The sequence below is a fragment of the Kocuria coralli genome (assembly GCF_008831305.1).
In the GTDB taxonomy this organism is placed as follows: Bacteria; Actinomycetota; Actinomycetes; order Actinomycetales; family Micrococcaceae; genus Kocuria; species Kocuria coralli.
In genome coordinates this window covers 1-114,097 of sequence record NZ_ML708610.1, presented here as the reverse complement: position 1 = coordinate 114,097, position 114,097 = coordinate 1, and the positions used below count along the sequence as shown (strand labels likewise).

103 protein-coding genes and 1 pseudogene (1 of these 104 cut by a window edge) are annotated in these 114,097 nt (G+C 68.0%); 48 read left to right on the top strand and 56 right to left on the bottom strand.

Translation table 11 applies throughout. The features are described 5' to 3' along the window. The 3 genes from hemQ to hemE form a co-directional block, all read right to left on the bottom strand. On the bottom strand, positions 1-618 hold the 5' portion of the coding sequence (gene hemQ, locus FCK90_RS00525; protein ID WP_158032360.1) for a hydrogen peroxide-dependent heme synthase. Its footprint begins 111 nt before the window's first position; only the first 618 of its 729 coding nucleotides appear in the window; the start codon lies at positions 616-618; its stop codon lies beyond the left edge, outside the window. A 63-nt stretch (positions 619-681) separates the two neighbouring features. Next, on the bottom strand, positions 682-2,184 hold the full coding sequence (gene hemG / locus FCK90_RS00520) for a protoporphyrinogen oxidase (protein ID WP_158032359.1): 1,503 nt from the start codon (positions 2,182-2,184) through the stop codon (positions 682-684). A 75-nt stretch (positions 2,185-2,259) separates the two neighbouring features. Further along, positions 2,260-3,414, bottom strand: coding sequence for a uroporphyrinogen decarboxylase (gene hemE, locus FCK90_RS00515; RefSeq protein ID WP_181954142.1), 1,155 nt, complete (start codon positions 3,412-3,414; stop codon positions 2,260-2,262). Between the two features lie 155 nt (positions 3,415-3,569). On the opposite strand from hemE, the gene FCK90_RS00510 reads away from it, so the two are divergent. The 4 genes from FCK90_RS00510 (at position 3,570) to FCK90_RS00495 (ending at position 7,992) form a co-directional block, all read left to right on the top strand. Beyond that, entirely contained in the window at positions 3,570-4,976 is a 1,407-nt protein-coding gene (locus FCK90_RS00510) for a glutamyl-tRNA reductase (protein ID WP_158032357.1), read from the top strand. Positions 4,977-4,994: 18 nt separating this feature from the next. After that, on the top strand, positions 4,995-5,609 hold the full coding sequence (locus FCK90_RS00505) for a TetR/AcrR family transcriptional regulator (RefSeq protein WP_158032356.1): 615 nt from the start codon (positions 4,995-4,997) through the stop codon (positions 5,607-5,609). 101 nt (positions 5,610-5,710) lie between these two features. Continuing rightward, positions 5,711-5,947, top strand: coding sequence for a DUF3107 domain-containing protein (locus FCK90_RS00500; protein ID WP_158032355.1), 237 nt, complete (start codon positions 5,711-5,713; stop codon positions 5,945-5,947). A gap of 218 nt (positions 5,948-6,165) precedes the next feature. Continuing rightward, a complete protein-coding gene (locus FCK90_RS00495) occupies positions 6,166-7,992 on the top strand; it encodes a DEAD/DEAH box helicase (protein ID WP_158032354.1) in 1,827 nt (608 codons plus the stop codon). Positions 7,993-8,099: 107 nt separating this feature from the next. On the opposite strand, the gene FCK90_RS00490 is transcribed toward FCK90_RS00495, so the two are convergent. Next, on the bottom strand, positions 8,100-8,960 hold the full coding sequence (locus tag FCK90_RS00490) for a PHP domain-containing protein (protein ID WP_158032353.1): 861 nt from the start codon (positions 8,958-8,960) through the stop codon (positions 8,100-8,102). Positions 8,961-9,166: 206 nt separating this feature from the next. Here FCK90_RS00490 and FCK90_RS00485 point away from each other — a divergent pair, with 206 nt between their 5' ends. After that, on the top strand, positions 9,167-10,741 hold the full coding sequence (locus FCK90_RS00485) for an aminopeptidase P family protein (protein ID WP_158032352.1): 1,575 nt from the start codon (positions 9,167-9,169) through the stop codon (positions 10,739-10,741). Positions 10,742-10,833: 92 nt separating this feature from the next. Here the strand turns inward: FCK90_RS00485 and FCK90_RS00480 are convergent, their stop codons facing one another. Further along, positions 10,834-11,688 carry a YflT domain-containing protein gene (locus tag FCK90_RS00480; protein WP_158032351.1) on the bottom strand — a complete coding sequence of 285 codons (855 nt, stop codon included), beginning with the start codon at positions 11,686-11,688 and terminating at the stop codon, positions 10,834-10,836. A 139-nt stretch (positions 11,689-11,827) separates the two neighbouring features. Here FCK90_RS00480 and FCK90_RS00475 point away from each other — a divergent pair, with 139 nt between their 5' ends. Genes FCK90_RS00475 through FCK90_RS00465 form a run of 3 tightly spaced genes read left to right on the top strand, consistent with a single transcriptional unit; the run spans position 11,828 to position 15,042 of the window. Next, a complete protein-coding gene (locus tag FCK90_RS00475) occupies positions 11,828-13,132 on the top strand; it encodes a magnesium transporter MgtE N-terminal domain-containing protein (protein ID WP_158032350.1) in 1,305 nt (434 codons plus the stop codon). Then, a complete protein-coding gene (locus tag FCK90_RS00470; protein ID WP_158032349.1) occupies positions 13,125-13,868 on the top strand; it encodes a DUF1003 domain-containing protein in 744 nt (247 codons plus the stop codon). The genes FCK90_RS00475 and FCK90_RS00470 overlap by 8 nt, the downstream gene beginning before the upstream one ends. Then, positions 13,858-15,042: a P-loop NTPase gene (locus FCK90_RS00465; protein WP_246179857.1), complete on the top strand. Its 1,185-nt coding sequence runs from the start codon at positions 13,858-13,860 to the stop codon at positions 15,040-15,042. The genes FCK90_RS00470 and FCK90_RS00465 overlap by 11 nt, the downstream gene beginning before the upstream one ends. A 7-nt stretch (positions 15,043-15,049) precedes the next feature. On the opposite strand, the gene FCK90_RS00460 is transcribed toward FCK90_RS00465, so the two are convergent. After that, complete coding sequence (locus FCK90_RS00460) at positions 15,050-15,487, bottom strand: twin-arginine translocase TatA/TatE family subunit (RefSeq protein ID WP_158032348.1); 438 nt, start codon at positions 15,485-15,487, stop codon at positions 15,050-15,052. Between the two features lie 43 nt (positions 15,488-15,530). Further along, entirely contained in the window at positions 15,531-16,166 is a 636-nt protein-coding gene (locus FCK90_RS00455) for a hypothetical protein (RefSeq protein ID WP_158032347.1), read from the bottom strand. 238 nt (positions 16,167-16,404) lie between these two features. Between FCK90_RS00455 and FCK90_RS00450 the strand changes: the two genes are divergently transcribed. Beyond that, a complete protein-coding gene (locus tag FCK90_RS00450) occupies positions 16,405-17,037 on the top strand; it encodes an O-methyltransferase (protein WP_158032346.1) in 633 nt (210 codons plus the stop codon). 149 nt (positions 17,038-17,186) lie between these two features. Here FCK90_RS00450 and FCK90_RS00445 read toward each other — a convergent pair whose 3' ends face one another. The 3 genes from FCK90_RS00445 to FCK90_RS00435 form a co-directional block, all read right to left on the bottom strand. Then, positions 17,187-17,354 (bottom strand): DUF3117 domain-containing protein, encoded by a 168-nt coding sequence (locus tag FCK90_RS00445; RefSeq protein WP_158032345.1) that lies wholly within the window; start codon positions 17,352-17,354, stop codon positions 17,187-17,189. Positions 17,355-17,450: 96 nt separating this feature from the next. Then, a complete protein-coding gene (locus FCK90_RS00440; protein WP_246179855.1) occupies positions 17,451-18,692 on the bottom strand; it encodes a hypothetical protein in 1,242 nt (413 codons plus the stop codon). Beyond that, the gene (locus FCK90_RS00435) at positions 18,689-19,594 is read right to left on the bottom strand and encodes an LOG family protein (protein ID WP_158032344.1); all 906 of its coding nucleotides are present in this window, start codon (positions 19,592-19,594) and stop codon (positions 18,689-18,691) included. Before FCK90_RS00435 ends, FCK90_RS00440 begins: the two co-directional genes overlap by 4 nt. Before the next feature lie 194 nt (positions 19,595-19,788). Between FCK90_RS00435 and FCK90_RS00430 the strand changes: the two genes are divergently transcribed. The 4 genes from FCK90_RS00430 (at position 19,789) to FCK90_RS00415 (ending at position 23,194) form a co-directional block, all read left to right on the top strand. Continuing rightward, on the top strand, positions 19,789-20,517 hold the full coding sequence (locus tag FCK90_RS00430) for an amino acid ABC transporter ATP-binding protein (RefSeq protein ID WP_158032549.1): 729 nt from the start codon (positions 19,789-19,791) through the stop codon (positions 20,515-20,517). Between the two features lie 92 nt (positions 20,518-20,609). Then, entirely contained in the window at positions 20,610-21,452 is an 843-nt protein-coding gene (locus FCK90_RS00425) for a glutamate ABC transporter substrate-binding protein (protein WP_158032343.1), read from the top strand. Positions 21,453-21,638: 186 nt separating this feature from the next. Beyond that, positions 21,639-22,325, top strand: coding sequence for an amino acid ABC transporter permease (locus FCK90_RS00420; protein ID WP_158032342.1), 687 nt, complete (start codon positions 21,639-21,641; stop codon positions 22,323-22,325). Then, positions 22,325-23,194, top strand: a complete 870-nt coding sequence (locus FCK90_RS00415; protein WP_158032341.1) for an amino acid ABC transporter permease — start codon at positions 22,325-22,327, stop codon at positions 23,192-23,194. Before FCK90_RS00420 ends, FCK90_RS00415 begins: the two co-directional genes overlap by 1 nt. A 30-nt stretch (positions 23,195-23,224) precedes the next feature. On the opposite strand, the gene dapE is transcribed toward FCK90_RS00415, so the two are convergent. Next, positions 23,225-24,346, bottom strand: a complete 1,122-nt coding sequence (gene dapE, locus FCK90_RS00410; RefSeq protein WP_158032340.1) for a succinyl-diaminopimelate desuccinylase — start codon at positions 24,344-24,346, stop codon at positions 23,225-23,227. A gap of 39 nt (positions 24,347-24,385) precedes the next feature. Here dapE and dapD point away from each other — a divergent pair, with 39 nt between their 5' ends. Further along, a complete protein-coding gene (gene dapD, locus FCK90_RS00405) occupies positions 24,386-25,354 on the top strand; it encodes a 2,3,4,5-tetrahydropyridine-2,6-dicarboxylate N-succinyltransferase (RefSeq protein WP_158032339.1) in 969 nt (322 codons plus the stop codon). Positions 25,355-25,447: 93 nt separating this feature from the next. Continuing rightward, positions 25,448-26,464: a UDP-glucose 4-epimerase GalE gene (gene galE, locus FCK90_RS00400; RefSeq protein WP_158032338.1), complete on the top strand. Its 1,017-nt coding sequence runs from the start codon at positions 25,448-25,450 to the stop codon at positions 26,462-26,464. Between the two features lie 120 nt (positions 26,465-26,584). On the opposite strand, the gene FCK90_RS00395 is transcribed toward galE, so the two are convergent. The 3 genes from FCK90_RS00395 to fdxA form a co-directional block, all read right to left on the bottom strand. Next, positions 26,585-27,880 carry a citrate synthase gene (locus FCK90_RS00395; protein ID WP_158032337.1) on the bottom strand — a complete coding sequence of 432 codons (1,296 nt, stop codon included), beginning with the start codon at positions 27,878-27,880 and terminating at the stop codon, positions 26,585-26,587. Positions 27,881-28,115: 235 nt separating this feature from the next. Continuing rightward, entirely contained in the window at positions 28,116-29,279 is a 1,164-nt protein-coding gene (gene dapC, locus FCK90_RS00390; RefSeq protein ID WP_158032336.1) for a succinyldiaminopimelate transaminase, read from the bottom strand. 3 nt (positions 29,280-29,282) lie between these two features. Continuing rightward, positions 29,283-29,606: a ferredoxin gene (fdxA, locus tag FCK90_RS00385; protein ID WP_006214921.1), complete on the bottom strand. Its 324-nt coding sequence runs from the start codon at positions 29,604-29,606 to the stop codon at positions 29,283-29,285. 108 nt (positions 29,607-29,714) lie between these two features. Here fdxA and FCK90_RS00380 point away from each other — a divergent pair, with 108 nt between their 5' ends. Further along, entirely contained in the window at positions 29,715-30,074 is a 360-nt protein-coding gene (locus FCK90_RS00380) for a hypothetical protein (protein WP_158032335.1), read from the top strand. Positions 30,075-30,130: 56 nt separating this feature from the next. On the opposite strand, the pseudogene FCK90_RS15970 reads toward FCK90_RS00380, so the two are convergent. From FCK90_RS15970 to typA, 6 genes and pseudogenes are all read right to left on the bottom strand, one after another. After that, positions 30,131-33,255: pseudogene (locus FCK90_RS15970) on the bottom strand (type I restriction endonuclease subunit R). Next, entirely contained in the window at positions 33,252-34,475 is a 1,224-nt protein-coding gene (locus FCK90_RS00370; protein ID WP_158032334.1) for a restriction endonuclease subunit S, read from the bottom strand. Before FCK90_RS00370 ends, FCK90_RS15970 begins: the two are co-directional and overlap by 4 nt. Then, entirely contained in the window at positions 34,472-35,434 is a 963-nt protein-coding gene (locus tag FCK90_RS00365) for a virulence RhuM family protein/type II toxin-antitoxin system death-on-curing family toxin (RefSeq protein ID WP_158032333.1), read from the bottom strand. The genes FCK90_RS00370 and FCK90_RS00365 overlap by 4 nt, the downstream gene beginning before the upstream one ends. Then, the gene (locus FCK90_RS00360) at positions 35,431-36,999 is read right to left on the bottom strand and encodes a type I restriction-modification system subunit M (RefSeq protein ID WP_158032332.1); all 1,569 of its coding nucleotides are present in this window, start codon (positions 36,997-36,999) and stop codon (positions 35,431-35,433) included. The genes FCK90_RS00365 and FCK90_RS00360 overlap by 4 nt, the downstream gene beginning before the upstream one ends. A 66-nt stretch (positions 37,000-37,065) precedes the next feature. After that, the gene (locus tag FCK90_RS00355) at positions 37,066-38,436 is read right to left on the bottom strand and encodes a PIG-L family deacetylase (RefSeq protein WP_158032331.1); all 1,371 of its coding nucleotides are present in this window, start codon (positions 38,434-38,436) and stop codon (positions 37,066-37,068) included. Positions 38,437-38,447: 11 nt separating this feature from the next. Further along, complete coding sequence (gene typA, locus FCK90_RS00350) at positions 38,448-40,349, bottom strand: translational GTPase TypA (RefSeq protein ID WP_158032330.1); 1,902 nt, start codon at positions 40,347-40,349, stop codon at positions 38,448-38,450. 162 nt (positions 40,350-40,511) lie between these two features. Between typA and FCK90_RS00345 the strand changes: the two genes are divergently transcribed. The 5 genes from FCK90_RS00345 to FCK90_RS00325 all read left to right on the top strand — a co-directional run bounded on the left by FCK90_RS00345 (position 40,512) and on the right by FCK90_RS00325 (position 46,666). After that, positions 40,512-41,270, top strand: a complete 759-nt coding sequence (locus FCK90_RS00345; protein WP_158032329.1) for a sulfite exporter TauE/SafE family protein — start codon at positions 40,512-40,514, stop codon at positions 41,268-41,270. Positions 41,271-41,375: 105 nt separating this feature from the next. After that, positions 41,376-42,338, top strand: a complete 963-nt coding sequence (locus tag FCK90_RS00340; protein WP_181954141.1) for an ABC transporter ATP-binding protein — start codon at positions 41,376-41,378, stop codon at positions 42,336-42,338. Beyond that, complete coding sequence (locus FCK90_RS00335) at positions 42,338-44,578, top strand: FtsX-like permease family protein (RefSeq protein WP_158032328.1); 2,241 nt, start codon at positions 42,338-42,340, stop codon at positions 44,576-44,578. Before FCK90_RS00340 ends, FCK90_RS00335 begins: the two co-directional genes overlap by 1 nt. A 64-nt stretch (positions 44,579-44,642) precedes the next feature. Next, on the top strand, positions 44,643-45,992 hold the full coding sequence (locus FCK90_RS00330) for a sensor histidine kinase (protein WP_158032327.1): 1,350 nt from the start codon (positions 44,643-44,645) through the stop codon (positions 45,990-45,992). Continuing rightward, the gene (locus tag FCK90_RS00325; RefSeq protein ID WP_158032326.1) at positions 45,989-46,666 is read left to right on the top strand and encodes a response regulator; all 678 of its coding nucleotides are present in this window, start codon (positions 45,989-45,991) and stop codon (positions 46,664-46,666) included. The genes FCK90_RS00330 and FCK90_RS00325 overlap by 4 nt, the downstream gene beginning before the upstream one ends. Before the next feature lie 162 nt (positions 46,667-46,828). Here FCK90_RS00325 and FCK90_RS00320 read toward each other — a convergent pair whose 3' ends face one another. Further along, positions 46,829-47,305, bottom strand: a complete 477-nt coding sequence (locus FCK90_RS00320) for a hypothetical protein (RefSeq protein ID WP_158032325.1) — start codon at positions 47,303-47,305, stop codon at positions 46,829-46,831. Positions 47,306-47,509: 204 nt separating this feature from the next. On the opposite strand from FCK90_RS00320, the gene FCK90_RS00315 reads away from it, so the two are divergent. The 4 genes from FCK90_RS00315 to zupT all read left to right on the top strand — a co-directional run bounded on the left by FCK90_RS00315 (position 47,510) and on the right by zupT (position 51,043). Further along, positions 47,510-48,793: a sensor histidine kinase gene (locus FCK90_RS00315; RefSeq protein WP_181954140.1), complete on the top strand. Its 1,284-nt coding sequence runs from the start codon at positions 47,510-47,512 to the stop codon at positions 48,791-48,793. Further along, positions 48,790-49,392 (top strand): response regulator transcription factor, encoded by a 603-nt coding sequence (locus tag FCK90_RS00310; protein WP_158032323.1) that lies wholly within the window; start codon positions 48,790-48,792, stop codon positions 49,390-49,392. Before FCK90_RS00315 ends, FCK90_RS00310 begins: the two co-directional genes overlap by 4 nt. 128 nt (positions 49,393-49,520) lie before the next feature. Further along, positions 49,521-50,162 (top strand): PIN domain-containing protein, encoded by a 642-nt coding sequence (locus FCK90_RS00305; RefSeq protein WP_246179854.1) that lies wholly within the window; start codon positions 49,521-49,523, stop codon positions 50,160-50,162. A 5-nt stretch (positions 50,163-50,167) separates the two neighbouring features. Continuing rightward, entirely contained in the window at positions 50,168-51,043 is an 876-nt protein-coding gene (gene zupT, locus FCK90_RS00300; protein WP_246179853.1) for a zinc transporter ZupT, read from the top strand. Between the two features lie 24 nt (positions 51,044-51,067). Here the strand turns inward: zupT and FCK90_RS00295 are convergent, their stop codons facing one another. Next, a complete protein-coding gene (locus FCK90_RS00295) occupies positions 51,068-51,649 on the bottom strand; it encodes a phage holin family protein (protein WP_158032322.1) in 582 nt (193 codons plus the stop codon). A gap of 48 nt (positions 51,650-51,697) precedes the next feature. On the opposite strand from FCK90_RS00295, the gene FCK90_RS00290 reads away from it, so the two are divergent. Then, positions 51,698-53,920 carry an NADP-dependent isocitrate dehydrogenase gene (locus FCK90_RS00290; protein ID WP_158032321.1) on the top strand — a complete coding sequence of 741 codons (2,223 nt, stop codon included), beginning with the start codon at positions 51,698-51,700 and terminating at the stop codon, positions 53,918-53,920. A gap of 93 nt (positions 53,921-54,013) precedes the next feature. Here FCK90_RS00290 and FCK90_RS00285 read toward each other — a convergent pair whose 3' ends face one another. The 3 genes from FCK90_RS00285 to FCK90_RS00275 form a co-directional block, all read right to left on the bottom strand. Continuing rightward, positions 54,014-54,997, bottom strand: a complete 984-nt coding sequence (locus FCK90_RS00285) for a diacylglycerol/lipid kinase family protein (RefSeq protein WP_158032320.1) — start codon at positions 54,995-54,997, stop codon at positions 54,014-54,016. A 61-nt stretch (positions 54,998-55,058) separates the two neighbouring features. Beyond that, positions 55,059-55,559 carry a LapA family protein gene (locus FCK90_RS00280; RefSeq protein ID WP_158032319.1) on the bottom strand — a complete coding sequence of 167 codons (501 nt, stop codon included), beginning with the start codon at positions 55,557-55,559 and terminating at the stop codon, positions 55,059-55,061. 104 nt (positions 55,560-55,663) lie between these two features. Then, complete coding sequence (locus FCK90_RS00275; RefSeq protein ID WP_158032318.1) at positions 55,664-56,878, bottom strand: patatin-like phospholipase family protein; 1,215 nt, start codon at positions 56,876-56,878, stop codon at positions 55,664-55,666. A gap of 177 nt (positions 56,879-57,055) precedes the next feature. Here FCK90_RS00275 and FCK90_RS00270 point away from each other — a divergent pair, with 177 nt between their 5' ends. Both FCK90_RS00270 and FCK90_RS00265 read left to right on the top strand, forming a co-directional pair. Then, positions 57,056-58,270 (top strand): metallophosphoesterase family protein, encoded by a 1,215-nt coding sequence (locus tag FCK90_RS00270; RefSeq protein ID WP_158032317.1) that lies wholly within the window; start codon positions 57,056-57,058, stop codon positions 58,268-58,270. Next, the gene (locus FCK90_RS00265; RefSeq protein WP_158032316.1) at positions 58,267-60,978 is read left to right on the top strand and encodes an ATP-binding protein; all 2,712 of its coding nucleotides are present in this window, start codon (positions 58,267-58,269) and stop codon (positions 60,976-60,978) included. The genes FCK90_RS00270 and FCK90_RS00265 overlap by 4 nt, the downstream gene beginning before the upstream one ends. Before the next feature lie 5 nt (positions 60,979-60,983). Here the strand turns inward: FCK90_RS00265 and FCK90_RS00260 are convergent, their stop codons facing one another. Continuing rightward, positions 60,984-62,375, bottom strand: coding sequence for an AI-2E family transporter (locus FCK90_RS00260; RefSeq protein ID WP_181954139.1), 1,392 nt, complete (start codon positions 62,373-62,375; stop codon positions 60,984-60,986). 228 nt (positions 62,376-62,603) lie between these two features. Between FCK90_RS00260 and FCK90_RS00255 the strand changes: the two genes are divergently transcribed. Then, entirely contained in the window at positions 62,604-63,728 is a 1,125-nt protein-coding gene (locus tag FCK90_RS00255) for an alanine racemase (RefSeq protein WP_158032314.1), read from the top strand. A 55-nt stretch (positions 63,729-63,783) separates the two neighbouring features. Here the strand turns inward: FCK90_RS00255 and FCK90_RS00250 are convergent, their stop codons facing one another. Further along, the gene (locus FCK90_RS00250; protein WP_158032313.1) at positions 63,784-65,190 is read right to left on the bottom strand and encodes a PHB depolymerase family esterase; all 1,407 of its coding nucleotides are present in this window, start codon (positions 65,188-65,190) and stop codon (positions 63,784-63,786) included. 208 nt (positions 65,191-65,398) lie between these two features. Here FCK90_RS00250 and FCK90_RS15510 point away from each other — a divergent pair, with 208 nt between their 5' ends. Beyond that, positions 65,399-65,914, top strand: a complete 516-nt coding sequence (locus FCK90_RS15510) for an alpha/beta fold hydrolase (RefSeq protein WP_158032312.1) — start codon at positions 65,399-65,401, stop codon at positions 65,912-65,914. Continuing rightward, a complete protein-coding gene (locus tag FCK90_RS15505) occupies positions 65,896-66,354 on the top strand; it encodes a hypothetical protein (RefSeq protein WP_158032311.1) in 459 nt (152 codons plus the stop codon). The genes FCK90_RS15510 and FCK90_RS15505 overlap by 19 nt, the downstream gene beginning before the upstream one ends. Before the next feature lie 10 nt (positions 66,355-66,364). Here the strand turns inward: FCK90_RS15505 and FCK90_RS00235 are convergent, their stop codons facing one another. The 8 genes from FCK90_RS00235 to FCK90_RS00200 all read right to left on the bottom strand — a co-directional run bounded on the left by FCK90_RS00235 (position 66,365) and on the right by FCK90_RS00200 (position 75,165). After that, positions 66,365-67,288, bottom strand: coding sequence for an NADP-dependent oxidoreductase (locus tag FCK90_RS00235; RefSeq protein ID WP_158032310.1), 924 nt, complete (start codon positions 67,286-67,288; stop codon positions 66,365-66,367). A 100-nt stretch (positions 67,289-67,388) separates the two neighbouring features. Continuing rightward, on the bottom strand, positions 67,389-68,609 hold the full coding sequence (gene fdhA, locus FCK90_RS00230; protein ID WP_158032309.1) for a formaldehyde dehydrogenase, glutathione-independent: 1,221 nt from the start codon (positions 68,607-68,609) through the stop codon (positions 67,389-67,391). A 91-nt stretch (positions 68,610-68,700) separates the two neighbouring features. Next, the gene (locus FCK90_RS00225; protein WP_158032308.1) at positions 68,701-69,240 is read right to left on the bottom strand and encodes a hypothetical protein; all 540 of its coding nucleotides are present in this window, start codon (positions 69,238-69,240) and stop codon (positions 68,701-68,703) included. Positions 69,241-69,458: 218 nt separating this feature from the next. Beyond that, on the bottom strand, positions 69,459-69,977 hold the full coding sequence (locus FCK90_RS00220; RefSeq protein ID WP_158032307.1) for a CAP domain-containing protein: 519 nt from the start codon (positions 69,975-69,977) through the stop codon (positions 69,459-69,461). 277 nt (positions 69,978-70,254) lie between these two features. Continuing rightward, the gene (locus FCK90_RS00215; RefSeq protein ID WP_158032306.1) at positions 70,255-71,184 is read right to left on the bottom strand and encodes a cation diffusion facilitator family transporter; all 930 of its coding nucleotides are present in this window, start codon (positions 71,182-71,184) and stop codon (positions 70,255-70,257) included. Between the two features lie 52 nt (positions 71,185-71,236). Then, on the bottom strand, positions 71,237-72,088 hold the full coding sequence (locus FCK90_RS00210; RefSeq protein WP_158032305.1) for an Fpg/Nei family DNA glycosylase: 852 nt from the start codon (positions 72,086-72,088) through the stop codon (positions 71,237-71,239). Between the two features lie 21 nt (positions 72,089-72,109). After that, positions 72,110-73,306: a winged helix-turn-helix domain-containing protein gene (locus FCK90_RS00205; protein WP_158032304.1), complete on the bottom strand. Its 1,197-nt coding sequence runs from the start codon at positions 73,304-73,306 to the stop codon at positions 72,110-72,112. 29 nt (positions 73,307-73,335) lie between these two features. After that, positions 73,336-75,165 carry a PucR family transcriptional regulator gene (locus tag FCK90_RS00200; RefSeq protein ID WP_158032303.1) on the bottom strand — a complete coding sequence of 610 codons (1,830 nt, stop codon included), beginning with the start codon at positions 75,163-75,165 and terminating at the stop codon, positions 73,336-73,338. 240 nt (positions 75,166-75,405) lie between these two features. On the opposite strand from FCK90_RS00200, the gene FCK90_RS00195 reads away from it, so the two are divergent. Then, a complete protein-coding gene (locus FCK90_RS00195; protein ID WP_158032302.1) occupies positions 75,406-76,890 on the top strand; it encodes a CoA-acylating methylmalonate-semialdehyde dehydrogenase in 1,485 nt (494 codons plus the stop codon). A gap of 36 nt (positions 76,891-76,926) precedes the next feature. Beyond that, entirely contained in the window at positions 76,927-78,318 is a 1,392-nt protein-coding gene (locus FCK90_RS00190) for an aspartate aminotransferase family protein (protein ID WP_158032301.1), read from the top strand. 95 nt (positions 78,319-78,413) lie between these two features. On the opposite strand, the gene FCK90_RS00185 is transcribed toward FCK90_RS00190, so the two are convergent. The 4 genes from FCK90_RS00185 to FCK90_RS00170 form a co-directional block, all read right to left on the bottom strand. Continuing rightward, positions 78,414-79,727 carry a flavin-containing monooxygenase gene (locus FCK90_RS00185; protein WP_158032300.1) on the bottom strand — a complete coding sequence of 438 codons (1,314 nt, stop codon included), beginning with the start codon at positions 79,725-79,727 and terminating at the stop codon, positions 78,414-78,416. A gap of 34 nt (positions 79,728-79,761) precedes the next feature. Further along, positions 79,762-81,243 (bottom strand): Na+/H+ antiporter NhaC, encoded by a 1,482-nt coding sequence (gene nhaC / locus FCK90_RS00180; RefSeq protein WP_158032299.1) that lies wholly within the window; start codon positions 81,241-81,243, stop codon positions 79,762-79,764. A 175-nt stretch (positions 81,244-81,418) separates the two neighbouring features. Next, positions 81,419-82,156, bottom strand: a complete 738-nt coding sequence (locus FCK90_RS00175; RefSeq protein ID WP_158032298.1) for an SDR family NAD(P)-dependent oxidoreductase — start codon at positions 82,154-82,156, stop codon at positions 81,419-81,421. 42 nt (positions 82,157-82,198) lie between these two features. After that, positions 82,199-82,918 (bottom strand): SDR family NAD(P)-dependent oxidoreductase, encoded by a 720-nt coding sequence (locus FCK90_RS00170; protein ID WP_158032297.1) that lies wholly within the window; start codon positions 82,916-82,918, stop codon positions 82,199-82,201. Positions 82,919-83,198: 280 nt separating this feature from the next. Between FCK90_RS00170 and FCK90_RS00165 the strand changes: the two genes are divergently transcribed. Further along, a complete protein-coding gene (locus tag FCK90_RS00165; protein WP_158032296.1) occupies positions 83,199-84,140 on the top strand; it encodes a LysR family transcriptional regulator in 942 nt (313 codons plus the stop codon). 49 nt (positions 84,141-84,189) lie between these two features. Here FCK90_RS00165 and FCK90_RS00160 read toward each other — a convergent pair whose 3' ends face one another. Continuing rightward, positions 84,190-84,735 (bottom strand): hypothetical protein, encoded by a 546-nt coding sequence (locus FCK90_RS00160; protein ID WP_158032295.1) that lies wholly within the window; start codon positions 84,733-84,735, stop codon positions 84,190-84,192. 122 nt (positions 84,736-84,857) lie between these two features. Here FCK90_RS00160 and FCK90_RS00155 point away from each other — a divergent pair, with 122 nt between their 5' ends. Continuing rightward, complete coding sequence (locus FCK90_RS00155; protein WP_158032294.1) at positions 84,858-85,655, top strand: IclR family transcriptional regulator; 798 nt, start codon at positions 84,858-84,860, stop codon at positions 85,653-85,655. A 54-nt stretch (positions 85,656-85,709) separates the two neighbouring features. Here FCK90_RS00155 and FCK90_RS00150 read toward each other — a convergent pair whose 3' ends face one another. From FCK90_RS00150 to FCK90_RS00140, 3 genes are read right to left on the bottom strand one after another with little or no spacing between them, the layout of a single operon-like run. Further along, positions 85,710-86,678: a beta/alpha barrel domain-containing protein gene (locus FCK90_RS00150; protein WP_158032293.1), complete on the bottom strand. Its 969-nt coding sequence runs from the start codon at positions 86,676-86,678 to the stop codon at positions 85,710-85,712. Next, positions 86,675-87,925: a CaiB/BaiF CoA transferase family protein gene (locus FCK90_RS00145; RefSeq protein WP_158032292.1), complete on the bottom strand. Its 1,251-nt coding sequence runs from the start codon at positions 87,923-87,925 to the stop codon at positions 86,675-86,677. The genes FCK90_RS00150 and FCK90_RS00145 overlap by 4 nt, the downstream gene beginning before the upstream one ends. A gap of 55 nt (positions 87,926-87,980) precedes the next feature. Further along, complete coding sequence (locus tag FCK90_RS00140; protein ID WP_158032291.1) at positions 87,981-89,423, bottom strand: GntP family permease; 1,443 nt, start codon at positions 89,421-89,423, stop codon at positions 87,981-87,983. Positions 89,424-89,718: 295 nt separating this feature from the next. Here FCK90_RS00140 and FCK90_RS00135 point away from each other — a divergent pair, with 295 nt between their 5' ends. Beyond that, on the top strand, positions 89,719-90,300 hold the full coding sequence (locus tag FCK90_RS00135; RefSeq protein WP_158032290.1) for a protein-L-isoaspartate O-methyltransferase family protein: 582 nt from the start codon (positions 89,719-89,721) through the stop codon (positions 90,298-90,300). A gap of 97 nt (positions 90,301-90,397) precedes the next feature. On the opposite strand, the gene FCK90_RS00130 is transcribed toward FCK90_RS00135, so the two are convergent. From FCK90_RS00130 to FCK90_RS00115, 4 genes are all read right to left on the bottom strand, one after another. Beyond that, entirely contained in the window at positions 90,398-92,200 is a 1,803-nt protein-coding gene (locus FCK90_RS00130) for an FAD-dependent oxidoreductase (protein WP_158032289.1), read from the bottom strand. Between the two features lie 193 nt (positions 92,201-92,393). Beyond that, positions 92,394-93,662 carry an SLC13 family permease gene (locus tag FCK90_RS00125; RefSeq protein WP_158032288.1) on the bottom strand — a complete coding sequence of 423 codons (1,269 nt, stop codon included), beginning with the start codon at positions 93,660-93,662 and terminating at the stop codon, positions 92,394-92,396. 124 nt (positions 93,663-93,786) lie between these two features. Continuing rightward, complete coding sequence (locus tag FCK90_RS00120; protein WP_158032287.1) at positions 93,787-94,545, bottom strand: aminoglycoside 3'-phosphotransferase; 759 nt, start codon at positions 94,543-94,545, stop codon at positions 93,787-93,789. A gap of 96 nt (positions 94,546-94,641) precedes the next feature. Next, entirely contained in the window at positions 94,642-95,910 is a 1,269-nt protein-coding gene (locus FCK90_RS00115) for an SGNH/GDSL hydrolase family protein (protein ID WP_158032286.1), read from the bottom strand. 158 nt (positions 95,911-96,068) lie between these two features. Between FCK90_RS00115 and FCK90_RS00110 the strand changes: the two genes are divergently transcribed. The 8 genes from FCK90_RS00110 (at position 96,069) to FCK90_RS00070 (ending at position 101,414) form a co-directional block, all read left to right on the top strand. Further along, positions 96,069-96,539 (top strand): DUF3817 domain-containing protein, encoded by a 471-nt coding sequence (locus FCK90_RS00110; protein WP_158032285.1) that lies wholly within the window; start codon positions 96,069-96,071, stop codon positions 96,537-96,539. 63 nt (positions 96,540-96,602) lie between these two features. Then, a complete protein-coding gene (locus tag FCK90_RS00105) occupies positions 96,603-96,995 on the top strand; it encodes a VOC family protein (RefSeq protein WP_158032284.1) in 393 nt (130 codons plus the stop codon). Positions 96,996-97,164: 169 nt separating this feature from the next. Beyond that, on the top strand, positions 97,165-97,701 hold the full coding sequence (locus tag FCK90_RS00100) for a universal stress protein (RefSeq protein ID WP_158032283.1): 537 nt from the start codon (positions 97,165-97,167) through the stop codon (positions 97,699-97,701). 10 nt (positions 97,702-97,711) lie between these two features. Beyond that, the gene (locus FCK90_RS00095) at positions 97,712-98,239 is read left to right on the top strand and encodes a fluoride efflux transporter FluC (protein ID WP_158032282.1); all 528 of its coding nucleotides are present in this window, start codon (positions 97,712-97,714) and stop codon (positions 98,237-98,239) included. Position 98,240: 1 nt separating this feature from the next. Beyond that, on the top strand, positions 98,241-98,618 hold the full coding sequence (gene crcB / locus FCK90_RS00090; protein ID WP_158032281.1) for a fluoride efflux transporter CrcB: 378 nt from the start codon (positions 98,241-98,243) through the stop codon (positions 98,616-98,618). 260 nt (positions 98,619-98,878) lie between these two features. Then, the gene (locus FCK90_RS00080) at positions 98,879-99,961 is read left to right on the top strand and encodes an amidohydrolase family protein (RefSeq protein WP_158032280.1); all 1,083 of its coding nucleotides are present in this window, start codon (positions 98,879-98,881) and stop codon (positions 99,959-99,961) included. Between the two features lie 20 nt (positions 99,962-99,981). Continuing rightward, a complete protein-coding gene (locus FCK90_RS00075) occupies positions 99,982-100,461 on the top strand; it encodes a hypothetical protein (protein WP_158032279.1) in 480 nt (159 codons plus the stop codon). A 71-nt stretch (positions 100,462-100,532) separates the two neighbouring features. Further along, positions 100,533-101,414, top strand: coding sequence for a helix-turn-helix domain-containing protein (locus FCK90_RS00070; RefSeq protein WP_246179851.1), 882 nt, complete (start codon positions 100,533-100,535; stop codon positions 101,412-101,414). On the opposite strand, the gene FCK90_RS00065 is transcribed toward FCK90_RS00070, so the two are convergent. The 7 genes from FCK90_RS00065 to FCK90_RS00035 form a co-directional block, all read right to left on the bottom strand. After that, on the bottom strand, positions 101,409-101,708 hold the full coding sequence (locus FCK90_RS00065) for a transcriptional regulator (protein WP_158032278.1): 300 nt from the start codon (positions 101,706-101,708) through the stop codon (positions 101,409-101,411). The two genes, FCK90_RS00070 and FCK90_RS00065, sit on opposite strands and share 6 nt — an antisense overlap. Beyond that, a complete protein-coding gene (locus FCK90_RS00060) occupies positions 101,701-101,889 on the bottom strand; it encodes a hypothetical protein (RefSeq protein WP_158032277.1) in 189 nt (62 codons plus the stop codon). Before FCK90_RS00060 ends, FCK90_RS00065 begins: the two co-directional genes overlap by 8 nt. A 143-nt stretch (positions 101,890-102,032) precedes the next feature. Then, positions 102,033-102,917 (bottom strand): prenyltransferase/squalene oxidase repeat-containing protein, encoded by an 885-nt coding sequence (locus tag FCK90_RS00055; protein WP_158032276.1) that lies wholly within the window; start codon positions 102,915-102,917, stop codon positions 102,033-102,035. A 37-nt stretch (positions 102,918-102,954) separates the two neighbouring features. Continuing rightward, positions 102,955-103,518: a dihydrofolate reductase family protein gene (locus tag FCK90_RS00050; RefSeq protein ID WP_158032275.1), complete on the bottom strand. Its 564-nt coding sequence runs from the start codon at positions 103,516-103,518 to the stop codon at positions 102,955-102,957. A gap of 119 nt (positions 103,519-103,637) precedes the next feature. Then, complete coding sequence (locus FCK90_RS00045; RefSeq protein WP_246179850.1) at positions 103,638-104,144, bottom strand: GrpB family protein; 507 nt, start codon at positions 104,142-104,144, stop codon at positions 103,638-103,640. 194 nt (positions 104,145-104,338) lie between these two features. Beyond that, complete coding sequence (locus FCK90_RS00040; protein ID WP_181954138.1) at positions 104,339-105,454, bottom strand: PDDEXK-like family protein; 1,116 nt, start codon at positions 105,452-105,454, stop codon at positions 104,339-104,341. A gap of 247 nt (positions 105,455-105,701) precedes the next feature. Further along, positions 105,702-106,478 (bottom strand): alpha/beta fold hydrolase, encoded by a 777-nt coding sequence (locus tag FCK90_RS00035; protein ID WP_343029883.1) that lies wholly within the window; start codon positions 106,476-106,478, stop codon positions 105,702-105,704. A gap of 153 nt (positions 106,479-106,631) precedes the next feature. Between FCK90_RS00035 and FCK90_RS00030 the strand changes: the two genes are divergently transcribed. After that, positions 106,632-107,138: a CGNR zinc finger domain-containing protein gene (locus FCK90_RS00030; protein ID WP_158032271.1), complete on the top strand. Its 507-nt coding sequence runs from the start codon at positions 106,632-106,634 to the stop codon at positions 107,136-107,138. 9 nt (positions 107,139-107,147) lie between these two features. Here FCK90_RS00030 and FCK90_RS00025 read toward each other — a convergent pair whose 3' ends face one another. Beyond that, positions 107,148-108,161: an NADP-dependent oxidoreductase gene (locus FCK90_RS00025; protein WP_181954137.1), complete on the bottom strand. Its 1,014-nt coding sequence runs from the start codon at positions 108,159-108,161 to the stop codon at positions 107,148-107,150. Between the two features lie 182 nt (positions 108,162-108,343). Beyond that, positions 108,344-108,697 carry a DUF1801 domain-containing protein gene (locus FCK90_RS00020; protein ID WP_158032270.1) on the bottom strand — a complete coding sequence of 118 codons (354 nt, stop codon included), beginning with the start codon at positions 108,695-108,697 and terminating at the stop codon, positions 108,344-108,346. Positions 108,698-109,178: 481 nt separating this feature from the next. Here FCK90_RS00020 and FCK90_RS00015 point away from each other — a divergent pair, with 481 nt between their 5' ends. From FCK90_RS00015 to FCK90_RS00005, 3 genes are all read left to right on the top strand, one after another. Then, the gene (locus FCK90_RS00015) at positions 109,179-109,793 is read left to right on the top strand and encodes a hypothetical protein (protein WP_158032269.1); all 615 of its coding nucleotides are present in this window, start codon (positions 109,179-109,181) and stop codon (positions 109,791-109,793) included. A gap of 1,312 nt (positions 109,794-111,105) precedes the next feature. Further along, complete coding sequence (locus tag FCK90_RS00010) at positions 111,106-113,133, top strand: hypothetical protein (RefSeq protein WP_158032268.1); 2,028 nt, start codon at positions 111,106-111,108, stop codon at positions 113,131-113,133. 680 nt (positions 113,134-113,813) lie between these two features. Then, positions 113,814-114,097 (top strand): transposase (locus FCK90_RS00005; protein WP_181954136.1); only part of this gene is annotated, 284 nt, incomplete at its 3' end.

Here is a 114,097-nt window from a genome sequence, read left to right as displayed (position 1 = left end):
ATCGACCAGGTCCACCAGCTCGGGAGCCTCCAGGCCGAGCAGCCATTCGTAGTCGTTGAGGCCGAAGCAGGCCACGGTGTTGGGCTGCACCTGAGGGTAGTCCCGGCCCTTCATGCCGTGGTTCTTGAGGATCTCCGAACGGCGCTGGTCGTTCATGTAGTACCAGTCGTAGGAGCGGACGAACGGGTAGACGCACAGCCAGTCGCCCGGCTCGCTGCCACGGGCGAAGGACGGCAGGTGGTTGCGGGTGAACTCGGCGTCGCGGTGCACGCCCATCGACGACCACACCTGGTGGGTTCCGCTCAGCATCGCGGTCCGGCGCGCCCGGCGCAAGGCGGCCTGCAGCGCCCGGGGGTCGTCTCCGTGCAGCCACAGCATGACGTCCGCGTCGTTGCGCTGCCCGGAGACGTCGTAGACGCCGCGCACCGTGACGCCCTCGTCGGCGAGCGCCGCGATCCACGCGTCGAACTCCTCGACGGCGGCGGCTTCCTCGGCCTCCACGGGCTGTGCACGGTCGGCGTCCCTGGCGTAGACGGACCACACGGTCCAGTACAGGGTCTCCTGGGCCCGGCCGTCGGTGTCCTGGCCTGCTGAAGCGGCTTGAGCCTTCTCGCTCACGATCTCATCGTCCTTCCTGATCACTGCGTTCTTGAGTTTTCCGGGGGCTGCCGGCCGGCGTCCTCACGGCCCGCCCTGAGCCTCCGGGCCGTCGGTCACCCCGTGGCGGCTCAGGAGCCCGGCCACCTGGGCCCGGGTGTCCTCCACGACGGACGCCAGCCCGGTTCCCGCCAGCCAGGCCCCGACCGCCACCGCGCCCGGGAGCCTGCTGACGCCCTCCCGCAGATCCGCCACCCGCTGGGGGTGGCCCGCAGAGGGGCGGCTCAGGGCCTGCTCCCACCGCACGACGTCGGCGTCCACCAGATCCCCCGGCTCCAGCCGCACCCCCAGGAGGGTGGAGGCGTCGCGCATCGCCAGGGTCACCAGCTGCTCGTCGGTCAGCGCCAGTTCGGGAGAAGCCCCTCCATCCGAGGTGGCACGGCCGTAGGACAGCCGCAGGACATGCCGCCCCGCGGGCAGTGCCTCCGCGATCCACTGCCACTTGGCCGAGGCGTGGGTCAGTGCCTTGGCGCGCACGTCCTGGGCATTCGGGGCCACGAGCACCCCGGTGCCCCGCGGCGCCTCGTTGAGCCCGGGCCGGTCCACGACCAGCGTGGCCAGCGCGACCTTGGGGCTGGGATCGGGCTGCAGGTGGGACAGCTCCCGATCCATGCCGGACAGGAGCCGTACCGCGCTGCTGCCGTCGGCGGCCATGACCAGCAGCTCCCCGCGTGCTATCGCGGTCTTGTCCCCCACCCGGGGCTCGCGCTGCAGGACGATCCAGCCCTCACGGCGTGGATCGCGGTCCAGGGCGAGGACGTCGTATCCCGCCACGAGCTTGACGCCGCGGGCGGCCAGATCCTTCACCAGTGCCTCGGTCAGGACGTTCATCCCGCCGCGCAGGCCCGCCACGTTCTGGCCGGCCCGCGTGGCCTCGCGCAGGGAGGAGGCGGCAGCCGAGAGGGAGCCCTTCTCCCTCAGCGCCTCCCGCAGGCCCGGAGCCACGGAGTCGACGTCGAGGTCCTTGGGATGGGCGGAGTACACGCCCAGGGTGAAGGGGGCCACGAGCTTCTCGACGACGGCGGAACCCATGCGGGCGCGCACGAGATCCCCCACGGTGGTGGCTGTCGCACCGATCCGGGCCGGCCTGCGGAGGTCCTGCCTCGCGCGCCACCGCCCGTACGAGCCCAGGGTCTTGCGCAGTTCAGAGGAATCGAGGTCGCCGGGGATCCCCAGGACCCCTGATCGTCCCCCGGGCCTGGGGCCGTCGGCCAGGTAGAGCCACGACCCGTCCTGGGCGGGGAGGCAGATCCGGTCGGCCAGGCCGAGCTCCTCGATCAGCCGGGCGACGACGTCGGTCCGGGTGGCGAAGGACTCCGCACCGGAGTCCAGCACCATGCCGCCGACCATGTGGGAACCCACGGCGCCCCCGAACTGCGGGCGCGACTCGACCAGGCTGACCCGCAGGCCGGCCATGGCGAGATCGCGTGCCGCCACGAGCCCCGCGATGCCGCCGCCGACCACCAGCGCGCTGCGCGGGCGGCGTGTCGTCGTCGCGGACTCCTGCTGGTCCGGGGTGGGGGTCACCGCAAGGCTCCTTTCATGTCTCGTGTCTCGTCTCCCGTGCCGTCACGGCTTCCGGGTGGTGTATGCGCCCCTGGTTCAGCCGCGTGCGGGGACGAGCCGGTGTTCGTGAATGTAGCTCACCAGATCCGTCAGGACCGCTGGAGCCGTTTCCGGGGGGACGCCGTGCCCGAGGTTGACCACGTGCCCGGGCGCCAGTGCGCCACCGCGCAGGACGTCGTCGACGTGGCGGCGGAGGACCTCGGTCGGAGCGGGCAGCAGGGCCGGGTCGATATTGCCCTGGAGGACGGTCCGGCCCCCCAGACGGCGATTGGCCTCGGCCAGCGGGATGCGGTGGTCGACGCCGATGGCATCCGCCCCGGCGTCCCGCATGGCCCCCAGCAGTTCCCCGGTCCCCGTGCCGAAGTGGATCCTGGGCACGGGCAGGTCGGCCACCGATGCCAGGGCGGTCGCCGAATGGCCCACCGCGTGGTCCAGGTAGTCGCGGACGGACAGGGACCCCGCCCAGGAGTCGAAGAGCTGGATCGCGGAGGCTCCCGCGAGCACCTGGGCCCGCAGGAAGGCGCCCGAAGCGCGTGCCGCCCAGTCGGCCAGGGCCTCCCAGGCCTCCGGGTCGGCGTGCATCATGGTCCGCGGCAGCAGGTGATCCCTGGAGGGCCCGCCTTCCACCATGTAGGCGGCCACGGTGAAGGGAGCGCCCGCGAAGCCGATCAGCGGGGTTCCGCCCAGCTCGGCCACCGTCAGGGCGACCGCCTCGCGGATGGGCTCCAGGGCGTCGTCGTCGATCTCCGGGAGCGCCGCCACGTCCGCTGCGGTGCGGACCGGGCGGTCGAGCACCGGCCCCTTGCCGGGCACGATCTCCACGCCCACCCCCGCCAGACGCAGGGGGACCACGATGTCCGAGAAGAAGATGCCGGCATCGACCTTGTGCCGACGCACCGGCTGCAGGGTGATCTCGGCGGCGAGCTCCGGCGTCAGGCATGCGTCGAGCATCGCCGTGCCCTGACGCGCCTGCCGGTACTCGGGCAGGGAGCGGCCGGCCTGGCGCATGAACCACACGGGCGGCCTGGCGGGCGTGCGGGCGGTGAGCGCCTGCAGCAGCGGGGCGTCCAGGGTCCGCCCCGTGCGCAACGGGTGGTGCTGCGGGAGCCGTTCCCAGCCTCCGCGGAATCCTGGCGGTGCGGAGGCATCGGTCACCGCGTCGTGACCGGCTACAGAAGGTGAAGATGTCATCGCTGCCATTGTGCCAAGCGCGCCGCGGGAATTTGGCGACGCCTCGTCAGCGGTTGCCGGATCTTCCGGCCGCGCCGCGGATGTTTCCCCGATCAACGACTCTCGTCCGTCAGGTGGTCCGGGTACGGGGCCGAGCGCGTTACGATGCATTCACTGTGGTGCTCTTTTCCTTGGTGGCCTCACACCGTGATGTAGATCTGACAACCGTTGCCAAACTGGCCGACGGTGCCGTCGGCCTGCCCGGCGACATGGTCGAGGCTGGGGCTCTGACGGGCGCGGTCGCTCTGTCGACCTGCAACCGCCTGGAGCTCTACGGAGAGTGGGACATCGACCCCGACGACGCGTCGACCGTCGCCGAGTCCCGCCGGGAGCTCGTGGAACTGCTGGCCCGGCGGGCCGGTTTCACCCCCGGGGAGGTCAGCGACGGGGTCCGCCTGCTGATCGAGGAGGACGCCGCCAAGCACCTCTTCACGGTGGTCTCGGGGCTGGAGTCGGCCGTCGTCGGCGAGCGCGAGATCACCGGGCAGGTCCGGCGCGCCCTGATCGAGGCGCAGCGATCGGGAACCGCCTCGGGTGAGCTCATCCGGCTCTTCGAGACCGCGGCCCAGACCGCCCGTGAGGTCGGAACGCACACCAGCCTGGGCGAACGCGGCCGGTCCATCGTCTCCGTGGCCCTGGATCTGGCCGACGACGTCACCGACGGCCTCTGGCCCGAGCGCCGTGCCCTGGTCTTCGGCACGGGGGCCTACGCCGGCGCCACCATGGCCGCCCTGCGCGACCGCGGCTGCGCGGACATCGAGGTCTACTCGGCCTCCGGGCGGGCCGACGCCTTCACCGCCAACCGCGGCGGCACCCCGGTGGCAGCCGACGGCCTGCCGGAGGCGCTGCGCAGGTGCGACGTCGTCATCGGCTGCTCCGGCGGCTCCGAGCCCATGGCGGCCGAGGACCTGCCGTCCGGCCCCCTCACCGTGGTCGACCTGGCGCTGTCCCGGGACTTCGATCCCGCAGCGGCGGATCTGCCCGACGTGGAGCTGATCACGCTCGAATCCGTCAAGCTCGCGGCCCCAGAGGAGACCGGCGAGTCCGTCGCGGCGGCCGAGCGCATCGTCGACCAGGCGACCCGCCGTTTCCGCGACCGCCGCAGCGGGCGGGATATGAGCGCCGCGATCGTGGCCCTGCGCCAGCACACCATGGGCGTGCTCGAGAAAGAGCTCGAGAAGATCCGCAAGCACCACGGCTGCACCGGGGCCACGGAGGAAGTGGAGTTCGCCATGCGGCGCATGGTCAGGTCGCTGCTGCACGAGCCGACGGTGCGCGCACGGCAGCTGGCCGAGGAAGGCCGCGCCGACGACTACCTCACGGGCCTGGAGGCGGTGTTCGGGATCGAGGTCCCGGGTGCGCAGGAGCCGACGGCCGAGCAGGACCCCACCACGGCCGCCCACGGCACCCGCCCGAAGCGTTCACGTGAGGCAGGGCCGGCGCCCTCACCGGCGGGCGCGCATCGCGATCCTTCGGCGGGCTCCGAACCGCGTCTCTACCCCCTGCCACGAGCCGTGGGGTGACCCGCAGAAGGAGACCGCATGGCGCAGCAACGTACACGATCCCCTCGGATGCCCCGCGAGCAGCGCCGTGCCCAGCTTCTGGCCGTGGCCCTGGAGGTGTTCTCCCGCCAGGGCTACCACAAGGCTTCCATGGACGAGATCGCCGAAGCCGCCGGGGTCTCCAAGCCGGTGCTCTATCAGCATTTCCCCGGCAAGCGCGAGCTCTACGTCGCCCTGGTCGACGACAACCTCGACCGGCTGCGGATGCGACTGCTCGAGGCCCTGCGTTCCGACACGGTCAACCGCGTCAGGGTCGAGTCGATGCTCTCGGTGTATTTCGACTTCGTGGGTGACGCGCCCGAGGCCTACCGCCTCATCTTCGAGACCGACCTGCTGACCGATCCCGAGATCGGGGCGCGCTTCGAGCGGTTCCACCTGGACATCGCCGAGGCCATCGCCTCCGTCCTGGGTCCCAATGCCGGTCTCAGCCGGCCTCATGCCGTGCTGCTCTCCCGCTCGCTGACGGCCATGGCGGAGGCCGGAGCCGCCTACTGGGCGCATCATCCCGACGCGGGAAGCCGTGCCGAGGCCCACCGCCAGCTCTTCCGTTTAGCCTGGGGCGGAATCAGCATCCTCGACGAGGACTGGGCCTGAGCCGTTCCTAGAATGGCCGCCAGGCCACCCGCCGCAGAACCCGTTACACCAGCCCGGAGCGCAGCCGCCCAGGCTGTCCCCCGAGAGCCACAGGAGGCACCGTGGAGATCAAGATCGGTATCCAGCACGTCGGGCGCGAGGTCGTCGTCGATTCCGCGCTGACCGCAGAGAAGGCGCAGGAACTCGTCAGTGCCGCACTGGCGGACGGGTCCGTGCTCACCCTGACCGATACCAAGGACCACACCACGCTGGTCCCCGCATCGGGGATCGCCTACGTGGAGATCGGCACCGAGACCCGCCGCAAGGTGGGCTTCATGCCGGGCGTCGGCAACGACTGACAGGCGCCGGGAGGCGCGACCCGGTAGAGTGGTGGCGCACTGGATGACCGGTCGTCGACGAGAACAAGTCACAGTTACGTAGCGGATCCACCGGATCCGCCTTCACCCCGCGATCGGCTTCCCCCACTCTGCGCGCCCGCCGCACGCCTCTGGCGTCTGCCGCACGGGCCGCCAGGCGGCTGCATCGCCGATGACGGATTCAGGACAGTGGATCCTCGATGCCGCCCGCCTGCCGGCCTCGCGCGCCCGATCAACGTACAAGGACCCATTCCTCCGTGACTGAGAACATCTCCCCTGACCAGAGCCCTGCCGAGGACCAAGGCCAGGACGCAGTGAACCCCGAGACCGACAGCATCGAGCAGGTGGCCGAGGCCTCCGTGGACGCCACCGAGGAGGTCGTGGCCGATGCGCCCAAGTCCTTCGCGGACTTCGGCGTGCGCCAGGACATCGTGGACGCCCTGGCCGACGAGGGCATCACCTCCCCGTTCCCCATCCAGGCCATGACACTGCCGGTAGCGCTGACCGGACAGGACATCATCGGCCAGGCCAAGACGGGTACCGGTAAGACCCTGGGCTTCGGCATCCCCGTGATCCAGCGGGTCGTCGGCCGTGACGACGCCGGATGGGACTCGCTCAAGCGCCCCGGTGCCCCGCAGGCGCTGATCGTCGTCCCCACGCGCGAGCTGGCCGTGCAGGTCGGTTCGGACCTGGCCACGGCGGCCCGCACCCGCAACGCCCGGGTGCTGACCATCTACGGCGGCCGTGCCTACGAGCCGCAGATCGAGGCTCTGGAGAAGGGCGCCGAGATCGTGGTGGGCACCCCCGGACGCCTGATCGACCTGAACCGTCAGCATCATCTGGACCTCTCCCAGGTCAAGGCCGTCGTGCTGGACGAGGCAGACGAGATGCTGGATCTGGGCTTCCTCCCCGACGTCGAGAAGATCCTCTCCACCGTCCCCCGCGTACGGCACACCATGCTGTTCTCGGCGACCATGCCGGGCCCGGTCGTTGCCATGGCCCGCCGGTACATGTCCAAGCCCATGCACATCCGGGCCGCGGCGCCGGACGAAGGCACGACCAAGGCCGACATCCGCCAGGTGATCTACCGCGCCCATCACCTCGACAAGGACGAGGTCGTGGCCCGCATCCTGCAGGCCGAGGGCCGCGGCAAGACCATCATCTTCACCCGCACCAAGCGCACCGCGGCCAAGGTCGCCGACGAACTGGTCAAGCGCGGCTTCGCCGCCGCGCCCCTTCACGGCGACCTGGGCCAGGGCGCCCGGGAGCAGGCTCTGCGGGCGTTCCGCAGCGACAAGGTCGACGTCCTCGTGGCCACCGACGTCGCCGCGCGCGGCATCGACGTCGACGACGTGACGCACGTGATCAACTACCAGTGCCCGGAGGACGAGAAGACCTTCCTGCACCGCACCGGCCGCACCGGCCGCGCGGGGAACAAGGGCACGGCCATCACCTTCGTGGACTGGGACGACGTACCCCGCTGGCGGCTGATCGACAAGGCCCTCGAGCTGGGCGTCCAGGAGCCCCGGGAGACCTACTCCTCGTCACCGCATCTCTACACGGACCTCGCCATCCCCGAGGGGACCAAGGGCCGCCTGCCCAAGGACAAGCGCACCCACGCCGGCCTCGGCGCGGAGGAACTCGAGGACCTGGGCGGCCCGAGCCATGCCGGCCGCCAGCAGGGACGCGGCCGGGGCGGTTCCGGAGCCGGCCGTGGCCGCGACGGCGGCAAGCCGGGAAGCGGATCCGGCCGCAACCGGCGCCGCTCCGGGGGCCAGGGCCGGCGAGGCGACGACCACCGGGGCGAAGGCGCCCCCGAGCAGCACCGCCGCGACGGTCGGCCCCACGATCACGAACGACGCGGCGGTTCGGGAGAGGCAGAGCACGGCTCCCCGCGCAGCGCGGACGGCCGCTCGCAGCGTCCCGCCTCCGGTGAGGGGGGCGCCAAGCGCCGGCGCCGCCGTCGCCGGACTACCGGCGGGCAGTCCGGCACCGCCGGTGGCGGGGCCTCGGCCGCAGCCGAGTAGGCGATTCGGGCGGACACCGCCCGCTGCGCGATAGCGCGGGAGGGGAGTTCAAGTCCCCTCCCGCGCTATCGCCGTTCCAAGACTCCGGTGGTCCTGGCCTCTCTGCATCAGCTCCGACGGGGCCGCAGAACGGGCGTCGCTCCCCCGGCCTCGGCCTCGATCCGCCGCAGGGAGTGCACCGAGGTGAGGTTCTCCCCCAGGCGGTTGGGCTTGCCCGCACCGTGATAGTCCGAGGAACCGGTCACGATCAGGTCGTGTTCGGCGGCGATGGCCGACAGCTCCGCCCGCGCCGCCTCCGAATTGTCCCGGTGTGCGATCTCCAGCCCCGAGAGACCGGCGGCGATCATGTCCTCCAGGACCTCCCGGCTCACCACGCGCCCTCGTTTGGCCGCCATCGGATGGGCCATGACGGCGACGCCGCCCGCTTCACGCACCAGGCGCACGGCCGTCACCGGGTCGGGGGCGTAGTGGCGCACGTAGTACCCCGAGCGCGGGTGGAGGATGGTGTCGAAGGCCTCGGAGCGGTCCCGCACGACCCCCGCCGCCACGAGCGCGTCGGCCAAATGCGGCCGCCCCACGGTGGCGCCTTCGGCCACGTGCTCCCGGACCATGTCCCAGGTGATGGGGTAGTCCCGCCCGATCATCTCGGCCATGCGCTGCGCCCGGGTCAGGCGGGACCCGCAGGCCCGTGCCATGACCTCGTTGAGCCCGGCGTGGCCGGGGTCCTGTAGGTACGAGAGCAGGTGCACGGAGATGCCCTCCTCCGTCTGGCAGGAGACCTCCGTCCCGCGGACCAGCGTGATCCCGCAGGTTTCGGCGGCTTGTGCGGCCTGCTCCCACCCCGTCGTCGTGTCGTGGTCGGTCAGCGCCACGACGTCCAGCCCGGCCTCGACCGCCGACCGGATCACCTCGGCCGGGGACTGGGTTCCGTCGGAGGCCGTGGAGTGGGTGTGCAGGTCGATTCTCATGATTCTCATCCTGGCACGGCCGGCCGGTCCCCGCGCTCCGGCGGCCCCTCGGGGAGACCGCTGCCGACGTGGCCACCGCCCGGAGGTGAGCCGGGAGATGGGCGCAGCCTCCGAGCAGTGGCACGATGGACGAGGACATGGGGCCTCCCGGGAGCGATCCTCACCGGCACCGCGAGCCCCGGAAGCAGTTTCCAGAACGGAGCGAGATGACCAGCGAACCGGAACCCACAGGCGAGAGCCCCGCCGAGAGCACGGGGCAGTCCATGGCGGAGCGGGGCGAGAACCGCACGAGGTCCCCGCAGTCCGCCGAATTCCAGAGGTTCATGGCCTCCCAGTGGGCCGAGCCCGACGAGACCGACCTGCCGCGGGAGGCCGTTGCGGATTTCGCCGCGGCGCGCCGTCGTCGCGTCTCCGACGCCTTCCCCGGAGAGCGGATCGTGGTGCCGGCCGGTGCGCCCAAGGTGCGCGCGAACGACACCGACTACCGCTTCCGGCCCTACTCGGCCTTCGCCCACCTCACCGGGCTGGGCGTGGACCACGAACCCGGCGCGGTCCTGGTCCTGGAGCCGGTCGAGGCCGGCTCCGGTGACGACGGCGGCCAGCACACCGCCACCCTGTACTTCCATCCCATGGCGGGACGGGACACCCAGGAGTTCTACGCCGACGCCCGCAACGGCCAGTTCTGGGTGGGAGACCGCCCCACCCTTCGCGAGATCAGCAGCGCCTACGGGCTGCGCACCGCCGACCTGTCCGCCTTCGACGCCGCGGCGTCCAAGGACGTGGGCGACCCCCAGCAGGGCGGTGTCCGGGTGCGGACCGTCAAGACCCACGACGCCCGCGTGGACCAGCTGGTGGACTCCACCCGGCTGGCGGCGGGACTGGACCTGGAGAGCGAGGATCAGCAGGACGCGGCGCTCGAGGAGTCCCTGTCGGAGATGCGCCTGGTCAAGGACCCCCATGAGGTCGGGCAGCTGCGCGAGTCCGTGGACATGACCATCCGCGGTTTCGCCGATGTGGTCCGTTCCCTGCCCGCTGCGACGGGCCGGCACCGCGGCGAGCGCGTGGTCGAAGGCGCCTTCTTCGCCCGGGCCCGCGCCGAGGGCAACGACCTGGGCTATGACACCATCGCCGCCGCCGGCAACAACGCCACGGTGCTGCACTGGACGCGCAACACCGGCGTGGTCCGTGACGGAGAGATGATCCTGGTGGACGCCGGCGTCGAGGCCGATTCCCTCTACACCGCCGACATCACCCGCACCCTTCCCGTCAACGGCCGCTACAGCCCCGTTCAGCGCAAGGTGTACCAGGCGGTCCTGGACGCCGCCGACCGCGCCTTCGAGGTGGCCGTTCCCGGCAACCGCTTCCGCGACGTCCACGATGCCGCCATGGAGGTCCTGGCCGCCCGGCTGGAAGAGTGGGGCCTGCTGCCGGTCTCCGCTGCCGTGTCCTTGTCGGCGGAGGGGCAGCATCACCGCCGGTGGATGCCCCACGGGACCAGCCATCACCTGGGCCTGGACGTGCACGACTGCGCGCAGGCCCGCCGGGAGATGTACCAGGACGCCGTGATCGAGCCCGGCATGGTGTTCACGATCGAGCCGGGGCTGTACTTCAAGGCCGAGGATCTCGCCGTCCCTGAGGAGTACCGCGGGATCGGCGTGCGGATCGAGGACGACGTCCTGATCACGCCCGAGGGCAACGAGAACCTCTCGGCCGCGCTGCCCCGCGACCCGGACGCCGTCGAAGCCTGGATGGAGGGGCTGCTGGGCACCGGCTCGGAGTGACAGCACCTTTCCATCCCGCTGAGATGTGAGTTGAGCCGCCGATCAGGTCTGATCGGCGGCTCAACTCACATCTCGGCGGGGCTCAGCCGGACTCAGCGACCGGAGTCCTCCTGCGGTCCGGGTTCCGTGCTCTCCTGGGGACCGGTCTGCTCCGGCTCGACCCTCACGCCGTAGCGCGGGCGGCCGTCCGGCAGGTCCTCCTCCCCGAGGGGCGTACGCTGCGGCTGCGCGGGCCGGGCCTGCTCGGGAGGCTGGACGATCTGCTGTCCCGGATACGGCTGTGCCGGCTGCTGGGGACCCGCGGGCCGGCCGCCCTGAGGCGGCTGGCCGGGCTGCGGGTACTCGGGATACTGGCCCTGCTGAGGCGGCGGGGGCGGGTGGTGACCGGGCTGCCCCTGCGGCGGAGCGGAGTAGCCTCCCCCCGGCGCGAAACCGCCCGGCGCGCCGCCGCGCTGCAGGCCGTTGAGATTCAGCCCCTGCAGTGCCTGGCGGGCCTGGCCTGCCACGTCCCCTCGTGCGACGACGTCGTACCTCGTGGCCACGAACGTCGAGACCGAGGTGAAGTCGCGCCGCCCGCGCTGGGCGGCGAAGCTCACGATGCCGAGGATGACCCAGAAGGCCGCACCGAGCAGGACGGTCAGCAGCACCGACAACCCCCATCCGCTGCCGCCGAACATCGCGAGGATCACGCCGAAGAACAGCCCGAACATGGCGCCCTGCGCCGCGGAGAGCATGGCGACGCGCGGATAGGTCAGCCGGCCCGTCACCCGCTCCACGGAACTCAGGTCGTGGCCCACGATGGAGATCTGCCGGACATCGAACTGCTGGTCCGACAGATGGTCGACCACCTTCTGCGCATCGGGGTAGTTGCCGAAGCTCCCGATCACCTCGCCCTCGGGCAGTCCGATGGGCGCTGACGACGACGGACGCTGGCCAAAAAGACTCATGGTCCCATGATCGGGGCAAACCCTGTGCGGACGGGGTGAAGAGCGTGCGAGATCGCGGCGGGCTGAACGGAATATGAACCGTGCCACGAACGGCGCTGCACTGGGTGGCCATCGGAGGGCGGCCCATTAGGCTGGTGCGGTGAGTAGCTCCCTCGAGAAGATCTTCATCGGCCGGCTGATCGGCCTGGACGTGTTCGACCCCCTGGGCGATCGCGTGGGGCGGCTGCGCGATTTCGTGGTCCTGAGCAACGTCCCCGGCGTCCGCCGCGGCGGAACGGTCAAGCGACCGATCGTGGTCGGCATGGTCGTCGAGGTCCTGGGCAAGAAACGCGTCTTCGTGCCCATGACCCGCGTGACCGGTATAGACTCCAAACGCATCGTCTGCACCGGCCTGGTCAACCTGCGCCGCTTCGAGCAACGCGGCCAGGAGACCTTGGTGATCGGCGAGATGTTCGACCGCCACGTGGCATTGCTCGACGGCTCCGGAACGGCGTCGATCGTGGACGTCGCCATGGAGCAGGCCCGGTCCGGCGACTGGCTGCTCACGGAGTTGTTCGTGCGCCGGTCCGGCAACGCGGGCGGGCTCATGCGCCGCCGTGCCGGGGAGACTCTCGTGGTCGGGTGGGACGAGGCCCGGGACCTGGCGACGGTGGGCCCCCAGGCGGCCACGCAGTGGGTGCACGCCCATGAGGAGGACCAGGCAGCCGACCTGGCCGAGGAACTGCACGACCTCTCCCCCAAGCGCATGCTGGAGATCGCCGGCGAGCTGCGCGACGACCGCCTGGCCGACGTGCTGCAGGAGCTGCCGGAAGAGGACCAGGTGTTCATCGTGACCAATCTGGACGTCGAGCGCGCGGCCGATGTGCTCGAGGAGATGGAACCCGACGACGCCGCCGACCTGCTCAACGAACTGCCCGAGGCCCAGGCCGAAGACCTGCTGCAGCTGATGCAGCCCGAGGAGGCCGATGAGGTCCGCCGCCTGCTCGAGTACGACGAGGGCACGGCCGGTTCGATGATGACGCCCGTTCCCATCATCCTCTCCCCGGAGACCAGCGTGGCCGACGCCCTGGCGGCGATCCGGCAGGAGGAGGTGCCCCCGGCCGTCGCCGCCGCCATCTTCGTGTGCCGCCCGCCGCTGGAGACGCCCACGGGCCGGTACCTCGGCATGGTGCACATGCAGCAGTTGTTGCGGGTCCCTCCTCCGGAGGCGGTCGGGACCATGCTGGACACCTCCATCGAGCCGGTGCGGGACATGTCGCCCATCTCGGACGTCGCCCGGGAGCTGGCCACCTACGACCTGACGATCATTCCCGTGGTCAACGAGGCCCGCAGGCTCGTGGGCGCGGTGACCATCGACGACGTCCTGGACGACCTGCTCCCCGACGACTGGCGGACCTGGGACGACGGAACCCCCGTGCGAAAGGTGGGACGACGCTATGAGTGAGAACCGTTCGAGCAGCGACCGTCGCTCCTCCGGCCTGGACACCCCTTCCGGGCTGCGCCACGGAGCGTGGGACAGGCTGCGGCCCAACCCCGACTCCTTCGGCCAGATGACCGAGGGATTCGCCCGGTTCATGGGCACCCCCCAGTTCCTGATGTGGATGACCGTCTTCGTGGTGGTCTGGCTGGGCTGGAACACGTTCATGCCGGAGAGCCTGCAATTCGATCCGCGGGCGCTGAACTACACCCTGCTGACGCTGATGCTCTCCCTGCAGGCCTCCTACGCCGCTCCCCTGCTGCTGCTGGCGCAGAACCGCCAGGACGACCGCGACCGGGTGATCGCCGACCAGGACCGCAGACGCGACGAGGAGAACCTGGCGGACACCGAGTACCTCATCCGCGAGATCGCCTCGCTGCGCCTGGCCGTGCGCGACGTGGCCACCCGCGACTTCGTGCGATCCGAGATGCGCGACCTGCTCCAGGAGCTGCTCGAGGACCGGCAGGACGGCGACGACGACGGCGGTACGACGCCCAAGAAGCCCTCCGGCCCCGGCGGAGCCGGCACGCCCAAGAAGAAGAAGCGGAAGAAGACCGGCCCCGGGGAGTCCCGCGACTCGAAGGCCACCCCCACCGGGCTGATCCCGGTGGTCTCGCCACCGCCCGACTCACCGCAGGCGCCCGCTCCCTCCGACGCTCAGGACGACTCAGCAGAAAGCACCGACCAGACCCGTGAGCTCTGACCACCCGGAAACCGCTCTTCCCGACCCGGACATCGATCCCCGCCTGAGAGAGGCCCTGGGCACCGTCCAGGACCCGGAGCTGCAGCGTCCCCTGCTGGAACTGGGGATGGTACGACGGGCGGTGCTCGAGGCCGACGGCACCGCCGTGGTGGGTGTGCTCCTCACGATCTCCGGCTGCCCCCTGCGCGGCACGATCGAAGGCGACGTCCAGGAGGCGCTGACCGGGGTGGACGAGGTGCAGCGCGTCGTCGTCGAACTGGATGTGATGACCCCCGAGCAGCGCGAGGAGCTCAAGGAACGACTGGGGCACACCCGTGTCATCCCCTTCGCCCAACCCGATTCCCTCACGCGTGTCCACGCCGTCGCCTCGGGAAAGGGCGGGGTCGGCAAATCGTCCGTCACCGCGAACCTGGCCGCTGCCCTGGCGGCCCGCGGCCGTTCCGTGGGCGTGGTGGACGCCGACATCCACGGCTTCTCCATCCCCGGGCTCTTCGGCATAGACCGCGGGCCGACGAAGGTCGACGAGATGATCCTGCCCGCCGTGGTCCGCGTGCCTGAACACGCCCGCCAGGACACCGGCACGCCCGGATCCGTCAAGGTGATCTCGATCGGCATGTTCACCGACCCGCACACGCCCGTGGTCTGGCGGGGACCGCTGCTGGACCGGGCCATCGAGCAGTTCCTGGCCGATGTGCATTTCGGCGACCTGGACCACCTGCTGCTGGACCTGCCGCCGGGCACGGGGGACGTGGCGATCTCGGTGGCGCAGAAACTGCCGAGGTCCAGGGTGCTGGTGGTCTCCACCCCCCAGCACGCCGCCGCGGGTATCGCCGAGCGGGCGGGAACCCTGGCCTCGATGACGGAGCAGACCGTGGCCGGTGTCATCGAGAACATGTCCGCCATGGCGATGCCGGACGGCAGCATGCTCGAACTGTTCGGCGCCGGCGGCGGCAGCGAGATCGCCCGGTCGCTGACCGAGCGCATGGGCTACCCCGTGGATCTGCTGGGCTCGGTCCCCCTGGACGTCGCGCTGCGCGAAGCGGGTGATTCCGGCGTACCGCTGGTCTGGTCGAAGCCCTCGTCCCCGGCGGTGGCCGCCCTGGCGCGGATCGCGGCCCGGATCGACGGACCCCGGGGTCTGGCCGGCAAGCCGCTGGGCGTCACGCCCCGATAGCGGGGCCTCAGGTGGACTCGGAGTCGAACGGCGCCCGCTGGCCCGGGGCCAGCCTGATCAGCGAGGGCGTCTCGGTACTACTCGTCGCGCCCCCGCCGCCCTGGCCCGACTCGCGCCCCGCCTTGCGGGCCTCACGGGCCGCCTCACGGTCTTCGCGCTCCTTGCGCCGTTTCTCGGCGGCGTCTTCCTGATCCACTTCCGCCAGGGCCTCGCGCACGATGGTGCGCGGGTCGTACTGCCGGGGATCCAGTTTGCGCCAGTCCACGTCCGAGACCTCGGGCCCCAGGGTTTCGCGCAGATCGTCCTTGGCGCCGCTCGCATACCGCCGGACCGTCTTGACCAGGTCCTTGAGCTTCTGCGCATATTCGGGGAGCCGCTCCGGACCGATCACCAGTAACGCCACCACGATGAGGACGATGGCTTCCGCTCCACTGATTCCGAACACGGCTAAGAGGTTATCAGCCGGGCCCCGGGCTTCCTGGACGTTCTCACTGCAGACCCAGGATGCGCTGCCACCCCACGGCGATGGTCTCCATCGTTCCGCGCGGCGACTCCTCGGGCTGTTCCAGCACGGCACGGTGGCTGGCTTCGACCTGCTGGAGCACCCGGACCATCCGCGGAGGGGTGACATCGGAGACGAGCGTGTAGACGACGTCCTCGTGCACGATCATCGCCCGCCACGGCTTGCCTTCGCGGATCCATACGGTGGAGCCGGCGAGCGATGTCGGCTTCAGGCCGACAGCCGTCGCGGGCAGCCCCGTCGCTCCGTCCAGGGGATGCTCCGGGTCCACGTGCCCGCGTTGCTCCACGATGGTGATCTCGCGGCTGCGGCTGAGGTTGTAATCGACGTCGACGACGACCGCGGCCTGTCCTGCCACGCTGGTCTGCCGCAGTGCCGTGGTGCTGTAGCCGGTGAGCCCCACCAGCGGCAGGGTCCAGCCCTCTGCGCGCAAGCTGTCAACATCCGAGCTCCGGGTGTGGGTCAGGCCCTCCGGCCCCACCCAGGTCGAGCCGGAGACGGTGGGGGATGCGCTCCTGTTCGTCGTCCCCCGCGAGCCCACGTACCAGCCCGACAGGGCGATACCGGCCACCAGCAAGACGGAGACCGCGAGCGAGGTCGCCACGAGGCGATGAGACCAGAGGACTTTGTACACCTTGAGACAATCCCTTATGGGGTGACGGTCGACGCGGACACGCATATGGTGTCGGGAGAACCTGGGTGCCTGCTGGAAGGCAGCCCGGATCCAGCCCGGCGGCTGCGGCCTCGCAGCGGACGAGTAGGATGCTCGGAGCGCGTGTCTCGTGCCTCGGGGCATGCCGGAGACCGTCAGACGAAAGACAACCGCAGACCGGGAGGTGTCAATGGGCCGGGGCAAGACCACCAGCTGGTCCTATGCCGAGGCTTACCCTCGGGAGGATGAGGTGCTGCTGCGTGCGCGGGAACGCGCCACCGCCCTCAACATCCGCTCCGTCACCCCGGGCGTGGCGGCGACCCTGACGGTCCTGACCGCAGCGGCCAAGCCGCGTTCCGTCGTCGAGGTGGGCACGGGGGCCGGCGTCTCCGGTACCGCCATCCTGAGGGGTCTTCCCGAAGGCTCCGTGCTGACCACGATCGACACCGATGTCCGCGCGCTGCGCGCCGCGAGGGAGACCTTCCGCGAGGCGGGGATGGCCAGCAACCGCCTGCGCACGATCTCCGGGCGCGCCTCCCTGGTGCTGCCCAGGCTCACCACGGCCGCCTACGACATGGTCTTCCTGGACGCCGACGCCGCCAACGCCCTGCTCTACGTGGACGAGGCCATCCGGATGCTCCGCCCCGGGGCCACCCTGGTGATCCAGGACGCCCTGGACCAGGACAAGGTCCCCGATCCGGTCGTCCGTGAGGACGCCACCCGGATCCATCGCGAGATCCACCGCATGTTCCGCGAGGACGAGCGGTTCGTGTCCACGATCCTCACCCCGGGCTCGGGCGTGCTGGTCGCCGTCAAGAACTGAGCGGTCGAGAACCGAGCCGTCCAGAACCACTCCCGGGCAGACGGAAGGCCCATCACCGTCGGTGATGGGCCTTCGCCGATCCTCACGAGGCGGTCCGCCTCCTGATCTCCGCGACCGGTCCGTGGTGCGCGCCGTGGAGACCTAGAGGCTCAGGACGTGACACCCGCCAGGCATTCCTGGAGTTCTGCGGCCTCGTCGGCCTTGAGCTCGACGACAAGCCGACCGCCGCCCTCGAGCGGGACTCGCATGATGAGACTGCGGCCTTCCTTGGTGACCTCCATGGGACCGTCACCAGTCCTCGGCTTCATAGCAGCCATGGGTTGTTCTCCTGTCATCGAAGGGTGTTCGGATCCAGCTTACCGGACTGGCTCCCGGGATTTTCTAGGGCGACCGGGCAGAAACCCGCATCGGGCTCACGGCGGGTAGTCCCCCCCGCCGGGCAGCGGCGACCACTGCCAGAGGTAGCCGATCCACACGATCTGCGACATCGCGCCTACGATCACCAGCGTCCACCGGAAGGCCCGCGAGTCGCTCACCGCGGCCAGGGGCCCGGCCAGGACGAACAGGGGGACCAGTAGACGGAAGGTCGAGGACTGCGGGTGCAGGAAGGCCGCGAGGTAGACGGCGTAGCACACCACCCATAGCCACAGCAGCGACGGCAGGACACCGCGCACCGCCCTGGTGGTGATCAGCAGGGCGAACGCCCCGGCCGCCACGAGCACGGCCAGCCATCCCAGGGCGGGCCCGAAGAACCGGGAGCCCAGCGTCAGCCACGGCTCGAACGGCACCAGCGCGGTGGCCCGCCAGGCCGTCTCGGTGTCGGTATAAGCTCCCGGCTCCCCCGTGACCGCCCATGCCAGGCCGGGCCACAGCAGGGCACAGGCGCAGGACCAGAGGGCCAGCCAGAACCACCGGTCGAGCAGTCTCCACCAGGGGCGGTGCCGTCGTCGTCGCACGGCGCTGACGGACCGGACGACCCAGAAGACGCCCAGGGCCGCCGCGAACGGCACGCCCGCCGGCCGGGTCAGGCACATCAGCAGGATCAGGGGTGCTGCGGGCAGGAGATGCCCGCGCAGCAGGAGGAGGAGCACGCCGGCCAGCAGGGCCAGGTGCAGCGACTCCGCATAGGCGGCCTGGAACACCGGCGAGACCGGCCCGAAGGCGACCACAGCCAGGGCCCACAACGCCGTCGCGTGGCTCAGGAACTGCTGGAAGAGCCGGAGGATCAGCACCGCTGCGAGGAAACCGGCCACCAGTGCGACGGTCGGGGCGCACACCGCCCACGGCAGCCCGGTCCAGGCGGTGACCGCCCTGACCACCATGGGAAAGAGCGGATAGAAGGCCCACGGGTTCTCGGCCACAGTGCCGCTCGCCCCTCGCGGGAGCTCATCCGGATAGCCGTGATCGTGGACGCTCTGGTACCAGGTCCCGTCCCAGATCGACACGAAGCCGAGATAGCCGAGCGGGCTCCGGCCCCACGGACCGTCGGGGGCCTGGCGATCGACGACGGCGAAGATCACGAAAGCCCAGGCGCGCGAGACCATCCAGATCGTGAGGGCCTGAGCCCACCAGGGCATCCGCCCGAACCGGGCGAGCAGCCCTGCTCCCCACTCCGTGAGCCGCCGGTGCACCCGGGTGGGGGCCGGTACGCTCAAGGGCGCTCGCCTTCCGGGAACTCTCCCAGATCGTACTGGCGCATGTACGCCATCTGCTCCTCGGTCCGGCGGTCGTGCGCCTCCCGCATCACCGAGACGGCCTCCTGCGGGGAGTCCGTGACGCACAGAAGATCCAGGTCGGTTCGGGAGATCATGCCCCGCTCGGCCAGTGACCCCTGGAGCCATTCGAGCAGCGGCGCCCAGAACGCGCTTCCCATCAGCACCACGGGGAACCGGGTCATCTTGTTCGTCTGCACCAGCGTCAGGGACTCGAAGAGCTCGTCCAAGGTCCCGAAGCCGCCCGGCAGCACGATGAAGCCCTGCGAGTACTTGGCGAACATGGTCTTCCGGACGAAGAAGTACCGGAAGTTGATGCCCAGGTCGATGTAGGGGTTCATCCCCTGTTCGTGAGGCAGCTCGATCCCCAGCCCGACCGATCGCGCCTGGACGTCGTGCGCACCCCGGTTCGCCCCCTCCATGACCCCGGGGCCGCCTCCCGTGATCACGGCGTACCCCGCCTTGCCGAGCTCCCGCCCGACCGCACGGGACATCCGGTAGTCCGCGGAGCCCTCGGGCGTCCGGGCCGATCCGAAGACGGAGATGGCCGGGCCCAGGCGGGCGAGGGTGTCGAAACCGTCCACGAACTCCGACTGGATGCGCAGCACCCGCCAGGGATCCGTCCGGGTGAAATCGCCGGGCTCCCGGCCCGCGACGACCTCCGGTTCGAGGAAACGCTGGTCGGAGGTGCTGCGGCCGAGCTCCCGGCCGCGCAGGATGATCGGCCCCTTGCGCCGGAAGGAGCCCCGCCCTCCCCCGCCCGCGGTCGCCGACGGCTCGGCCGACGCCTCCGCGGGTGCCTCGCTCTCCGGGGTCGCCGGGTTCTCGGATCCACTCTTCGTCATGTACCCAACCGTATCGTCAGCAACACGTGCCGGGGCCCGGCCGGCCGCGGGTCACCCCGGATCCTGTGCGGCAATTTCATAAACACGAAACGTGAAGGATGTCACACTGACATTTTCTCCACTATCGTCGTGGCATGCCCAATGTCGCTTCCTCGGCCTCAGCCGACACCTCAGCCGGTACCACCGGTGAGCCCCTGGTGCGGATGACCGGTGTCAACAAGCACTTCGGCGACCTGCACGTCCTGCGCGAGATCAACCTCGAGGTCCGGCGCGGTGAGGTGGTCGTCGTCATCGGCCCGTCCGGATCTGGAAAGTCCACCCTGTGCCGCACGATCAACCGCCTGGAGACCATCGACGACGGCACGATCCTCATCGACGGGAAAGAGCTGCCCGCGGAGGGCAAGGCGCTGGCCCGGCTGCGGGCCGACGTCGGCATGGTCTTCCAGTCCTTCAACCTCTTCGCGCACAAGTCGGTCCTGCAGAACGTGACGCTGGGGCCCATCAGGGTCCGCGGGAAGTCCTCCGCCCAGGCCAAGGAACGCGCGATGGAGCTGCTCAAGCGCGTGGGCGTGGACAACCAGGCGGCCAAGCTGCCGGCCCAGCTCTCGGGCGGACAGCAGCAGCGCGTCGCCATCGCGAGAGCCCTCGCCATGGACCCCAAGGTCATGCTCTTCGACGAACCGACCTCTGCCCTCGACCCCGAGATGATCAACGAGGTCCTGGACACCATGGTCTCCCTGGCCAAGCAGGGCATGACCATGATCGTGGTCACCCACGAGATGGGCTTCGCCCGCCGGGCGGCCGATCGCGTGGTGTTCATGGCCGACGGCCAGATCGTGGAGCAGGACACTCCTGAGGAGTTCTTCTCCCATCCCAAGTCGGATCGCGCCAAGGACTTCCTGGGCAAGATCCTCAACCACTGATCGCCCTCGACCGGATGGAGACCGGCACCTCACCACCTTCTCGCTGAACCAGCCCATCCCACCCTTCACATCGATCCACACCGGGAGACACCATGCACCACAAGAAGAAGCTCTACAGCGTCGCGGCCATGGCCGCCGCAGCCGCCCTGACCCTGACCGCCTGCGGCGGCGGAGATGACGGGGGCGACGGCGGTGGCGACGGCGACTCCGTCCGCATCGGCATCAAGTACGACCAGCCCGGCCTGGGATTCTCCGACGGAGGCGAGTACACCGGGTTCGACGTCGACGTCGCCAAGTACGTCGCCGGTGAGCTGGGTTACTCCGAGGACCAGATCGAATGGGTCGAGGCACCTTCGGCCAATCGCGAGAACATGCTCCAGAACAACCAGGTCGACATGATCTTCGCGACCTACTCCATCACCGACGCCCGCAAGGAGACGGTGGACTTCGCCGGACCGTACTTCGTCGCGGGCCAGGACCTGCTGGTGCGAGCCGACGACGACTCCATCAACGGCCCCGAGGACCTCGACGGGAAGAACCTCTGCTCCGTGACCGGCTCCACCTCGGCCGAGAATGTGCGCGAGGAGGTTCCGGGGGTGAACCTGGTCGAGCAGAGCGGTTACGCCGACTGCGTGACCATGCTCGGCTCCGGCGGCGTGGACGCCGTGACCACGGACGACATCATCCTGGCCGGCCTGGCCTCCACGGATGCCAACCAGGGTCAGTTCCGCGTCGTGGGCAACACGTTCTCGGAGGAGAAGTACGGTGTGGGCCTGCCCAAGGGCTCGGACCAGTGCGAGGACATCAACGCCGCGATCGAGAAGATGATCGACGACGGGGCCTGGGAGGACGCCCTGACCTCGAACACCGAGGGTGCGGACTACCAGTACAACACCGAGCTGAACCCGCCGACCCCCGAGGCCTGCGCCTCCTGATCGCAGCCCTCCGTTCCGGGGCCCCGGTCCCGGAACGGACCTCCCGGAGGTGACCGGCTGAGCCGCCACGGCGGGTGCGCGACCCGGTGTCGCTCACCCGCCCGGGGCCGGTCGTCGTCGTTCCGCCGGGTACCGGCCCGGGGCCACCACCCGTTCTTCCAACGCCCACCTTTCCGAAGGGGCATCGTGAGTAGTTATTTCGCCGACTTCGCGAGCTTGTTCGAGCAGTTCGACGTCTTCCAGGCCTTCTGGGTCAATATCCAGCTGACCTTCTTCGCCGCGATCGGGTCCATGCTGCTCGGCACCGTCCTCGCGCTCATGCGGGTCTCCCCCATCGCCTCCATGCGCTGGCTGGGTGCCGGCTACGTCAACATCATCCGGAACACCCCGCTGACGATCATCCTGGTCTTCCTGGTCCTGGGGGTGTGGAGCCAGCTGCAGATCAACCTCAGTTCGGACTTCAACCAGAACTTCTTCCGCTACGCCGTGATCGGCCTGGCGATCTACCACGCCGCGTTCGTATGCGAGGCCATCCGGTCTGGCGTCAACACCGTGCCGGTCGGACAGGCGGAGGCCGCGCGGGCCATCGGCCTGGGGTTCCTGCCCTCCGCCCGGCTGATCATCTTCCCGCAGGCGCTGCGCGGAGCGATCACCCCGCTGGGCAATACCCTGATCGCCCTGACCAAGAACACCACGGTGGCCGCGGCCGCCTCCGTTACGGAGATCTCCGCCCTGATGAAGTCCATGATCGAGTTCCGGCCCGATGTGATCATCGCCGTCTTCCTGACCGTCGCGATCGGCTTCGTGCTGATCGTCGTCCCGGTCGGGCTGCTGACGACCTGGGCCTCCCGGAAGTTCGCGGTGGTGCGCTGATGTCCTCCAAAGCACAGAACGTCCTGTTCGACGTCCAGGGCCCGCGCGGGCGTCTTCTCACCCTGATCTTCAATATCGTGGGAGTCCTCCTGGTGGCTGCCCTCGCCTGGGTGGTCCTCGGGAAGCTCGCGGACCAGGGCCAGCTGCAGGCCGAGAAGTGGACCCAGCTGTTCACCGCGCGCTCCTGGAACAACTTCTTCCTCCCCGGCATCCTGCAGACCCTGCGGGCGGCGGGTCTGGCCGTCGTCCTGTCCGTGATCTTCGGCCTGATCTTCGGCCTGGGCCGCCTGTCCCAGCTCACGATCGTCCGCGGCGTGAGCACCGTGGTGGTCGAGTTCTTCCGTGCGGTGCCCGTGCTGGTCATGATGATCTTCTTCTACCTGGGCATCGGCCGCACCGGCCTGGTGCCGCCGTCGGAGACGCCCTTCTGGGCCGTGGTCCTGGGGCTGATGCTCTACAACGGCGCCGTGATCGCCGAGCTGATCCGCTCGGGGGTGCACAGCCTGCCCCGCGGGCAGCGGGAGGCCGGCCTGGTGGTGGGCATGACCGAATCCCAGGTGCTGCGGGCCATCCTGCTGCCCCAGGCGCTGACGGCCATGCTCCCCTCGCTGGTCAGCCAGTTCGTGGTGATCCTGAAGGACACCGCGCTGGGCTACATCATCACCTACCCCGAGCTGCTGGCCTCGGCCCGCCGCCTGGGATCGGGCGACGGCAACATCCTCCAGACCCTGCTGATGGCCGCAGTCGTCTTCGTGGTGATCAACTTCGCCCTGACCTCACTGGCCCAGTGGCTCTCCAGCTTCCTCAGCTACCGCACCGCGGGCCGCACCAAACCCACCACGGCACCCGCGCCGGCAGCGGTGAAGTAGCTGCTCATCGCGCGGCCGGTCAGGAGATGGTCACGCCGTCAGCCAGTCCTGCAGTGCCCGGTAGCAGTCCCGGATGGCCCGGGCGGACACGTGCTCGTCGTCGGTGTGCGCCAGCAGCGCGTCCCCCGGGCCGAAGTTCACGGCGGGCACGCCCTTCTCGGAGAACCGGGCCACGTCCGTCCAGCCGTACTTGGGTTTGGGCTCCTGGCCCACCGCGGCCACGAACGCGGCGGCCGAGGGGCGGTCCAGTCCCGGACGCGCCGCCGGTGAGAGGTCCACGAACTCCAGCTCGTGTCCGGGGAACAGCTCCCGGCAGTGCTGCTGGGCCTGCTCGAGCGTCTTGTCCGGGGCGAAGCGGTAGTTGATCTCCACTCCGGCCGAATCAGGGATCACGTTGCCGGCGACCCCTCCTCGGATCCGGATGGCGTTCAGGCCCTCGCGGTAGACCAGCCCCTCGACCTCGATGGAGGCGGGTTCGTAGCCGGCCAGCGTCGAGAGCACCTCCGCCAGCTTGTGGATCGCGTTGTCCCCGCGCCAGGCGCGGCCCGAGTGCGCGGCGAGGCCCGTGGGGTTGATCTGGAACCGCAGCGTCCCGTTGCAGCCGCCTTCGACCGTGCCGTCGGTGGGCTCGAGCAGAACCGCGAAGTCCGCTTCGAGCAGTTCGGGGGCGTTGCGGTAGAGACGGGCCAGCCCGGATCTCGCCGAGTCGACCTCCTCGTGATCGTAGAAGACATAGGTCACATCGCGGTTGGGCTGCGTGAGCGCGGCGGCCAGGGCCAGCTGGACGGCCACCCCGCCCTTCATGTCCGTCGCCCCCCGGCCCCACAGGATGCGGTCGTCGCCCTGCCCGGACCACGACGACGGCACCGTCCCCCTCGATCCCTCCACGGTGGGCAGGGGCACGGTATCCAGGTGCCCCGCGAGCACCACCCGTTCGGAGCGCACGGCAGCGGTCCTGGCCACGACGGCGTCGCCGTCTCGATGAACCCTCAGGTGAGGAAGCTCACGCAGGGCGGACTCCACGGCGTCGGCCAGGCGGCCCTCATGGCCCGACACCGATTCGATGTCGATCAACGCGGCCGTCAGCTCGGCCGGGTCGGAGGCCAGATCCAGGATCGCGGGCCCTGGGGCAGGTGCATGCGGGGTCGTCATCCGACCACCCTAGCGGCACGGGGTCCGTAGGATGGGGCCATGACTTCCTTGCCTAGCGATAGCCCCCGTTACGCCGCCGGACTGGGCCTTGCCAGTGTCGTCGCTGCAGGTCCCCGAGCCGGGACCGTCCTGGACGTGTGGTACCCCAATCCCGTGCTGGCCGATGCCCCCGATACCTCGCTGGACGCCGACCTGCGCGGCGCAGCCGTCCCCGACCCTCAGCGCAATGTGACGGCGGAGATCGTGGAACGGGTCATCGAGCTGGACGAGGCGCCACAGGACGCCGCCGACGCCTACCTGCGGCTGCACCTGCTCTCCCACCGTCTGGCCCGGCCCAACACCATCAACCTCGACGGCATCTTCGGGCTGCTGGCCAACGTCGCCTGGACCTCCCGGGGGCCCGTACTGGCCGAGGAGGTTCAGCTCGCCCTGCTGCGCATGCGCTCCGGCGGGAACGTCACCGTGCTCTCCGTGGACAAGTTCCCCCGCATGGTCGACTACGTGGTCCCCACCGGGGTGCGGATCGGCAACGCCGACCGCATCCGCCTGGGCGCCCACCTGGCCGAGGGCACCACGGTCATGCACGAAGGATTCGTCAACTTCAACGCGGGCACCCTGGGGACCGCCATGGTCGAGGGCCGGATCTCCGCCGGTGTGGTCATCGGCGACCACACGGACATCGGCGGCGGCGCCTCCATCATGGGCACCCTCTCCGGCGGCGGCAAACAGCGCATCCGGCTCGGCGAGCGCGTCCTGCTCGGCGCGAACGCGGGTATCGGCATCTCCCTGGGCGACGACTGCGTGGTGGAGGCCGGCCTCTACGTCACGGCCGGCACCCGGGTCACCGTCCTCGGCAACGGCGACGGCGGGGCGAAGGTCCTCAAGGCCGTCGACCTCTCCGGCGTCCCCAACCTGCTGTTCCGCCGCAATTCGCAGAGCGGCGCCGTGGAGGTCCTCCCCCGGGCAGGGCGGACCGTCGAGCTCAACGAGGCTCTGCACAAGAACTGACTCCCGGGTGGCCGGTGAACGGCCTTCCCCTTCCCCGCTCCGTCCGGCATCGGCCGGACGGAGCGGGGAGCAGCCCCGACAGAAAGGCAACCCATGCGCATTCTCGTGACCGGCGGCACCGGTTACATCGGTTCCCACACCGTGCTGTCCTTGCTGGAGGCCGGTCACGACGTCGTCGTGCTGGACAACCTGGCCAACTCCTCGGAGACCTCGCTCGAACGCGTCCAGGAGCTGGCCGGACGCCGGATCCTGGGCTTCGAGGAAGTCGACCTCCTGGACGTCCCCGGTCTGACGCGGGTCTTCGAGACCTGGAAGCCCGAGGCGGTGATCCACTTCGCGGGGCTCAAGGCCGTGGGCGAATCCTCGGAGAAGCCGCTGTGGTACTACTCCAACAACGTGGGCGGCACGCTGAACCTGCTGCACGCCATGGAGGCCGGCGACTGCCGGACGATCGTCTTCTCCTCGTCGGCGACCGTTTACGGCGAGGTGGAGACCATGCCGCTGACGGAGAAGGTGGAGAAGGACGCCACCAATCCGTACGGCCGCACCAAGGAGCAGATCGAGGACATCCTGACCGACGTCGCCACCGCCGACGGCCGCTGGAACGTCGCCCTGCTGCGCTACTTCAACCCGGTGGGTGCCCACGAGTCCGGGCGCATCGGCGAGGATCCCCGCGGGATCCCCAACAATCTCATGCCGTTCGTGGCGCAGGTGGCGGTGGGCCGCCGTGAGAAGCTGCGGGTCTTCGGCGACGACTACCCGACCGCCGACGGCACGGGCGTCCGCGATTACATCCACGTCGTGGACCTGGCCGACGGCCACGTCCGGGCGGTGGACTGGCTCGCGGCCAACGGAGGGCTGAAGGTCTGGAACCTGGGCACGGGGCACGGGTATTCGGTGCTCGAGGTCCGCGAGGCCTTCGAGAAGGCCTCCGGGGTGGAGATCCCCTACGAGATCGTCGACCGTCGCCCGGGCGACGCCGCCGTGACCTACGCCGACCCCTCGGCCGCACTGGCCGACCTGGGCTGGTCCGGTGACCGTGACATGGAGACCATGTGCCGCGACCACTGGAACTGGCAGAAGAACAACCCCAACGGGTACGAGGGCTGACCGGCCGGGCCCGGCCAGCCATGACTTCGGGGCCGTGTCCCCCTGCCTCGTACGGCAGGGGGACACGGCCCCGAAGTCATCTTCTATGCGAGACGGTGCTGCAAGGCCCTCGGGCCGGGCTCAGCGCTGCGGGTAGTCCCGGGCGGTCTCGCCCACGTAGAGCTGACGCGGGCGACCGATCTTGGTCTCCGGGTCCGCGACCATCTCACGCCACTGGGCGATCCAGCCCGGGAGCCGGCCGATGGCGAACAGGACGGTGAACATGCGCTCCGGGAAGCCCATGGCCTTGTAGATCAGGCCCGTGTAGAAGTCCACGTTCGGGTAGAGCTTGCGCTCCACGAAGTAGTCGTCCGCCAGCGCCTTCTCCTCGAGCTTCATGGCGATGTCGAGCATCTCGTTGTTGCCGCCGAGCTTCTCGAGGATGTCGTGGGCATAGCCCTTGATGATCTGCGCGCGGGGGTCGTAGCTCTTGTACACGCGGTGGCCGAAGCCCATGAGCTTGACCCCCTCTTCCTTGTTCTTGACCTTCTCCATGAAGGTGTCCGGGGACAGCCCCTCGTTCTGGATCTGGTTGAGCATCGTCAGCACGGCCTCATTGGCGCCGCCGTGCAGCGGACCGTAGAGGGCGTTGATGCCGGCCGAGATGGAGGCGAAGATATTGGCCCCGGAGGAGCCGACCAGGCGCACCGTGGAGGTGGAGCAGTTCTGCTCGTGGTCCGCGTGGAGCATGAGCAGGACGTCGAGGGCCTTGGCCATCGTAGGGTCGATCTCGTACGTGTCGGCCGGGACGCCGAAGCACAGGCGGAGGAAGTTCTCCGAGTAGTTGAGGTCGTTATGCGGGTAGAGCATGGGCTCGCCCTTGGACTTCTTGAACGCGTAGGCGGCCAGGGTGGGCACCTTGGCCAGCAGCCGGATGGTGGAGATCTCCACCTGCTGCGGATCGTGCGGATCCAGGGAGTCGGCGTAGAAGGTCGACAGCGCGGACACGGCCGAGGAGAGCACCGGCATGGGATGGGCCGAGCGCGGGAACCCGTTGAAGAACATCTTCAGGTCCTCGTGCACCATCGTGTGCGTGGTGATGCGGTGCACGAAGTCCCCGTACTGATCCGGGGTGGGCAGCTCGCCGTAGATCAGCAGGTAGGCGACCTCCAGGAAGTTGGAGTTCTCCGCCAGCTGCTCGATGGGGTATCCGCGGTAGCGCAGGATGCCGTTGTCGCCGTCGATGTAGGTCACGGCCGACCGCGCGTTGGCGGTGTTCACGAAGCCGGGGTCGAAGACGACGTTGCCCGTCTCCTTGAGCAGCGAACTGACGCCGTAACCCTTGTTGCCCTCGGCAGATTCCAGAACGGGCAGATCGAGGGAGCCCCCCTCATAGTTCAACTGGACGGTCTTGGCGTCAGTAGCAGACTCGCTCATGGATGTCCTCCGCGGTGGTAGTCCGTGATCGTGGACCCGGTGGGCCCTTCCTGGCCTCAGCAGGGCTCTTGGTGTGAGCCGGCCGCTGAACTGGCGAGAGGTGGCCGCTACAACGGCGTATCAGCCACGCTGAGTGTCTCAAGACACAGATTCGCTCGTAGTCCAACCTACTCGCTCGGTCAGTCAACGTGCGAATTTCGCCAGCAATACTCTCAGGTGCTAAGCGGCGCGCAGCTCAAGCACCGGCCTGTCCCAGACGCCGGGCGGCGGCTTCGATCCGCTCGTCCGAGGCGGTCAGGGAGACCCGCACGTAGCCGGAGCCGGCCTCGCCGTAGAAGACCCCGGGGCCGACGACGATCCCGAGATCCGCGAATCTGGCCACCGACTCCCAGGTGCCGGATCCGGCTTCCGAGGAGGGACGGCACCACAGGTAGAGACCCGCCTCCGAGTGCTCCACGACCAGGCCGAAGGCCTCCAGAGCCGGCAGGAGGCGCTCACGACGGGCGCGGTAGAGGGCCTTCTGGGCGGTCACGTGGGCGTCGTCGTCCAAGGCGGCGCGCATGGCCGCCTGGACCGGTGCGGGAACGATCATGCCCGCGTGCTTGCGCGAGTTGACCAGGTCCGCCATGAGCGCGGGGTCCCCGGCCAGGAAGGCCGCGCGGTAGCCGGCCAGGTTGGACTGCTTGGACAGGGAGTACGCGCTGAGCAGGAGCGACGGGTCCCCTCCGCTGACCGCGGGATCCAGGACGGACGGAACGGGGGTCCCTCCCCGCTCGACATCCCAGTCACCCCAGCCGAGTTCGGCGTAGCACTCGTCCGAGGCCACCACGGCCCCGACCGAGCGCGCCTGGTCGACCAGCCTGCGCAGGGAGTCTGCCGAGCGCACGATGCCCGTGGGATTGCCCGGCGAGTTCACCCAGACCAGGCGCACTCGGGAGCGGACGTCGTCGCTGAGCTCCTCCAGGTCGTCCGCGGCCACGTGATCGGCGCCCGCGATTCGGGCACCGATGTCATAGGTGGGATACGCGACCGTCGGCCGGACCACGACGTCGCCGGGACGCAGTCCCAGCAGCAGGGGCAGCCACGCCACGAGCTCCTTGGATCCGACGGTGGGCATCACCTGGTCCGGGTCCAGTCCCGCAACGCCGCGGCGTCGTTCGTACCAGCCCGCGATGGCCTCGCGCAGGACGCGCGTGCCATGGGTGGTCGGGTAGCCGGGAGCGTCGGCGGCTGCGGCCAGGGCGTCCTGGATCACCAGCGGAGTGGGATCCACGGGCGTGCCGATGGACAGATCCACCACCCCGTCCGGATGACCGGCCGCCGTCCGCCGGTAGGGCGCCATGGCCTCCCAGGGGTACTCGGGCAGGGACAGGCCGAAGGCGCGTGGCGAATCCGTCACGGATCAGTCCTGGTTCTGCGGCGGCAGTGCGGCGATTCCCGGGTGGTCCTTGCCGGTGTTGCCCAGCCGGGCAGCTCCGCCGGGGGATCCGAGATCGTCGAAGAACTCGACGTTGTACTTGTAGTACTCCGCCCATTCATCTGGGGTGTCGTCCTCGTAGTAGATGGCCTCCACCGGGCACACGGGCTCGCAGGCACCACAGTCCACGCACTCATCGGGGTGGATGTACAGGGAGCGCTCGCCTTCGTAGATGCAGTCGACGGGGCACTCTTCCACGCACGCCTTGTCCTTGACATCGACACAAGGCTGGGCGATCACGTACGTCATAGGGCTCGCGATCCTTTCTCACGTTTGGTTCCGACCCATCCTAAGGCGTCGTCCCAGGTACCCAAGACGGAATGTCATCTAGGAAACATAGGGGCTACTGTGGTTCCCGTGACCGTTCCCCGCTCCCCCGTTGACCTTCTGCGCTCGCTTCCGGTCGGCACCCGTGTCACGGTCCGCTGGGCCCTTCCCGACGACGACGCCTCGGGCAAGCGATTCACCGACTCCATCGGCACGATCCTCGATTCCAGCTTCGCTCCCAGTGTGAACCCGGGGGCCGGTGACGGCAAGGAATCCGGGCCGTCAGGAGCCGGCACCGGCCTGCCTTCGCCGGCCGAGCGGCTACCCGTGGAGACCCTGGTCCTTCAGACCCGCGCGGGCGAGGTCAGCATCCCGTGGACTGTGATCCGGCTGGCCAAACCCGTTCCGCCGCCTCCGCCCCGGCGTGCGCCAAGGGTCCGACGTTCCTGATCGCTGCAGCCCAACGAGAGACTCACCGAGTTCGTCCATTGGACTGTCCAACGGCTTCACGTGCGCTCGTCCCACCCCGCTGTCAGCCCGGAGAATCTCTTGAAGAACGCACTGAGCTTCTCGACGACCCGCTGCTTCTTCTCGCCATGCCCGCCCACCTTGGCGAAGCGGGAAACTGGCGGCAGGACCCGCGTGATAGACGTACCGGAGGTGCGCAATGTCCCCTCCCGGAACGCGTCCCGGATGAATGCGCGAGCTGCCTCGGCACGCAGGTTCTCCTCCGCAATGATGGTCTCGAGCTCCGTCTGCCGCTTGGCCGCGATGAATGCTTGCCATTCCTGGTCGACCGCACGATCCGCCGAGACGGAGTCTACGAAGTCTTCGATGAGGTCCCGCTTATTGCGCAGAGTGGGGCTGGCATCCACCGCTCGCGAGATCTCCGACCGGACCTCTTTGTCCTCTCCGTTGCCGTGCTGCTCCCGGTACTTGTCCACAAGCATCAAGATGTAGTCGACATTGATCTCCACATGTTTGATCAACTCGATCTCGAAGACGACGTCGTCGTTGATGATCTCCTTGTCCGCAGCACGTTCCGTGCGGAACTGCGCGTACAGGTCCAGGTAGACGCTGCGGTAGTCCTGGCCTTGCCGCTCTGTGAGAAGCTCTTCACCCGCGAATTCGTCGAATGATGTGAGGATGTTGTCCAGGCGCAGAACCTGCCCGAACAGGCCGATGAACTCCTTCTGCGCGCTCTCACCCACGATGGGTGAACCCAGCGGGAACGAGGCCATCAGGTTACCGACCTTGTCGGAGTATTCGCGGTGGTACTCACGATACGGCTGAAGGACGACCACCCCGCGCGCTTCCTTGTTGCCGAAGAGTTCCAGCGCCGCGTTGGTCTCCTTCTCAAGGTCACGGAAAGCCACGATATTGCCGTAACTCTTCACCGAGTTGAGGATCCGGTTGGTGCGCGAATAGGCCTGGAGCAGCCCATGGGCCCTAAGGTTCTTGTCGACGAACAGCGTGTTGAGCGTGGTCGCATCAAATCCTGTGAGGAACATGTTCACCACGATCACGAGGTCTAGTTCGCGGTTCTTCAGCCGCTGCGAGAGGTCCTTGTAGTAGTTCTGGAACCTGTCCGCATTCGTGTCGTAGCTGGTACCGAACATCTCGTTGTAGTCCTGGATGGCATCCTCCAGGAAATCCCGGTCCGAATCGGAGAGGACGTCAGTGTCGAATGCCTCGTCCTCCAGGATTCCGTCCTCAGTAGCGCTGTTGGCTCCGTAGGAGTAGATCATGCCGATCTTGAGTCGGCGCTCAGGAGGCAGGTCCTGCTGCTGTAGTTGGAAGTGGCTGTAGTACCGGCGGGCCGCATCGATAGAGGCGGTGGCGAAGATCGCGTTGAACCCGCGCACCCTCTTCCGTCTTCGTACGGCCTCAGCCTGACGCCGGGTTCGGGTGGCCGCCGGGACACTGACGACGACGGAGTGCTCGTAGCTGGAGGATCGCTTGGTCTTCTGATCGAAATGCTCCAGGGTGTACCGCACGATCTTACGGATGCGCTCGGGCGCCAGCAGCGCTCTCTCCGTATCGATCGCCGGCACTTCCTTGTCGGCGACTGCTCCGACCTTGATCGTATTGACGTAGTCGATGCGGAAGGGCAGGACATTGCCGTCGGTGATCGCGTCCACGATGGTGTACGTGTGCAGCTTCTCGCCGAATGCCTGCTCGGTGGCTTCAACTGCGGGTTCCCACCGCTGCCACTGTTCGAGGAGAAGATGGGAGTGCCCGTGAAACCGAACAGGTTGTAGCGCTTGAATGACCCGGTGATGTCGGTGTGCATGTCACCGAACTGGGAGCGATGGCATTCGTCGAAGATGATCACCATGTGCTGCCCGTAGACCGGGTGGCCCTTGTTGGCCCTGATGAACGTGGACAGCTTCTGGATCGTCGTGATGATGATCTGTGCGCCCGGATCCTCCAGTTGCTGCTTCAGGATCGCGGTGGAGGTATTGGAGTTGGCCGCGCCCTGCTGGAAGCGGTCGTATTCGCGCATGGTCTGGTAGTCGAGATCCTTGCGGTCCACGACGAACAGGACCTTGCTGACGCTCGGCAGCTTCGACGCCAGCTGTGCTGCTTTGAAAGACGTGAGCGTCTTGCCGGAGCCCGTGGTGTGCCACACGTATCCGCCCGCAGCCACCGTGCCGAGGCTCTTGTAGTTCGTGGCGATGTCGATCCTCTGCAGAATCCGCTCGGTGGCCACGATCTGATACGGGCGCATGACCAAGAGCAACTGATCAGCGGTCAGCACGCAGTATCGGGTCAGGATGTTCAACAGCGTGTGCTTGGCCAGGAAGGTCTTGGCGAACGAGCCCAGGTCTTGAATCGGCTTGTTCGTCGCATCGGCCCACCAGGATGTGAACTCGAAGCTGTTCGAGGTCTTCCGGTCCTTCCCGGGCCTCTGGCTCTCCTTGAGGTGCTGGCTGCGCGTGGTGTTCGAGTAGTACTTGGTCAGCGTGCCATTGCTGATCACGAAAAGCTGGACATACTCGAAAAGACCGGAGCCAGCCCAGAAGCTGTCCCTCTGGTATCGGTCGATCTGGTTGAAGGCCTCACGAATATCCACTCCGCGGCGCTTGAGCTCGATGTGGACCATGGGCAGACCGTTCACCAGCACGGTTACGTCATAGCGATTCGCGTAGCGCCCGCCGGCACTCCGAAGATCCGCAGGGTCGGCTCGGTCGATCTCGTACTGGTTGATGACCTGCAGCCGGTTGTTGTGGATGTTCTGCTTGTCCAGAAGCGTGATGTTCTTGGTCGACCCATCGTCACGCCTGAGCAGCTGGACGTGATCCTCCTGGAGGCGCACTGTTTTCTCGGCGATACCGTCGTTCTTCCCGGCAATCCGCTTTGCGAAGAACCCCTGCCATTCCGCATCCGAGAACGCGACCTGGTTCAGCGCCTCCAGTTGGGTCCGGAGGTTCGCCACGAGCTGTTCCTCGGAGGTGATCGGTAGATACTCGTATGCCTGGGACCCCAAGAGCCGGATCAGCTCGCGTTCCAGCGCCGCCTCCGACTGGTATGCAGTTTCTGACTTCTCAACCGCCACATACTCCGCAACAACCGTGCTCTCTGTTGAGACGGCAATGGGGTCGTATTTCCTGCCGAGGGCATCACTCACGCCGGGGCCTCCTCAAAGGTCAAGAGCTTGTCCCGGTAGTACTCATACTGCTTGCGGCGAGCAGCAAGCTCGGCGGGAAGGCCGATGCTGATGTCGTTGACAAGCGCGTCGAAACGATCCAGAAGTCCAACGACGCGCTCTTGCGCATCACGTGGCGGGAGCGGGATCTTCACTGACCGTACGATCTCCGCATTCAGATTTTGGACGGTGCCAGCGCCTGCACGACGTTTGAACTCCTCCTGTACCGGAGCCGAACGAAGCAAGTAGTAGAGGTAGTCCGCGACGTACGATGCCTCAAACCCTTTGATCGCGAGCCAACCGTCATGGATGTACCCCTCAATTTTCGAGATGTAGGGGCGCCCAAAGCTCATTGAGTTGGAGAGCACGAAGTCGCCAGGCATCACCCTTCGCGATTTTGCGGCGCCCTCGAGTGTGACGCGCAGGCTGGTTCGCGTGATGTACTTTCCGTCCGCCGGAACATCGCCGATCTTGATCCACGGTGCACCGCTCGGATCTTCGGTTATGAACTGCTGGATTGGGCGTGGGGACGCACCACGAACGATCGTCGCGACGTCTCCGAACCTAACGCAAGGAACATCCCGATCTACTGTGAGCAGCTCACCTGCATAATAGTCGTACTGTGCGCGACGGGCTTCCAGCTCTGCTTCCAGCTCTGCTTCCAGCTGAGTGAACTGATCCAATACTCTCACGATTTCACGCTGCACTTCGAGAGGCGGTATGGGAATTCGTACCGTTGCCAGCTTCTTCGCGGAGACGTCGATAACTTTTGTGCCCGTCGCGAGCTTTCGCTTTTGTACATAAAAGTCCACCGACGCGAACCAGTATGCGAGGAACTTCGGATCCTGATCATGCTTGATCACGGTGGCATGACCGCCCGTGACGATTGCTTCAGTACCGAGCCAGGCAACCGCCTTCCCAACATCGTCGATGTTCTCGCTAGTATTCGTGATAATAATGTCACCAGGGTCTGCCTTGGCGAGCTTCGCAGCCTTCTCCGGCGAGACGAATGACAGCGTCTCGGACGCCCACACCCCGTATCGTGTGTAGATCTGCCCATAGTGGATGGCACCCACGCCCTCACAGACAAGATCCGCCTTCGGCATCCCGTTGCCACGAACGAACTCACCAACATCACCCAGCGCCTTGAACTCGACACCCTTCGGCGCGAAGTCCGCAATCAGGTCATCGATGCGGCTCATGCTGTGCCCTCAGCGATCATGCGGATGAGCAGGGCGATCATCAGTTCTTTTTCCTTGGGGTCGCTCATGGCGACCATGAGTGTGATCGCGGCAAGCGCGTTGTTCGTGATGCGTGGTGTGCTGCCGGTGCCAGCGAGTAGTCCGTTGCGAGCGAGGAACGTGACGAACAGTGCGGCGCCGCTACGCTTGTTGCCATCCGAGAGCGGGTGGTCTTTGACGACCAGATAGAGCAGGTTCGCGGCTTTCTCCTCGGCGGTCGGGTAAACATCCCTGCCGTCGAAGCTCTGGTAGATCGCGCCGATCACGCCATCGAGCGTGTGCCCTCGTTCCTGCCCGAACAGGCCATCATCGGGGAACTCCATCGCCACGCGCGAGATGACCGATCGCGCCTCGTCGAGGGTGAGCATCCAGCCTGGAACCATGCCGGGAGTGGCGTCGATGCGTCCTTCGTCGTAGTCGCGCAGCAAGGTGAGACCGGGGAGGTACTCCGCCAGCACATCGGCAACGCCTGCGACCAACTCGTCACTGGAGCGAGCGAGGATCTGCACGATGGTGCCGAGCTGTTCGAGCCGATGCTCGTTGATTGCATAGCCCTGCACGAGGTAGTCGCGGAGCCGCTCGGTGGCCCAGATGCGAAACTGCGTGGCGACCTTGCTCTTGACCCGGTAGCCGACCGAGATGATCAGGTCGAGGTTATAGAACGGAACCTCGCGGGTGACCTGCCGTGAGCCCTCGGTGCGAACCTGTCGGGATTTCCGACAGGTTGACGTCTCGTCGAGCTCACCCTCCTCATAGATGTGCTGGATGTGCTCGACGATGTTGGTGCGAGAGGTCTGGAACAGCTCTGCGATCTGCTGCTGGCTCAGCCACACGGTCTCCGCGTCGAGGCGTACCTCGATGGCGGGGGCGCCGTCATCGCGCTGGTAGAGGATCACCTCGCCGGAAGGCTCGTCCGTCATGCGGTGCCTCCTTCCAGATCTGCGACAATGGCGTCGATGGAAGTGCGGAGCTCGGCCTGGCGGGCGACGATGCGTCCGATCTCGGCGTTCAGTTCAGTGATATCGATGACTTCGCGGGTGTCCTCCTGCTCGACGTAGGAGGACACGGCGATGTTGTAGTCGTTCGCAGCGATGTCCTCGTTGGGCACGAGCCTTGCGACGTGGTCGACGTTCTGCCGGGTGGTGAAGGTGTTCAGGATGTGCTGCTGGTTCGCCGGCAGCATCTTGTTCTTGTTCCCGACGCGGGAGAACTCCGCCGAGGCGTCGATGAACAGCACCGCGTTGTCGGCCTTCGATTTCTTGAGCACGATGATGCACGTGGCGATCGTCGTGCCGAAGAAAAGATCCGGCGGCAGTTGGATCACGGCATCGACGAAGTTGTTATCGATCAGGTACTTGCGGATCTTGCGTTCCGCGCCGCCTCGGTAGAGCACACCGGGGAACTCGACGATCGCAGCGGTGCCACTCACGGCGAGCCACGACAGGATGTGCATGGTGAAGGCGAGGTCAGCCTTCGACTTCGGGGCGAGAACTCCAGCGGGAGAGTACCGCTCGTCGTTGATCAGCAAAGGGTTCGCGTCTCCCTCCCACCGGATGGAGTACGGCGGATTGGACACGATGGCATCGAATGGCTCGTCGTCCCAATGCTGCGGATCAGTGAGCGTATCGCCATGCGCGATGCTGAACTGTTCGTAGTTCACATCGTGCAGGAACATATTGATCCGCGCCAGGTTGTAGGTGGTCAGGTTGATCTCCTGGCCATAGAAACCGCCCACGTTGCCCCACCCGAGCACTTTGCCGAACTTCAGCAGCAGGGACCCCGATCCGACAGCGGGATCGTAGACCCGGTTGACGCGAGTCTTACCCGCCACGGTGATCCTGGTCAGGACCTCGGAGACTTCCTGCGGTGTGTAGTACTCACCGCCGGACTTGCCCGCCTGAGAGGCGTACATCTGCATCAGGTACTCGTAGGCATCCCCGAACAGGTCGATCGAGTTGTCCTCGAAATTGCCGAGCGGGAGATCCCCGACCGCATCCAGCAGCTTGACCAGCTTCTGGTTGCGCCTGGCCACGGTGCCGCCGAGCTTGGCGCTGTTGACATCCAGATCGTCGAACAGGCCTTTGAGATCCCCCTCGCTTGCCGTGCCATGGGCGGAGGCCTCGATGTTCTTAAAAGCACGCTCCAGCGTCTCGTTGAGATTCTGATCCCAGGGAGCCCGCGCACGGACGTTGGCGAAAAGATCACGAGGGAAGATGAAGAACCCCTTCTCGGCCACCGTGTCGCGCATTGTCATCTCAGCCCGGTCATCAGGCATCTCGGCGTAGTCGAAGTCCAGATTCCCCGCGTCGTGCTCGTCGTTGTTGATGTACGCCGTCAGGTTCTCCGAGATGAAACGGTAGAAGAGCATGCCCAGCACGTAGCTCTTGAAGTCCCACCCGTCCACGCTGCCCCTGAGGTCGTTCGCGATCCTCCAGATCGTTTTATGCAGCTCGGCTCGCTGAGCCTCCGTGGTGGTGGGGACCATGTCTCATCTCCTACGCCTTCATCGGCGTCTCTAGGCTTTTGGGATCCCACTCACGATAGCGGGAGACTACCGGTCGCTCAGGTGCACGCGCCGCCGGCGCCACCAGCGGCCCACGACCACCACGGAGAACAGGGTGGCCAGCAGGATGCCGCCGAACCAGCCCAGACCCACCACGCCGATCGCCGAATCGGTGGAGAGGACGATCAGCGGTGAACCGGGTCGACCGAAGGCCAGCACGAAGGCCACCGCGTAGGCGAGCACACCGGGCAGGGCCGCGGCCCACATCCGGCGCGTGGTGGTGCCGGACCAGATCGACATGCTGACCAGCAGGGCCAGGGCCAGGACCAGTCCCCAGGGGATCGTCAGGCCCGGCAGGACTCGCCAGATGTTGCCGTGCACACCGGTACCGAGGACTCCGGCCAGCAGGCCGCCCACGACCGCGACAACCAGGCTCACACCCGGGGAGGAGCGTTCCAGCGGGTCCCGGGCCGGGCGCTTGGTCTCGAGGGTTCCCGCGGCCAGCCGGAAGGTCTCCACTCCGCTGATCCGCTGCGAGACCCCGTTGGAGAGGGCGAACCTCAGGTCCTGCGGATCGATGGGAAGCGTCACCTGCGTCTCGTGGGCCTCCAGGGCCACGCGTTTGGCGGCGAGATCGGCCGGGGAGGATTCCACCACGGCCTGGGGCCGGGAGTCTCCGGCGGAGAACTCCCCCTCGATGGCCCAGGTCAGGGGCACGGTCCAGCCGTCACCGCCGGCCCCCGGGTCATGGGCGAGCTCGACCGCGCGCAGCGCGGCGCGGCCCGTGTAGACGTGATCGGGGTGACCGTAGCCGCCGTCGTCGTCGTAGGTCACGACGGCGGCGGGACGGATCGCGCGGATGGCCGCGGCGATATGCGCGGCGGCCTCGTCCAGGGGCGCGGCCGTGAGAGCCGCCGGGGAGACATCGGGCGCCGCCTGGGCACGCCCGTCCGCACCCCAGGACATCCCGGAGTCCAGGTAGCGGTCCCGGCCGCTGGAGAGCCCCGCGGCGGGATCGACGGCCGGGGCCTGCCCCGCGAAGAACTGCTCGCCCACGCCCAGGGCCGCGCAGGCGGACGCCAGCTCCCCGACGCGGTAGTCGCCGAGGGCGGTGCCGTCGTCGGTGCACCCCGGCTGGCCGACCTCCAGGTGCCGCAGGCGCTCGGGGATGACCTCTCCCCGCTCGCCGCGGGTCATGGTCAGCAGCGAGAGCTGCGCCCCCTCACGGGCCAGCTGCGCCAGGGAGGCCCCGGTGACGATGGTCTCGTCGTCGGGGTGGGCGTGGACGTAGAGCACCCGTGCGCCCACCGGGGAGACCCCGGGAGGAAGCAGCGAGCGGGCGGCGTCCGGCAGCACCGCCGTACCCTGCTCGGGGTACGACGGCGTCGACCGGGAGGGGTCCCTCTGCACACCCTGCATGGACGGAACGGTCAGGCGCGTGCGCGCTGGCGGGCGGCCTTGACGCGGTCGTTGCCGTCGAGGATGACCTTGCGGATGCGGATCGCCTCCGGGGTCACCTCGACGCACTCGTCCTCGCGGGCGAATTCGAGCGACTCCTCGAGGGTCAGGATCTTCGGCGGGGTCAGGTTCTCGAAGTTGTCCGCCGTGGAGGAGCGCATGTTGGTGAGCTTCTTCTCCTTGGTGATGTTCACGTCCATGTCGTCGGCACGGGCGTTCTCGCCCACGATCATGCCCTCGTAGACCTCCTGCGTGGGCTCGACGAAGATCGTGCCGCGCTCCTGCAGGTTGATCATCGCGAACGGGGTGGCCGCACCGGCGCGGTCGGCCACCAGGGAGCCGTTGGTGCGGTACTCGATGGTCCCGGCCCACGGCTCGTAGCCGTCGGAGTAGGAGGAGGCGATGCCCGCGCCGCGGGTCTCGGTGAGGAACCGGGTCCGGAAGCCGATCAGGCCGCGGGAGGGAACCTTGAACTCCATCCGCACCCAGCCGGTGCCGTGGTTGGTCATCCCCTCCATGCGGCCCTTGCGGGCGGCCATGAGCTGGGTGATGGCACCCAGGAACTCCTCGGGGGTGTCGATGGTCATGTGCTCCATGGGCTCGTGCAGCTTGCCGTCGACCTCCTTGGTCACGACCTGCGGCTTGCCCGCGGTGATCTCGAAGCCCTCACGGCGCATCTGCTCCACGAGGATCGCCAGGGCGAGCTCGCCGCGGCCCTGGACCTCCCAGGCGTCGGGACGCTGGGTCGGCAGAACGCGGAGGGACACATTGCCCACCAGTTCTTTGTCCAGGCGGTCCTTGACCTGGCGGGCGGTGACCTTGGCGCCCTTGACCCGGCCGGCCATGGGCGAGGTGTTGATCCCGATGGTCATGGAGATCGCGGGGTCGTCCACGTGGATCAGCGGCAGCGGCTGCGGGTTCTCGGGATCGGTCAGGGTCTCGCCGATGGTGATGTCCTCGATGCCCGCCACGGCCACGATCTCGCCCGGGCCGGCGGACTCGGCCGGTTCGCGCTGGAGGCCTTTGGTTGCGAGCAGCTCGGAGATGCGCACGTTCTTCAGATCCCCGCTCGCGCGGGCCCAGGCGACGGTCTGGCCCTTCTTGAGGGTGCCGTTGAAGATGCGCAGCAGGGCCAGGCGGCCCAGGAACGGGGAGGCGTCCAGGTTGGTCACGTGCGCCTGCAGCACGCCCTCGTCGTCGTAGGACGGAGCGGGGATGTGCTCGATGATCGTCTTGAACAGGGGCTCGAGGTCCTCCGTGGCCGGCAGTTCGCCGTCGCCGGGGTTCTCGGTCGAGGCGCGGCCGGCCTTGCCGGAGGCGTAGACCACGGGGACGTCCAGGACGGCGTCGAGGTCCAGGTCGGGATGGTCCTCGGCGATGTCGGAGGCCAGGCCCAGCAGCAGGTCCATCGACTCGCCGACCACGGCCTCGGAGCGCGCGTCCGGGCGGTCGATCTTGTTGACCACCAGGATCACGGGCAGCTTGGCCTCCAGGGCCTTGCGCAGCACGAACCTGGTCTGGGGCAGCGGACCCTCGGAGGCGTCCACCAGGAGCACGACGCCGTCGACCATGGACAGGCCGCGCTCGACCTCGCCGCCGAAGTCGGCGTGGCCGGGCGTGTCGATGACGTTGATGGTGATGGTCTCGCCGTCGGCCGAGGGGCCGTCGTAGAACACGGTGGTGTTCTTGGCGAGGATGGTGATGCCCTTTTCCTTCTCGAGGTCGCCCGAGTCCATGACGCGTTCCTCGACCTCGCCGTGTTCCGAGAAGGCGTGGGTCTGCTGCAGCATCGCGTCCACGATGGTGGTCTTGCCGTGGTCGACGTGGGCCACGATCGCGACGTTGCGGAGGTCGGTTCGCTGGACAGTGCTCATTCGCAGTGAGGTCTCTCTGTGGAAATCAGGGGTTGGCCGGACGGCCTGCGGAAGTCTACCCCCGTATACCCCGCGCAGGGCCGGGATGTGAGTGGGAGTACGGTGGATCATGGGGGTTTCCCCCCGCCGACCCACCGCTTCCGTCCCGCTCCCGAGGTGTGCATGCTCTCCGATCTGTCCATGGCCTCGATGCTCCTGGCAGCCGGGGCCATCCTGATCGGATCCGCCCTCCAGCGCCTCTCGGGCACCGGGGTCGGCCTGGTGGTCACCCCGGTGCTGTCCCTGCTCCTGGGACCGCTCACGGGGGTGCTCATGACCAATGCGACGACGACGGTGTCCGGGTTCACCATCATGCTCTCCGTCCGCAAACGGGTGCAGTGGAAGCGGGCAGCCGTAGTGGTCGCGGCGGCCCTCCCCGGAGCGGTGCTCGGTGCCTACCTGGTCCTGTGGCTTCCCGCGGCCTGGTTGCAGATCATCATCGGCACGCTGGTGCTGCTGGCCCTGGTGCTGACCGTGAGCACCCCGCGCCTGCCGCACGTCCGGGCCCGGACCGCGCTTCCCGTGGCGGGCGTGATCGGCGGGGTCCTGAACACGACGGCGGGCGTGGCGGCTCCGGCCATGGTCATCGCCGCCCGGCTGGCCCGCTGGGAGCAGAGGGCGTTCGCGGCGTCGTTGCAGCCGATCTTCATGTTCATGGGGCTGTACTCGGTTCTCGCCAAGACGATCATCGGGGCCGGGACGGTGCAGCTCCCGCCGTGGTGGGTGCTGCCCGCCGTCGTCGCCCTGGTGCTCGGCGGGGTGGGGATCGGCGCCGCTCTGGAGACCAGGGTCCCGCCCTTGAAGGCACGCACCCTGACCATGCTGATCGCGGGCGCGGGCGGCGTGGCAGCGGTGGTCAAGGGCATCACCACGCTGCTCTGAGGTCGGTGACTACCCCGCTCCTCATACCGGGGCACGACGCGACCGGGACCACAAATAGCACTTGGGGCCGATGCGTGGAGGCGAGCTGCGGGACATCCTGGACGTATGCCACATACCTCTTCCGACGCCTCCGCCTCGTCCCCTTCCACCAGCCCCTCCTCCCGGACGGCGCCCGCCGGTCCCGCTGCCACGCCCTGGGAGCGGCAGCCCGCCGGCAGCAGCGGCACGGGTGCGGCCGTGACCGCCCGGCACGTGTCGCGCACCTATGGTTCGGGCGACCTGTCCGTCACCGCGCTGCACGACGTGTCCCTGACGATCCAGCGCGGCACCTTCACCGCCGTGGTGGGTCCGTCGGGTTCCGGCAAGTCGACCCTGGTGCACTGCCTGGCCGGGCTGGACTCGCCGGACGACCGCCCCGAGACCGTCATCCAGGTGGGCGGGCAGGACATCACCCGGATGAACGACAAGAAGCTCACGGAGTTCCGCCGCGAGCACGTCGGATTCGTATTCCAGGCCTTCAACCTGGTCCCGGTGCTGACCGCCCGGCAGAACATCGAACTGCCCCTGACCCTGGCGGGCAAGAAGCTGGATGCCCAGAGGTTGAACGCCGTGGCCGATGCCCTGGGCATCACCGACCGGCTGGATCACCGGCCCGACGAGCTGTCCGGAGGGCAGCAGCAGCGCGTGGCCATCGCCCGCGCCCTGATCGCCGACCCGGATGTCATCATCGCCGACGAGCCCACGGGCGCCCTCGACACCGAGACCACCGCCCAGGTCCTCGGCCTGCTCGCCGACACGGTGCACGATCAGGGCCACACGGTGGTGGTCGTCACCCACGATTCACGGGTGGCCGACTACGCGGACCGCACGATCCGCGTCCAGGACGGGACGATCGTCTCCGACGACCTGCGGGAGACCTCCCCCGCACACGCGCACGCCTCCGCGAACGCGTCCGGCGGCGACGCCGGGTCTCCCGCCACCCCGGACCGGGGATCCCGGCTGGGCGCCGCCCAGCCGTCCATCGCCTCTCTGGCCGCGGAGATCCGCGACCGGGGAGGGGTCCTCTGATGCGGCGGCTCGTCCTCAACCGTCTGCGTCTGCAGTGGGCGCGGTATGTGCTCATCGGACTGTGCGTGGCGGTCTCGGCCGCATTCTCCACCGCATCCTTCATGCTTTCGACCACCATGAACGCGTCCCTGGTGAGCTCGATGGCCGAGGGCAGCAGGAATGCGGACCTGGTGATCGCGACGGACAACACCTACCAGGGTCCCGACCAGCAGATGAACTTCGCGACGATGGATCAGGTCAACGAGATCGCGGAGGTGGACGGGGTGGAGGCCGTCTGGCCCCAGCCCGCGACCTATGCGGCCATGGAGGGCCAGGGCAGCAATGATCCCGGGCTCTACTTCACGGTGGCCCCCACGGACACCTCCCTCTTCCCGTGGGACCTCGCGGAGGGGGCCTTCCCCACCGAGGAGGGCGAGATCCTGCTGACCCAGGGACGGGCGGAGAGCGCCGGTCTCGCGGTGGGCGACAGTTTCACCGCCCAGCCCGCGGAGACCTACCAGGAGGCACCGGCGGACGGCTCGACGGACGCGGGGCAGGTCATCGCTCCCGAGCCCGCCGAGCTGACCGTCACGGGCATCGTGGACGTCCCGGAGATGTCCTCCTTCACCACTGGCTGGGTGACTCAATCGCAGTTCACGGCGATGTCGCCGCAGGACTCCGAGATCTATGTCAGCAGCGGCGACTCGCTCGTCCGGCTGGCCCCGGGGGCCGACCTCGAGACGGTGCGTTCGGGGATCCAGGACCTCCTGGCCGCCGACGACATCACCGCCGACGTGCTGACGCCGCAGGAGCAGACCGACCAGCTGCTCGAGGAGATGTCCGGTGATTCCAACATCATGCTCGCTTTCCTGCTGGCCTTCGCCCTGCTCGCCGCGATCGTCGCGTTCCTGGTGATCACCACGACCTTCGGGGTCCTGACGGCGCAACGGGCGCGGGAACTGGCGCTGCTGCGCTGCCTGGGGGCCACGGGCGCCCAGCTGCGCAGGTCCGTCCTGCTGGAAGCACTCGTGATCGGCGTGGTCGCCTCCGCACTGGGGGTCGCCGCCATCGTGGGCGTCGGTTTCGCGCTGAGCCCCGTGCTGCCCGACTGGGTGGTCGTGGCGGTCTCGGCACGCGATGTCCTCGCCGGCCTGGGACTGGGCGTCCTGGTGACCCTCCTGGCATCGTTCGGGCCCGCGCGGCGTGCCATGCAGGCCTCGCCCCTGGACGGCATGCGCGGTTCCCGGGCGAGCGATCGCATTCCCGTGGTCCGGTCCGCTCTCGGCACCATCGTGTTCCTGGGCGGGGCGGGCACCCTCGCGTGGGCCGCCTCGGTCCAGGACCAGGCGGTCGTGGGCATCGTCTCCGGCGCCGCCACGGGACTGGGTCTGGTGCTGACCTCCCGGCTGTGGATGCCCGGCGTGGTCTACCTGCTGGGCAAGCTGCTGCCCGGCCGCACGCCGTCGGCGTTGGCCGCGGCCAACGCCGCCCGGCATCCCGCGCGCACCACCACGACCGCCACCGCCCTGCTGATCGGCATCACCCTGGTGGCCACCGTCCTGACGGGCCACGCCGTCGCCCAGCGCTCCGTCCTGGAGCACCTGGACGAGCGCGACCCCGTGGACGTCACGATCAGCCAGCCGGTGGACGACACCGCGGTGCGCGAGCTGGAGGGGGTCGGCAACGTCCTCTCGGTCGACCGCACGGACGGCGAAACGCATATAGACCTGCAACAGGGCATCGGCGGCGGCGCGACCTCCGACGCCCTGAGCGAGATCGGCGCCATCACGGGCGCGGACTCCTGGGAGACCGGCCGGGTCGCGCTGGACAAGGCGATGTACGTGGACATCCTCAACATCATGCTCGGCGTGGCGCTCGGACTGCTCGGGGCCTCGGTCCTGGTCTCGGTGCTGGGGATCGCCTCCACGATGTCCCTGTCGGTGCTGGAGCGCACCCGCGAGAACTCGCTGCTCAGGGCCCTGGGCCTGTCCCGGGGGCAGCTGGCCTCGACCATCCGGCGCGAGGCGCTGCTGGTGGCGGCCGCGGCGTGCGCGGCCGGCGTCATCGGCGGGTGGCTGCTCGGGACCTCGGTGGTCTCGGCCATGGTGACCCCGGCCATCCCGGTGCTGCTGACCGTGCCGTGGGTCGGGTTCGCCGCCGTCGTGCTCGGCGGGTGGCTCACCGCGATGATCGCGGCGGCGCTGCCCACACGCCGCGCCACCCGGGTGTCGCCGGTCGAGGGCCTGGCCTCCGTCGAGTGACGGGGGACAATCAGGACCATCCGGGGCAGGCCCGTCGCGGCCTGCCCCGGACACGGAAGGAACCATGAGAATCCACATCTCCATCGCCCGATGGATCGAGGAGCATCCGGTCGCCATGAACGCGATCGTGGTCTCCGCGCTGGCCTTCATGACGGTCTGGGTCGGCACCATGCCGATGCCGAGTGCTTCCACTGTCCTGGCCGGCGCTCTGATAGCCCTGCCCGTCTACCTGCGGATCACCTGGCCCGCCCTGGCGGCGGTTCTCGTGGCTGCCGGCGCGGTGATCGCGGTGCCGGTGATGGGCACGTGGCCCGTCGGCGTGGGCATCTGGGCGGTACCCATGGTGATCTATCGCGTGGCCGCCACGTGCTCCCGCCGGGTACGGCTGGGAGTCCTGGGGCTCGCCCTGGCGCTGACGGCGATCTTCAACCTCTCGAGCCCGCGGTGGGCCGGCCAGAACCTCGTCCAGGCGGGCCCTGCCGATACCGGGATCGACTGGTGGATGACGATCATGATTTTCACCCCCGTGTGGCTGGTGATCGCCACGTCCTATCTGCTGGGCGATGTGAAGCGTTCCAAACTGGAGCGCCAGGAGGCCGAGGCCCAGCGGGCGCAGGCACTGGCGGAAAGGGCTGAGGCCCTGGCCGCCTGGGCCCACCGGCTGGAGGTCGAGCGGGAGCAGGAGGTCCGCATCGCCGCTCAGGACGAGCGGACCCGCATCGCCAGGGAGATGCACGACGTCATAGCCCATTCCCTCTCCGTGGTGATCACCCAGGCCGACGGCGCTCGTTACGCCGCGCAGGAGAATCCACGCGCTGCGACCGACAGCCTGGAGCGCATCTCCGCGACCGCACGGGGCTCGCTCGCGGAGATGCGCCGGCTGCTCGGCGTGCTGCGCACCGGGGAGGAGCACCAGAAGGCGCCCGTTCCCACGGCCTCGGACCTGTCCGATCTGGTGCGCAGCGTGCGCCAGGCGGGTCTGCCCGTTGAGCTGCTCCTGAACGACGCCGGTGACGCCCTGACGATGCTGTCGCCCGGTCCTTCCCTGGCGATCTACCGCCTGGTGCAGGAGGCGCTGACCAACGCCCTCAAGCACGCCCCGGGAGCCACCGCGGCCACCGTCGAGGTCCGGAGCGCGCCGGACTGGGTCGAGGTAGCCGTTCTCAACGACGGTCTGCTCGCACGCGATGGGCGGACGGTCATCCCGTCGTCGGGTCACGGCTTGCGCGGGCTAGCCGAGAGGATGAGCATCTACGGTGGACAGGTGCAGGCCGGCCCGCTGCCCGGCAATCCCGATCGGTGGATGGTCCGTGGCTGGGTCCCTACCGGCAGCGCATCCGAGACCACCGCCGACAGGGACACCCGGCCTCCGCAGGGGGCACGGTACGAGTCATCGACCGGGAGGACCCCATGACCGCCGCGGCACAACCCATCCGCGTTCTGCTGGTGGACGACCAGCCCCTGGTCCGCGGGGGCTTCTCGATGCTGATCGGCTCCCAGCCGGACCTCGTCGTGGTGGGCGAGGCCGGGGACGGCGTCCAGGCCGTCGAAGCCGTCCGCTCCTTGAGCGAGGAGGATCGAGGCCCGGACGTGGTGCTCATGGACATCCGCATGCCCCGTCAGGACGGGCTGGAGGCCACCCGGGAGATCCTGGCGCTGAGACCCCAGGTGACCGTGGTGCTGCTGACCACCTTCGACCTCGACGAATACGCCCTCGACGGCATCCGCGCGGGCGCCAGCGGCTTCCTCCTGAAAGACGCCATGCCGGAGGAGCTGCTCTCGGCCATCCGGACCTGCCATCGGGGGGATGCGGTGATCGCGCCGTCGACCACGCACCGGCTCATGCAGCGGTTCATCGATCCCCCGCGTCCGGAGGCGCAGGAGGACCCCCGGTTCAAGACGCTGACCCCGCGCGAACGGGAGGTCTTCGAGCTCGTGGGCCACGGTCTGTCCAACGCGGAGATCATGGACCGGCTGGTGCTCTCCGAACCGACGGTCAAGACGCACGTCTCCCGCATCCTGGCCAAGCTGGAGGCCCGCGACAGGGTCCAGCTGGTGGTCATGGCGCACGAATCCGGGATCGTCTGAGTTCTCCGGCAGCTCCGGGCCGGCCGGGTGGTCGGTCTGACCGTCCGTTTCCAGCGACCGGGCGATCCGCGGGTCCGTCTCACCCGAGTGGTCGATCTGATCGCCTGGCGGAGCTGACAGGCGATCAGATCGACCACTCACCGGAAGACGGCGTCCCTATGCTCACCGGCCGGCCAGGACCTCCACGCCCAGGCTCGCCAGGAGCCCGAAGCCGACGCCCCACAGGACGATCGAGATCGTCTGCCAGAGGATCACGGTGTTCTTAGAGGCACCGAAGGAGACCATGAGCGACGAGGTGATCTGGCTGGGCAGGATCCACTGTCCGAGCAGGGAGACCCCCGGGACGCCGAACCGGTCGAGCAGGCGCTTGATCCGCTGCTGCCGGGGGCTCAGCTCCGGTTCCTGACCGCCCTTGATCTTCCGCCGGGTGCCGTGGGCGATCTGGACCAGGAGGAGCATCGAGGCGAAGTTGCCGATCACGGCCGCCGGGATGGCGATGAAGAGGGGCAACCCTGCGATCACGCCGATGGCCGCTCCGAGGTAGGACTCGACGAAGGGGATGGCGCTGATCAGGATCACGCCGATCCATTGAAGTGCGTCGGGCATGGACTGCGTGAAGTTCTGCAGGGACTCGTACATGGTGTCCTCCTGTAGGAGCGAGACGGACGGGCGATCGGAACCGGAACGGGAGAGTCAAGGCTCTCCGTCGTCGGCCGGCGCCCTGTGGCGATGTCACCAATCTCCCAAATGCCGCCCCGTCCGGGCAGTGTCACGGTGTCATCGTCGTCGGTGCAGGTTTCACATCCGGACCATGACAAAAGTCATCGGTCTACGGTGAGTGCCATGACAACAGCTGACGACGCCGAGCCTCCCCGGCCCCACGCGCCGGAGGGCCGGGGCCTGGGAGTGCGCGAGTCCTGGCTCTACACATGGGGCGGCCTGGTCCTCTACGCAGTGCTGATCTATGCGCTCACCCTCATGTTCGTCGTCGTCACCTCTCCCGGGGTGACCGCGGGCCTGGTGGTCTTCATGGGGTCCACGGCCGCGGCCTTCACCGGATACGTCCTCTTCACCCGCGTCTACAAGGCAGGGCTCTGGGCGCAGAACGCCACCCTCCTCGAGAGACTGATGCTGCTGGTGCCGGCCGGCGTCGTCGTGGTCGTCTCGGTCCTGGACCCCCGCTGGACCCTCGTCGGCCTCATCCCGCCGTGGATCGCTATCAGCGCCCTCAGCATCAACGTCCCCCGCAGGGCGGCCGTACCGGTGCAGTCCATAGGCCTGGTGCTGGCCGCGGGTCAGCTGCTCAGCGCCAGGGCGATCTCCCCGGCCACGGCGCCCGAGATCTGGGCGGCGCAGCTCCCCGCCCTCTCCCCTACGTTCTTCATGGTCCTGCTCACCCCGGGGATCATCTTCTTCAGCGTGTGGTGGTGGGGCATCATCGAGAGGCTGGATCGCGCCCGCGCCGCGGAATCCGACCTGGCCGTCACGCGGGAGCGCCTGCGCTTCGCCTCGGATCTGCACGACATCCAGGGTCATCATCTGCAGGTGATCGCCCTCAAGGCCGAGCTGGCCGAGCGGCTCCTGGACCGGGACCTCGACGCCGCCCGGGTCCAGCTGCGCGAGACGCGCGAGGAGGCCCGCGCCGCCCTGGATCAGACCCGGGCCCTGGTGCACGGCCTGCGGCAGGTCTCGTTGTCCGAGGAACTGGCCAACGCGGCGGATGTCCTGACCTCGGCGGGCATCCAGTCGCAGTATTCGGGTGACCTCTCCCCGTCGAGCCCCGAGTCGCGCCGCCTCCTGGGCCTGGTCACGCGGGAGGCCACCACCAACATCCTGCGGCACGCGAAACCCACCACCGCCTCCTACCGGCTGCTGCGGGACTCCCGCGGCGACCTGTGCCTGACCGTCACCAACGACGGCGTGCGCAACGGCCATGTCCCGCCGGCCGGCGACCATCCGGGAGGGCGGGGTTCCGGCTTGGACAGTCTGCGCGAACGGCTCCGGGAGGCCGGCGGGGACCTGTCCGTGACCCGCGGAGAGGACTCCTTCACGGTCACCGCCACGCTGCCGGACGATACTGGGCCGGATACCAGCCCAGCCGCGACCACCCCGGAGGATGTCTCATGATCCGCCTGCTCATCGCCGACGACGAGCACCTCATCCGCGGAGCCCTCGTGGCCCTGCTGAACCTGGAGGAGGACATCGAGGTCGTCGCCGACACGGACACCTCCACCGGGGCCGTCGAGCTCGCCGTCGAGCACCAGCCCGACGTGTGCCTCCTGGACCTCGAGATGCCGCCCACCGATGGCCTGGACGCCTCGGAGAAGATCCTGCGATCGGTGCCCGCCAAGACCATGATCGTCACCCGCCACGCCCGCCCGGGCGTGCTGCGGCGAGCGCTGGCCTCCAAGGTCTCGGGCTTCGTACCCAAATCCACCCCGGCCGAGGAGCTGGCGGACGTGATCCGGCAGGTCGCCGCCGGCAAGCGCTACGTCGACCCGGAGATCGCCGCCTCGGCGCTGAGCGCCGAGCAGTGCCCGCTGACCGATCGCGAACTGGATGTCCTGCGCGAATCCCGGGGCACGGCGCCCATCGCGCAGATCGCCCAGCGGCTGCACCTGGCCCCGGGGACGGTCCGGAACTATCTGTCCACCGCCATGGCGAAGCTGCACGCGCACTCCCGGCACGAGGCCGCGGAGATCGCCTGGCAGCAGGGGTGGATCTGATTCCGCCCGTCGCAGAGCCGCCCGGGTGGACTACGGCCTGCCGCCGCCTCCATGGAAGCGCCCGTGAATGCCCGCCCGGGCGCGCGCGCAGTCAGCACGGCAGCGCTACCTCCCGTAGGCTCTAGGTCATGAACGAGCACGATCCGAGCTTCGCAGACCGGGAGGACCCCCGGCGCGACATCACCGACGGCGCGACCCCGGAGGACCCGGGCAGCCGCACGACCTACCTGCTGGTGGACGGCGAGAACATCGACGCCACTCTGGGCATGTCACTGCTGGAACGCAAGCCGCGTCCCGAGGAGCGCCCCCGCTGGGAGCGCGTGATGCAGGGCGCCCGGAAGCTGTGGGACCAGAAGACCAAGGGGCTGTTCTTCCTCAACGGCTCCAACGGGCACCTCCCCTTCAGCTTCGTGGCCGCCCTGCGCGGTTTCGACTATCAGGTGGTCCCGCTGTCGGGGCCCGCGCGCGTCAAGGTGGTGGACGTCGGCATCCAGCGCACCCTGGACGCCATCCTGGCCCAGGGCAGCGGTGACGTGGTGCTGGCCACTCATGACATCGACTTCGTGGATCAGCTACGCGCCCTGCTCGACGACGGCCGGCGGGTCTCCGTGCTGTGCTTCCGCGAGCTGCTCTCGGCGGGGCTGCACGATCTCGAGGAAGAGGGCCTGCAGATCGTGGATCTGGAGGATGACTTCGACGCCTTCAACGCTCCCCTGCCGCGACTGCGGATCATCGAGCTGGATTCCTTCGACCCGGCCCGTTACCTGTAACGCTGGTGGGCGGTCTGTTAGACGGCGGAGTCGCGGGCGGTGTGGGGATCGCCTTCACCCTGACGCTACTGGCCGGGCTGGCCACGGGCCTGGGCGGCCTGACCGCGTTCATGGCCGACCGCGCCAATGCACGGTTCCTGGCGATCAGCCTGGGGTTCTCGGCCGGGGTGATGCTCTACGTCTCTTTCGTGGAGATCCTGCCCAAGGCGCACGAGTTCCTCGCGGCCGAGGGGGGCGAGCGCGCCGGCGCATGGGCCATGGTGGGCGGATTCTTCGGCGGCATCGCCGTGATCGCGGTGATCGACCGGCTGGTCCCGGCCCATTCCAACCCGCATGAGTTCACCCACGAGCCCCAGGACATCCCCCGCGGCCCGCTGGGTCCTGCACGACCCCTCCAGCCGTCGGAGCCGGTGCGCAGCGCCCGGGACTCGGCCCTGCTGCGCATGGGGCTGCTGACGGCGGTGGCGATCGCGATCCACAACTTCCCCGAGGGGTTCGCCACCTTCATGACGGCACTGGCCGACCCTGAGCTGGCCATCCCCGTCACGGTGGCCATCGCGCTGCACAACGTCCCGGAGGGCATCGCCGTGGCCGTGCCCGTCTACCAGGCCACCGGCTCCAAGATGAAGGCGCTGGGCTTGGCCTTCGTCTCCGGACTGGCGGAGCCGGTGGGCGCCGTGCTCGGTTTCGCGGTGCTCCGGCCGTGGCTGACGGACACCCTGTTCGGCGTCGTGTTCGCCGCCGTCGCGGGGATCATGGTGTTCATCTCCCTGGACAAGCTGCTGCCGACCTCCGAGAAGTACGGCGGCCACCACCTCTCCGTCTACGGCCTGGTGGCGGGCATGGCGGTCATGGCCGTCAGCCTGGTCATGCTCATCTGACCATCGACCTCAGCGGTATCTCGCTCAGCGGTATCTCTCCGGGGAGTTCCCGTAGTTCCTGCGGCCCTGCGGCTCGAACATGCCGAGGACCAGGCTCACCACCGAGATCACCAGGGAGCCCAGGACGGCGGCCGGCCAGAAGCCCTCCACGTGCCACGCTCCCCCGAACCAGCTCATGATCCATGAGGCGGCCAGGAGCATGATCGCGTTGATCACGATCAGGAAGAGCCCGAAGGTCAGGATCACCAGGCACCCGGTGAGGATCGTGAAGATCGGTTTCACCACGGCGTTCAGCGCACCGAGAACAGCGGCCACGGCGATGACCGCGAGCACCTGGGCGCCCGTGCTGCTGTTCGTGATGTAGATGCCGGGTACCAGGAAGGTCGCGGCCGCCACGGCGAGCGCGTTCACCAGCCAACGCCAAATCAAGAGGATCTCCAATGCTCGGGGACACGGGCTCCAGGCCACCGCTCGGTGGAAGGGCCGAGGTCTCGTCGATCCCACTATGCCCCAATCGGCTCCGAAACCGGCGGGAACGGGCTGGTCACGACCTGGCGATGCGGGCGGCCGGCAACGGGGATCGGGTAAGTTGAACGCAGATCGCATCCTGTTTCCAGGACGCATGACGTCGCACACGAGGGAGTATCGACTCATATGCCCAAGATCATCTGGACCAAGACCGACGAAGCCCCTTTGCTGGCCACCTACTCGTTCAAGCCGATCGTGGAGGCCTTCGCCACCGCGGCGGGCGTCGAGGTGGAGACCCGGGATATCTCGCTGGCGGGCCGCATCATCGCTCAGTTCCCCGAGCGCCTGACCGAGGCGCAGCGCATCAACGACGCACTGGCCGAGCTCGGTGAGCTGGCCAAGACTCCTGAGGCCAACATCGTCAAGCTGCCGAACATCTCGGCCTCCGTGCCGCAGCTCAAGGCCGCGGTCAAGGAGCTGCAGTCCCAGGGCTACGACCTCCCCGACTACCCCGAGGACCCGCAGACGGACGAGGAGCGCGACGTCCGCTCCCGCTACGACAAGGTGAAGGGCTCGGCGGTCAACCCGGTCCTGCGCGAGGGCAACTCCGATCGCCGCGCCCCCAAGGCCGTGAAGAACTACGCGCGGAAGAACCCGCACCGCATGGGCGCCTGGAGCTCCGACTCCAAGACCAACGTGGCCACGATGGGCGTCGACGACTTCCGCTCCAACGAGGCCTCCGTCGTCATCCCCGAGGACGACACCCTCCAGATCCGCCTGCGCGACGCCGCGGGTGAGATCACCGTGCTCAAGGACTCCGTGCCGGTCCTGGCCGGTGAGGTCGTGGATGCGACCTTCATGTCGGCCCGGGCCCTGGACGAGTTCCTGGCCGCCCAGGTCGAGCGCGCCAAGGAGGAGGGCGTGCTGTTCTCGGTGCACCTGAAGGCCACCATGATGAAGGTCTCCGACCCCATCATCTTCGGCCACGTGGTCAAGGCGTTCTTCCCCGAGGTCTTCAAGGCCTACGGCGACAAGCTCGCCGCTGCCGGTCTGTCCCCCAACGACGGCCTGGGCGCGATCCTCTCGGGCCTGGACGCCCTGTCCGACGACGACGCAGCCGCGGTGCGCGCCGCCATCGAGCTGGGCCTCGCCGAGGGCCCCGCCCTGGCCTATGTGAACTCCCACAAGGGCATCACCAACCTGCACGTGCCTTCCGACGTGATCGTGGACGCCTCCATGCCCGCGATGATCCGTACCTCGGGACATATGTGGTCCAAGGACGACGCCGAGGAGGACACCCTGGCCGTGCTGCCGGATTCGTCCTACGCCGGTGTGTACCAGGCCGTGATCGACGACTGCCGCGCCAACGGCGCCTACGATCCCACCACGATGGGCACCGTGCCCAACGTAGGGCTCATGGCGCAGAAGGCCGAGGAGTACGGCTCGCACGACAAGACCTTCGAGATCCCCGAGGACGGGATCGTCGAGATCCTCAACGGCGCCGGCGAGGTCCTGCTCTCGCACAACGTCGAGGCCGGGGACATCTGGCGCGCCTGCCAGACCAAGGACGCCCCCATCAAGGACTGGGTACAGCTGGCCGTGCGCCGCTCCCGCGAGTCCGGGACGCCCGCCGTGTTCTGGCTGGACAAGACCCGCGCCCACGACCGGAACCTCATCGAGAAGGTCAACACCTACCTGGCCGATGAGGACACCGAGGGCCTGGACATCCGCATCCTCTCGCCCGTGGAAGCCACCGAGCTGTCGGTGTCGCGCATCCGCAAGGGCGAGGACACCATCTCCGTTACCGGCAACGTGCTGCGCGACTACCTGACGGATCTGTTCCCGATCCTGGAGCTGGGCACCTCCGCCAAGATGCTCTCCATCGTGCCGTTGATGAACGGCGGCGGCCTGTTCGAGACCGGTGCCGGCGGCTCCGCGCCCAAGCACGTCCAGCAGCTGGTCGAGGAGAACCACCTGCGCTGGGACTCCCTGGGCGAGTTCCTGGCCCTCGCCGCCTCGTTCGAGCACCTGGCCTCGCGCTACGACAATGCCCGTGCGCAGGTACTGGCCGATGCCCTGGACGCGGCGACCGGTCGTTTCCTGGACGAGAACAAGTCTCCCTCCCGCAAGGCCGGGGAGATCGACAACCGCGGTTCGCACTTCTACCTCGCCCTGTACTGGGCCCAGGAACTGGCCCGCCAGACCGAGGACGCCGAGCTGGCGGCCGCGTTCGAGGACGTCGCCACCGCGTTGACCGACAACGAGCAGGTCATCGCCGACGAGCTGCTCTCCGTGCAGGGATCCCCGGCGGAGATCGGCGGCTACTACCAGCCCGTCGATGAGAAGGCCTTCGCCGTCATGCGCCCCTCGGCCACCTTCAACGGCGTGATCGACGGGATGAAGGGCTGATCGTCCCCACCCGGCGTCCGGGCTGACCCCGGACGCGCCACGAGGTGCCCGCTCCGTACCGAGGTACGGGGCGGGCACCTCGTTTTTCCGGCTTCACGGCTCCGGCGCCGGTCCTGGTTCTGGCGAGGGACGGCGCGGTGCCGGGAGCACCACGCGCAGACAGGCGTGGCTGACCCAGAACTCGGCCTCTCGGGCGGACCCCATGGCATCGCCGTCGAGCTGCAGGTCCACCGGCTCGGAGCTGGAGATCTTCACGCCGTGCACGAGCCGGTATTCCAGGGCCGTGGCGCTCTGAGGCCGGCGACGCAGCCCGTGGAAGGCCACCCCCGCCCAGGCCAGAGGGCGATCCGGGAGAACGCGGAGGAGCTCGAGGGTGCCTGAGTCCGAGCGCACCGATGGGAACACGGTGATCCCGGCGGGAATGGCCGGCGTGTTGCCGAGCAGGATCGACCAGGCCCGCAGGTCGACGGGAGCTCCCCCGTCGACGCTGACCGCGAGATGCGCCGGAGGCCGGCGCAGATGACGGGCCCCGGCGGCGATGTAGGCGAGCCAGCCCAGGCGGTCCTTCGCCGTCTCGCTGGTCTCCGTCACGGTTGTCGCATCCGCGCCCATCCCGGCCGCGGCCAGGAAGGTCTCCTGTCTCCAGTCCTCCGCCGCGTTCCCCGCAGACCGCGCAGCCGGGGTCCATCGCACGTAGCCGATGTCGTGGAGGGTCGCCGCGCCATCGACGGCGGCCAGGAGATCCCGGTAGAGGGCGGCCCTGTCACCTCGGCCACGGCGGCGGAGACCCAGGTTCAGGGCGAACAGGTTGGCCGTCCCCGTCGGGACGATCGCCAGTGCCGTCTGCGTGCCGGCGAGAGACGAGGCGACGTGGCGCACCGTGCCGTCACCGCCGGCCACGATCACCCGGGAGGCGCCTGCGCGCACGGCCCGCCGCGCCTGCTCCGCACCGGGCTGGTCGGCCGTGGTGTAGAGGAAGGTGGGGACGGGCAGGCCCCTGTCGCGGCAGACGTCCAGCAGGGCGTACTCGACGGCCGCGGCGTTGCGGCGAGCGGGATTGATGATGCCGACGATCATGGCCGGATGCTCCGGGGCGGCGCTGCTCAGGTCAGCGGGGTGGTATCACCACGTCGGGTCGTCAGCGCAGGGTGCGCTTGATCGACTCCCTCTCCTTCTCCAGCCGGTGCAGCCGGCGGGTGACGACGATCAGGCGGATGGACCCGACCATGGCCATGATCAGCGCCCCGGCGATCGCGGACAGCAGCATGGCGACCCCCAACGGGAGCGTGAACTGCCAGGACATGTAGGTGATCAGGACGTCGTTGAGGTTCTGGAGGATGAACACGAGCAGGAGGATCAGGATGATCAGGCCGACGATCAGCGCCACCCAGGTGGCGCCGCTGATCCCGCCCTTGGCCCGGCCATCGAGGTTCGGGTCGAGTTCGGTGGCGGTGCCCTTCTCCGGTGCACCCGATGCGGGTCCGGGCTGGCGGGCGTTCTGCTCACCCGGGACGGCCGCGTCCCGGGCACGGGGCTGCTGCCCGGGCTGGTTGCCTGCATCGCCGGCCCGGTCATCAGCGCCCGAGGGCTCGTTCCAGGGCGTGCCGTCGGACGGGGTCTGCGGGGGGTTGTACGACATCAAGACCTCCGAGCTAGTAGTAGCGACCAGTAGTGCTGTTCAGCAGCGCCGTCCGGTCCTGCCGGCCGGCGATCCTTGCTGAGTTCACCCTACATTCAGGCAGGTCACAGTCCAGCCCGGTCGAGTGCGGTCACCGCCAGCTTCCTCCCCACCCCGATGACCTCCTCCGCGCGGTCGAAGTCGAAGGTCGCGCACGTGTCCGAGGGAACGGAGATCAGGACGTCGGGGGGCTGCACCGCCAGGCGGGGCAGTTCGATGGCCGTCTGCATGACTTCGAGCGCGGAGACCATCATGTCCACGGTGGAGAGGTCCTTGGGCAGGCCGGTGAAACCGGCGGCCCATTCCGCGGGGATCTTGCCGGCTCCCCTGCCGCCACCGCGGCGTCCGTCACCGCCCGCATGGGGTGACGCGCCGTCGGCCCCGGTGTGGCGCGAACGGCGTCCCTGGCCCGACGCCCTGCTCATGCCGTAACCCCGGGCTGCCGGCCCCCGCCACGGCTGGGCGAAGAGATCGCGCCACCGTGCAGTCAGCGTCGCGGGATCGCTCTCCGCGGAGCCCGCCTGAGCATCGCCCCGGGTAGGTGCCGGTTGTTCGTCCGGCCCGCCCTCGCCGCCGTCATGGTCGCTGTCATGGTGGCTGCCGCGGTCGGCGTCATGATCGTGGGAGGCGTTCGAGAGGGCGGCCTCCGCAGCCTCGGACGGCGGGCTGTCCCCCGGTTCGGGTCCCTGCTCCGCGTGCAGACCCGGGTCGACCGCCTGCTGCCCGAGCTGGGGCCGGTCCCGGCCGAACAGGGACACGGCCACCGTGGCCTCGGAGATGAAATGCGAGGAGGCGTCCACGGGCAGGGGGTTGAGGATGCCGCCGTCGGCCAGAAGCCGGCCGCGATACACCACGGGGGTGATGGCGGTGGGGATGGCCACCGAGGCCCGGATGGCGGTCAGCAGCGGCCCCTCGTGGAACCAGACCTCGCGCCGGTTGGTCAGATCGGTCGCCACCGCCGTGTACGGAATGGGCAGGTCCTCGATGTGAACGTCCCCCACGATGGCGTGGAGCCGGTCCATGAGCTTGTCCGCCTTGAACAGCCCGGGGCCGCTGACCGTGAGATCGGCGTACCGGAAGACGTCGCTGCGACGCAGGGGCAGCACGAAGTCCCTGAACTCCTCGAGCGCACCCGCCGCGTAGAACCCGCCCACGAGCGCGCCCATGGAGCAGCCCGAGATCGAGACGATCTCATGGCCGCGGGCCAGGAGCTCGTCGATCACCCCCAGGTGCGCGTATCCACGGGCGCCACCCGAGCCCAGAACCAGTGCGATCTTCATCGGGTGGCTCCTCCATGCGCGAGTCGGTCCTGTACGAGTCGGTTACGAGTCGGTCGGTCGCTTTCAGTGTGTCACTACCGGCCGACAACTCAATCCCGCGGCGGGGTGCCCTTGAGCTGTCCGACCGCCCCCGTAGGGTCGGGGTGTCATCCCGTGACGCGCAGCGAAAGGCCCGCGATGGTTCGGTTCCTCCACACCAGCGATTGGCAGCTGGGCATGACCCGGCACTACCTGGACGCCGATGCCCAGCCCCGGTTCACGGGCGACCGGATTCAGACGGTCCGCAGGATCCTCCGGCTGGCCGTCGACCGCGGATGCGCTTTCGTGGTGGTCGCCGGCGACGTCTTCGAGCACCCCAACCTGGGCGCGCAGGACATGGGCCGGGCCCTGGAAGCCATGGGGTCCCAGGAGGTGCCCCTCTACCTTCTGCCCGGCAACCACGACCCCCTCGGCACTGGATCGCTGTGGTCCTCCACCTGGATCCGGGACCGGCTTCCGGCCAACGTCACGGTGCTGGACTCGGTGGGGCCGTGGCCCGTGGCCCAGGGCGTGGAGATCGTCGCAGCGCCCTGGACCAGCAAGAGGCCGGATGCCGACCCCGTCGCGGGCAGCCTCCGGGGGCTCGAGGCGGACGGCACCGTCCGCCTCCTGGTGGGACACGGGATGCTGGAGGACCTGGAGCCGGACGTCTCCTCGCCCGTCGTGGTCCGGCGCGCTCCGCTCGAGGCTGCCCTGGAGGCCGGGAGCATCCACTACATCGCCCTGGGCGATCGCCACATCAGGTGGCCCCGCGACGGCTCCGGCGCGATCCAGTACTCCGGGGCCCACGAGAGCACCGGTTTCCGTGAGCCGGGGTGCGGGCAGGTGCTCGAGGTGGAGCTCGGGCCGGGGTCTCCGCCTCGGGTGACCGGGCACGAGGTGGGTTCGTGGCAGCACGTCGTGATCGCCCGCGAGCTCGCCACCCGGGCCGACGTCGCCGCCCTGGCCGCGGCCCTCGACGCCCTGTCTCCCAAGGAACGCAGCGTCGTCAAGACCGCTCTCACGGGTTCTCTGACGATCGCCGAGCGCGCTGAGCTGGATCGGGTCATCGCCGATCGCCTGCCGCTCTTCGCCTCCCTCGAGGAGTGGGATCGCCGCACGGACGTGGTGGTGGTGCCCGACGACGGGGAACTGGCCCAGCTGGACCTCGGCGGTTACGTGCAGCAGTCCCTCGACCATCTGCTCTCCATGGCACGGGCAGGCCGGGCCGCCGACGACGCCGTGGCTCCTGGTGGGAGCCCGGAGCCCGACGACGACCGCCTGCCGCCCGAGCCCACGGCCCCTCCGCAGCACGAGGTGGCGCAGGACGCCGTGCGGCTCCTGGTGCGCCTCACGGGAGGGGCGGCACGATGAGGCTCCACCGCATCCAGCTCGAGAACTTCAAGGGCGTCACCCACCGGGAGGTGACGTTCCCCGATACCGGCATCGCGGTGCTGATCGGCCCCAACGAGGCCGGAAAGTCCTCGATCATCGAGGCCCTGGACCTCCTCCTCGAGACGGTACCCACGTCCAAGAGCAAAGCGGTGCTCAGCGCCCGTCCCGAGGGCCGCGACGTCGGCGTCTGCGTCGAGGCGGAGTTCACCGTGAACGAGCACCGGCTGCGCTATCGGAAGCGGTGGCTGAAGAGCACCGGGGCCGAGCTGGAGTACGTCGCCGGGCCCTCTGCGGGACGCACGGCCACGGGACGGCAGGCCCACGACGCCGTCCAGGAGCTGCTCGACGGCAGTGACCGGACGCTGTGGAACGCCCTGCGGCTCCTGCAGTCAGGTGCCCGGAGCGACGACTTCTCGGGCTCCACCGCCCTGAGGCAGGCCCTCGAAGCCGGCGGTGGCCACGAGGCGGACGATGCTGCGGTCGGCACCACGGTCCTGGCGGCCGCCCGCGCGGAGCGCGCCCGCTACTTCACCGACCACGGCCGGGAGAAGGCCGAGACGCTCGCTCTCCGCCGTCGGTACCGGGACTGCACGGAGCGGCATGAGGAGGCCGAACAGCGCCTGCGGGAGATCGCGGCGGCGGTCGACACCTACGACCGGAAGACCTCCGAGGCACGGAGGGCCAAGGAGGCCGTGACCTCCGCCCGAGCGGACCTGGAGACCGCCGGGCAGGCGGCCGCCGAGGTCGAGGAGCTCAAACGACGGCGCGACGCAGCCGGCGTCGCCCTCGAGGTGGCCACCGATCACGCCGGACGCGCCGTCCAGGATCAGAACGCGCGCGCGTCCCTGGTGGAAAGACTCGACCGCTCCGCCCGGGACCTCGAGCAGCTGGGCGAGGACCTGTCGGAACTGCGCGAGACCGCGGCGCAGCAGGAGGAGGCAGCTGCGACGGCGCGCGGCGCCCTGGGTGAAGCGCGAGAGGCCGAGCGCACCGCCCGGGCGGCCGAGCAGCGGGCACGCGCAGCCGAGCAGAGGACGCGCGATGCCGAGCGTCTCGCGGAGCTGGAAACCCTCCTGGCAGACCTGGACGCACTGGCCCAGGAGGCCCGTACTCTCGGCCGGCATGAGCCATCCGGGATCACCTCCAGCACCCTGGAGAGCCTGGAACACGCTCTGCGAGCCGTGGAACTCGCCGAGATGCAGCTGCAGGCGGGCTCCGCCCAGGTCACCGTCACGGCGCTGGGGCAGCAGCCCTCCGCCACGGTCGACGGCATCGCACTCGGACTGGAGACGGGCGAAGCCCTCAGGCGGGCCGTCACCGAGACCGTCACGGTGGAGGTCCCCCGCAGCATCCGGGTGGTGGTCGAGCCGGAGGACGGTCTGTCCAGCCGGCAGGCCGTTCTCCGGCGGGCAGCGGACGCGCTGGAGTCTGCGCTGGCCGCCGCCGGGGTGGCCACGGTCCGTGAGGCACGTGAGGCTCTGGAGCGGGACCGGGAGAACGAACGCCGGGTCGGGGCTCTGAAGGAGCGCCGCCGGCTGGTACTGCAACGCCGGGACGAGACCGCACTGCGCGAGGAGCACAGGACGCTGGCCGCAGCCCTTGGAGGTGAGAACGCGGAGAAGAGCGGAGACGGCGCAGGCCCGGGCAACGGGCCGGATCCGGCCCTTCCTCCGGACGCCCCCGGGACCGGCGCTACCGGATCGGCGGATCTGCCGGCTCTGCGCGTGGCCGTCGAGGAAGCAGCCGCCCTGGCCGAGGAGGCGCGTGAGAGCTCTCTGCGGTGCGAACAGGCTCTTCAGCGCGCGGACACCGCGGCGGGCGAGGCGCGGACGGTTCTCGCCCGGGCGATCACCGAGGTGGAGTCCGGCCAGCGGGTCCTCGCGGATCACTCGGAGCAGCTCCAGGAAGCACGGTCCAAGGCCAGTGACGCGTCGCTGACGGCGGCCGTCGAGGAAACGGCCGCGGCGCAGGCGGCGGCGCAGGCCACCGTGACCGACCTGGAGACCCGGTGGGCGGAGGCCAACGCCGAGCAGGTGCTCGGCCTGGCCCGCGGCCATCAGACGCGGCTGGACCATGCGCTCGCCATGCTGGAGACCGCCCAGGCGGAACGGTCCCGGGCGGAGGGCGCCCTGGATGGCCTGGACCGGGATGCCCGGCAGCGGGAGTACGACGCTGCGCTCACGGAGGCTCGCGCCGTGGCCAGGGAGCTGACGGCCCACCTGCGCCGGGCGGCGGCCGCCGGACTGCTCGCCGACACCCTGGAGGACTACCAGGCCCAGGCGCACCGGCGGTACAACGCCCCATTCCGCCGTCAGCTCGAGTCACTGGGCCGGACGGTCTTCGGCTCCACCTTCGAAGTCGAGCTGGCAGATGATCTGACCATCACCCGGCGGGGGCTCAAGGGCACCTGGCTGGAGGTCTCCGCCCTCTCCACGGGGGCACGGGAGCAGCTCGATGTGCTGATCCGGCTGGCGGTCGCCACACTGGTCGACCCCGACGACGGCGTGCCCGTGATCCTCGACGACACCCTGGGCCATTCCGACCCCAACCGGCTGGTCAGCCTGTCTTCAGCGCTTGAAGCCGCGGGCACGAGGGCGCAGGTGATCCTGCTGACCGCCACCCCGGACCGCTTCGCCTCCGTGCCCGGAGCCACCACCATCCGGGTGGACGATCCGGCCCGGGGCTGAGCCCATCAGCCGGACTCGCCGTTCGAGCCGCGATGGCCGCCCCCGCTCTCCCCGGCGCCATGGTCGCCGGGGATGGCAGGCTCTCCGTCCTGCGGCGGGAGAGTGTCTGCGGGGACGCCGTCCGCGGAGAGCTCCTGCGAGTCCTCGACGGCGGTCTTCCGCCGTGTTCCGCTGATCCATCTGGCCAGCCGGCCCTGGGCCGCCCGGGCCTCGTTGGCCTGCTGCGAGGGCAGGCCGTCCTCGGGGGTCGCCGCGATGAGGGCGTTGACGAACCGCGCCTGCGGGTTCGGATCGATGAGCAGGGCCTTGACGAACAGGGTGGCGGGAAGCGCCAGCAGCGCCCCGAGCGGCCCCAGTACGGCGGCCCACAGCAGCACGGAGACGAAGGAGACGGTGGGGGTGACGCCGATGGCGTCACCGGTGAACTTGGGCTGGATGAACGACTGCATCACCACGTTGATCACGCTGAACCCCACCACCACCAGCAGGGCGTCCATCCAGCCGCCGTCCAGGGTGGCCATCAGCGCCGGGGGCACCAGGCCGATGATGAAGCCGACGTTGGGGATGTAGTTGGAGACGAAGGCCAGGACGGCCCAGACGCCCGCCAGCGGGACCCCCAGGATGATGAGGTAGCCCAGGTCCATGAACGCGACGATGAGGCCGAACACCGTGGTCACCACCCAGTAGCGGCGCACCCCCGCAGTGAAGTTCAGCAGGGCCCGTGCCGTGGCGGGCTTCTGGCGGATGATCACGCGCATCCGGCGCGTGACGGTCATGGAGTCCAGCGTCAGGAAGAACAGCACGGTCACGATGATCGCGATCATCGCGGCGATCCCCGAGATATTGGAGGCGACGCCCACGAGCCAGTCCGTGGAGAAGCTGACGATATTGCCCACGTTGTCCTGCAGGTTGACCGCGATGCCCTCCGTGGTCACGCCGAACTCGCCCAGCCAGTTCAGCAGCCCGCCCCACATCACCTCGAACTGCGTCGAGTAGGACGGCAGCTCGCGGATCAACGCGAAGATCGCCCAGCCGATCGAGTAGAAGAACGAGAACAGAGCCACCAGGACGGTGACCAGGGAGACGGAAGCGGCCGCCCACCGCGGCCAGCCGTACGAACGCACCAGCCAGGCGTGCAAGGGGTGCACGATGATGACCATGTTGATCGCGAAGAAGAGGGGGGCGATCAGCGCGGCGTAGCTCGAGATGCCCTGCAGCGCCAGGAGGGCCGCGGCCACGCCCACCAGGGCGACGACCAGGTGGAGCCCGCCTCGGCTGAGCGGGGCCTCGGCTGACGGGACCGGCTCGTGCCCGCCGGGTTCCGGCACCACGGTGGCCGGGTCGGCCGGAGCCGCGGAGCCGGTCGTGTTCGCACCGGCGGCAGCGAGGCTCGACACAGGCTCACCAGGTGCTTTCGAGCCCCCTGGTACAGATTCTTTGGACGAGGCCATCGGGTCAGTCCCTTCCGCGGCCCGTCGCGATGGGATCCGCAAGCTGATCCTAAGGCTCCATCCGGCGCTATGGACAACGGGACCGGATATCCGGCACGGCGCCCGCCTATGGAGCCGCACCCCACCCGCACCGCGGGAGCATGCACGCTCAGTGACTGAGCTTAAGCTGACGAGATGCCGACCACCGATGTCACCTACAGCGCGCAGCCGTCACCGCCGATCGATGTCTCCACCCCCGCCGTCGTGGTGGACGTCGATGTCCTCGAGCGCAATATCACCCGTACGGCGCAGACCTTCCGCGAGCGCGGGGTGGAGCTGCGGCCGCATGCCAAGACCCACAAGGTGGTAGAGATCGCCCAGCGGCAGCTCGCCGCGGGCGCCGTCGGGCTGACCGTGGCGACCATCAGCGAGGCCGAGGTCTTCGCCGACGCCGGCGTTGAGGACGTCTTCATCGCCTATCCTCTGTGGCTCGACGCCCGTAATGCGGCCCGGCTGCGCACCCTGGCCGGGCACTGCACGGTGCGTATCGGGGTGGACTCCACCGCCGCGCTCGACCGCATCGCCTCCGAACTGCACGGAAGCGGCATCCGGGTGAGCCTTGAGCTCGATGCCGGGCATCACCGCAGCGGAGTCCTGCCCGCTGAGGCGCCCGGGATCTTCGCGCATGCCCGGCGCACGGGCGTCGCCCTGGACGGCGTCTTCACGTTCCCGGGGCACAGCTACGCACCGGGCAGGCCCGCGGCGGTCGCCGAGCAGGAGGCCGAGGTGCTGGGCGAGACGACGGCGATGTTGCGCGAAGCGGGGTTCATGGTCTCCCATGTCAGCGGCGGCTCGACGCCGACGGCCGTGACCGGTGTGGACTCGCCCGCCACGGAGATCCGCCCCGGCGTCTACGTCTTCTTCGACGCCCAGCAGCTCGAGCTGGGGTCCTGCACCATCGAGGACGTGGCTCTCCACGTCGTCGCCACCGTGGTCAGCAGGCACGACCGCGCAGGATCCGATGAGCGCCGGATCGTGGTCAACGCGGGCAGCAAGGTGCTGGGCAGCGACCGGCCGGCATGGGCCACCGGTTTCGGCCGGCTCCCGCAGCACCCCCGCGCCCGGGTCACGGCCCTCTCGGAGCACCACGGCACCATCGTCTTTCCCGACGACGAGCCCCTGCCGCAATTGGGCGCGCAGCTCCGGCTCATCCCCAATCACGTCTGCCTCACGATGAACCTGGTCGACCGCATCCAGGTCGTCCAGGACGACCAGGTCATCGGCTCCTGGGAGATCGCGGCCCGAGGCTGCAACGACTGACGGAGGCCCTCCCCCGCCTGGCCGTGGCACTCCCGCGCCCGCAGGAACGGCCCGGTCAGCGGGCCTCGCCCCGGCGCTTGTCCAGCATCCATCTCCACACGTTCGGGCTGTTGAACGCCAGATCCCAGCTGTTGTGGGCGGACTCATTGAGATACCCGCTGTCACCGGGCTCCGTGAAACTCACCTCGGTGTAGCTCAGGTCGGGGTGGTTCAGCTCCCGCAGGATCTCCACGTTGATACGCGAACCCGCCACGGGTGAGACGGTGTCCTGCGTGGCGTGGAAGAACCAGAGGGGCGTGCTCAGGGCCGGACGCAGCATCGAGTGCGTCGCATGCCCGTCCATCCACTCGACGGTTCCGGCTTCCCGGCCGCTGGCGAGCACCGCCGCGGCGAAGAGGTCTGGTTCGTCCAGGAGGAGGGCCAGGGCTCCTTCGGCCCCGCGCGAGAGGCCGACGAGATAGACGCGCTGCGGGTCGATGCCCGGTTCCTTGCGCAGCAGGTCCTGCACCAGGCTGATCACCAGCTCGCGGCGATTGCGGGATTGCCAGTGGATACCGCCGCCCGTATGGCTCCCTTCGTCGTAGACGTCGAACGGATCGAACACGCCGGGCAGCTGGGGAGCCACCACGAAGGCGTCCTCATGGTCCAGGACGCCCGTGGCGCCGCGGCTGGAGAGCACGTGGGCGAGGTTGTCGGTGCCGACCTGGCCGGAACCGTGCAGGTAGACGACGAGCGGGGCGGCGGCCTCCCCCGCACTCGGGCGGTACAGGCGGTAGTCGAGAGTGTTCGCCGGGTCGCTTCCGGAGACGGTGCCGGTGTCGAATCCCTTCAGATCGAGGTTCTCGAGAGCGCTGCCGGTCACCTGCCATGAGTCGTCGGCCAGCGCGGTCCCGTCGGCCAGGACGACGTCATGGGTGCGCGCCACGCTCACCAGGAGGTCGTCGTCCAGCGGCGCCGGCACCGTGGTGGCCTGCGCCCGAGGACTCTGCACGACCTCCCCGTCATCCGCGTACTCCCGGAACAGGACGGGTTCGGTATTGGTCTGGGAGAAGCGATAGGGCTCGGGGAGCTCGTCGTCGCGTCCGGCCAGCTCGAAGACGACGTACCGGCCGCCTTCCGCCTCTCCCGCCGAAGCGGTCGAGCGCGTATAGGCGCGGGCGACCGGAAGGGGCCTCTCCTCCCCGTCGACATGCAGCGTCAGCGCGAAGGACCGGACGAGGTCGCGGCAGCCGAGCAGAGGTTGCCCCACGTCGATGCAGACGGCGGTGACGCGCGCACCGACGGGTGTCACGTGCGCCAGTAGGCGGGAGCCCTGGGCCGTCGTTTCGGGGTGGGTCCGCGGAGCGTTCACGGAAGGCCCAGGTCTCTGCCCTCCCGCTGCGCTGGCGGTGCCGGTGAAGAACAACGAGGCGGCAGCACCTGCCGCACCCGTCTTGAACACGGTTCGTCGATCAGGGAACATCTTCGTCCTCTCTGAAGAGTGATGCAACACACATGTAAGATATCAGATATCTTGATGCCCTAAGAGGTCTTTTGCCCTCGGACCCCACCCTGACCAGGTCGGACCAGGTCTGACAAGGAAGGCTCCGCACGTCCGCACCCCCATGCGACGGGCACACCGCGGGTTCCACCGGGTTGACGGCACCCCACGACGGGCGCACCCTGACCCCATGACCTCATCGACCGCCGGTCATCCGTTCGGCGTCAGTCGCTTCGCCCGCACCCGGGACGGCCGCATGCTGCACTACATGCAGCGGGGCTCCGGGGAACCCACGGTGGTTTTCGAGTCCGGCATGGGTTTCTCCCGCTCACTGTGGGGGCTGGTGCAACCGGTGGTGGCTCAGCGCACGCGGGCCGTCGTGTACGACCGGGCCGGCTTCGGCCGCAGTGATGACAGCCCGAGGCGGCGCACCCTGCCGCAGCTGGCGGACGATCTCTCCGACCTCCTGGACGCCTTGGGTGCGGGGCCCTTCATCCTCGTGGGCCACAGCTGGGGAGGCCCCATCGTCCGCACGCTGGCGGCACGACACGATCACTCCATCCTCGGGCTGGTCCTGGTCGATCCCAGCGACGAGCACTGGGCCACCGATATCCGCCGGACCCCGGCTGGCAGCGAGCGCTCCTGCACGTCCTGCTGCCGGTCGTCGCCCGGACGGGCCTGTACGCCGTGGCCGGGGCGCGCCTGAGCCCAGGGCGGGCCCAGCCCGGGGCCGTGGCCGAGGATCATGCGCGCGAGGACTTCACGAGCCGGGCGGTGCGCTCGATGATCGCCGAGGACATGCCCTACACCCGGCAGATGCAGCGCCTGCACGCTCGTCCGCCGGAGCCCGGAGACTGGCCGGTCACGGTGATCTCCGGGACCAGGCGCAGCCGTATCCCCTTCTTGCGCAAAGAGCGCCGGAGCCTCAACGAGGCACACCGGCGAGCGGCGGCCTCGGCGGCCCATGGCCGGTACGTGGAGGCTCCGCGTTCGACGCATTCCGTGATGTTCACCGACCCGGGGATCATCGTGGACGAGGTCGAACGCATCCTGGACACCGTGCCCGGCCCGGCCCCGCATCAGTCCGGCCGCGCTGCACCCCGAGGGGGCTTCGGGGACTCCCGGGATACGGGCACCGGCTCGTGACATCGTCCGTTCAGTCGGCCACCCTGATCACGATCTTCCCCGATCCCCCACCCTCCTGGTTGCGGACGAAGGCGGCAGTGGCGTCCTCGAGCTCGTAGGTGCGGTCGATGGCCACCTCCAGCGATCCGTCGGCCACCTTGCCCAGCAGTTGGGTCAGGCGCGTCCCATCAGGCCGCACCCACACCCAGGAGCCCCCGGAGCGGGCGAACTCCGGGTCGGCGATCGAGGCGATCCGCCGGGCATCTCTGCTCACCGCGCGCGAGACCTCCAAGGTGCCGCCGGCGAAGTCGGCCACTGCATCAAAACCCTCGGGAGCTATCTCCCGGAGCGACTTCTCGAGACCCGGGCCGTAGGCCACCGGCGTTACCCCCAGGTCGCGCAGTTTGTCGTGGTTGCCCGGCGATGCCGTACCCACCACGGAGGCCCCGAGGGAGAGCGCCAACTGGGCCGCCAGGTAACCTACTCCCCCGGAGGCGGCATGGATCAGGAGACGATCGCCGTCGCCGACCTCCAGTGTCTCCAGGGTCCGCAGCGCCGTCAGTCCGGTCAGCGGCAGCGCCGCCGCGACGTCGTCGGACACACCGTCCGGGACCTTAGCGACGTGGTCGGCCCACACGGTGACGAACTCGGCGAAGGTCCCGGCCTGGTTGATCTGCTTGCGCGCGTAGGCGGCGACCCGGTCGCCCTCCGCGAACTCGGGGACGTCGGGCCCCACCGATTCGACGACGCCGGCGACGTCCCATCCCGTGATCACCGGGAAACGGGAGTCCATGAGGGCGTCGAGACCGCCTCCCATGAGCTTCCAGTCCACGGGGTTCACGGCCGCCCGGGTGACCCTGATGCGCACCTCCCCCGGTCCGACCTTGGGCACCGGCTGCTCGGTGAGCTCCAGGACATCCGTGCTTCCGTACTGGCTGTATGTCATCGCTCGCATGTCTGGCACAACAGCACGAGGGCTCATCAGATTCCGTCCCTCCGCGGGAGATGAGCCCCCCGTGCTGCCGTGGACCGCGGCCCCCCGGCAGCGGCGCCGGTCAGGCCGTGAGCTTCGTGACCCCGTGCGGGTCGATCACGAACTTCTTGGCCACTCCCGAATCGAATTCGGCATAGCCTTCCGGCGCGTCGTCGAGGCTGATGGACGTGGCATTGACGGCACTGGCGATCTGCACCTTGTCATGCAGGATCGCCTCCATGAGCTGACGGTGATAACGCATGACAGGGCACTGACCCGTGGTGAAGGACAACGACTTCGCCCAGCCCAGTCCGAGTCGCAGCGAGAGCGATCCCTCCTTGGCGGCGTCGTCGATGCCACCCGGGTCGCCCGTCACGTAGAGGCCCGGGATGCCGAGCGCTCCACCCGCCTTGGTGATGGACATCAGGGAGTTGAGCACGGTCGCGGGCGCCTCCCCCGCCCCCTGGCCGTGGCCGCGGGCCTCGAAGCCCACGGCATCCACGCCGCAGTCCACCTCCTCGGTTCCCAGGATCCTGGCGATCCCCTCCCGCGGGTCCTCCTGGGAGACGTCGATGGTCTCGCATCCGAATGCTTGCGCAGCCCCCAGGCGCTCCGCGACCATGTCGGCCACGATCACGACGGCCGCCCCCAGCAGCTGGGCTCCGACGGCCGCGGCGAGTCCCACCGGTCCCGCGCCGGCGATGTACACCGAGGACCCCGGCCCCACGCCCGCCGAGACCGCGCCGTGGTAGCCGGTGGGGAAGATGTCCGAGAGCATGGTCAGGTCGAGGATCTTCTCCAGGGCCTGGTCCTTGTCCGGGAACCGCAGCAGGTTCCAGTCGGCGTACGGCACCAGGACGTATTCCGCCTGGCCGCCGACCCAGCCGCCCATGTCGACGTACCCGTAAGCGCTTCCGGGGCGGTCGGGGTTCACGTTGAGGCAGATCTCCGTCCGCCCCTTCTTGCAGTTAGCGCATCGCCCGCACGAGATATTGAACGGCACCGAGCACAGGTCGCCTTCCTTGATGAACTCGACGCCGGGGCCGGTTTCCACCACCTCCCCGGTGATCTCGTGCCCCAGGATCAGGCCCTCCGGGGCGGTGGTACGGCCCCGGACCATGTGCTGATCCGAGCCGCAGATATTGGTGGTGGCAACCTTGAGGATGGCTGCGTGCGGCAATTGCCGCCCTACGTTGGCCGGGTTGACGCCGGGGCCGTCCTTGAGCTCGAAGGTGGGGTAGTCGATGTCGACGACCTCCACCTTCCCTGGACCCTTGTACGCGACGGCACGGTTGCTGGACATCGTGACCTCCTTGTCACGGCGGCTCCGATGGCGCCAGGGTCGGCACTCATGGCCGCAGTCCTCCAATGCTCCATGACGTGGATCACACCGGTCAAGAGAAGCGGGCAACGTCTGGCGAGACCACCCTGGGGACGTATCCGCCGCCTTGATATCGGTGGGCCACCAGCTCCCATGCCCGGGGTGTCAGCGGGTGATGCAGCGCCAGCTCGACGACGCACTGCTCGGCTGCGAGCCTGGAGATGGCCATGACGCTCACGACCGGTTCGTCGCGCACCCAGACGGTGAAGAAAGCCGTTGCGGAGGGATAGGGGACGTCCACGCACAGGATCCTGTCCGCCGGGACGTGGACCCACCGCAGGGGGCGGTAGTCGAGGCCATCGGGCGTGACCCTGACCAGGCCGGGCAGCGGGGAACCGTGCCTGAGGTGGAACGGCAGGGTCCGGTTGCCACGACTGGCCGTCATCACGGGGAACTCGACCGCTCGGCCGCCCGGGTGCGGGATCAGACGCGGCTGGTCCCCGGCCCGGTTGATCCGGGCGAAGGCCAGATAGATGGAGACGGCGGCGAGCGCGAGGACCAGCGCCACCAGCATCGTCGCACCGATCGCCAGAACCCAGCCCATGATCTGCACGGGTCAGCACCTCCTTCGGCATCGAGGGTACCGCGCACCCAGATGCTCCACCGGCTCAGGAAAGGGCACTAGGGAGGAAGAGCCGGGCTCTCCCCGAACGCGGTGACAGCTGCACGATGCGGGGACAGCGACGAGGACCGAGCGGGTGTTCCCGCTCGGTCTTCGTCTCCACGCATGGCTGAAGCCGCGCTACCGGGGCTTCAGCGGGTCCCGGGACCTCAGTAGGTGCCGAAGTTCTGGGTCGCGTAGACATAGCCGTTGGAGCCCTCCGCCAGGCTGAACCCGATGGCGTTGAGATCCGGGTTCATGATGTTGGCGTGGTGGCCGGGGCTGTTCATCCAGAAGTCGTAGAAGTACTGGGCGGTCTCCTCGGCAGACTTACCCGACTGGACGTCATAGGCCACGTTCTCAGCCATGTTCGACGAACCGGTGGCCAGGGTCTCGTCGATGAACGTGGGGCTGTGGCTCGCGGCCTGCTCGGAGGCCATGTGCTGGGACCAGCCGCTGGCGATACCGGTAAGGTCGGCGTTGGTGCTCAGAGGGGCCAGGCCCTGCTGGCCGCGGGCGTCGTTGAGCATGCCCAGCATCTCCTGAGCAACGGCGTCGGAGAACGACTGCGACGAGGCTGCCGAGACCGAGGCGGGAGCCTCACCGCCGAGCTCGTCGGCGGACGCCGGGGCGGCGGCCGCACCGGCCAGAGCCAGGACAGCAGCCGTGGTGATCAGGGTCTTCTTCAAGGGAGATCCTCCATACGGGGTCGCGGTCGGCCCGGCGAAGCGCCGAACCGCAGACGAAGGTACGGAGTCCCCTTTCCCGGATCAAGCAAGTGGATCACTCCAGGAGTTATGGAACCGTGATGATTTTGTTACCTTAGCGTTACCTTGGTAAACGCTCACATCAACGGATCGGCATCAGGGCGGCGATCCGTGCCGAGCCGGGACGAGAGCGGGCGTGAAGACTGGGAAAAGGCTCAGAATCGGAGCCCGGTCACGGGAACCTGGGTCTGCAGCGGCGTCATCGCACCTTGTGAGGCACCGGTTTGGTGGTGAACAGCACATTGATCCAGCTGTGCGGATCACCGCCGTCGAGTTCGTGACGGACGCCGTCCCGGATGCGGTCCCACTCCGCGAGGGGGCGAGCGGGCTCGTCCTCGGGCACGTAGAAGACGATGTCGACGGTCCGGGAGCGGCCCACCTGCGCGGCGTACACCCGGGCGTCGTTCCAGCCCTGCTCGGTCACCGTGCGCTCGGCGATCCGGTCGGCGTGATCCTTCAGCTCCTTCGGGGTGACCAAGGCGATCTCGCCCAGCGACTTCCGCAAGGTGGAGAACGGCACGGGCAGCAGCACGAGCGCCACGATGGTGAGAACGGCCGGGTCCACGTACGGCATGAGCCATTCGTACCCCGTCCCGCTCAGGAACATGCCGATCACGAAGGCGATGAGCAGCGCGGCGGTGATCCCTCCTCCCATGAGCCAGCCCTTGACGTCCATGGCCACCAGCGCGGACCCGATCCTGCGGTTGGCCCGATGCTCCACGATGCCGATCGCCGAGGTCAGGACGACGACCACCACCGTATAGACGATCGCCGGTCCGAACTCGACCTCGCGTCCTCCCGAGAGCAGGGCGGTGATCGCCTGGAACAGTGCGTAGGAGGCCACGGAGATCATGAGCAGCGCGTTGACCGCCAGGAGCATCGGCTCGAAATGCCAGAAGCCCATGTTGAAACGCTCGCGGGTCCGCCGGGACAGGGTGTTCGACGCCGACCGCGCGATCAGCCCGGCCAGGGTGATGGACACGATGGACATCACCGCGTCGATCAGCGAGAAGACGCCGTCGAAGATGATCGCGTACGACCCCGAGGCGATGCCGAACCCGATGCCCAGGGCCGACAGCAGCAGAACACCCACCAGGGAGGTCTTGAGGGCTTGCTGTTCGGTGCGCATGGGTGACCGAGTCCTTTCCAGGGGAGGGCGGGGCTTGCGAGGGACCGGTCGGCTATCTGAGGAAACGGTCCATCCGGCGATCGCTGAGCCGCTTCCCGCCGGTCTGGCACGCAGGACAGTACTGCAAAGACCGGTCCGCGTAGGAGACTTCCGCCACCGTCCCGCCGCAGACCGGGCACGGCTGGCCGGTACGGCCGTGGACGGCGAACAAAGACTTCTTGGTCCGCTTGACGCGGTCCAGGGGCACGCCCTCCAACGCCGTACGAACGTCGCCCAGGACGCCCTGCAACGCGGTGAACAACGCCTGGACTTGTTCCGGGTCCAGGCGGCTGGCGGTCGCGAACGGGGAGAGGCGAGCCCTGTGCAGGATCTCGTCCGACCACGCGTTGCCCACCCCCGCCATCACGGTCTGGTCGGTGAGCACGGTCTTCAGGCGGGACGAGGTGCCGTCCAGCAGGTCCGTGAACTCCTCCAGGGCGATCGAATCGCTCTCGGGACCCAGGCGCTGGATCTTCTCCAGCTCATCCGGCCGGTCGCTGATCCACAGCGCCACGCTTTTCCTGCGGCCCTGCTCGGTGATGTCCAGGGCCGTGCCGTCGCCGATGACCATCCGTACGGCCAGGGGCCCGGCCGTCGGCGCGGGCGTGCCAGCGGGCGCCTGTCCGAGCCGCAGCCATCCCGCCAGGGCCAGATGAACGACCGCGAACCGCCCTTCGGCCCCGACCAGGAGGAACTTTCCGCGACGCCCGATCTCGGTGATCTCGCGCCCCACCATGGAGGCGTGATCCGGCTGAGCCGTCTTGAGCACGCTGAATGCGGTGACATCGAAACGTTCGAGACGATGACCCAGAAGATGCGCCCGCAGCTGGTCCACTGCGGCATCGAGTTCGGGCAGCTCCGGCATGGATTCAGTATGACGCAGAACTCAGGCCAGCACGTCGTCGAGCCCGAGCCAGTCGGTCATCGCCCGCAGCTGGCGCTGCAGGGCCGCCCTGGCCTCAGGCGGGGCGTCCTCCTCCCAGGTGCACCGCTGGACGCGCAACGCTCCCGCCACGCGGTCGGCCTTGAGGTCGACGCGCGCCACCAGGGTGTCGCCGTAGACGAACGGCAGCACGTAGTACCCGTGGACCCGCTGCGCCGCGGGGGTGTAGATCTCCAGGCGGAACCGCATCCCGAACAGCGCCTCGGTCCGCTCGCGCTGCCATATCAGGGAGTCGAAGGGGCTGACCAGGGCCTCGACGTGCGCCTTGCGCGGCCGCCTGGCCTCGGCGTGCAGGTACACCTGGGACGACCAGCCGGGAACCTGCACGATCTCGAGTTCTCCGGTGGCCACCAGCGCGTCGATGGCGCGGCCGGTCTCCGCGGCTCCGAGCCGGAAGTAGTCGCGCAGGCAGCGCGCCGTGCCGATGCCGTGGGCGCGGGCGGCGATCCGGACCAATTGCTCATGGGCGGTCTCGGCGTCCACGGGCTCCGGGGCGGCCAGGATCCTCTCCGGCACGGTGTAGAGCCGCTCGAACTGCGCCGTCCGTCCGGAGCTCGTGATCTCACCGGCCCAGAACAGGTACTCCAACGCGGTCTTGACCACGCTCCAGTTCCAGCCCCAGTTGCCGTCCCTCCTGGGGATGTCGACGGCGAGCGCCGCATCGCAGGCACGAGCGGTGATCGGGCCGCGCCGCCGGACCTCCTCCAGGACCACGGCGACGAGCTCCGGCCGCTCCTGCTGGATCCGCCGCATCCCGCCCCACGCCTCGTGCCTGGCGCGCTCCATGCGGAACCCCATCAGCGGCCACGTCTCAGGCGGTATCAGACTGGCCTCGTGGGCCCAGTACTCCACCAGCCGCCGGGGAGCCCGGTCCCTGAGCCGGTCGAGCGTGGAGCGGTCATACGGACCCAGCCGGGAGAAGAACGGGAGGTAGTGACTTCGGGTCAGGACGTTGACGGAGTCGATCTGGACCACGCCCACCCGGTCGATGACCCGGTTCAGCTGCCGCGCCGTCGCCCGGCCGGGTGCCGGCCGGGGGTCCAGGAAGCCCTGCGCGGCCAGGGCGACGCGCCGCGCAGCGGGCAACGAGATGCGCGGCGGGGTGTGAGCCGGGGAATGACTGAGATGGCCGGGGTTCATACCGTCACTGTGACACGCGGCTCGGACAGTCACCGTGCGCCACGGGCCAGCAGCGCGACCGTGAGGGTCGCGATCACGGTGCCGTCGGCGAGATCGACCCCCAGCAGCTCTTCGATGAGCGCGAGCCGCTGATAGAACACCGACCGCGAGAGCTGCGCGTGCGCGGCCGCGAGCGAGCGGTTGGTGGGATGCTCCAGATAGGCGCTCAGCACCGAGAGGAGGTCGCCGCTGTGTCCCGGGCCGCCCGCGGTGTCGTGGGCGATGATCGGGTCGAGCACCTCCGCCACGAACTCCTGCATCTCGGGCGAGGCCGCGAGGCCCCGGACCAGGTAGGCCAGGGGCTGCCGTTCGGCCTGCTGCACCGTCACCCGGCCGACACCTGCGACCGGTGAGAGCATCCCCGCGGTCCGGACCCGCTCGAGCGAGGTGATGAGCGCCCGCACCTGCGTGCCGGCTGTACCCAGGCCGAGGTGGGCGCGCCACCCTCCCGGGGTGGTGCTCGGCAGGAGCATGTCGAGTTCGCGGGCAAGCCGCGCCGCGAGCGAAGGGGCCGGCGCATTGAGCGCAGCGGCACCCGGGATCCGGGGATCACCGGGCGGGAAGGAGAGCAGGACCAGCAGCACCGTGCCTGATCGCTGCGAACGCCTGGCACCGCCGCGGGCGGCCGCACCTCGCCTCCCTTCGGCGATCGAGGCGCTTGGGATCGTATCGTCGGTCTCCGCCGTGATGATGACGCGGCCCTCCGGAGCCACTGCCCGGCGCAACGCCGTCTCCAGCATGGCGCGTTCCAGGGGTCCGTCCGTGCCGAACGCGCCGACTCCGCGCAGAGTCGCCCCGAGCGTCATCCTGCCCCTCACCGGGAGCCCGGCGGCAGCGAGCTGTACCGCGAGCTCTCCCCGGCGGCTGTAGCGTCCGCCGAGCATGACGTCGAACATGCGCTTGGAGCCCAGCTGCAGCCACTGCTCGTCCTCGCGATCGGCGAATTGCCCGAGGGCCAGCGCGAATGCCCCGAGCTCGAGCACCGTCCGGCGCCCGGCGGGATGCGCTGGACCGCGCAGGGCGGTGAGGTGACCCCAGCGGCGGCCCTGCGCTTCGACCGGAACCCGTTCCCAGCCCGCTGGCAGCTCGAAACCCCGTCCTTCCGCCCGCGCCCAGCTGTCGAGGGGATGCCCGGCCTCCACCTCCGCTGAGGATCGCGGGAGTCGTTCCCCCTCCTCGGTAGCGGGGCCGACCTCGTTCTCCGGCGGACCGGGCGGAGGCACGGGTTCGCGCCCCGGGTCGCGGGGCGACTGGCCTCGGTCCGCCCAAGCCACCACACGATGAGCCGAGTCCTCCAGCACCACCGGGGCACGCAGGGTGTCCGCGAGGCGTTCGATCACGTAGTCCACGGGGCTCCGGTTGAGGCCCAGCTCGGTGAGCATGGAGTGCACCTCGGTCCGGGCGACCAGCGCCTCCGTCTGCGCGGCGAGGATGCGCTGGTGGATGCGCTGGGTGATCTGCACGAAGCGGACTTCGCGATGCAGGACGACCAGCGGGATGGCGTGATCCTCGCACGCGGAGACGAAGGCGGAGGGGGCAGCCGTGAAGGAGGTGCCGAGTTCGAGCAGCACCGCCGCGGTATCGGATGCGGCGATCTGCCGTGCGAGTGCTTCCAGGCCGCGTGTGGAGCGTGGCCAGCCGGCACCTGTGGTGAGCACGATCTCCCCGCCCTCGAGCAGGGCGATCGCACCGGTACCGGCGACCACATGCGCCCAGCGGATGGGACGGTCCAGCCCGTCCCCTCCCGCGATGAGTTCGGGAGCGCCCGCCACGACCTCCGGGAAGGCGAGCGCATCGCGCACGGTGATCTGCTGCTGCATATGCCGTTCCTGTCCGCTCTGATGGCGCCCTTCCGGGACGTGCCGATCCACCTGCACGCGCCGTCGTCGGGATGGAGCGGTCGGCGGATGACCCGGGCTCGGGAGCCTCAGACAGACTGTACGGGAAATGCTGGAGATGCGGATGGAATGCGCCTGCTTTGCCCTGTAAGGCCGCGGAAACACTGCGATTAAATGAGGATCGCGGTCCCGGACATATTGATCGAAGCGAGAGGAACCAGCATGGCACTCATCCCCCACGTCATCGGCGGCGAGAAGATCGATGCGGCAGAGCGCACCCAGCCCGTCTTCAACCCGGCCACCGGCGAGCAGCAGCACCAGCTTGCGATCGCCTCGGTCGAGACCGTCGAGCAAGCGATCGCCGCGGCGAAGGCCGCCCTCCCCGCATGGCGCAGGACGAGCCTCACCAAGCGCGCGGACGTGTTCTTCAACCTGCGTCAGCTCCTGAAGCAGCGCACCCCCGAGCTCTCGGCCATCGTCACGAGCGAGCACGGCAAGGTCCTCTCGGATGCCGCCGGCGAGATCTCCCGGGGCCTCGAGAACGTCGAGTTCGCCTCGGGCCTGCTGCACCTGCTCAAGGGTGAACGGGACGAGCAGGTCTCGACCGGCGTCGACGTTCACTCGGTCAAGCAGCCGGTGGGCGTGGTCGCGGCGATCACCCCCTTCAACTTCCCGGTCATGGTGCCCCTGTGGATGGTTGCCAGCGCGATCGCCTGCGGCAACACCGTGGTGCTCAAGCCCTCCGAGCGGGACCCCTCCGCCTCCGTGTTCATCGCCGACCTCTTCCGCGAGGCCGGCCTGCCTGACGGTGTACTCAACGTGGTGCACGGTGACAAGGTCGCCGTCGACACCCTGCTGGGCAGCGACGACGTCAAGGCCGTGAGCTTCGTGGGCTCCACGCCCATCGCGAAGTCCATCTACGAGCGTGCCGCCGCCAACGGCAAGCGCGTCCAGGCCCTCGGCGGGGCGAAGAACCACATGATCGTGATGCCCGACGCCGATCTCAACATGGCCGCCGATGCCGCGGTCTCGGCCGCCTACGGCTCGGCGGGCGAGCGCTGCATGGCCGTCTCCGTCGTCGTCGCGGTGGGCGGCGTGGGCGATGAGCTGGTGTCGAAGATCGCCGAGCGCGTCAAGGAGCTCAAGATCGGCGACGGGACCGACCCTGCCAGCGAGATGGGCCCTCTCATCACCGCGGAGGCGAAGGCGCGCGTCGAATCGTACGTGGCCGGCGCTGCCGACGAGGGCGGCACCGTGGTCATCGACGGCCGCGAGCAGCGGTTCGACAACGACGGCTTCTTCACGGGCGTCTCGCTGATCGACAATGTGAGCACGGACAGCAAGGTCTACCGTGACGAGATCTTCGGCCCCGTCCTGGCAGTCGTCCGCGTCGACAGCTACGACGACGGCGTGCAGCTGATCAACGATCACCAGTTCGGCAACGGCACCGCCATCTTCACCCGCGACGGCGGGCTCGCCCGTCAGTTCGAGTTCGAGGTCGAAGCCGGAATGGTCGGCATCAACGTCCCCATCCCGGTGCCCGTGGGCTCCTTCTCCTTCGGCGGTTGGAAGGACTCGCTCTTCGGCGACTCGCACATCTACGGCCCCGAGTCGATTCACTTCTACACTCGCTCCAAGGTCATCACCACCCGCTGGCCCAGCCCCGAGCAGTCGAAGGTCGACCTCGGCTTCCCCGGCAACAGCTGACGGACGACGTTCAAGTCAACAGAGAGGATTGAGAAGATGTCAGACTTCATCGATCTGAAGGGCGCCGAGCAGAGCTTCGGCGACACCGAAGCGCAGCGCGAAGTGCGTGAGAACGACCGCAACCATGTCTTCCACTCCTGGTCAGCCCAGGGGCAGATCAACCCGCTGCCGGTCGCCAAGGGCGAGGGCGCTCGGTTCTGGGACTACGACGGCAAGGAGTACCTCGACTTCTCCTCGCAGCTGGTCAACCTGAACCTGGGCCACCAGCACCCCGGGCTGGTCAAGGCGATCCAGGAGCAGGCCGGTCGCCTCGCGACCATCCAGCCCTCGTTCGCCAACGACGTCCGCGGCGAGCTGGCCAAGCGCGTCGTCGAGCACTCCTTCGACGGCGCCCGGTCGGTGTTCTTCACCAACGGAGGCGCCGACGCCAACGAGTACGCGGTGCGCATGGCCCGCCACCACACCGGCCGCCAGAAGGTGCTCGCGCGCTACCGCTCCTACCACGGCTCGACCGCGACGGCGATCACCCTCACGGGTGAGCCCCGGCGCTGGACCAACGGGACGCTCGACTCCGGGGTGGTCCACTTCTCCGGTCCCTACCAGTACCGGTCGGCGTTCTACGCCGAGACCCCCGAGCAGGAGACCGAGCGGGCACTCGCCCACCTCGAGCAGACCATCCAGTTCGAGGGCCCGAACACGATCGCCGCGATCATCCTGGAGACGGTCACCGGAACCAACGGCGTACTCGTCCCGCCGCCCGGGTACCTGCCCGGCGTGCGCGCCCTCTGCGACAAGTACGGGATCGTGATGATCCTCGACGAGGTCATGGTGGGCTTCGGGCGGACCGGCCAGTGGTTCGCCTACCAGGGATTCGACGTCCGCCCCGATCTGGTCACGTTCGCGAAGGGTGTCAACTCCGGCTACGTCCCGCTCGGCGGCGTGGTGATCTCCGAGCAGATCCACGACACCTTCGCGGACCGCCCGTTCCCCGGCGGCCTGACCTACTCGGGCCATCCGCTGGCCTGCGCATCGGGTGTCGCCACGTTCGACATCTTCGAGGAGGAAGGCATCCTCGAGCGGGTGCGCGACCTCGGGGAGCGCGTCGTGGCCCCGCGTCTCGCGCAGTTCGCGGAGAAGCATCCCTCCGTGGGAGAGTTCCGCGGCACCGGCCTCTTCTGGTCGCTGGACCTCGTGGTGGACCGTGAGACCCGGGAGCCGCTCGTGCCGTTCAACGCCGCGGGCGACGCCGCGGCTCCGATGAACGCCGTGACCGGAGCGTGCAAGGATGCCGGCCTGTGGCCGTTCACCCACTTCAACCGCCTGCAGATCGCCCCGCCGCTGGTCATCGCCGAAGAGGATCTGGTCAAGGGTCTCGACATCATCGATGCGGCACTGGATGTCGCCGACGGGTACTACACCGGTCAGTAGCGAGTCGACGGGCGAAGAGGGCCCGCCTCGTCGTCGTGCGGTTCGAGCGCGACGACGACGCGGGCCCTCTTCGCGCCGTGGGCCAGTCCTGCCTTCTAGGACGACGCAGCGGCGGAGGCGACCGGTCCCCCAGCGGCATCCCTGGCCGTCGAGTAGGCGGCCAGGAGACGATCCGTATCGGCGAGCTGCTCCTCCCAGGTGGCGCGGACGATGTCGATCCGGTCGTCGGCCTCCTGCAACCGCGAGAGATAGGCCTGCACTGGGGTGAAGCCGTCTGCCGTCGCCTCGTGCAGCTTGATCATCTCGATCACCCGTTTCGCCTGCACGCCGTAGATGGGGATCTGCGGGCCGCGCGGAGCTGCCAGACCGATGTAGTAGAGCTTCTCGAGACCCTGCGGGACCATCCCGGCGGCGTAGCGCAGCGGCACTCCCCTGCTCCGTGCCACCAGGTCCTCCGGGAGGAAGGGCAGGCTCGCATGGAATCCGGTCGCCCACAGGACGGTGTCGTACTCCTTCGCGGAGCCGTCCGTGAAATGCGCGATCCTGTCCTCGAAACGGGAGACGCCGGGCACGATGCCGATCCGCCCGTGATGCACCCAGTAGAGCAGCAGGTCGTTGACGACCGTGCGCCCCTCGGCCAGGGTGCGGTGGGGCGGTTCCGGCATGTTCGGGTAGTTCTTCCACTCCCCGACCGAGACCCGCGCCAGCAGACGCGAGATCAGGTCGACCTCCTCGGGCGAGAACTCGGCCAGCCAGGGGATCTCCTGGCGCGGGACCCCGAAATACGCCTTGGGCTGGAAGTAGGTCCCTTCGCGCATCACGATGTCCACTTCATATCGATGCTGCGCAGCATCGACCGCCAGGTCGCATCCGGAGTTGCCGACGCCGACCACGAGCACCCGTTCCCCCTGGATGTCGCCGGTGTTCTTGTACGACCCCGAGTGGACCTGCGTACCGGTGAATCCTCCGGCGATCTCCGGGATCCGCTGATCCCACAGGTGACCGTTGGCCACCAGCACGCCGTCGTATTCGACCGACTCGCCGGTGCCGAGGGTGACGACCCAGCCGGCCGATCCGGGGGGCCCGTCCGACGGCACGGGCTCAACGGAGTCCACGGCGGTATTGAACGTGATGAGGTCGTAGAGCCCCTTCTCCCGTGCGTAGGACTGCAGGTAGTCGACCACCTGGGTGCGGCGGGGGAAGTGCGGGTAGTCCCGGGGCATCGGGAAGCCCTCGAAATGGGTCATGTCGCGCGACGTGATCAGATGCAGCGCGTCGTAGTCGGTATGCCAGTGACCGCCGACCCGGTCGGTCTTCTCGTAGCAGTCGACGTCGTAGCCCGACTGCCGCAGCTGCTGCAGCGCGGACATCCCTGCGGCGCCGCCGCCGATGACGCAGTAACGAGTCATGGTTCTCCTCACGTGGTGTGCTGGGCCGGTGCGGTCATCTCGGCCGGTACCTCTCCGGGTCGGGAATGCCGATGGTCTCTGTCACGGGCTGGGTCTGCTTGGTCGCCACCTTGAACTGGGTGATCGCCAGGATGAGGCCGAAGATCGTCGAGGAGTAGGCGAAGAACATGAACGGCATGTACTCCACGGTGGCTACGCCGAGCACCCCCGCGGCGAAGACACCGCCGCCGGCCCACGGGAAGAAGGCGTCGTACACGGTGCCCGAATCCTCGAGAGTCCTGGACAGGTTCTGCGGTCTGAGGCCCAGGCGCCGGTAGGCGGGGGTGAACAGGGTTCCCACCATCACGGCTCCGAAGGAGAACGAGGCGCCGAGGCCGACCGACAGGAACATGGCCGGCGAGGTGGTGACCATCAGCTTGCGCCGGGTGTCGGCCTTCTGCAGGATCGCCGTGAGGATCTTCTGGACATAGCCGCCCAACTGCAGCAGCCCGGAGATCGCCACGGCGAACATGAAGAGCAGCACCACCCCGGCCATGGAAAGCATCCCGCCACCGGAGACCAGGCCGTCCACTTCCTCGATACCGATCGTCGACTCGTAGCCGGAATGCAGGCCGGTCATGACGTCGGCGAAACTCATCCCCTGCCAGAGGATGGCGACCGCTCCGCCGCTCAGGGCTCCGGCCACGATGGCGATGAAAGGCGGCAGGCGCAGCAGCAGCATCGCGAGGGTGACCACGAGCGGGATCAGGGTCACCAGGCCGAGCTGGTAGCTCGATGCCAGGCCCTGGGTGATCTCCTCGATCTCGGAGCCGATGTTCTGCCTCCTGGGCATGGCGAAGCCGATCACGCTGAACAGGACGAGCGTCACGACGTACGCGGGGCCCGTGGTCCAGAGCATGTACCGGATGTGCGTCAGAAGGGGCGTCTTGGTGATCGCCGCGTTCAGGTTGGTCGAGTCCGAGAGCAGGGAGAGCTTGTCCCCGAAGTAGGCGCCGGAGATGACGGCACCGGCGACTATCGGCAGGGACAGCCCCAGACCGCCGCCGACGGCCATGAGCGCCACGCCGACCGAGCCCATGGTGCCCCAGGAGGTGCCCGTGAACAGGGAGACGACCGAGCACAGGAGCACCGCCGTCGGCAGGAACCAGGTCGGGGAGATCAGTTCGAGACCGTAGTTGATGATCGTCGGGATCGTGCCGGACATCGCCCACGCGCTCAAGAGCATGCCGACCGAGAGCAGGATCAGCAGCAGCTCGATCACCTGCCGCACCGAATCGAAGGCGGCATCCTGGACATCGCGGAATGAGAATCCGACGATGCGCAGGAGGATCATGATCACCACCATCGAGAAGAACATGACCATCTCGATCGGCAGGGCCAGGATCGCCGTGCCCACCAAGAGCATCGTCGCGAGCAGGACGACCACCCCGACCGAAGTCAGCATCGACGGGTTGTAGTCGTAACCGGGTTCCGTATGGTCGGCCACCTCCGGGGCAGCTGCGCTGTCAGCACCCATGACGGTCAGTCCCGGTCGGGGTCGTAGCAATCGATCCGGCTGGAGCGGGTCCGGCCGTGGCCGGCGTGGACACTCCCCCGGAGAGGTTCTTTGGGAGTTTCATGGTGTTTGTCTTCCTCAGCTTCCAGAATCGGATATGCAGGTCTCGGGGAGCAGACGGCGGCTCCCCCGCCTCTTATGCGGTCAGCCCGCCGTCGATGGTGTAGGTGGCCCCCGTCACGAAGGACGCTCGCTGATCCAGCAGGAACTCCACGAGAGGCGAGATCTCATCGGGGCTCGCCCGGCGGCCGGCGGGTGCCGCGCTGCTCGAACCACCCGTGGGCTCGAAGTCGTTCATGGGGGTCGCGACGCCTCCGGGGCAGATGACGTTGACCCGCACCTCCGGTGCGTACTCCAGCGCCGCCACCTTCGTCAGGGCGATCACGGCCGCCTTGGAGGCGGAGTAGGCCGCGTACCCCTTCGCGCCGGCAAGCGCTGCGGTCGACGAGACGTTCACGATCGCCCCGTAACCGCGTTCCGCCATGATCGGCGCCAGCGCCTGGATGCCGAGGAAGGTGCCGTGGACATTCACCCGTTCGTGCAGCATCCACGTCTGCAGATCGGTCTCCTCGATCGCTGAATAGCGCAGTATCCCGGCGTTGTTGACCAGTCCCGTCACCGGTGCCTCCGCCTCACGGAGCTCGGTGGCCAGGGCGCGCCATGCCTCAGGGTCCGAGACATCGAGCTGACGGTAGCGGGCATCGACGCCCGAGGTGCGCAATCCGGCCACCGTGCGCTCGCCCTCCTCCCGGAGGACGTCCGTGAGGATCACCCGGGTTCCCGTCCGCCCGAGCAGGGACGCGTGCGCGGCGCCCTGTCCGCGGGCCGCGCCCGTGACCACCACGGTCCGCTGCGAGGTGTTTGCCGTGCCCATCTCGTCTCCTCAGTCCTGTCCCGGTCTCTCGGCTCCCCGGCGTTACTGCCGGATCACCGTGCCGCCCGAGAGGGTGATCGTCTCGCCGGTCATGAAACTGGTGTGGCGCTGCCCTGCGAGCAGCAGCACCCAGTCCGCGATCTCGGCCGGCTGGGCGACCCGGCCCAGCGGGATACCCTTGGCGGCCTCCGCCATTCGTCCGGTGACGGCGTTGCCCGGGGTCTCGACCCAGCCTGGGGCGACCCCGTTGACTCGGATTCCCTCCGGGGCGAGCTCCAGCGCGAGCGATTTGGTCAGTATCACGACCGCCGCCTTGGAGGCCCCGTAGAACAGCTGCCCGGGTGAGACCTCGAAGGCATCCACCGAGGCGAAGTTCACCACCGTGGATCCCCTGCCCATGTAGGGGCGTGCCGCCGCGATCACGTTGACGACGCCCAGCACGTTGACGTCGAAGATGCACCGGTAGGTCTGTTCGTCATAGGAACTCAGATTGGTGGGCGGGTAGACGCCGGCGATATTCGCGACCGCGTCGATCCTTCCCTCAGGGGGCAGCAGGGACCCGATGGCCCGCTCGACCGAGGCACGCGACCGGACGTCCGCCGTCGTGCTCCGCAGCTCCCCCGGCCCCTCGACGGTCCGTTCGAGGGGGGCCAGGTCCAGGGCGAGGACCGTCCACCCTTCGGTCACGAACAGCTCGGTGGTGGCCAGCCCCATGCCGGAGGCCGCCCCGGTCACGAGGATCGTCGGCGGTGTCTGCCTCATCTGTGCCTGTCCTCCTGGGTCGGTGACATCTCGGTCGGTGACATCGGACGTGAGACCGGCAACGGCGGTGGGATCACGTTGCGCAACATTCGACCAGGCGGGTAGTCCTAGGACAATGCTCATTGACAGATGACTGCTCTAGGTTTTCCCTATGTCAAAGGAGTGACTGCGTCATGGTGCGGGACAGCACTTCTGACCCGGACACGGGACGACCGAACTTTTACCGTGCGGAAATACAACCGGGGGCCGGTTCACGGTGCCCGGGAGAGCGGAGGGGCTCATGCCACTGCCATCAGTACGCCAGCTGGAGTACTTCATCTCGGCGGCCCGGGTGGGCACCTTCGCCGGCGCAGCGGCTGAGAACCACATCGCGCAGCCGAGCCTCTCCGAGCAGATCGGCAACCTGGAGAAACTCCTCCAGGTGAAGCTGTTCACGCGCACCTCCCGCGGTTTGCAGCTGACCGACGCCGGGAAGCAGACCCTGCAGCTCGCCGAAGAGGCGCTGCGCGGCATCCGCGACGTCGCGGAATGGAGCCGGCGTCTGAGCGCGGTCGAGGTAGGCAGGCTCTCGTTCGGGACCTTCAGCAGCGCGCACCTCTACCTGCTGACGGACCTCATCCGCGAGTTCCGGGCCCTGCACCCGGAGGTCCGGGTCCAGATCATCGGCCTCAACTCGTCGGAGGTCGCCACCGCCGTGCGCGAGGGCGACCTCGAGGCGGGGCTGATCCAGCTCCCCGTGGACGACCGGGGCCTGGAGGTCAGCCCGAGCGTCTTCACGGACCAGGTCGTCTACGTCTCGGCCGACCCGATGACGGAGCCGGGCCCGCTCGACGTCGAAGCCCTCATGCAGCGGCCCCTGATCCTCTCGGAGTCCAGCTGGGCCCTCGGCGACCCCCTGCGGACCTCGCTGCTGGAACGGTCGCAGCGCGCCGGACTCCGGCTGGACCCCGTCATCGAGGTCGAGTTCCAGACGCACGCCCTCCACCTCGCCGCGGAAGGGCTCGGGGACACGCTCGTCTCGTACCACGTGGGACGGGAGCTGATCGAGCAGCGAGGGCTGCACTGGGCGCCCCTCACACCGCCGTACTTCGAGCACTACGCCTTCATCAGTAAGAAGGGCGGCGCCATCTCCCCTGCCACCTCCGAGTTCATGCGCATCGCTCACGGGCTCATGGAGCGCCTGTCGGCCATCACGCCCACCGCGCTGGTGGCCGACGGGTGAGCCGCCGTCGTCTCACCGTGACCGCCGTGTCCGGAAGACCCGCCGCCGCTCACCAGGGAGAGCCCGTCCTCGCCACGAAGATCACGAGGGAGACGACGGCGAAGGCCAGGAACGAGGCCCCCATACCGGGTCCGACCCACCGGCTGGTGGGCTCGTCGGAGGATCTCAGCCGGGGCACCAGCGCGAGAAGGCCGATGACCTGGAGCAGGCCCAGGACCGTCAGCGACCAGTCCCCGAGCAGGACGGCCAGGGGAACGAAGTGCAGGGCGACCACCACGGCGACCCACCAGGCCATCCAGCGGCCCTGCCGCCTGCCCCGCAGTACCAGGCAGCCCGCCGCCGCCAGCACGACCTCCGCGAGCACCAGCACGCCGAACCAGGCATACCGGCCGTCGAGCGCGGTCGCCTCGCCCCATCTGGTCACCAGCGCGTAGCCGAAGGCCCCGGCGAGCACGACGCCGAGCACGGAACCCGCGCCGAGTCGCCAGCGCCATTGCCGCGGCGGGTCCTCCTGCCCCCAGCCGAACCACACCATGGCCATCAGGCCGAACCAGGCGATGGTGAAGACATGATCGCGGGCGAACTCGGTGAGCATGGTCCTACCTCGTCTTCCCGCAGGGAACAGGTCCGCTTCTCATTGAACCCGAACCGCGCCGTCCCTGCCATGGCCGCGGCCTCGCTCCTTGCGGCCGGCGCCGGTGAGATAACGTCATGGCCATGGCGTCATCGGAAAGCTCCCACCGGGCCCCCAACAACCCCCTGCTGGTGCTGGGCAAGATCACCGCCATCCTGGACGCCTTCACCCTGGCCCGACCGACGCTGACCCTGGGAGAGATCCGGGAGGCCACGGGGATGCCGACCTCGACGGTGCAACGGCTGGTGACGAATCTCGTCTCCCAGGGTTTCCTGGACCGCGAGGAGGACTCGTTCCGGGTGGGTATGAAAATGGCGTACTGGGCCGCTCCCGCCACGAGGGGCGTGGCGATCCTGGACCTCTTCACGCCCCTGCTGAAGGAGCTTCGCGACCGTACCGGGGAGACGGCTGCGTTCTTCCACGCCGAGCAGGGTTACCGGGTCTGCGTGGCCCTGGCGGAGACGCGGCACGCCCTGCGCCGGGAGATGCACGTGGGCAAGATCCTTCCCCTGCACGCGGGCTCGGCGGGCCAGGTCCTGCTGGCCTGGGATCCGGATCTGCTCCGACGGACCCTCGAGACCCCGCTGGAAACGCTGACGGAGCAGACCCCGACCCGCCCCGAGGACCTGGAGGAGGCCGTGGCACGGACCCGCCGCAATGGCTTCTCGATCACCGCCGGGCATCGCGACGACGCCGCCTCGGGTCTCTCGGCGCCCGTCTTCGACGCCACGGGGGGCGCCGTCGGCGCCGTGACCATCAGCGGGCCGACGCTGAGGATGCCGTATTCCGTCTGCGAGGGCTGGGTCGAGGAGCTGCTGTCCACCGCCGAGCGGATGACGCGGCTGATCGGCGGGCGGTTCCCGGACGAAGCGCGGACGTGAGCGCGTTCCGCCCGGATGGCCGGGCGGAACGACGCACAGCTCAGCGGCGGGCGGTCAGTCCCGGCCAGTCCGGTCGCAGACCGGGGTCGACGTGTCCGGAACCACCCAGTCGAAGGCCGTCGCCTTGGAGCGGGCTCCCTGCGCCGCCTTGGAACGGTTGGGTTCCTTCAGCTCGTCCAGAAGCTCCTCGGACAGTGTCACCAGGTCGGAGAGTCCCCTCGGGCTGAGCCACTCGGGCTGGGTGGCGAAGAGCAGGTCCTCGCTGGAGGTGTTACCGCTGGCGCCGGGGGCGAACGGGCAGCCGCCGAGCCCGCCCAGGGCGCCGTCGACCATGGTGGCGCCGGCCGCGATCGCGGCGAGCGTGTTGGCCACTCCCAGGCCCCAGGTGTCGTGGCCGTGGTAGACGATCCGGCGCGGCGGCGTCTCGGCGCCCACACGGCTGATGAGCTCGGTGACCTGGGCCGGGACCGCCTGGCCCAGGGTGTCGCAGATGACGATGTCCTCGGTGCCCGCGGCGCGGGGGTCACCGGCGAGGGCCAGGACCCGCTCGGGGTCCACGGGGCCCTCGAAGGGGCAGGTGAAGGAGGTGGCCAGGCACAGCTGGATCCTGCCGTCCACGCCTCGGGCGATGTCCACGGCCTCCGGGAGGGCGGCCATGCTGACCTCGGTGGTGCGGCCGATATTGGCCCGGTTGTGCGCGTCGGTGACGGAGAAGCAGTACTGGAAGTTCCGCACGCCCGCCTCGGCGGCTCGTGCGACGTGCCGTGGCGTGGCCACCCAGATCCAGCACCTCTCCAGTTCGTCGGGCGACAGCGCTGCCACCACGTCCAGGGTATTGGCCATGGGCGGTACCAGATCCGGGCGGGCCATGGACCCCAGTTCGATGGCCGGGACGCCGAGCCGCAGCAGCTCCCGGACGATCTCCACCTTGCGTTCGGTCGGCAGGACCTTGCCGGTCAGCTGCAGCCCGTCGCGCAGGGTGACGTCGCGCAGTTCGGCTCGCGGTTCAAGGGTGTGGTTCATGCGCGCAGGTTCTCCTTGGCTGCGGTGGCCTCCGCGATCTGAGCCGGGCTCATGCCGAGCAGCCCCGACAGGACGTCGTCGGTGTGCTCGCCCAGGTCGGGGCCGAGGTGACGGATGGGCAGGGAATGGTCGCCGATGACCGGCACGATCCCGGGGAACCCGACGTCGGTGAGCGTCTCCTCACCGGTCGAGACGTCGAACTTCTGGACCATGCGCCGCGCGGCGTACTGGGGATCGCCGCTGATGTCGGCTGCCGTGTAGATCGGGCCGGCAGGTACGCCGGCGGCGTCGAGCGCCTCCAGCGCCTGGGCTGCGGTGCGACCCGCGGCCCAGGCGCCGATGGCCTCGTCGAGCTCCTCGCGGCGGGCCCATCGGGCGGCGTTGGTCTGCAGCGCGGGGTCCGAGCCGAGGTCGGGACGCTCGATGGTCTCCATGTAGCGCTGGAAGATCGAGTCCCCGTTGCCCGCGACCACGATGCTGGCGCCGTCTCCGCAGATGTAGGCGTTGGACGGGGCGATGCCCTCCATGCGGCCCCCCACGCGCTGGCGCTCGATGTCGTAGGCCTGGAAGTCCGGCACCAGGGACTCCATCATCGAGAACATGGCCTCGTGCAGGGCGACGTCGATGACGCGCTCCCGCATCGGCACGCCCCCCTGAGCGGCGCTCCTGTGCACCTCACGCTGATAGAGGCTCATCACCACGCCGAACGCGGCATAGAGCCCGGCGATGGAGTCCCCGATCGAGACCCCGACCCGCACCGGTGCCCGGTCCGGGTCCCCGACGAGGTTGCGGAAGCCGCTGTAGGCCTCGGCGACGGCGGCGAAACCGGGCCTGGGCGACAGCGGACCGGTCTGCCCGAAGGCGGAGATGCGGCTGATCACGAGTTCCGGGTTGATCTCGTCGAGCACCTCGGGACCGAGCCCCCATTTCTCCAGCGTCCCGGGGCGGAAGTTCTCCAGCAGCACGTCGGACTCCGCGACCAGGGCTTTGACCGCCTCCTTGCCCGCTGCGGAGCGCAGGTCGAGGACGACCGACTTCTTGTTGCGGTTGAGGGTCCGGAAGAGCATCGACGTGGTGCCCTTGTACAGGCGCCAGTTGCGCAGCTCGTCACCGGTGCCCGGGCGCTCGACCTTGATGACCTCGGCGCCGAAATCCGCCAGCAGGCGGCCGGCAGTGGGGGCCGCGATGTAGTTGCCCAGTTCCAGGACGCGGATCCCCTCCAGGGGTTTGATATCGGTGTCGGTCATAGGGTTCTTTTCTTCTTTCGTGCTCGCGGGAGCGGAGGAGTGTCGTGCCGGACGGTCAGATGAACAGGCCCAGCACCAGGGTGCAGCCCAGGGCCACCACGGAGGCCACCGAGACGCCCAGGGAACACGTCTTCAATGTCCCCTTGGTGGTCTGCCCCAGCATGGACTGCAGGAGCCAGAAGGTGTTGGAGGTGACGTGGACCAGGAACAGCGAACCGGCACCCGCGGCCAGGGCGATGAGCACCGGGTCCAGCCCGATCTGAGGGGCCACGGGGGCCAGTAGTCCGGCTGCGGTGATCGCCGAGATCGACACCGAGCCTACGGCGATGTGCAGTACCGCGGCGATGAACCACACGGTCAGCAGCGGGGCGAAGGAACCCGCGGTGAAGTACTTGCCCAGGATGTCGCCCATTCCGCTCGCGGCCACCACCGCTGCCAGTGAGCCGCCGGCGCCGGTGAGGATGAGGATCTGCCCGGATTCGCGGAACCCGCTGACGACGGCCTGCTCGACCCGCGCCCGGCCGATGGTGTAGCGGGCGACGGCGCTGGTGCCCAGCAGGCCGATGAGCAGGGCGATGACCGGGGCGGCCAGAAAGTCCGTCACGGGGCTGGCCAGCCCGACCATCTCGAGGATGGCTCCGGCGGCGATCAGGACCAGTGCCAGGAGCATCGGGGCGAAGAGCAGGAGCAGAGGGGGTTCTTTGCCAGGGCTGCGCTTGCCCTGGCCGACCGGGTGGGGAAGCAGGCCCACCTTGGTGCCCTGGCTCGTGGCCTTCTCGCCGACGGCTGCAGCCTGCACGGGCTCGCTCGGGGCCTCTTCGGCTGCGACGGCGGTGCCGTCGTCGTCGGCCACCGGCTGCTCGTCCTGATCGGCCTTCCAGAGTCCGTGAGTGAGCAGGAAGTTCATGATCGTGATGGAGATGATGATGGTCGGGACGATGACGGTCAGCCCGAAGATGAGCATCTTGCCCAGTGGCACGCTCAGCAGCCCGGCCAGTGCCAGGGTGGCCACACCGGGGACCATGAGCACGATGCCGCACTCGAGGCTGATCGCCATGGTGGTGGCGATCTTGGCGGTGCCGTACTTGCCGAGGTGGGGAGCGATCCGCCGCGCCAGTGGTGCGCTCATGACCAGCAGCACGTCCAGGAAGATCGACTGCAACCCCGCCCCCAGGGTCAGGCCCAGGGCGTACGGCACCCCGCGGGGGCCGAAGACCCGGAGCAGGTGGTCCACGAGCCTGCGGATCGCGCCGGTCTCATTGAGGATCGAGCCCATCAGGACGCCCCAGGCGATCAGCAGGCCCACCTCGAGCATGATGTCGCCGAAGCCCTGCATCAGGGTCTCGGTGGTACCCCCTGCGCCCATCCCGGTGGCCAGTCCCAGGCCCGCCGCGCCGACCACCAGCGCCACGACAGGATTGATACGGAGCTTCACGATCATCAGCACGATGGCGAGGATCGCCACGCCCGTGACCGTCAGAATCAGCCAGTCTTCCATCGGCTGCTACCTCTTCCCTCAGGACGCCCCGCACCTTCATCTGTGCTCTGCGTCACCTCTATGTTGCTCACAATATAAGCATGTACTCACAAAATGGGTCAAGGTGCTCAGTGGCGGAAGGCTGGAAAGGCCCACCGGCGCAGGGGATGATGGTGCCGCAAGGGCTCGGAGACGTGGGGCGAGACGCCGCGGCCGTATGACCCCGATGCGAGATCCGGAAGGACCGAGGAACGACACCGAAGGAACAACACCGAAGGAACAACACCGAGGAACGACAAGGAGAAGAGGAGAAGACATGCCGCCATGGAGGCAGCACGACCCGGTCGCCCGGGCGATGGCGGCCGTCCCCCGGGCCGGCTTCCTGCCGCCGGAGGTACGGCCTCAGGCCTCGGATGACGCCCCACTGCCCATCGGCCATGGGCAGACGAACTCGCAGCCGGCACTGGTCGCGGTCATGCTCCGGCTCCTCGATGTGAAGCCGGGGCAGCGCGTCCTCGACGTCGGGGCGGGCTCCGGGTGGACCACCGCACTGCTCGCCCATCTGGTGGGCTCCGGTGGCCGCGTCATCGGCGTGGAACGGCATGACGGTCTACTGGAGACCGCGCGCGTCGCCGTCGCCGAGCATGCCGGTGCTCAGGCCGAGCTCCGCCTCGCCGCACCCGGTGTGCTCGGGGCTCCCGAGGACGCCCCGTTCGAGCGGATCCTGGTCTCAGCGGGGGCCACCCGGCTCCCCGGCGCACTCGTCGGTCAGCTGGACGACGACGGCGTGATGGTGATCCCCGTCGACGGAACCCTGCTGCGGGTGGTCAGGAGGGCCGGGCGGACCACGACCACCCGGCACGGGCCCGTCGCCTTCGTCCCGCTGATCGAGACGTGATCGAGACGTGACCCGGGCAGGTGCCAGACCTGCCCGGGTACCAATGCGTGTCAGAGGGGTTGGAGGCCTGCTTCCTTCGACTGGTGCCCCGGTGCTCTCAGCGCTGCCTGCCCAGGATCGTTCGCAGCACGCCCTCCAGCACTCCCGCGGGGTCCTCGGCCATGGACGGGCTGCGCCAGGCGATGTGCTTGTCGGGACGCACCAGGATCGCGCCGTCCTCCTCCACTCCGCGCACGCCCTCCCACTCGAAGTACAGATCGGTGAGTTCCTGCCCGGGCCCGATGACCACGGCCCGGACATTCACGCCCAGCGTCCTTCCCGCGGCCTCCGCGGCGTCGGCCCATGCCGTGCCGTTGATGCCGGTGAACACCGTGAACTGGGTGTACGGGGCGGCGTCGTGCGTGGACAGCTTGTGCATGGCATCGCCGACCCATACATGGGGCAGCCGCACGCCGGGATAGGTGGAGGGCTCGTAGTAGAGCTCGGGGTCCCGCACGGGTTCGGGAACGGGTGTGCCGTCTCCGATGACGGCGGAGGATTCATACCGCTGGCCCATCTCCACGCCATGGGCGTTGAACTCGTAGTGCTTGATCTCCATCGCCTTCCGGACGGCCGCCCTCTTGGCCGCCCCCTCGGCGGTGGCGTCCTTGCGGGCCTCCATGGCCGCGGTCATCGTCTGGGCGTCGTCGGCCGGATCGATGCCGAGGGCCTGGATGAGCTGCGCGAACTCGCGGCCCGATTGGTTGGCCCGCTGTACGATCTGCCGGGCGATCGGGGCGCGTTCCACGCTGTAGGTCTCCAGCAGCGATGCGTCCGCCTGGCCCGCCAGCACCGCCGCCAGCTTCCACGCCAGGTTGTAGGAGTCCTGGACCGAGGTGTTGGAGCCCAGCCCGTTCGACGGCGGATGCTTGTGCGTGGCGTCCCCGGCGCAGAAGACCCTCCCGGACTGCATGTGGGTCGCGTACTGCTCGTTGTTGCCCCACAGGGAGATCCCGGTGATCTTCGCGTCCAGGTCGGGCACGCCGGTCAGGTTGCGCACGACCTCGAGCGCGTCCTCCTCCGAGACCTCCGGGGCGCCCTGGGAGATGTCGAAGCCCCACACGATCAGCCACTCGTCCCAGGGCCGGACCATACGCACCAGGCCAGCCCCGATGCCCCCGGTCGAGGAGCCGGGCTGGATCACCCAGTAGAGGATCGACGGCCGGTGGCTGACCAGGTCCGTGAGATCCGCGGTGAAGGTGATGTTCATCGACCCCGCGATGTCCATCTCGCCCTCCAACGGCAGGTCGATGTCCCGGGCGACCTTGGAGCGCGCTCCGTCGGCGCCGATCAGGTACTTCGCGCGGATGGTGTAGCGCTGGTTGGTCAGGCGGTTCAGGACGATGACGGTGACGCCGTCGTCGTCCTGGGTGTGCGAGAGGTACTCGGTGGAGAACTGGGTCTGCGTACCGCGGACCGTAGCGTTCTTGACCAGGATCGGCTCGAGATAGGTCTGGGGGATGTCGCAGTTCCAGGACGGCGAGGACAGCCGGTAGTCCGCGTGCCGCGAGGGGTGGTTACCCCACGCGAGGATGCGTCCGATCTCCTCGCCGGCCAGGGAGTTGCAGAAGACGGTGTCGCCGATCATGTGGTGCGGCGTGGCATCGGCCAGCACCTGCTCCTCGATGCCCTGCTCGCGGAAGATCTCCATGGTCCGCTGATTGGTGAAATGAGCGCGAGGGGTATTCGCCGTCCACCGGTATTTGGTGATCATGATGTTCGGCACGCCCAGCGAGGACAGGAACAGCGCAGCGGAGGCCCCTGCCGGCCCCGATCCGACGATCAGTACGTCGGTCTCGACCACCGATCCGTCCGGTGTCTCGGTTTCGGCCAATCCGTCATGGAATACGACTCCGGTCATGCCTGCTCCTCCACCTATGGCGTGCATGTCTTCGAATGCACGCGGGACGTGACACCAGTATTGGCATACCGGAGGTGACCCCGATCATCGGCTACAGGGCAGGACCGGAATTGTTAAGCGCCTTCTCCGCGAATTCGGGCGAATAGCCGCCGTTGAAGAGCCGGTTATCCGTTGACGGAATTCCAGCTGGAAATCATGAGAGGCCGAAGACCACGCCGCCGGCCCACAGGCCCAGGGAGCACAGCACCAGGCTGAGAGGCACCGTGAGCAGCCCCAGCCGGGTGAACTCCTTGAGCTCGGCCTCATACTCGTGGTCGGCCATGATCCGCCGCCACAGCAGCGTCGCGAGCGACCCGACGTAGGTGAGGTTGGGGCCCACGTTGACGCCGATCAGGACCGCGAGCACCGCCAGCGGGCCCATCGGCGCGGCCAGGGGCAGCAGCACCAGCACGGCGGGCAGGTTGTTGACGACGTTCGCCAGCAGGGCTGCGACGGCGGCCATCCAGAGCAGCTCCGGCCAGCCGGTCCCGTGCGGCAGGACGGCCCTCAGGGCGTCCGTCAGGCCGTGATCGGTCACCCCCTTCACCACGATCGCCAGGGCGAACACGAAGGCCGCGAACCACGGGTTGACCGAGCCGGCGAGATCCTTGACCTGCTGGAACCGGCGGCGTCTGGTGAGCAACCTCTTGCCCGCGAGCACCGCGGCCCCGGCGATGGCGGCCCAGAACGGTTCGAGGTGCAGCGACCCGCTGGCCACGAATCCCGCAAGCGTCGCGGCCACGACGCCGAGTGCGAAGAGGGGCAGGCGCACGGGGCGCGCGGATTCCGGTGGACTCATGGGCACGGAAAGGTCGGCGCGGAAGTACCGCCGGAAGACGGCGTACTCGATGCCGATCGCCAGCAGCCACGGCACGGCCATGACCCCGGCGAAGGTGGTGAAGGACAGTCCCGCGGCACTCATCGCGAGCAGGTTGGTGAGATTGGAGACGGGCAGCAGGAGCGATGCGGAATTCGCCAGATGCGCCGTGGCATAGACATGGGGTTTCGGGCGGACCCCGAGGCGGGAGGCCGTGGCGAACACGACCGGGGTGAGCAGCACGGCCGTGGCGTCGAGGCTCAGGACGGCGGTGACCAGGGCCGCGATCACGAACACCAGGAGGAGCAGGCGTCTCGGCCTTCCGCCGGAGCCCTGCGCGATCAGCTCCCCCAGCGCCCGGAACAGGCCCTCCCGCTGGCACAGATGGGAGAGCGCCAGAATGGCGGCCAGGAAGACCACCGTCGGGGCCATCTCGCGGATCTGCGCGGCCGCCTCGCCCCAGCCGATGACGCCGCACAGGCACAGCAGCAGTGCCGCGGGAACCGCCGCCACGGCCTCGGGGAGACCTTTCGGGCGCCTCACGGCGAACCAGATCACCCCGGCCAGCGCGATGATCGCCAGGGTCGCCTGGACCGCCTCTGCCATTCCCCGGAGATTACACCCGTCCGCCGTTCCCGGAAGGCCCGCCTCCGCCGAAACCGGAGTCCGGTCGCTCGTCAGCGCTGATGGGCGACTGGACTCCGGTTTCGACCCAGAGGGACGGCGGGGATCAGACGATGACGTTCCAGAGACCCCGGTAGAACGCGATGCGCTCCGGATCGGGCTCGATACCGTACGCCTGCCAGAACACGGCCTCGTCGTAGTCGGCGTAGTTCCATTCGAACGACATGCTCAGCACGGCCAGGTCCGCCCATCTGTCGGCCACGCCCAGCCGCGCGAGATCCACGTGCGCCAGGAAGAGGCCGTCGTCGTCGATCAAGGTGTTCGGTGCGCACGGATCGCCGTGGCACACGACGAGCCGGTCGGTGGCCGGAGCCGGCCCGATCTCCGACCGTGGTATCCCCTCGACTCGAAGACGATGTTCGATGCCCCAGTCGAACGGGCAGTCGTCGACCGGCACTGCGTGCAGGCGTCGCAATCCCTTCCCCAGGGCGCGCAGGGCCCGCTCCGGAGCGGACTTCCACACCGGGGCGACGGCGGAACGGCCCGGTAGCGCCCGGGTGATCAGGACCTCCTGGTCCTCATCCGAGGTATACGCGACGATCTCCGGGACCGGGTGGCGCCCTTTCAGCCATCTCAGTCTCCCGGCCTCGTCCGCCAGCGACTCCCCGGATTCCCGCGGGTTCCATTTGACGTAGAAGTCCGCCGGACCGCTGGTCGTTCCGACGACGACGGAGAACGTCAGGCCGCCCGCGGAATTGAGCCACACCGGATGCAACGAGGCACGAGCCAGCCCGCACCTGGCGAGCGCCGTCACCACGCCCCCGGGGACGGCTGTCGACTCGGGCGGTGGTCCGGCTGCGGGCATGCCGGAACGTTATCAGCGGGCCGATGTGCCGAAACCGGAGTCCGGTCGCCCATCAGCTCTGAGGAGCGACCGGACTCCGGTTTCGGCGTCAGGGGATCAGCAGACGGAGTCCAGGTCCACGGCCTCGGCCATCGCCGCGTATCCCTGGTCGTTGGGGTGCAGGTGATCTCCCGGGTCGAAGTCGGGGAGGATCCGCTCCGGGTCGGCCGGGTCGCGCAGCGTGGCATCGAAGTCGACGACGTCGTCGAACTCCCCGGAGTTCCTGATCCAGTCGTTGACCTCCTGGCGGGTCTCCTCCCCCATCTCCGTGGCGTAATCGGCGCCGGTGTACGGGGTGAGGGTCGCACCGACGACTCGCAGGCCGTGGTCCCGGGACCTGTCGATGAACTGCCGGTAGACCCCGATCAGCTCCTCGGCCGGCACCTCCCCGTCGGTCTGCCCGATGTCGTTGATGCCCTCGAGCAGGACGACGGTGTCCACGTTCTGGCGGGCCAGGACATCGGAATCGAAACGGGCCATGGCCGAGACTCCCTCGGGACCGGCGTCTTCGAGCAGGCGGTTGCCGCTGATACCGGAGTTGACCACCCCGCACTGCTCGAGGACGGGACGTTCCAGGAGCCGGTCGGCCACCTGGTCCGGATAGCGCAGGTTGGCGTCCACGGTGGAGGAGTGCCCGTCGGTGATGGAGTCGCCGAAGAAGATCACGGAGCCCTTGGCGGGTGAGGTGACATCCACCCCGCCCAGGAAATAGCGGCCCTCATCCAGCGGGGTGAATTCGTCGGTCCCGGCGGAGGTGCGATCGCCGTCGGCGCGGTACGAGGTGGACATTCCCAGCGGATGGGTGGTGGCAGGCCCTGTCGGACCGGGCAGGTGCATGCTGACGACCAGATCCGAATTCGCCTCGACCGCGAGCGGGACGGGATCGGAGATCCAGTCCGCGCCCGCCGGGATCGTGGTGGAGCCGGAGCCGTTGAAGGTCACCGGGGTGAGCTGGTCGGCTTCGACCTCCGCGGAGGCGTTGCCCGGAGCCACGGTGACCGCACCGACCTCCAGCGGGGTGGTGCCGTAGGCATTGCTGATCCGCAGCCGCAGACTGTCCCCGCCGACCGACAGGTGCACCGACTGCCGCACGGTGGTATCGGTGAAGCCGTCACCGGAGATCGTTCCAGGATCGTCCGCCGGCGTCATGGAGGCGTACCAGCTGCCGAGCCACCTGATGGTGTCCTCGTGCTGTTCCGGCGCTCCACCCGAGCAGCATGCGGACGCGGGTGAGGACTCCGGGACGGAGGCGGCGGCCGGTGGTACTGCACCCGCCGCGAGCACGGTGCTGAGCAAAAGAGCGAATCCAGCTTTGGACTTCTTCATCGACTGTCCCCTTCGTATACCCCGAACATGGCTTTCACTAGGCTCGATGGCAACTGTAACCGAGGTCACAGTCACCCGGGGGTAGGGGCACCACCCGATAAGCTGTCACCTCACCTGGGAACCGTTCACCTCCCCCATCGATGAGCTCAAGGAGTCTCGTGCCGAAGACCCCGCACCTGCTGTTTCGTACCGTGGCAGTCGCCGAGGCCGTGTCCTGGACGCTGCTGATCGGGGGGATGGTCCTGAGAGCCACCGCCGGCCTCGATGTCGCGGTGTCCATCGGCGGAGGAGTCCACGGGTTCGTCTTCCTGGCCTATGTGGCCACGGCATTGCTCGTGGCCAAGAACCAGCGGCTTGGCGGCGGTGCCACCACAGTCGCCCTGATCAGCTCCGTCGTCCCCTATGCCACCATCCCCGCAGATATCTGGCTGACCCGCACGGGGCGGCTCGCCGGAGGCTGGCGCCGCAACGCCACCGGGGATCCGCGCGACCGCCGGTGGCACGACCGGTTGTTCCGTTCCGCGATCAATCGTCCGCTGATCAGCTGCGCGATCGTGGCGGTCGGCGTCGCCGTGGTGTTCCTGGCCCTCCTGAGCCTGGGGCCGCCTCTCGGAGACCACCAGGCCTGACCGTTCCTCAAAGAGCGGCCGCGGGGTATTGGCTGTCGGGTCGACTGGCATACCATCCCTGACATGAGCGCTTCGATTCAGGCGAAGAGATCCGTGATCGCCCTCGACTGCCCCGACGCCGAAGCCCTGGCCGACTTCTACGCACGACTGCTGGGTTGGCGGGTTCACTCCTCGGGCGACTATCCCGACTGGGTGGACGTCCTCCCGCCCGGCGACGGAGACGGCGCCATGGCGATCGCCTGCCAGCAGATCGAGAACTACCGTGCCCCGGACTGGCCGGAGGGCCCCGTCCCTCAGCAGGAGCATCTCGACTTCTACGTCGACTCCATAGCGGACGCCGCACCTCTCGCGGAGGCGGCCGGCGCTACCCGGCACCCGCACCAGCCCAGTGAGGACGGCATGTTCATGGTGTTCCTCGATCCCGTGGGCCATCCGTTCTGCCTCTGCCAGGAGTGAGCGGGCGCATTCCTGCGCACGGACCCCTCGCACATGCGTACCCGCAGTGACATAATCGAGAACAGGCGCTCAAGCGTCACGGCGGTGGGGCTCGCCGTACCCAACCTCGGGATTCCCGACAACAGTCCCTACCTCAACAGCGCACGCGCGCCCGAAGGTAGGAGACTCGATGATTGATTTCCCCAACGGCCATCAGGCCCACCACGGATCCCGGCCCATTCTCGTCGGGGTGGTGCCGGGCCAGCCCGCCGTCGTCGTCGAACAGGCCGCGGTGTTCGCGGAACGGTTCGCCGCGGACCTGGTCTGCGCCTCCGTCGACAGCTCCCGGTACACGGTCGAGCAGCGCCCGGACGGCGCCGCCGTGACCATGCCGATCGACCCAGACCTCGGCGACGAGCAGGTCGCGGCGTTCGACCCCGCTCTGCGGGACTCTCTCGCGCAGATCCTGGAGAAACGGGACGTTCGCTGGTCCGTGAGGGCACTGGCGGGCGGAGTGGCGCCGGAACTCGCCAGGCTGGCGGAGGAGCTGGACGCGGCGATGATCGTCGTCGGCACCCGCGAATCGGGCCTCAGGGAGTCGTTGCGCGAGTTCCTCAACGGCTCCGTGGCCGTGCAGCTGGCCCACCGCCAGCACCGGCCGCTCGTCGTCGTCCCCCTGAATCCGGTCACCACCGAGCATGAGCTGCCCTGGCGGCGGAAGGCGTAGGCGTCACCACATGACTGATCCCACGCCCGCCACAGAGTCCACCGCAGACGACGCGCGGCTACCACGTGACCCCGATCTCGACGCGGAGCAGACATGCAGCGGAACGGCCCGCCCGGTCCACCTGCGCCCGGTCTTCCTGGTACTCGTCTTCATCGGCGGAACCCTGGGCACCGCCGCGCGGGAAGGCCTCAGCCTGGCCTTCCCACCGGTGAACGGGGTTCCCTACGCCATCTTCGGCATCAACGTCGCGGGAGCCTTTCTGCTCGGGTTCCTACTGGACGCCCTGGCACGCCGAGGACCCGACCGCGGCCGCAGACGAGCTCTCAGGCTGCTGCTCGGCACCGGTTTCATGGGCGGTTTCACCACCTACAGCGCGCTGGCGACGGACACCGCCGGCCTCCTCGGCACCGAGGCTCCGGGAGCCGGGATCGGCTATGCCCTCGGCACGGTCCTCGTCGGTGCCATCGCGACGTGGACGGGCATCGCCGTCGCCGCGGCCATCCGCCAACCGGTCGATACCCACGGTGAGGAGCGTTGAGATGACCCTGCCCCTGTTCGTCCTGATCGCCGTTGCCGGAGGAATCGGCGCCACGCTGAGGCTGATGCTGGACGGCGTCATCCGCGCCCGGGTCAAGGAGACCCTCCCGTGGGGGACGATCACCATCAACCTCACCGGCTCCCTGCTACTCGGCCTGCTCACCGGGCTCGCAGCCGCCCAGCTGGTGCCCGAGGCCTGGCATCTGGTGATCGGCACCGGGTTCCTGGGGGGCTACACCACATTCTCCACCGCCAGCTTCGAGACCATCCGCCTGATCCAGGAACGCAAATGGTTCGCGGGTCTGGTCAACGGCCTGGGAACGCTGCTGTCCGCCACTGCGCTCGCGGGACTCGGCCTGTGGGTCGGGACGATGCTGTGACCGGCTCCGGCCCACGGGGCATTCCTTCCCACACCTGTCGTCCGCCTGCTGCGCACAGAGGTCGTTCGCGTACTGAGGCGCAACGGAAGACCGCTGACCGAGGCGAAGCCGCTGCTTGACCGCAGCTGCCACGGGTCCCGGCGAATGCCCTGAAACAACATCATCCTGCGCGGCATAGGTCCTGGGGCACCGGCGGGGGCGGCCGAGGTGTCGACGCGCTGGCAGCATGGGGTGAGGAACAGCGAAACGAAGGAACACCCATGACCGCCACTTTCTTCTCCGATGTCCGGATACTCGAAGGCGACTCGGTCAGCGACCTCGTCGCAGTGACCGTCCGGGACGGCGTCATCACCGAGGTCGGCAAGGAGAGCGAGGCCCCGGCCAGCGCCGAGCTGGTTCGTGGTGAAGGCCGCACTCTGCTTCCGGGACTCATTGACGCCCACATGCATGTCGCCGAGCGGGCCGATCTGGACGCCCTCGCCGCGCACGGGGTGACCACCGGCTTCGACATGGCGTCCTGGCCGACTGAGACGACGGCGGCCCTGCGCACCGAGACCGGCACCGCCAGGATCATCAGCGCAGGGGTGCCCTTCATCGGACCGACGGGGACCCATGCGGGCTTCGGCATGCCGTCCTACGCGATCGTGACCGACCCGAATGAGGCCGCGGACGGTGTCGCCCGGCGCGCCTCGGATGGCTCGGACTTCATCAAGGTCGTCACCGAGCCGGAGGGAGGCGGAGGCCCGTCGCCGGAGGTGGTGGAGGCCGTGATCGCGGCCGCTCATGAAGCGGGACTGCGAGTCGTCACCCACGCCAGCCACATCGACTCGTTCAGGATGTGCGTGGAGCTGGGTGCCGACGTCATCACCCACGTCCCCATGGGAACCCCGGTCGACGACGGCCTCGCTGCCCGTACCCCAGCTGCGATCCCCACCCTCACCGTCGCCGATGCCCTGACGACGGCGATGCCACGGCCGGGCACGAGCTATGAGGCCGCCCGTGAATCCGTCGTCGCCCTGCGCCGGGCGGGAATCACCATCGCGTCGGGTACTGATGCCGTGAACGCTCCGAACGTCCCGTTCAGCATCGCGATCGGCTCCACCCTGCACCACGAACTCGAGCTCCTGGTCGGCGCAGGGCTCTCCCCCTCCGAGGCGCTTCAGGCCGCGACCGCCGTGCCCGCGGAGATGTTCGGACTCGAGGACCGAGGATCCATCACGACGGGCAAACGCGCGGATCTGCTCCTCGTCGACGGCGATCCGACCGTCGACATCACGGCTACCCGCAATATCGAGGGTGTCTGGATCGGCGGCGAGGAGTACGGGACGGGTTGCCCGGCATAGCGGTTGTTACTGTGGTGGTTATGAAGCCCCGGCCGAAGAGGACGCGTGGCGGCCGGAAGCAACTTCGCGAGGCACGCCTGCTCACCCTGGCCTCCGCGCTGTTCGTGGCGGCTGGCGTGTGGCTTCTTGTCGACGGCGATACCGGCTTCGGCCTGGTCACGACCCTCTTCTTCTCGGCCTGTCTCATCGTCGGAATCGCCCTGTGGGCCGCTGAGAGCACCACGCATCGCGGAGGTTCCCGCGGAGGCAGGGCGATGGACAGGTTCTTCGCACTGCTGATGACGGCGGCCGCCCTTCTCATGGGCCTCGGTTCCTTCGCACTCCTGATCACCACGCTCGCCGACCCAGCGCGGATCTACGAGGGGACAGCGTTCCGCTATACGCCCGGCCAGGCACTCATCGCGAGCCTGGTGGGCACAGTGCTGTTCGGCGGCGGTTTCGTGGTGCTGCTGATCCGTGCGCTTCGACGTCGAAAGGACTCGGTCGGCGGCAGAGAGTGACGTGCCGGGCCTCGTGTCGATCGGACCTCCGGGCACCGGGCCGCCTCCAGGCCGGCTGTTATCGTGTGCCCGTGCCTAGGAAGACTGCGGAACGTATGCCCCACCTGCGCGAGCTGGGTGACTTTCTGCGGACCCAGCGCGGAGCCCTGGACCCGGAGACGTTCGATCTCCCCTCCCATGGGGGCCGTCGCAGGGTCACCGGGCTGCGACGTGAAGAGGTCGCGGACATGGTGGCCATCAGCACGGACTACTACACCCGCATCGAGCAGGGCCGGCTGGTCCCCTCCGGTCCGGTCCTGGAGTCCCTGATCGGGGTGCTGCGGCTGGACGAGGACCAGGCCGACTATGTCTTGAGCCTGGTCGACCATGCGGCTCAGGTGCAGATGGCGCCGCATGTGACCGCCTCACGGGCACGCGGGGAAAAACTCAGGGTGCGCCCCCAGCTGCAGACTCTGCTTGACCAGTTCACCGAGAGCCCGGCCATGGTGCTGGGGCCCCGCATGGAGGTTCTGGCGTGGAATGCCCTGGCAGAGCTGGTCTACGCACCTTTCAGTCAGCTGCCCAAGAACGAGCTCAACTACGTCCGGCTGATCTTCACCGACCCCAGGATGCGGGAGCTCTTCGCCGACTGGGCCTCGGTGGCTCGCTCCTGCGTGGCGATCCTGCGCCGTGAGGCAGCGGCCAATCCCGCGGATCCCGAGCTGGCCGCCCTGGTGGGCGAGCTGACGATCGCCGACCGGGACTTCGGCAGGTGGTGGGCGGCGCGCAACGTCGCGCGTCAGGACTTCGGGACCAAGACGATGCGCCACCCGGAAGCCGGCGAGCTGGTGCTCCACTGGGAGATGTTCCGCTATGCGAGCGCGCCGGAACAGCAGCTGGTGGTCAATGTGGTCGAGAACGGGTCCGAGACCCAGAAGCGGCTCTTACGGCTGCGGGAGCTGGCGGTGTCATGAGCCGGCGATCTCCTGCAGGGCCCGCACATGAGCGTCGAACGCCGCCCGCCCGTCCCTGGTCAGGGACAGCCAGGTCACACGCCGCGCGTCGCCGCGGCCGGCCGCCGCGGCTTTGCTCGAGGAGACATAACCCGCGGCGGTGAGCGTCTTGACGTGCTTGGACAGGGTGGCGTCCGAGACGCCCAGGGAATCCCTCACCAGTGCGAAGTCGAGGCCGTCGGCCTGCCGCAGGAGCCCGCAGATGCGGAGCCGCAGAGGGGCGTGGATGGTCTCGTCGAAACGCGCCTCACCCACGGCGCAGGTTTTCCACGGCGGACCGGCAGGCGGCGCCGGCGAGCCACGTGGTGATCCCGAACGCCGCCATCAGCGCCCACGGGACCTGGACCCGTTGCGCTAAGCGCTGACTGTCGGTGGCCAGCGCGCCCAGCGCCTGGGTGGCTTCGTCATGTGAAGCGTCGCCATAGTTATTTTCCATACCGGAAAGTCTATGGAAGTCTTTCCATCATGGCAAGTGACCTGACGACGGCGCCCCTCGCACCGGGCTCTCCGGCACGAGGGGCGCCGGGTGCCGACTTCCCTGGTCCGCTCCGATCGCCCCGGATTGTCACGGCCTCACGCCTACAGGCGGCCGTTCAGCAGGAGGGAAGCGACGGCGTTGGCGGTCGTGTAACCCCGCCATTCCAGAGCCGCGGCTTCGGAGTAGCTGGTGAAGTCAACCGGCCACCCGCCGTCGGGCAGCTGGGCGGATTCGAGCCGGTCCAGTCCGTCGTCGATGGCTCGGGGATCGAGGAGCTCGAAGAGCGGCAGCCCCGGCTCGGAGGACACGTGGACGGTCTCCCCCGGCGCCCCTCCGACGACGGGGAGCGCGCCGTCGCTGGGGACGAACTGCATGAGGTGCTCCAGCAGCTCCTGCGCCTCGGGATCCGTTCCGGCCGTGATGTCGAGGAGCTGGAGCGAGAACGACAGCACGTAGGCGAACGGCGGCTCCTCGATACGGCGTATCTGCTCGAAGCAGTAGCCGGTCGCTCTGTCCAGCCACGGATGCGACCGGATCGTGTCGTCCCATCGCGCGGCCCGATGCGCCTGCGCCGCCACCGCCGCCGTGATCTGCAGCGACGACTCCGTGGGATCGGCCTCGGCCCAGAACGGCGCACAGGCGGCCGGCTCCGCCATCGGAAGGGCGAAGGGCAGCCCGCCGTCGTCGAGCGAGACCTCCGCAAGCCACTCCAGGAGCCCGACGGCGTGAGGCGAGGTTCGCGGCCCCGCGGCGGCGAGCGCCTCGAAGGCATGCAGAGCCGCAGCCGGCTGGCTCTCGGGAGCCCTGAGGTCCGGCTCGAGCCCCCAGCCGTAGCCGCCGTCGGCGTTCCGGTAGGCCTCGAGCCCGCCGGCGATCGCCTGCCGGGCGATATCGCTGTCCTGGAGGGTGGCCTCGAACCGCCTCCGGTCAAGCACACGTGCGTGCGCGGTCATGAAGGCTCGTGCCTGCTCGATGTCGATACTCATACGACGATCCTCGCTTACGACCCTCGGGGGCTTCCGCTCAGCGGGCCTGGTAGTGGAGATAGGCGGTGCCGTTGCCGAAGACGCGGTGGTCGGCGAGGCTCAAGTCGAGGTCCGCATCGTCAGGTAGGGCACGCAAACCGCCGCCCACGACTTTCGGGACGATGAAGAACCGGAAGTCCTTCACCATGCCGGCGCGGATCGCCGCACTCGCCGTCGTCGGCCCGAAGATCTCGACCTCACCGGAGGCTTCCTCCACGATCCGCTCCAGGTCGTCCAGCCCGAGATCGGCGACCAGCCGGACCCGGTCCGAGGTGAGATCCTCTTGTGTCAGCGTCGACGACGCCACGATGTGCGTCAGGTTCTGCCAACGCCTGGCGAACTCCCGCTCGAGCGGGCCCCAGGGGTCGTCCTCCGGCTCGGACTCCCAGTAGCTCATGAGCCGGTAGGTGTTGCGCCCCAGGACCTCGGTCGAGACCGCAGCCATACGGTCGATATGGAACTGGAACACCTCCTCATCCGGGGCGCTCCACTGGAAATCGCCGCTTGCATCGGCGACGTATCCGTCGACCGACATAGCCGTGGTGTAACTGAGAGTTCCCATGCGCCATTATGGCCCCGGCGCAACGGGTATCGAGCCTTTCGGCGTGGGATTGCCACGTGACGCCTCTGACCGTTCGGCCTGGATCTGCTGTGCTTAGGCTTGCTCGCCTGTACTGCGAATCAGGTCAGGCCGGCCGATGCGAAGGCCCTGGCGTATATCTCCCGGATCACTTCCTGCTTACGCCGGTTGTAGTCCATCACCGTCTCGCCGCGGACGTGCGATTCCTCGGACGCCGTCTTCTTGGCTGCGGCATACAGGGACCGATCGTGGCCGTCGCGCCTCAGATGGTCCCGGAAGATGCGGTGCTTCCAGGGCTCGGCAGCATTCGGGCCGAAGACGTGAACGTTCGCTCTGGGGTTGTCGTGCTCGAGCATCCGGTGCTCGTGCCACCACGGTTCCCGCACGGTGAGCACGAAGCCGGCCTGCTCGAGAGCGGGCAGCCACTCCCCCTCGGCGGCGGGATCGGCGACGATGAGATCGATGTCGATCACCGGTTTGGCGTCAAGACCCGGCACCGACGTTGAGCCGACGTGGATGATGTCGAGAGCCCTCCCGGCAAGGTGCGATCGCAGGCTGTTCGCAAGAGCGTCGAACACCGAAGGCCAGGACGGGTCCGCGGCTACCACGTCGATGCGACTCGTCGATGGAGGGACGACCCAGGGTGATACTCCAACCGGAGGGGCCTCGTCATCAAACGTGACGATCTCGGGGATGGTCACCACGTCCCGACCTCTTCCTGTTTTCCGATCTCAACGGAAATCACCGTCCGCGCTTCTTTGACGAGCCTACGGCGTGCTGTCTGCCGATGTCGCTGTTGAGTTCACCCCCTGAGGCACGGGTTGAGAAGCCCGATGATCTCGTCATGAAGACGTCGGTCGCTGGAGTCGAGGCCATCGAGCACTTCCTCGAGAGTCACTGTCGTCTGACGGATCATCAAGGCATCGACATGGGTAATGAAGACATGCGAGTAGTCTGCGACTTCTGGATCGACCGTGCTCCTCCAGGCTGGAGTCCGTTCATTGGCGAACCATGCCGTAGGACCGAACTTGAGCTGAATATGAGATCCACCGGAGTCGGCTGTGGTTCCAGCAATATCGAAGTTGATGGTCCACTGGTAGATCCCGGCGTAGGTTGCACTGACCTTGCGGATGCAGTCGTCACCAAGGGTGTCCCTGAGCTGATCGACCAGGGGGCCATCGACGAAGGTCCGAAGGCGGCTCTTGACCCGCTGCAGAAGCTCACGTCCTTCTACATACCGCTCCCGCGCTTGCACAGCCAGGTCACTGGCAAACTGCTCTGCCGCCTCGTCCTGCCTGCGTATCCGATATCTCTCGGCTTCTCCGGTATCGCACATGGCTGTCATGAAGCGGAGCAATTCTCGATCTCCCACAAGCCCTCTTTCGCTCACGAACTTCCGATGCATCTGGTTGATGAAGGAGTACGAGTCCGGGTTCGTCTGTTGATAGTGCACGTCGGCATCTAGCACGTCGTGCAGTCGGTCGATCAATCTGCTGTACGTCACGACCCGTGCATTCTCCCATCCATGGGATTGCCGGGATCGGTCCTCTTCCCGGCACAGCAGGACCACGGCACCCCGTCTGCCATCACGTCTGCTGAACTCCAGATAGCGCTCATAACCATGGCCATGGCCATCCGACGTGAAGTAGTTCTCGACGACGAGCGATGCGTAGTCGGTCTCGAGCACCAGGTCTGCGATGTCATCCCTGCCGATCACCGTGGCAGTATTCACCTCTTGCCGCACCCTGTAATTCCCATGCGGGAACGGGGCGAGATCTGCACTCGCGACGTTCACCTCATCGATGAAGATCCGCAGGAAACGGTCGTGCAGATCATGGGATCCACCGATATCAAGCAACCATCCGAAAACATTGGAGAGTTGCTTCTCATGAGTTCCGTGATGCATGACATCGAACACGTTGAATCCTGGGTCTAGTGACCTACCAAGAATCGGCAGGAGTTCAGTAGCCAAGTCACCAGCCAATGCCACCCCTCCTCGCTTCCCCGGATATAAGCGCGCACCGCGCCGCAGACAAGACCTCATCTAGCTCTTCATGGTTGAGGCCTCGAGGGAGGCTAATTCACCCGAGGCCGCAACACCATCTTCATCGGCAACCAGACCGACCCCTCTGGGGCGCGGTGCACCGTCGCGCGCCGCACGTGAGTCAGAAGGAGGCTCTCCAGTCTCGGATGGCGCTCACCACATCGTCGAGGTTCGACTCAAGGAGGAAATGCCCTCCGTCGATGAGTTCGATCCGGGCATCAGGGGAATCTCTGCGGAACGCTTCGGCCCCCGCCGGGCCGAAGATCTCGTCATTGCGCCCCCAGATGGCGAGGACCGGCACCTGCGAGCTGCGCAACCACTCATGGACCTGTGGGTAGAGCTCGCGGTTGGTGCGGTAGTCGGCGAAGAGCGCGAGCTGAACGCGATCATTGCCCGGCCGGGCGAGAAGCGCGAGGTCGTGTTCCCAGGCATCAGGATCGACCCTCGACGGCTCCGGGACGCCGTGGAGGTACTGCCACTGGACCGCCTCCCTCTCCAGGGCAGGCCGGAGGGCCGCCTCGTTCTCCGGCGAGTTGTTCTCGCCGTAGGCCCAGATGGGCTCCCAGAACTCGGGCACGAATCCTTCCTCGTAGGCGTTGCCGTTCTGCGAGATCACTCCCTCGACCGCATCCGGGGTGCCGAGGGCCAGACGCCATGCGATGGGGGCGCCGTAGTCCTGGGTGTAGACGGTGTACTTCTCCACTCCGACGGCCTCAAGGAACCCGCGCGTGACACGAGCCAGCGCGTCGAAGGTGTACTCGAACTCATCCACGGACGGAGCGGAGGAGCGCCCGAAGCCGATGTGATCGGGGGCGATCACGCGGTACCGATCCGCGAGCGCGGGGATGAGGTGACGGAACATGTGCGAGCTGGTCGGATATCCGTGGAGCAACAGCATCACCGGCCCGTCCTTCGGCCCTGCTTCTCGATAGAAGACCTCCCAGCCGTCGACTGCGACCGTCCTGTGGTGGACCACGACCATGACTAACCTTCTAATGGTGATTTACCGGTTGGCCCGACGATAGCATGAAGGGACGAAAGGGGTTCGAACGTGGTCGACGACGAAGAACTGCTGCTTGCCGTGCTCAACACCGCCCCCATGCACGAGGGAGCGGTATCAGAGCATCTCGACGCCGCCCAGGGCGCGGCTCTGGCGCGCCAGCATGGCGGCACCGGTAGCGACGAGGAGCTGCTCCAGCTGCGGACGGTGCGGGACGCGATCCAGGACCTGGTCCACGGCCGCGAGGGCGCCGTCGACTCGCTGCAGGCGGTCATGGACGAGGTGAGCATGAGGCCGACGGTCACGGCCCAAGGGGTCCGGTGGGACCTCGACGCGCCGGACGATCTGGTGCTCGCCGCCCGTGTCACGCACGCCTGGTCGGAGGTCAACGAACGCATGCCCGGCCGGCTCAAGGCGTGCGCGAACGAGGAGTGCAACCTCTATCTCCTCGACCGCACGCGCCCCGGGACCGCGAAGTGGTGTTCCATGGCGACCTGCGGCAACCGCATGAAAGCACGTGCGCATGCAGCCCGCGCCCGTGCCTCCGCGCAGTCCTGAGTCATCCCGTCACGCGACGTCCAGGACGAGCTTGCCCCGGATGTGCCCTTGGGCCGCCCGCTCGTGCGCCTGACGCGCCTCCTGCAGCGAATAGACCGAGTCCACGTGGATGCGGATGGTGCCGTCATCGAGAAGCTCGGCGATCTGGGCGAGCTGCGCGCCGTTGGCCCGCACCTGCGTCGCAGAGGTGGTCACGTCATACCGTCGCTTCTCCTCGTCGCTGAACTCGGCGAGATACGCCCAGAACAGCGCTCCGCCGTCCTTGATGGTCGGCAAGAAGGACGCGCTGCGGGATCCACCGACCGTGTCCATCACCAGATCGAGCCCACGCACGGCCTCCGCCGGGTCGGTCGTGGTGTAGTCGATGAATGCGTCCGTCCCGAGTCCTCGGAGGAACTCCTCGTGCCCGCCGGAGGCGACAGCCGTGACATGCGCTCCCTTCCACGCAGCCAACTGCATCGCGATATGACCGACACCGCCTGCCGCGCCGTTCACCAGCACGCGGCTGTCGCCGTCGAGCGGAACCGGCCGGTGAGGGGCATCCTGGAACGGGGAGCCCAGGTCGTGGCCCACATCGATGAGGAACTGCCACGCGGTAAGAGCCGACATCCCGGCGGCCGCAGCCTCGCGATGGCTCACTCCCGCAGGTTTGCGTGCGATATCGGACACCGGCGCAGCCACGTACTCGGCATAGCCCCCGGCCTGCATAGTGGTGGGGAACCGAAGCATGCCGAAGACCTCATCGCCGACGTCGAACCCATCGACTTCCGGACCGAGAGCATCGACGACGCCTGAGACATCCGTCCCGAGGATCAACGGGAAATCGATATCACCCATCATCTCCCGCGGCAGCCCGGGCATGCCTTCTCTCATATACCAATCCGGCGGATTGACACCGGCAGCGATCACTCGGACGAGCACCTCCCCCGGCCCCGGAGTCGGCTTCGGCACCTCCAGGACCTCGATCACCTCGGGACCCCCGAACCCTCGAATAGCGGCGGCCCGCATCGTCTCACTGCCCATGACCCAACTCCTATCGATCACTGAATGGAGAGACGCGTCCCTGCGAGACATTGCCCGCAGGGACGCTGTACCGTCATCTTCCCCATCCGTGGGGCTCGCTCCAAGCCGTTCTCCGCTGCGAATTCTCAGCGCTCATCGCATCGGCGGATGCGAATACCAGTGAGTGCCCGACCGCGGAGTGCTCAGGAGACCACTGATCGGATGATCTCGGCGATACGCCTCTCGGTGTCCTCGTCCAGGGTCTCGAAATACCATGCAGCGGGCATGAGCCCGCCGTCCGCGCCACCAGCGGGCCGGAAGGTGGCCTTCTCGGTGATCGAGAGGTTCAGGCGTTCGTCGTTGCGCAACGTCACCAGTGCCGGTGTGCTCGCCGACGCCGCGTAAGCGGGCATTCCGTACCAGATCCGCGGCTTCAGGGTGGGCGCCGCAGCCAGGATGACGTCGTGCACGCGTCGCACGACCGATCGTCGCGGTTCGTCCATCTTCGAGATCTTGTCGATCGCCTGGGTGAGGTTTTTCTCGTCCTTCGACTGCATGTCATGTCCTTTCGTCAACCGACGCCGGGCATCGGCAGCATGAAGTCGGCGCATCCGTACGCCGCACCCCATCCGGACATGTCCTGAACTGCTCAGGCCTCTCCGCGATGATTCACGTGGTCTTCACGTGGAAGTGCCATCAGTGGTTCAAACCACCACGGCCAGAGTACCCGGCAGGCTCCGGATGGCCTCTGAGTTATCGGGACTCCATGAGATGTTGAGGCGGGACTCGACCGCGTTCCGGCACAGAACAAACTCTGTGCTGAGGGTCGATGCCTCTCATGCTTTGCCGGACGCGAGAGGCCACCGGCCTCTCTCGTCCGTGTCGAACGACGCCGGAGCCGCACATTTTCGTCCACGCAGGAACTCGCCCAGAAGTCCAAGGGCGGCATGCTCACCGGGCCGAGGTCGGTGCGCTATCTGCGAAGACGACTGACACGGCTTGCTGTTCTCCGACAAGTGGTTGGGCAACAATGTGTGAATGAGCCCAGAGACCGTTATCGCCACCCTGTCCGTGATCACCACTGCAGGTGTAGCAGGGGCTGGCTTCTTACTCGAGCGACGCTGGCGGAAGTCCGACCAACGCCGGCAGGCCCTCCATCAATCGACTGAGGCAAGGGGGACAGTCGTCGCCATGCTCAGCGATCTGACATCGGGGGAAGTCGAGGAGGCCCGCCATCTCGTAGGCACCCTGCGCTACGGGTCATCCGTCGGGCATGAACCAACGGAGCAGGATGTGACGCGAGCGTGCTACCGACTAATCTGGGCCATCGAGCGCACCGGGGCCGCGACCCTCGCCATCGAAGGCCTTGACATAGCGGTAGTGAAGGACGCAAGGACAACGCAGCTTCAGTGGCACCTTGCCGAGATCATCCGCAACGCTGAACTCTTATCCGCAGCCTTGGCAATCGACGACGACATGGCTGCGGCGCGCCGAGAGGAAATCGTGGCCCAGTTCGAGTCCTGGGGAAACGGCAAGTCCAAAAAACTGCAGCCCAATGTGGACAGTGACGACTTTCGTAATGACCTCGTGAAGCTGAAGACGAGGCTTTCGGTTCTCGGAATTCCGGTCAGGTGGGACAACGCCCGGCCTTGAGGCGGAGGGAGGAGATGAGGCTCAAGGATGCAGTGGTGATCGTCCTGGGGACATTGTCCGGAATCGCGACAACCATGGCGTACGCTGCGTCGGCAACGTTTTTCCAAAGAACTCAACCACCCAAGACGAAATGATCGCCTTCATTGACAGATACCGCGATCGCCTCGGGGCCGCGCCCATCTTCACGCCTTCGGTGCGACAGACCGTGGGTATATTGCCTCTCGTGGCTACCATGCCACGAGAGGACGCCCGGCCTCGGCTCGAACCATCCGTGACAAAGTGCCAATCAGGTAGACACGACGGACCCATGCCGAGAACTAGGCGTCTACGGGTATCGAAAGACGCATCATGCGATGCGCCGCGCTGGATGAGACATCGGCCGCAATCAGAGCCCCAGGTTGATGAGGGCTGCTGATCCCAGCGGGATACGCCGCGGCCGAAAAGTACCACGACGACTCCTGCTGTTGGACCCGATCTTCGTCCCGATCTCGTCTAGCGAGGCTGCACCGCTGCCAGACTGAATCATATATGGGTCTCGGAAATCACATACGCCCTGATCCCGACTAGGTTCTGTTACACCGCACTCATCACGGACGTCTACACCTGACAGATCGCCGGCTGGACGCCCAGGTGCAGCCTCCACACCGAGGCACTGCCCTTGCCACTCTCGGGCAGGCTCTTCATCCTGTCCCGGCAAGAGCCTCGGCTGGCACACTCCCGCCGAAATCTTCAAAGAGCAGTTACGCTCACAACAACACTCCGGTGTTGTAAAGGTCGACTGAACCCAGCAAATACGTCTCGCTGGCCAACTCCGACATACTGATCATCTCCCGCGTCTGGCCACAGTCTTAACAGCTACGACAACTCCCCATCCGAGACGTTCAATGGTCTCTACAAAGCCAAACTCACCCATCGACTCCGCATCGACCCTTGATAACTGTGGTCGAGATCTCCACCCTAAATTAGGTTAAATAATAGAAAACAAAACGTCTCCATGAAGCTCTGGATCACCGCGCTGCCACCCGAGGTCGAACCCCGTCTTACACAGACACCACGACGGCCATACCAGCAACTGTTAATCCACGAAACGAAACTCAGGGCGCTTTTGTGAGTGAACTGTAACTCAACCTACGCTGTGCAACCGAGGACTGCGACGACTGCACTCATCCGGCGCCCATGTGACACCACTCGCCGGGACCGTTCAGCAACTAACACCGACGACGGGAGCCGCAAGCTAATGTATCATGCCTAGACTCATTTTCACCTCGCATATACCATGGCTGTTAGATTACAATCCAGTTTAGGACTATGCATGGAGGTAGTTGATATGGCTAGTGCACCGCAGATCGCTCCTGGCCCCCCGGCAGCCGAGACGCTCCTACCTCGCTTGTCACACCGGGATTACCAGTCATTTTGGACAACCGAAGAGCCTATCGGCTGGATGGATCGCGTCATTGATCAGGCGGCGACCTGGCTGCGCGATCGCCTTGACCTGGATTTCGACCTCTCGGTCGACGACGATGTCTCCAGTCCTGATCGGTCCAAGCGCGCGCAGACTCTACACCGAGTCGCTGGCCGCGACCACGGCATGCGCCTCCGCGCATGGAACACCAACAATGGAGTAACCTTCATCGTGACAATCCTTGCCGTGGAAACACCGCGGGGTGGATGGTTGCAGATTACGGTAACATGCAATGATTCGCGAAAAATCGTGAAAAAGCCTGCTTTTGCGAACCTTTTTCTCGAAGTCGTAGATTTCGATGACGTAGCGCCTCTGAGACCGGAAGCCTCATACACATCCGCCAGCGACCTAGACTCTATTGAATCCCTGATCGATGCCCCGAACCGCCGGCTTCCTGTTATTATCGCAGCTCCGATAAACGGTGCATCTTTCGATCGCTGGAACACCTACGTGAACAAGTGGACTAAACAGACTGTCGGCATTGCCCATGTTGTCTCGCTGGACCCACTCGCCGCAGATGAATTCAAATCTCGACATGGCGACCGTGCCGTTCAATCTGGCACGCTTCGCACCTACCCCCCAGGCATCGATATATCCGACCCGGTGACCGGGAAGACAGCACGCTGGCTCGGCCACCAATCATTGGCCGGTAACGACAAAGATATCGAGCAGACGATCGAGAGTTTTGTTCGCCAGCACGCTGCCGCACAACCGTTACCGCTTCCATCTACCACGAAGGAATGGTCACGCGCATTCACTCGAATAGCCAACGGTAAACTCCGTGAATCCGTCGCCCCCGCAATTTCCTCTTTAAATAGCATCCGAGAACAACACGCCAACAGGCAACGCGACCCCGCCACGGAGAAGCACTCAACAGTCGACCCGTACGAATCGGACTCGCCTGACAGGCTTCCTCTACCCCCCAGAACTGACCCATCGACGCCTCACAAAGATTCCACATCTGAGATATCCCTACTGCAAGGAAAACTTGCTGATTCCCAAACCGCCCTGAGCATGGCGGAGCATAAACTTAGGGTTGTACGGGAGACGCTTATGCTCGACGACCTAAGCAAAAATTCCCTCCTCGAACTCGTGGATGCCGCTACTCGGACCATCCCGGACCAGAACGCAATCGACACCCTCCTCGACACCACAGATTCCCTCCAGGCGCGTATAGAGAGTCTGGAAGACGATGCGCTCAACGAAGAGATTCAAAAGGTCGACGCGCGTCATGAGCTAGGTCGGCTTGAGGCCTTGTACTCTCGAGCGACACGAGAAATCACTTATCTTCGGTCGAAAGTCGCAGAAACAGATCCTGAGGCTGCATATTCTTTCACCGACCAAGACGCTCCAGAAAACCCTCTCGGGGAATGCCCGGTGACTTGGGAGCAACTGGTCGCCTGCAAAGACCTCCTCCAACACCAGATTGTCATTACAGCGAACACAAAGAGGCTCAGAGAACTTGCGAGCATGGACGTCGACGGTTCGGCGCTGAGTGCAGCATGGGAGGCCTTCGGAACGCTGGCCTCGTATCGAGAAGCAATACTCGCAGGCAACTGGGAGAGCGACATCCATGAGTTTTGTGAATCTGGCCCATTGGGCAATTATCGTGTTCCGCCCAACAAACACTCCCGAGGAGAGACGGGGGCTACCAAGCAGGATAGTCGCTGCAAGAAGGCGAGACTTCTACCTGTGCCAACCACTGTAGACAAAAGCGGCGCGGTTTACATGTGGGCACACTTCAAACCCTATAGCTGGACCGCTGAGAGAAAGCTACGCATTCACTACCACGATCAGGTCACAAGCGATGGCAGCATCTACGTGGGACACATCGGCGAACATCTTCCCTCTGCATCCACAACGAAAATTCACCGATAAAATATGATTTCGTAAGAAAGCGCGATTCACTAGTGCCAGGAAAGCGTCTGAGGTTAAAAACATGCGGTTCCTCACCACCAACACGACGGCCAGACCCAATGAGAAGTATGTACTCCGTGCCGGAAAACCATAGTTTCCAACTACTGAGAATCCTTTACATCAGGGATCATCAAGTTTCGCCATCGCACAAGGTTTTCATAGAGGCGAAGCCGATTGTTCTGGATCGCCGTGCCACATCCTACCTACGTTCGAAATGCGTCTGGAAGTAAGTGCGAGTAGAGATGCAAATTTATGTTTTCTATCCAATCCGCAGTGAGTGGAAGTTGGGATGACTTGCGATGATATAGCAGATGTATAACACATCTACCATTTGTGTGAATTACCTACTTTACAATGCTTCTCCGGTGGCAAATCACATAAAATATTGTGGTCAACGACCGCTTGAGAAATAGCAAAAAGTCAACAAACCGGCTCTTCTCAGACCAGAGTGTAGTGGGTTGAGGGCGTTGCTGGCCAGGTAGGGGCCGACGTCTCCCGGAGGGTGGAAGTTCTTCACGCGAACCATCTCGAATGACCTCCAGATGCTCCAACCTACGTTCGAGACCCCTGACCTGACTACGTACTGCTGAATCGGCCCAGGTTTGATGCCGCTGCTGTTTGAGTCCGGAAGGATGGACAGCATGCCGAAGAAGATCGATCCCCAGCTGCGCGCGAGGTGCGTGCGGCTCGTGCGAGAGCACCAGCAGGAGTACCCCACTCTGACCGCCGCAGTCTCCGCGGTCGCTCGGCAGGAAGGTGTCTCGCGGGAGTCCGTGCGGCGCTGGCTGGCGCAGGCTGAGGTCGATGACGGAACCCGCCCTGGCATCACGAGCGAAGAGTCTGCCGAGGTCAAGCGACTGAAGGCCGAGAACAAGCGGCTGCGCGAGGACAACGAGATGGCGGATTCAAGCGGTCAGCGCAACAT

Excerpts from the sequence above, each read along its gene's own strand:
- FCK90_RS00235 (WP_158032310.1), bottom strand. The coding sequence starts at position 67,288 with ATGCGAGCGATGACATACAGCCAGTACGGAAGCACGGATGTCCTGGAG.
- FCK90_RS00200 (WP_158032303.1), bottom strand. The coding sequence starts at position 75,165 with ATGCAGCAGCAGATCACCGTGCGCGATGCGCTCGCCTTCCCGGAGGTC.
- FCK90_RS00495 (WP_158032354.1), top strand. The coding sequence starts at position 6,166 with ATGCCGCCCGCCTGCCGGCCTCGCGCGCCCGATCAACGTACAAGGACC.
- FCK90_RS00415 (WP_158032341.1), top strand. The coding sequence starts at position 22,325 with ATGTCCTCCAAAGCACAGAACGTCCTGTTCGACGTCCAGGGCCCGCGC.
- FCK90_RS00120 (WP_158032287.1), bottom strand. The coding sequence starts at position 94,545 with ATGCCCGCAGCCGGACCACCGCCCGAGTCGACAGCCGTCCCCGGGGGC.
- FCK90_RS00150 (WP_158032293.1), bottom strand. The coding sequence starts at position 86,678 with ATGAACCACACCCTTGAACCGCGAGCCGAACTGCGCGACGTCACCCTG.
- FCK90_RS00505 (WP_158032356.1), top strand. The coding sequence starts at position 4,995 with ATGGCGCAGCAACGTACACGATCCCCTCGGATGCCCCGCGAGCAGCGC.
- FCK90_RS00370 (WP_158032334.1), bottom strand. The coding sequence starts at position 34,475 with ATGAGCCGCATCGATGACCTGATTGCGGACTTCGCGCCGAAGGGTGTC.
- FCK90_RS00015 (WP_158032269.1), top strand. The coding sequence starts at position 109,179 with ATGAGCCCAGAGACCGTTATCGCCACCCTGTCCGTGATCACCACTGCA.
- FCK90_RS00250 (WP_158032313.1), bottom strand. The coding sequence starts at position 65,190 with ATGTTCCCTGATCGACGAACCGTGTTCAAGACGGGTGCGGCAGGTGCT.
- FCK90_RS00295 (WP_158032322.1), bottom strand. The coding sequence starts at position 51,649 with ATGCGATCTGCGTTCAACTTACCCGATCCCCGTTGCCGGCCGCCCGCA.
- dapE (WP_158032340.1), bottom strand. The coding sequence starts at position 24,346 with ATGACGACCCCGCATGCACCTGCCCCAGGGCCCGCGATCCTGGATCTG.
- FCK90_RS00335 (WP_158032328.1), top strand. The coding sequence starts at position 42,338 with ATGCGGCGGCTCGTCCTCAACCGTCTGCGTCTGCAGTGGGCGCGGTAT.
- FCK90_RS00165 (WP_158032296.1), top strand. The coding sequence starts at position 83,199 with ATGCCACTGCCATCAGTACGCCAGCTGGAGTACTTCATCTCGGCGGCC.
- FCK90_RS00290 (WP_158032321.1), top strand. The coding sequence starts at position 51,698 with ATGCCCAAGATCATCTGGACCAAGACCGACGAAGCCCCTTTGCTGGCC.
- FCK90_RS00075 (WP_158032279.1), top strand. The coding sequence starts at position 99,982 with ATGAAGCCCCGGCCGAAGAGGACGCGTGGCGGCCGGAAGCAACTTCGC.
- FCK90_RS00285 (WP_158032320.1), bottom strand. The coding sequence starts at position 54,997 with ATGATCGTCGGCATCATCAATCCCGCTCGCCGCAACGCCGCGGCCGTC.
- FCK90_RS00435 (WP_158032344.1), bottom strand. The coding sequence starts at position 19,594 with ATGACGAAGAGTGGATCCGAGAACCCGGCGACCCCGGAGAGCGAGGCA.
- FCK90_RS00345 (WP_158032329.1), top strand. The coding sequence starts at position 40,512 with ATGCTCTCCGATCTGTCCATGGCCTCGATGCTCCTGGCAGCCGGGGCC.
- FCK90_RS00080 (WP_158032280.1), top strand. The coding sequence starts at position 98,879 with ATGACCGCCACTTTCTTCTCCGATGTCCGGATACTCGAAGGCGACTCG.
- FCK90_RS00470 (WP_158032349.1), top strand. The coding sequence starts at position 13,125 with ATGAGTGAGAACCGTTCGAGCAGCGACCGTCGCTCCTCCGGCCTGGAC.
- FCK90_RS00050 (WP_158032275.1), bottom strand. The coding sequence starts at position 103,518 with ATGGGAACTCTCAGTTACACCACGGCTATGTCGGTCGACGGATACGTC.
- FCK90_RS00210 (WP_158032305.1), bottom strand. The coding sequence starts at position 72,088 with ATGCCGGAGCTGCCCGAACTCGATGCCGCAGTGGACCAGCTGCGGGCG.
- FCK90_RS00060 (WP_158032277.1), bottom strand. The coding sequence starts at position 101,889 with ATGGAAAATAACTATGGCGACGCTTCACATGACGAAGCCACCCAGGCG.
- FCK90_RS00305 (WP_246179854.1), top strand. The coding sequence starts at position 49,521 with ATGAACGAGCACGATCCGAGCTTCGCAGACCGGGAGGACCCCCGGCGC.
- FCK90_RS00155 (WP_158032294.1), top strand. The coding sequence starts at position 84,858 with ATGGCGTCATCGGAAAGCTCCCACCGGGCCCCCAACAACCCCCTGCTG.
- FCK90_RS00485 (WP_158032352.1), top strand. The coding sequence starts at position 9,167 with ATGACCAGCGAACCGGAACCCACAGGCGAGAGCCCCGCCGAGAGCACG.
- galE (WP_158032338.1), top strand. The coding sequence starts at position 25,448 with ATGCGCATTCTCGTGACCGGCGGCACCGGTTACATCGGTTCCCACACC.
- FCK90_RS00275 (WP_158032318.1), bottom strand. The coding sequence starts at position 56,878 with ATGAAGATCGCACTGGTTCTGGGCTCGGGTGGCGCCCGTGGATACGCG.
- FCK90_RS00190 (WP_158032301.1), top strand. The coding sequence starts at position 76,927 with ATGTCAGACTTCATCGATCTGAAGGGCGCCGAGCAGAGCTTCGGCGAC.
- FCK90_RS00315 (WP_181954140.1), top strand. The coding sequence starts at position 47,510 with ATGACAACAGCTGACGACGCCGAGCCTCCCCGGCCCCACGCGCCGGAG.
- fdhA (WP_158032309.1), bottom strand. The coding sequence starts at position 68,609 with ATGTCCAGCAACCGTGCCGTCGCGTACAAGGGTCCAGGGAAGGTGGAG.
- dapD (WP_158032339.1), top strand. The coding sequence starts at position 24,386 with ATGACTTCCTTGCCTAGCGATAGCCCCCGTTACGCCGCCGGACTGGGC.
- typA (WP_158032330.1), bottom strand. The coding sequence starts at position 40,349 with ATGAGCACTGTCCAGCGAACCGACCTCCGCAACGTCGCGATCGTGGCC.
- FCK90_RS00330 (WP_158032327.1), top strand. The coding sequence starts at position 44,643 with ATGAGAATCCACATCTCCATCGCCCGATGGATCGAGGAGCATCCGGTC.
- hemE (WP_181954142.1), bottom strand. The coding sequence starts at position 3,414 with ATGACATCTTCACCTTCTGTAGCCGGTCACGACGCGGTGACCGATGCC.
- FCK90_RS00195 (WP_158032302.1), top strand. The coding sequence starts at position 75,406 with ATGGCACTCATCCCCCACGTCATCGGCGGCGAGAAGATCGATGCGGCA.
- FCK90_RS00105 (WP_158032284.1), top strand. The coding sequence starts at position 96,603 with ATGAGCGCTTCGATTCAGGCGAAGAGATCCGTGATCGCCCTCGACTGC.
- FCK90_RS00255 (WP_158032314.1), top strand. The coding sequence starts at position 62,604 with ATGCCGACCACCGATGTCACCTACAGCGCGCAGCCGTCACCGCCGATC.
- nhaC (WP_158032299.1), bottom strand. The coding sequence starts at position 81,243 with ATGGGTGCTGACAGCGCAGCTGCCCCGGAGGTGGCCGACCATACGGAA.
- FCK90_RS00445 (WP_158032345.1), bottom strand. The coding sequence starts at position 17,354 with ATGGCTGCTATGAAGCCGAGGACTGGTGACGGTCCCATGGAGGTCACC.
- FCK90_RS00140 (WP_158032291.1), bottom strand. The coding sequence starts at position 89,423 with ATGGAAGACTGGCTGATTCTGACGGTCACGGGCGTGGCGATCCTCGCC.
- fdxA (WP_006214921.1), bottom strand. The coding sequence starts at position 29,606 with ATGACGTACGTGATCGCCCAGCCTTGTGTCGATGTCAAGGACAAGGCG.
- FCK90_RS15510 (WP_158032312.1), top strand. The coding sequence starts at position 65,399 with ATGACCTCATCGACCGCCGGTCATCCGTTCGGCGTCAGTCGCTTCGCC.
- FCK90_RS00135 (WP_158032290.1), top strand. The coding sequence starts at position 89,719 with ATGCCGCCATGGAGGCAGCACGACCCGGTCGCCCGGGCGATGGCGGCC.
- FCK90_RS00490 (WP_158032353.1), bottom strand. The coding sequence starts at position 8,960 with ATGAGAATCGACCTGCACACCCACTCCACGGCCTCCGACGGAACCCAG.
- FCK90_RS00355 (WP_158032331.1), bottom strand. The coding sequence starts at position 38,436 with ATGCAGGGTGTGCAGAGGGACCCCTCCCGGTCGACGCCGTCGTACCCC.
- FCK90_RS00265 (WP_158032316.1), top strand. The coding sequence starts at position 58,267 with ATGAGGCTCCACCGCATCCAGCTCGAGAACTTCAAGGGCGTCACCCAC.
- FCK90_RS00020 (WP_158032270.1), bottom strand. The coding sequence starts at position 108,697 with ATGCAGTCGAAGGACGAGAAAAACCTCACCCAGGCGATCGACAAGATC.
- FCK90_RS00115 (WP_158032286.1), bottom strand. The coding sequence starts at position 95,910 with ATGAAGAAGTCCAAAGCTGGATTCGCTCTTTTGCTCAGCACCGTGCTC.
- FCK90_RS00425 (WP_158032343.1), top strand. The coding sequence starts at position 20,610 with ATGCACCACAAGAAGAAGCTCTACAGCGTCGCGGCCATGGCCGCCGCA.
- FCK90_RS00125 (WP_158032288.1), bottom strand. The coding sequence starts at position 93,662 with ATGGCAGAGGCGGTCCAGGCGACCCTGGCGATCATCGCGCTGGCCGGG.
- FCK90_RS00480 (WP_158032351.1), bottom strand. The coding sequence starts at position 11,688 with ATGAGTCTTTTTGGCCAGCGTCCGTCGTCGTCAGCGCCCATCGGACTG.
- FCK90_RS00175 (WP_158032298.1), bottom strand. The coding sequence starts at position 82,156 with ATGGGCACGGCAAACACCTCGCAGCGGACCGTGGTGGTCACGGGCGCG.
- FCK90_RS00100 (WP_158032283.1), top strand. The coding sequence starts at position 97,165 with ATGATTGATTTCCCCAACGGCCATCAGGCCCACCACGGATCCCGGCCC.
- FCK90_RS00270 (WP_158032317.1), top strand. The coding sequence starts at position 57,056 with ATGGTTCGGTTCCTCCACACCAGCGATTGGCAGCTGGGCATGACCCGG.
- FCK90_RS00055 (WP_158032276.1), bottom strand. The coding sequence starts at position 102,917 with ATGAGTATCGACATCGAGCAGGCACGAGCCTTCATGACCGCGCACGCA.
- FCK90_RS00450 (WP_158032346.1), top strand. The coding sequence starts at position 16,405 with ATGGGCCGGGGCAAGACCACCAGCTGGTCCTATGCCGAGGCTTACCCT.
- FCK90_RS00170 (WP_158032297.1), bottom strand. The coding sequence starts at position 82,918 with ATGAGGCAGACACCGCCGACGATCCTCGTGACCGGGGCGGCCTCCGGC.
- FCK90_RS00095 (WP_158032282.1), top strand. The coding sequence starts at position 97,712 with ATGACTGATCCCACGCCCGCCACAGAGTCCACCGCAGACGACGCGCGG.
- FCK90_RS00145 (WP_158032292.1), bottom strand. The coding sequence starts at position 87,925 with ATGACCGACACCGATATCAAACCCCTGGAGGGGATCCGCGTCCTGGAA.
- FCK90_RS00365 (WP_158032333.1), bottom strand. The coding sequence starts at position 35,434 with ATGACGGACGAGCCTTCCGGCGAGGTGATCCTCTACCAGCGCGATGAC.
- FCK90_RS00035 (WP_343029883.1), bottom strand. The coding sequence starts at position 106,478 with ATGCTGTTGCTCCACGGATATCCGACCAGCTCGCACATGTTCCGTCAC.
- FCK90_RS00205 (WP_158032304.1), bottom strand. The coding sequence starts at position 73,306 with ATGAACCCCGGCCATCTCAGTCATTCCCCGGCTCACACCCCGCCGCGC.
- FCK90_RS00130 (WP_158032289.1), bottom strand. The coding sequence starts at position 92,200 with ATGACCGGAGTCGTATTCCATGACGGATTGGCCGAAACCGAGACACCG.
- FCK90_RS00310 (WP_158032323.1), top strand. The coding sequence starts at position 48,790 with ATGATCCGCCTGCTCATCGCCGACGACGAGCACCTCATCCGCGGAGCC.
- FCK90_RS00280 (WP_158032319.1), bottom strand. The coding sequence starts at position 55,559 with ATGTCGTACAACCCCCCGCAGACCCCGTCCGACGGCACGCCCTGGAAC.
- FCK90_RS00360 (WP_158032332.1), bottom strand. The coding sequence starts at position 36,999 with ATGGTCCCCACCACCACGGAGGCTCAGCGAGCCGAGCTGCATAAAACG.
- FCK90_RS00215 (WP_158032306.1), bottom strand. The coding sequence starts at position 71,184 with ATGCGCACCGAACAGCAAGCCCTCAAGACCTCCCTGGTGGGTGTTCTG.
- FCK90_RS00340 (WP_181954141.1), top strand. The coding sequence starts at position 41,376 with ATGCCACATACCTCTTCCGACGCCTCCGCCTCGTCCCCTTCCACCAGC.
- FCK90_RS00325 (WP_158032326.1), top strand. The coding sequence starts at position 45,989 with ATGACCGCCGCGGCACAACCCATCCGCGTTCTGCTGGTGGACGACCAG.
- FCK90_RS00320 (WP_158032325.1), bottom strand. The coding sequence starts at position 47,305 with ATGTACGAGTCCCTGCAGAACTTCACGCAGTCCATGCCCGACGCACTT.
- FCK90_RS00010 (WP_158032268.1), top strand. The coding sequence starts at position 111,106 with ATGGAGGTAGTTGATATGGCTAGTGCACCGCAGATCGCTCCTGGCCCC.
- FCK90_RS00185 (WP_158032300.1), bottom strand. The coding sequence starts at position 79,727 with ATGACTCGTTACTGCGTCATCGGCGGCGGCGCCGCAGGGATGTCCGCG.
- FCK90_RS00395 (WP_158032337.1), bottom strand. The coding sequence starts at position 27,880 with ATGAGCGAGTCTGCTACTGACGCCAAGACCGTCCAGTTGAACTATGAG.
- crcB (WP_158032281.1), top strand. The coding sequence starts at position 98,241 with ATGACCCTGCCCCTGTTCGTCCTGATCGCCGTTGCCGGAGGAATCGGC.
- FCK90_RS00025 (WP_181954137.1), bottom strand. The coding sequence starts at position 108,161 with ATGGGCAGTGAGACGATGCGGGCCGCCGCTATTCGAGGGTTCGGGGGT.
- FCK90_RS00160 (WP_158032295.1), bottom strand. The coding sequence starts at position 84,735 with ATGCTCACCGAGTTCGCCCGCGATCATGTCTTCACCATCGCCTGGTTC.